Origin of the sequence: Streptomyces sp. CA-179760, from assembly GCF_050937045.1 — a bacterium.
Taxonomy (GTDB): Bacteria; Actinomycetota; Actinomycetes; order Streptomycetales; family Streptomycetaceae; genus Streptomyces.
Genome location: NZ_JBNJLZ010000001.1, coordinates 8,140,238 through 8,255,580, shown reverse-complemented (window position 1 = coordinate 8,255,580; position 115,343 = coordinate 8,140,238). Strand labels below are relative to the sequence as shown.

Sequence of the window (115,343 nt, the reverse complement as noted above, 5' to 3'; positions counted from 1 at the left end):
CAGGCAGAGCCGGGCCGGAAGCGAGAGCGGGCCGTCGGTCACGGGGCCTCCTCGGGGTGCTCGGGCCGCACGTTAATTCGTTGACAGGCCTGACGACCCCTCGTAGGTTGTTCAGCGTCCTGTTGCCGCCGATTGGAGAAGGACGTTGCTCGTCTGAGGTCCTGAGACACCGCGTCACACACCTGGAGTGTGTGCGTTGCGTGCGACCTCGGCGACTGAGCCGTCCTCCGGTACAGGGCTTTTCTCATGCCCGTGGACTCCCTCCTCCCTGGTCGCAGGTGTCTCGATACGCGTTTGCCCCTGACCGCATCAAGCAACCGCGAAAGAGGCCCGCATGCCTACTTCCATCACCGTCACGTCCCTCTCCTTCACCTGGCCCGACGGCTCCCCCGTCTTCGAGGGCATGGACGTCGCGTTCGGCCCGGGCCGCACCGGTCTGGTCGGTGTCAACGGGTCGGGAAAGTCCACCCTGCTGAAGCTGATCGCCGGTGAGCTCGCACCGGCCGACGGCGCCGTCCGCGTGGCCGGAGAGGTCGGCTACCTCCCGCAGAACGTCACGCTCGACACCACCCTGCGCGTCGACCAGGCACTCGGCATCGCCGCACAGCGGGCCGCACTGCACGCAATCGAGGCGGGCGACGTGGCCGAGACACACTTCGAGACCGTCGGAGACGACTGGGACGTGGAGGAGCGCGCCCTGGCCACCCTGGGCGAACTCGGGCTCGGGCACGTCGATTTGGACCGCACCATCGGCGAGGTCTCGGGCGGCGAGTCGGTTCTGCTGCGGCTGGCCGCGCTGCTGCTGCGCCGGCCCGATGTGCTGCTGCTGGACGAGCCGACCAACAACCTCGACCTGTACGCGCGCAGGCGGCTGTACGCGGCCGTCCAGTCCTGGCCGGGCGTGATGGTCGTGGTCAGCCACGACCGTGAACTCCTGGACCTCGTCGACCAGATCGCGGATCTGCGCTCCGGCGAGATCACGTGGTACGGCGGCAACTTCTCCGACTACGAGGAGGCCCTCGCGGTGGAGCAGGAGGCGGCCGAGCGCATGGTGCGTGTGGCCGAGTCCGACTTCCGCAAGCAGAAGCGCGAACTGGCCGACGCCCAGGTGAAGCTGGCTCGCCGCAAGCGGTACGGGCAGAAGATGTTCGAGCAGAAGCGCGAGCCGAAGATCGTCATGGGGGCGCGCAAGCGCGCGGCGCAGGAGTCCGCGGGCAAGCACCGCATCATGCACGAGGAGAAGCTCGCCGAGGCCAGGGAGCGGCTCGACGAGGCGGTGGAGGCCGTACGGGACGACGACGAGATCCGCGTCGACCTGCCGTACACGGCCGTTCCGCCGGGCCGTACGGTCCTCACCCTCCAGGATCTCGGGCTCCGCTACGGCGCCCGTGTGGAGGGCGGCTTCGAGCTGCGCGGCCCCGAGCGGGTCGCGCTGATCGGGCGCAACGGCTCGGGCAAGACCACGCTGCTGCGCACGATCACCGGCGAGCTGGATCCGGAGTCGGGCGACGTACGGACGCATGTCCCGCTGCGGTTCCTGCCGCAGCGGCTCGACGTTCTCGACGGGGAGCTGACCGTCGCGGAGAACGTGGCCCGGTTCGCGCCGGACGCCACCAACAACCGGATCCGGGCGCGGCTGGCCCGCTTCCTGTTCCGGGGCGCCCGGGCCGACCAGCAGGCGGCGACGCTGTCCGGCGGCGAACGCTTCCGGGCCGCGCTGGCCGCGCTGATGCTGGCGGAGCCCGCGCCGCAGCTGCTCATGCTCGACGAGCCGACCAACAACCTCGACATGGCGAGCGCGCGGCAGCTGACCACGGCCCTGGACTCCTACGAGGGGGCGCTGATCGTGGCCAGCCACGACCTGCCGTTCCTGGAGTCGATCGACATCACGCGCTGGCTGCTGCTGGAGGACGGAGAACTGAAGGAAATCACGCCAGAGGCTGTCGGGTATTCCGCCTAGCGTCGGCGGCATGACCGACTTGACGCACGATGTCATCACCCTGACCGGAGCACGCGAGAACAACCTCAAGGACGTCACCCTCCGCATCCCGAAAGGCCGGCTGACCGTGTTCACCGGCGTTTCGGGGTCGGGGAAGTCGTCCGTCGTGTTCGACACGATCGCGGTGGAGTCGCAGCGCCAGCTGAACGAGACGTATCCGTGGTTCGTCCGCAACCGGCTGCCGAAGTACGAGCGGCCGCACGCGGACGGCCTGGAGGACCTCTCCCCCGCGATCGTCGTCGACCAGCGGCCGGTCGGCGGCCACTCCCGGTCGACGGTCGGCACCATGACGGACGTCTGGTCGGTGATCCGGGTGCTGTTCTCCCGGCACGGCACCCCGAGCGCCGGCCCGGCCACGGCGTACTCGTTCAACGACCCGTCGGGCATGTGCCCCGGCTGCGACGGCCTCGGCCGTACGGTCCGGCCCGACTGGGACCGCATCGTGGACCCGGGCCGTTCCCTCGCCGACGGGGCGGTCCGCTTCCCGCCGTTCGCCGCCGGGACCTGGCAGGGGCAGACGTACACGAACAGCGCCGACCTGGACCCCGGCAAGCCGGTGGGTCGGTTCACGGCCGCCGAGCGGGAGTTCTTGATGCGCGGGCGGCCCGGCAGCAAGGTCACCGTCAACGGCGCCGGCGGCACCTGGACCACCGAGTACGAGGGGCTGGCCGACCGCTTCGAGCGGCTGTACCTCAAGCGGGACCTGTCGGCCATGAGCCAGAAGACCCGCGACCTGGTCCGGGAGTTCCTGGTGGAGGGGACCTGCCCCGCCTGCCGGGGAGCCCGGCTCAACGCGGCGGCGCTCGCGACCCGGATCGACGGACGGTCGATCGCCGACTGCGCCCGGATGCAGATCACCGACCTCATCACCGTGTTGAAGGAGATCGACGACCCGGTGGCCGGAGTGGTTGCGGGGGCGGCGGTGGCCGCGCTGGAGCGGATCGAGACGATCGGGCTCGGCTACCTCAGTCTCGACCGGGAGACAGCCACGCTCAGCGGCGGGGAGGGGCAGCGACTGAAGACGGTGCGGCACCTCGGCTCCAGCCTGACCGGCATGACGTACATCTTCGACGAGCCGAGCGTCGGCCTGCACCCGCGCGATGTGGGCCGCCTCGGCGATCTGCTGCTGCGGCTGCGCGACAAGGGCAACACCGTACTGGTCGTCGAGCACGACCCGGACGTGATCGCGCTGGCCGACCACGTGGTGGACATGGGGCCGGGGGCGGGCACCGGGGGCGGACAGGTGGTGTTCGAGGGCACCCCCAACGAGCTGGCCGCGTCCGGCACCCTCACCGGCCGCTGTCTGCGCACCCGTACGACGGTCAAGGACGAGGTGCGCGGACCCGCCGGGGAACTGTGGGTCAAGGGCGCCGACCGGCACAATCTGCGGGACGTCACCGTACGGTTCCCGGCCGGTGTGCTCACGGCGGTGACCGGGGTCGCCGGGTCGGGAAAGAGCACCCTGGTCGCGGAGTTCACCGCCGCCCACGACGAGGCCGTGGTCGTCGACCAGTCGTCGATCGGGATCTCGGGCCGGTCCACTCCGGCGACCTATCTGGGGATCATGGACACGGTACGGAAGATCTTCGCCCGGGAGACGGGGGCCGAGGCGGGCTTCTTCAGCTTCAACTCGAGCGGGGCCTGCGGAACCTGCGAGGGCCGGGGCATCCTCTACACCGACCTCGCCTTCATGGACCCGGTGACGACGACCTGCCACGACTGCGAAGGACGGCGCTTCAGGGACGAGGTACTGCGGCTCACCGTGCGGGGCGGCTCCATCGCCGACGTCCTGGAGATGACGGCCGAGCAGGCGCTGGGCTTCTTCGACGACACGGGCGTACGGCGCCGGCTGCGCGCCCTGCGGGACGTCGGACTGACGTATCTGACGCTCGGCCAGCCCCTCTCCACGCTCTCCGGAGGCGAGCGGCAGCGCATCAAGCTGGCCACGCGGCTGCACCGGACGGGCGCGGTCTACGTGCTCGACGAACCGACGACCGGCCTGCACATGGCGGACGTGGCGGGACTCGTCGCCCTGCTGGACCGGCTGGTCGACACGGGCAACACGGTCATCGTCGTCGAGCACAACCTGGACGTGGTCGCCCGTGCCGACTGGGTGATCGACCTCGGCCCGGACGGCGGCCGGGACGGCGGCGAGATCCTCTTCGAGGGCACGCCGCGGCAGCTCCTGGAGGCGGAGGGTTCGTTCACCGGGGAACACCTGCGGCGGGCGGTGCGGGCCTCGGCGGGCCTGCCTCCGGAGGTCGTTCCCGGGCGTTGACACGTCAAGGTGCGGTCCGCGCATTGGATCGATGGGGTGGTTTGGTCCTCCGGCGGCCGATCACGCGTGCAGGCCCGCGAAGACTGGGTCCTGGGGTGGCGCGGGCCACCTGGGAGGGGAGCCACATGGCCGACAGCACGGTCTTGGTCGCGGTTGCGGAACATCCGGAGGAGGGGGGCGCCGCCGCCGGGCAGTTGGCGAGGATCGCCGAGGCGATCCGGGCGCGCGGCTTACAGGCCCGGTGGGTGGTGGGCGTCGCCGATGCCGAGGCGGTACTCAGGACCGAGGCGGGGCTCGGCGCCGCGCTGGTCGCCTGGGATCTGCCGCCCGGGCCGGGGGCCGAAGGAGAACCCGGAGGTGCGGCGGTGCTGCGCCGGATCGGACGCCGGTTCCAGAACCTGCCGGTGTTCCTGGTGATGGCGGGCGAGGAGCTGCGTGACCTGCCTCTGTGGGTGTCGCAGTCGGTGGTGGGCTACGTGTGGCCGCTGGAGGACACGCCGGCGTTCATCGCGGGGCGGATCACCACGGCCGCGCGCGCCTACCAGGACGCCCTGCTTCCGCCGTTCTTCAAGGCGCTGCGCCGCTTCGACGACGCGCACGAGTACTCATGGCACACTCCCGCGCACTCCGGCGGGGTCGCCTTCCTGAAGTCGCCCGTGGGCCGGGCGTTCCACGACTACTTCGGGGAGCGGCTGCTGCGCAGCGACCTGTCGATCTCGGTCGAGGAGCTCGGCTCGCTGTTCGAGCACACCGGGCCGATCGGCGAGGCGGAGCGCAACGCGGCACGGGTCTTCGGCTCCGAGCACACGTACTTCGTGCTGCACGGCGACTCCACCTGCAACCGTCTGGTCGGCCACTTCAGCGTGACCCGCGACGAGATCGCCCTGGTGGACCGCAACTGCCACAAGTCCGTCCTGCACGGCCTGGTCGTCTCCGGCGCCCGGCCGGTGTACCTGGTCCCCACCCGCAACGGCTACGGTCTCGCGGGGCCGCTGCCCCCGGCCGAGATCGCGGCGGACTCGGTGGCGGCGCGGATCGCCGCGAGCCCTCTGACGGCGGATGCGGTGTCGTCGCGTGCTCAGTACGCGGTGTTCACCAACTCCACGTACGACGGCCTGTGTTACGACGCGGTGGCGGCGGCCCGGGCCTTCGCCGCCGGCACGCCCCGGCTGCACTTCGACGAGGCGTGGTTCGCCTACGCCCGCTTCCACCCCCTCTACGCGGGGCGCTACGGCATGTCGGTGGACGAGGAGGCCTTCCCCGGACCCGACCGTCCGACGGTCTTCTCGACGCAGTCGACCCACAAGCTGCTGGCGGCGCTGTCGCAGAGCGCCATGGTGCACGTCAGGCCCGCGCCCCGGGCGCCGGTGGAGCACGACCGGTTCAACGAGGCTTTGATGATGCACGGCACCACCTCGCCGCTGTACCCGATGATCGCCTCGCTGGACGTGGCCACGGCGATGATGGACGGTCCGCAGGGGCAGTGGCTGATCGACGAGGCGGTGACCGAGGCGGTCCGGTTCCGTCAGGAGTTGGTGCGCCTCGGACGGCGGATCGAGGCCGCCGGGGACCGGCCGCCCTGGTTCTTCGGGGTCTGGCAGCCCAGTGCGGTCACCGATCCGGAGAGCGGCACACGCCTGCCCTTCGACGAGGCCCCGGCGGACCTGCTGCGGACCGAGCCGTCCTGCTGGCACCTGGAGCCCGGCGCGGACTGGCACGGCTTCCCCGGGCTGACCGACGGCTACTGCATGCTCGACCCGATCAAGGTCACCCTGACCTGCCCCGGGATCGGCGCGACCGGCGACATGGCGGACTGGGGCATCCCCGCCCGGGTGCTCACCGCGTACCTGGGCACGCGCGGGATCGTCGTGGAGAAGACCGACAGCTACACCACGCTCGTGCTGTTCTCCATGGGCATCACCAAGGGCAAGTGGGGCACGCTGCTCGACGCCCTGATGGACTTCAAGGACCTCTACGACGGTGATGCCCCGCTCGAGCGTGTGCTGCCCGCGCTGGTCGCCGAGCATCCGCGGCGCTACACCGGGCGGACGCTGCGCGAACTCTGCCAGGAGATGCACGACCATCTGCGCGAGGTCCGCCTGGTCGAGCTCCTCGACACCGCCTTCCAGCAGCTCCCGGAGCCCGTCGCCCCGCCCCAGCTGTGCTACCAGCGCCTGATCCGCGGCGGGACGGAACGGATCAGGCTGGCCGACGCGCCCGGACGCGTCGCCGCCGCGATGGTCACCGTCACGCCGCCCGGCATCCCCGTACTCATGCCGGGCGAGAGCGTGGGCGCCCCGGACGGTCCCCTCCTGCGCTACCTCCGCGCCCTGGAGTCCTTCGACCGCCGCTTCCCCGGGTTCGGCAGCGAAACCCACGGAGTCACCCGCGACCCCGACACGGGCGACTACCTGATCGAGTGCCTGCGTCCCGACGGGCCGGAGCGGGCCGAGGGCGGGACGACACCGGCACAGCGAAGCGCCCCGGGGGGCGCCAAGCCGCTGGGGTGAGTCCGGGGGCGGCGGCGGGTTGACGGTGGGGCTGCGGCTGAGTCCGGTCGCCGTGGAGGGTGGACGGCCGGACACGCGGCAGAGCCCGGCCCCCGCAAGGGTGGACGGCCGGACAGCGGCAGAGCCCGGCCGCCGGGGCGCAGGCCACGTGGGCAGCAGACCGGCCTGGGATCAGCGCTCTCCCGGACACCTCACAGCCGCCCGCGTCGGCAGCGGACCGGGCCGGGATTCGGCACCCGGCCCGCCACCCCGCTGAGGCGCCGGGCCGGGCCGGCTGTCAGCCGGGGCGGGAGGCGGCGCTGCCCCGCTGCCCACCACGGCGTCGGCCACCCCGTCCCTCTGCCCCTCCGCCTCTCCCCCGGGGGTGTCCTCCCGCCGGATCGCCCTGCATCATGGTCGGCTGACGCCCGACGCGTTCCGGTCGAACCCGGAGGCCCCGTCGGTGCCGTCCAGACACGTCCCATCCGATACGGAGTCACGCTCGTGCCCAGCAAGAAGGCCCTCGTCCGCCGCCCCAGCCCGCGTCTTGCCGAGGGGCTGGTGACGCACATCGAGCGGGAGGGGGTCGACGCCGACCTCGCGGTCGAGCAGTGGGAGGCGTACGTGACGGCCCTGCGCGCGCACGGCTGGGACACCATCGAGGTGGATCCGGCCGACGACTGCCCGGACTCGGTGTTCGTCGAGGACACGGTCGTGATGTACCGGAACGTGGCGCTGATCGCGCGCCCGGGTGCCGAGTCGCGGCGTGCGGAGACCGCCGGGGTCGAGGAGGCCGTGGCCGGTCTGGGCTGCTCGGTGAACTGGATCTGGGAGCCGGGCACCCTGGAGGGCGGTGACGTACTGAAGATCGGCGACACCGTTTACGTGGGCCGGGGCGGGCGCACCAACGCCGCCGGTGTCCAGCAGCTGCGCGCCGCGTTCGAGCCGCTGGGCGCGCGGGTCGTGTCCGCACCGGTGAGCAAGGTGCTGCACCTGAAGTCGGCGGTCACGGCGCTGCCGGACGGGACGGTCGTCGGGCACATCCCGAAGATGGACACGCCGTCGCTGTTCGCGCGCTTCCTGCCGGTGCCCGAGGAGGTCGGCGCGCACGTGGTCCTGCTCGGCGGTGACAAACTCCTGATGGCGGCGAGCGCACCGAAGACCGCGGAGCTGTTCGCTGACCTCGGGTACGAACCGGTCGTCGTGGACATCAGCGAGTTCGAGAAGCTGGAGGGATGTGTGACTTGCCTCTCGGTGCGGCTGCGGGAGCTGTACGCCTGACGGGGCCGCGCCTCACTCTTCCGGTCCTCGACCTGCGGGTCCGGGGACGGCGCCGGGCCTACGAGCGACCCGCTGATCAGCGGCCTTTACAGCACTCTTAACCTACGGCATCGTAACCTACGGAAACGTAGCCTACGATTCCGTAAGTTACCGCTCACCGCTCGTACGCATGTCCCCTGGAGAGTCCATGACGATCACCACTCCCCACCTCGGCAGCCCCGCCGGCGCCTGGACCGACGCCCAGCTGCTGTACGCACTGGAGGAAGTGGTCGAGAAGGAACTCAACCGGCATCTGCAGGTCGCCAAGGACTGGATGCCTCACGAGTATGTGCCGTGGAGCGACGGGCGCAACTTCCCCGGCATCTTCGAAGACGGCGAGGCCTGGGAGAAGGAGCAGTCCAAGGTCACCGAGATCGGCCGCATCGCACTGATCGTCAATCTCCTGACCGAGGACAACCTCCCCAGCTACCACCACGAGATCGCCTCGCTCTTCGGCCGTGACGGCGCCTGGGGCACCTGGGTGCACCGCTGGACGGCGGAGGAGGGCCGGCACGGCATCGTGATGCGGGACTACCTGCTCACCTCGCGCGCCGTGGACCCGGACAAGCTGGAGCAGTTCCGCATGTCCCACATGAGCGAGGGCTTCGAGTCGGACAACCGCCACTCGATGCTGCACTCGATCGCCTACGTCGCCTTCCAGGAGCTGGCCACCCGCATCTCGCACCGCAACACCGGCCACCAGTCCGGTGACCCGGTCTGCGACCGGATGCTGGCCCGCATCGCGACCGACGAGAACCTGCACATGGTCTTCTACCGCAACCTGCTCAAGTCGGCGTTCCAGCTCGCGCCCGACCTGACGATGCAGGCGGTGCGGGACGTGGTCGTGAACTTCCGGATGCCCGGTCACGGCATCCCCGGCTTCGAGCGGGCCGCCGCGCAGATGGCGATCGGCGAGGTCTACAACATGCGCATCCACCACGACGACGTGCTCCAGCCCGTGCTGCGCTTCCTGAAGATCATGGAGATCGACGGCCTGGGCCCCGAGGGCCGCAAGGCGCAGGAGGAACTCGGCCTGTTCATGGGCGGTCTGGACTCCGAGGCGTCGAAGTTCGACGAGAAGCTGGCCGCGCGCAAGGCACGCATGACGGCCCGGGCGGCCGGCGCCTGACCCGGCAGCCACAGCCACACGCTCAGCCCCCTGGCAGGATGTCCTGCCTGGGGGCTCTCGCGTGCGGCACGACCTAGCTCGACCTGCGCCGCAGCTCCAGCCGTTCCTTCTCCGACATGCCGCCCCAGACGCCGAAACGCTCGTCGTTGTCCAGCGCGTACTCGAGGCACTCCGTACGGATCGGGCACAGGCCGCAGATCCGCTTCGCCTCCCGCACCGAGCTGCCCGGTTCGGGGAAGAAGAAGTCCGCCCCGGTCTGCGCACACAACGCTTCCTGCTGCCAGGCGAGTTCGGGCGAGGTGATGGTGTCGATGTGCATGGCCAGAAGCGTCGCGGTCGGCGAAAAACGTTCGATCAACGCGGGATCAACACCGCGTTCATGGCCCCGGCCACTCCGATCATCACCTCTTCGACGAGCCGACGCACGGCGGCGCGCTGGAACGTCGCGCACCACGCCCCGGAGGTGCTCCGGCGGCGCTTGTCCGTGGGCGGTGCGAGACTCGGCAGAGAGACGACGGGACCCTGTGCGAGGAGGGCGGCCATGCTCACCACCCGGTATGTCACCGGCGCTCCGAACTGGATCGATGTCGGCACATCCGACATCGACGGCGCCGCCGCCTTCTACGCGGACCTGTTCGGCTGGCGGTTCCAGCCGGGCGACCCCGAGGTCGGGGGGTACGGCCTCTTCCAGCTCGGCGGCAGAACCGCCGCCGGCGGTATGCAGACCACACCGGAGCAGGGCCCGCCCTCCTGGACGGTGTACTTCCAGGTCCCGGACGCGGATGCCGCGGCGAAGGCTGCGGAGCAGGCGCGCGGCTCGGTGCCGATGCAGCCCATGGACGTGCTGGACCTGGGCCGCATGGCGGTCCTCGCCGACCGGGCGGGGGTGTCGTTCGGCCTGTGGCAGCCGGGGCGCAACAAGGGCCTGGACGTCGTCCAGGAGCACGGCTCGCTGTGCTGGGTGGAGCTGTACACGGCGGACGTCCCCGCCGCGGCCGCCTTCTACCACTCCGTGCTCGGTCTGGAGACCGTCGGCGTCGAGTTCCCCGGCGGCACGTACACCACCTTCGTCCCCGCCGGGGAACCCGAGGACGCCATGTTCGGCGGCGTCGTGGCGCTGGCCGACGACCCGGTCGAGGAGGAGGCGTACTGGCTGCCGTACTTCGAGGTCACCGACCCGGACACCATCGTCGCCCGGGCCGAGGAGCGGGGCGGGACGATCCGCACGCACGCCACGGACCTGCCGGGCGTCGGCCGCCTCGCCAAACTCGCGGACCCGTACGGGGCACGCTTCGCGGTGATCCGCAGCGAGCCGCAGGCCTGAGGCCGGCTCGGTGCGGCCTCGCCCGGCGTCCGCCGGCTACGCGGACGCGCGCCGGACCAATGTCGTCGGCAGGACCACGCTGGAAGGCGCGTCGTCGACGGCCTCGCCCGAGCCCCTGGGCGCGGTGCCGCGGTCAAGCTCGCGCAGCAGCAGGCGGGCCATCAGGCGGCCCATCTCCTCGATGTCCTGACGGACCGTCGTGAGGGGCGGGTCGGTCTGTTCCGCGACGGGCAGCATGTCGTCGAAGCCGATCACGGCGATGTCGTCGGGGACGCGGCGGCCGGACTCGCGCAGGACGCGCAGGGCACCGGAGGCCGTGAGGTCGTTGGCCGCGAACACCGCGTCCACGCCCGGGCAGCGGTCGAGGAGCTCGCGCATCGCGCGCTCGCCCCCGGCCGGGGTGAAGTCGGCCTCGGCGATCAGCCGCGGGTCGGCGTCCCCCATGACGTCCCGGTAGCCGTCGAGGCGGTCCGCCGCGGAGGTCTGGTCGAGTGCGCCGGTGATGTGCGCGATCCGAGTGCGGCCGAGGCCGGCCAGGTGGCGGACGGCGTCGCGGGCACCGCCCCGGTTGTCGCTGTCGACGTACACCACGCCCTGCCGGTCGCCGCTCCAGCCCGGCCGGCCGCCGAAGACGGTGGGAATGCCCGCCCGCTGGATCAGCTCCGGCAGCGGGTCGTCGAGGTGCAGGGAGAAGACGAGGGCCCCGTCGACATGGCCGCCGGCGAGGTACCGGCCGACCCGGGCGTGATCGTCCCGGCCCTCCGTGAGCAGCAGGACGAGCTGGTTGTCGTGGGCCGTCAGTTCCTTGCTGATGCCGCGCAGCTGGAGTGCGAAGAACGGGTCGGCGAAGACCCGGGTCTCGGGTTCGGCGACGACGACCGCGATCGCGTCGTGCCGCCGGGTCACCAGGGAGCGGGCGGCCTGGTTGGGCACGTACCCGAGTTCGTCGACAGCCTTTCGGACCCGTTCCACGAGAACGTCCCGCACCCCGTCCCCGCCGTTGACCACGCGCGAGACGGTGGCCCGCGAGACACCGGCCCGGGCGGCCACCGCCTCGAGAGTGGGACGCGGCGCGGTGTCGGTCACTTCGGGGCTCCTCATCTGCGGTTGCGGATCAGGATAGCCCCGGTGCGGCGGCCCGGTGAGAGCGCTCTCGGGCGCGACCTCAGTGCTCGTGGCCCTGCTGCTCTTCTCCGTGCCGCCCGTGCTCGTGCGGCTCGTAGCCGGGGATCGTCCCGTCCGGCTTCTTCACGAGGAACAGCCCCACCATCCCCATGTCGGAGTGGCTCTGCACATGGCAGTGGTACATCCACGCCCCGGCACCGACCCCCTCCCCCGCGATCACCTGGAAGCCGAACGAGTCGGCCGGGCCCGTGATCTTGTTGTCGATGACCTGGCTGGGATCGTCGGGGCCGGTCAGCATGCCGGTGCGGTTGTCCGCCCAGCGGTGACCGTGCATATGGAACGTGTGGTAGAACTCGCCGTGCGTGATCACGGCGAACTCGACGCGATCGCCCACCGTGGCCTCGAAGTCGGGCCCGGAGTGCGGCGGCCTGTTGTTGATGCGCATGTCGTTGAAGACGACTGTGTGCGTCCGGTCCGGCAGGACGTCGCCCTTGCGTCGGACGATCACCGGGCCGTACAGGCCCTTCTGCAGCCCCACCGTGCCGTGTTCGGTGCCGACCACATGGTCGTGGTAGTGCCAGTAACCCGCGCTGCCCGCCCGCCAGGTGCCGTCCTTGCGGCGGCCCGGGGCGTGGGTGCGCCAGGTGTAGGTGCGGGTGCCGCCCGGGTCGACGTGGCTGCGGTTCATCTTCGTGCCGTCGCTGGTGATCTCGTAGTCCAGGCCGTGGACGTGCAGGCTCACCGCGACGTCCATGGTGTTCTCGAACTCGATGTGCAGGGTGTCGCCCTCGTTGAGCTCGATCAGCGGGCCGGGGACGGTCGCCTTGCCCTTCTCCAGGCCGTAGCCCAGCTGGCCGTCGGCGAGCTTCTCGGCGTACAGCTTGATGCGCTTCACCTCGCCTCCGGCGGGTGCCGTCTTCGGCGGTCCGTCGACGCTCACGGCCTCCGGCGCAACCGACAACGATGTCGCGACGGCCGCGCCGCCCAGCAGGACCCGCCGGTTGAAGCTGCGTCTGTCCATGCGGAACTCCCCACCCTGGTAAGGCTTTTGCAGAGGCGTACCTGTGATGAACCTGTGCGACGGTACCGGCCGCGCTCCCGTTTATCCACACTCAAGACAAAGTTGGAGCCATCCCGGTCATAGGTATTGGCGGGGCGGGCAAAGGGGTTTAGCTTCCTTGGCGGTGTTGCTGTGACCGAGGAGGTGCCCATGCACTTACGAGGGTTGAGCAAGGGAAGACGTGTCTGGGCGGCCTCTGTGGCCGCCGGAGCCGTGACCGCCGGGCTGCTGTCGGGTCCGGCCGCGAACGCACGGCCGTTTCCGGAACCCCCGCTGACAACGATGTCGATCAAGTCGCCGCCGGGCGGCGCGAATGTACGGGTGCTGATCTTCCACGGTTCCGCGGCGGCCGGGGAGGAGTCCCCGGTCGTGAACGCCGGGATCGAGGCGATCGAGAAGATCGGGCTCTCGGGCCCGGTGAACCGCCGCTTCAAGGTGCAGGCCACCGACGACGCCTCGGTGTTCACCGACGAGACGAGGCTCGGCCGCTTCAACGCGATCGTGTTCCTGACCGGCGGGGGCGATGTCCTCGACGCGGAGCAGGAGGCGGGCCTGGAGGCGTACATGGAGGCCGGCGGCGGTTTCGTGGGCCTGCATGACGCGGCGCGCGCGGAGCCGTACTCGGACTGGTTCACGGGACTGGTGGGAGCCCGCCCGGCCGCGTCGAGCCCCTCGGCCGTGCAGCGCGCGACCGTCGAGGTCGGCGACCGCCGGCACCCGGCCACCAAGGACCTGCCGGTGCAGTGGAAGCACCCGGACAAGTGGCTGAACTGGGTGAAGAACCCGTCGGGTGACGTCCATACGGTGGCCCGGGTACGGGAGTCGAGCTACCAGCCGGGGACGGGCGGCAACGGCTGGGACCACCCGGTCAGCTGGTGCCGTGACTACGACGGCGGCCGGTCCTTCTACACGGGCATGGGCGGCACGGTGTCGTCGTACGACGAGACCGACTTCCGTGCCCATCTGCGCGGCGCGCTGATGTGGACGACCCGGCTGGAGCAGGCCGACTGCAAGGCGACCGTCAACGCCAACTACCAGGCGGAACGGCTGACCAAGCCCAACCAGCCGGGGCAGAACGACCAGATCGGCGAACCGCACGGGCTGGTCACCGCGCCCGACGGCCGGGTGTTCTACATCGGCCGGGGCGGCGCCGACTCCTCACAGCCGGTGGTCACCGACTGGAACAACCCCGGCATCGGCAAGGGCAAGGGCGAGATCCACGTCTACGACCCGAAGACCAAGCAGGTCACGCTCGCGGGTGCGCTCACCGTCTTCGGCAACAAGGGCGGCGGCGACGAGCTGATCAAGGTCGAGGAGGGGCTGCTCGGCATCGAGCTGGACCCGGAGTTCGAGCAGAACGGCTGGGTGTACCTGCACTACACGCCCCACTCCGGGATCAACCGCGACACACGGATGGCGGAGCGGCGCGTCTCCCGCTTCACGCTGGACCAGGCCACGAACAAGCTGGACCTGGCCAGTGAGAAGGTGCTGCTGAAGTGGCCGGTGCAGATTCACAGTTGCTGTCACTCGGGCGGCGGGATGGCCTGGGACTCCAAGGGCAATCTCTACATCGCCACCGGTGACAACAACTCCAGCGGGTTCAGTTCCGGCTACTCGGGCAACAACCCGCAGCCGAACTACAAGGGCGTCTCCTTCGCGGACGCGCGCCGCACGGCCGGCAACACCAACAACCTCAACGGCAAGATCCTGCGCATCCACCCGGAGCCGGACGGGACGTTCACGCTCCCCGAGGGCAATCTCTTCACCGGCGAGGAGACCGACGAGGGCGGCGGCAAGACCCGCGGCGAGATCTACGTGATGGGGGTCCGGAACCCCGCCCGTATCTTCGTCGACAAGTCGACCGACGTGCTCTACGCGGGCTGGGTCGGTCCGGACGCGAGCGCGCCCTCGACGACCTGGGGCCCGGCCAAGTACGACACGTTCGCCGCCATCACCAAGGCGAGCAACCGCGGCTGGCCGTACTGCATGGGCAACAAGCAGCCCTACCGGGACCGCGGTCTGCCGGACCCGTCCAAGCCACTGGGCTGGTACGACTGCGACCGCCCGAAGAACGAGTCGCCGAACAACGACGGTCTGGTCAATCTGCCGCCGGTCACCGGCAACAACATCTGGTACTCGCCGCAGGGCGGCGCGCCGGACTACCCGCGGGACGCGAACGGCGTCCCCTCGTACAAGCCGGATGAGGCGACGTACCGGCTGCCCTGGCTGAAGGGCGGCGGCCAGGCCGCGATGAACGGCCCGGTCTACCGGTACGACGCCGACAGCACGAGCGCGGCCAAGTGGCCCGCCTACTGGGACGGCAAGTGGTTCGTCGGTGACTTCTACGACGCCGACCAGCCGCGCAACGCGGTGCTCATGGACCCGAAGACGCAGGGCGACGGCGGTCTGCCGGTGCACTCGGAGTCGCTGAAGAAGATCGTGCCGATCGGTAACGACGGCATCAAGAACCTCATGGACTGGAAGTTCGGTCCGGACGGCGCGCTGTACGTCCTCGACTACGGCCGCGGCTTCTTCACCTCGGACTCCAGGTCGGCCCTGTGGCGGGTCACCTACAAGGGCGGCGGGCCGACCCCGGCCGCCGACCAGCTGGCGAGGGGGACCGAGTGACCCGGCAACGAAGAATCTGGGCCGCCCTGCTGGCCGCCCTGCTCGTGGTGCTCGGCATGCAGGCGATGCCGGCGTCCGGGCAGCCGAAGGCGAAGGCGAAGGCCGCCGAACAGGTCCTCACCTGGACGGCCGGCAACGACATCGACAAGTACCTCTCGGCACCGAAGACCGCGGTCGCCGGCACGGCCACGATCGTGTTCGAGAACAGTGTGGCCACCGGCAACACCACGGGCATGCCGCACACGCTGACGTTCGTGACGAGCGACCCCGAGTTCAACGACGACGTCCAGCTCAACATCCTGGCCAACCCGAACGACGCCCAGGGCGGCAAGCACACCGCCCAGGTCACGCTCACGCCCGGCCGGTACTTCTACCACTGCACGATCCCCGGCCACGGCCAGATGCAGGGCATCCTCGTGGTGACCGAGGGCACCGGCGAGGACACCACGGCGCCCGAGGCGTCGGCGCATGTGAGCGGGACGCAGAACACCCAGGGCGAGTACGTCGGCTCGGCGAGCGTGGCGCTGCACGCCACCGACGAGGGCGGCTCGGGCGTCGAGAGGATCGAGTACGCGATCGGTGACACGGGTGCCTGGCAGCCGTACACCGCGCCGGTCGTCGTCGATCAGGTCGGCGCCCACAAGGTCCGCTACCGCGCCTTCGACAAGGCGGGGAACGTCTCCGCCGAGAAGAGCGCGGCGTTCACGGTCGTGGCGCCACAGTCCGACGACACGACCGCGCCGGAGACCTCGGCGACGGTGAGCGGTGAGCGCGATGCCGACGGGGCGTACATCGACATGGCGACGGTCACCGTCTCCGCCTCCGACACGGGCTCCGGGGTCAACACGATCGAGTACGCGGTCGGCTCCGGCGCCTGGCAGCCGTACACCGCGCCGGTGATGGTGCACCAGGTCGGCGCGCACACCGTCCGCTACCGCGCCACCGACAAGGCGGGCAATGTGGCGGCGGAGAAGAGCGTGCAGTTCAAGGTCGTCGCGGCACCGCCGCAGGACACCACGCCGCCGGTGACGGGCGTGACGGTGGAGGGCACGAAGAACTCCGCCGGGGCGTACGTCAACAGCGCCCGGGTGACCGTCACGGCCACCGACGCGCACGGCTCGGGCGTCGAGAAGATCGAGTACTCGCTCGACGGCGGGCCGTATCTCGTCTACTCGGCCCCGGTGGTGGTCGACCGGGCGGGCGGGCACACGGTCGCGTACCGGGCGACGGACAAGGCCGGCAACACCGCGGTGGCACGCACCGTGACCTTCTCGGTCGTCTCCGGCCAGGTCCCGGCGCCCGACTGCCCGGAGTACGACGAGCGGTTGACGGTGATCGTCGGCTCGGTCGACTCGGGAGTGCGCAACCGGGTGACCGACAACCGGTGCCGGATCGGCGAGCTGATCGAGGACGAGAAGGAGTGGACGTCCCACGCGCTGTTCCTCAAGCATGTGACGTCCGTCCTCGACGCGCTGCTGAAGGAGGGCGTGATCGACCAGCGCGAGTACAACGCCGTCCGGAAGGCCGCCCGCCAGTCCGGCATCGGCAAGCCCGGGCAGACCGAGGGCTATCGCGCGCTCTTCGACGGCACTGCGGAGTCGTTGGCCAAGTGGCGGCAGGTGGGCGGCGGTTCGTTCGGGCTGAACCCCGACGGGACGATCACCTCCAGCACCACGACGCCCGGCATGGGCATGCTGTGGTTCCCTGAGCGCAAGTACGGCGACTTCTCGCTGAAGCTCCAGTGGCGTGACGACGCACCGGGCACGGGCAACGCCAACTCCGGTGTGTTCGTGCGCTTCCCCTGGGTCCACGACCACGCGGAGGAGTCACGCCCGGAGTGGGTCGCCATCAAGTACGGGCACGAGGTGCAGGTGCTCGACCGGCCCGACGGCGACATGTACAAGACGGGGTCGGTCTACGGCTTCGACCGGGTGGGGCTCGCCGGCGCCGGTGTGACCCAGAAGGGCACCTGGAACGACTACGAGATCCGCGTGGTCGACCAGCACTACTCGGTGTACCGCAACGGTGTGCTGATCAACGAGTTCGACAACACCGGCGGCCAGGCGTTCACCCCGCCCCGCTCGGACGACCCGGGCACAGACGGACGGCGGTTCGCCTCCGGCTACCTCGGGCTCCAGGTGCACGGCACGACGGATGTGGTGTCCTACCGGGACATCCGGATCAAGGAACTGTAGGCGTCAAGGAGCTGTAGGAGGTTTCTCCTTGCGGGCCCTGCTCGGCTGTACCCGTCTGGGTTCTCCCGGCATCTTCGGATACTCGGGCGGGTACGGCAGGTCCCCCAGCCCATGGTCGTGCTCGTCACGGCGGGCGAGGTCGAGCAGGGACTCCAGGGAGTAGCGATGGTCGTCCATGTCCGCGTGCACGTCGCCGAGTTCGGCGAAGCGCGCGGGCATGGTCGCGAGGTCGAAGTCCTGGGGGTGCGCGACCCCCACCTCGTCCCAGCTCAGGGGCGCGGAGACGGGGGCGTGCGGGCGAGGCCGTACCGAATAGGCGGAGGCGATCGTGCGGTCGCGTGCCGTCTGGTTGTAGTCGACGAAGATGCGTCTGCCCCGCTCCTCCTTCCACCACTTGATGGTCACCTGGTCCGGCATGCGTCGCTCCAGCTCCCTGCCGACGGCGATGGCGGCGCGCCGGACCTGGGTGAAGGTCCAGCGCGGTTCGATGGGCACGAAGACGTGCAGGCCCCGGCCGCCCGAGGTCTTGGGGAAACCGCGCAGTCCGCCGAACTCGCCCAGCACCGCCCTCAGTTCATGGGCGGCGCGGGCGGCGTCGTCGTAGTCGGTGCCGGGCTGCGGGTCGAGGTCGATGCGGAGTTCGTCCGGGTGGTCGACGTCGTCGCGGCGTACTGGCCAGGGGTGGAAGGTGAGGGTCCCGAACTGGGCGGCCCACACCACCGCTCCGGCCTCGGTGGGGCACATCTCGTCGGCGCTGCGGCCGCTGGGGAAGGTGATGTGCGCGGTCGGGATCCAGTCGGGCATGTTCTTGGGCGCCCGCTTCTGGAAGAAGTTCTCGCCGTTCACACCCTCGGGGTAGCGCTCCAGGGTCGTCGGCCGGTCGCGCAGGGCGCGCAGGATGCCGGGGCCGACGGCGATGTAATAGCGGGCGAGGTCCAGCTTGGTGAAGCCACGCTCCGGGAAGAACATCTTGTCCGGGCTGGACAGCCGTACGGTCCGGCCGCCCGCCTCCAGTTCCACCGCGTCACCCATGCTCGCCACGGTAGGCGCAGGGCGTGGGCCGCGCATGCGGAGCGTTCGGGCTTCACGGGGCGCGCAGGCGGGTGGCGAGCAGGGTGACGTCGTCCTCGGTGGTGCCGTGCACGAGGCGTGCGAGGAGGGCGTCGACGACGCTCTCCAGGGGACCGTCGAGGTCGAGGCTCAGATGCGTCAGACGCCGCAGCGAGGCGTCGATGTCCCTGCGGCGGTCCTCGATCAGGCCGTCGGTGTACATGAGCAGTACGGTTCCGGGCCGCACGGGGAGGGTCAGTGCCTCGTATCCGCCGAGGTCGGTGCCGAGGGGCGGTCCGGTGGGGACGTGCACGAGTTCGGCCTGGGCGCCCGGGTGCAGCAGCACGGGCGGCGGGTGCCCGGCGCCGGCGAAGGTGCAGGTGCCCTGGCCGGGGTCGACGAGGGCGAGCAGACAGGTGGCCACCCGGTCCAGGCCGATGCTCGCCAGCCGGTGGTCGGCCTCCTGGAGGATCCGTTCGACGGGGGCGCCGGTGGCGGCGATGCTGCGCAGCAGGGAGCGGTACTGGCTCATGGCGACGGCGGCGGTGAAACCGTGGCCCATGACGTCGCCCATCACCTGGAGGGTGCGGCCGCAGGGCAGGGCCATCGAGTCGAACCAGTCCCCGCCGACGAGGGCACACTGCCCTGCCGGGAGGTAGCGGGAGGCCGTCTCGATGTCGGGGTGCGGGCCGCCCGGCTCGGACAGCAGGGCACGTTGCAGTTCCAGCGCCATCGAGTGTTCGAGGGTGTACTGGCGGGCGTTGTCGATGGCGACGGCGGCCCGGGCTGCCAGTTCCTGGGCCACCACCACGTCCTCGTCGGTGAAGGGGCCGGAGTGGCCGGCTCGGCAGAGGTAGACGACGCCGACGGAGTGCTCCCGCGTGGGCAGGGGGACCATGAGGACGGAGTGAATGCCCACTTCCCGGAAGACTTCCAGGTTGAACGGGGTGCGCACCATCTTGAGGAGAACATCGTCCGAGGCGAGGTTCGCCACCCAGGGGCGGCCCGTGTCCAGACAGTTGCGGGCCGGCGCGTCGCGCGGAACGTCGAAGTAGTACCCCGCGTTCGCGATGAGGCCGACGCGGCCGAGGATGTCCGGGCCGCCCGCCGAGGCGGTGACGCGCAGCCGGAGGACACCGGGTGGGGGCGGGGGCACGTCGTCGACGACCCCGTCCGTGTCCAGCGTCCACACCGAAGCCCGGTCGGCCAGGCTCGGCACGACGAACTCGGCCAGCTCGGCACAGGTCTTCTCGACGTGGAGGGTCGTACCCACCCGGGTGGTGGCGGTGTCCAACAGGGCAAGCCGCTGGTGAGCCCGTTCCAGGTCGTCCATGTACTGGCGCAGACCGCTGACCTCCACCGCGACCCCGCACAGGCCGAGCACGCGGTCGTGGTCCTCCAGCCGGTGGTAGACCGCACTCCACTGCCGCTGCCGGAACGGTGACGGCGCGCGCGTGGTGCCGGTGACGGTCAGCGCCCTGGAGTGGCCGTCACCCAGGACCATACGCAGCACGTCCTCCGAGCGGTGGACGTCAGGCAGTACCTCGGCCATGGTCCGGCCGTGGAACTCGTCGGGCCGCACGCCGCTCATACGGGCCATTGCGTCGTTGACGTACCGGAACCGCAGCCGTTCGTCGAGGATCGCGACCGCGGCCGAGGTGCCGTCCAGGATGTTGCGGAGGATCCGGTACTCGTGAGCCTGCTCGACGGCCTCGTCGGGCGCGTCGGCCAGCATCGACACAAGGGCGTCCTCGGCACCGGAGAAGAGCGACTTCAGCGGAAGCTGGTCGAAGCCCACGCGGATCCTCCTCGTCCGCCCCCTGATCAGAGCACGCCACGTACCAGTGTGTCGCCGGGGCCCCGCCTCCGCATCCTCGGGTGATCCCGTCCTGACCTGCGGCTTTCACCTCCGTGCTCAACAGGCGCAGCCGGCGGGCGGCTCTTAGAGTCGAGGCATGGATCTCCCGGTGATGCCCCCCGTGCTGCCGATGCTCGCCAAGTCCGTGGCGGCGATCCCCGCGGGCATGCAGTACGAGGCGAAGTGGGACGGGTTCCGGGCGATCGTGTTCCGCGACGGGGACGAGGTCGAGCTCGGCAGCCGTACGGGAAAGCCGCTGACCAGGTACTTTCCCGAGCTGGTGACGGCTGTGCGGGAGCGGTTGCCGGGGCGCTGTGTGGTGGACGGGGAGATCGTGATCGCGCGGGAGGGGCATCTGGACTTCGACGCGCTGACGGAGCGGATCCATCCGGCGGACTCGCGGGTGCGGATGCTGGCGGAGCGGACGCCGGCCTCCCTCGTCGCCTTCGACCTGCTGGCGCTGGGGGACGAGTCGCTGATGGACGTCCCGATGACCGGCCGGCGGGAGCTGCTGGCCGGGGAGTTGGCGGAGGTGACGGCGCCGGTGTACCTGGCGCCTGCGACCACCGACATCGAGGTGGCTCGGCAGTGGTTCGAGCAGTACGAGGGGGCGGGCCTGGACGGGGTCATCGCCAAGCCGCCGACCGTGCGCTACCGCCCGGACCAACGCGCGATGTTCAAGATCAAGCACGAGCGGACGGCGGACGTGGTCGTCGCCGGGTACCGCCTGCACAAGAGCGGCCCTGTCGTGGGCTCGCTGCTGCTCGGACTGTACGACGATGGGGGCACCCTCCAGCACGTGGGCGTGTCCGCCGCCTTCCCGATGAAGCGGCGCGCCGAGCTGGTGGAGGAGCTGGAGCCGCTGCGCCTGGACGACGCCCAGGGGCATCCGTGGGCGGCGTGGTCCGACGAGGCCGCGCACGAGAAGGCCCGGCTGCCGGGGGCGCCGAGCCGCTGGTCGGGCCGGAAGGACCTGTCATGGGTGCCGCTCAGGCCCGAGCGAGTGGCCGAGGTGGCGTACGACCACATGGAGAACGGGCAGCGCTTCCGGCACACCGCCCGCTTCCGCCGCTGGCGCCCGGACCGGACCCCCGAGAGCTGCACCTACGCGCAGCTCCAGGAACCGGTCCGGTACGACCTGGCGGAGATCTTCGGCGCGTAGCGCCACGCCGGGTCAGGGCTGCATCAGCACCTTGACCGCGCCGTCCTGCTTGCGCTGGAACATCTCGTACGCGTGCGGGGCCTCCGTCAGCGGTACCCGGTGGGTGGCGAAGTCCTCGACTCCGAGCGGGTCCTCGTCGGTCAGGTACGGGATGATGTCGTCGCTCCAGCGACGGACGTTGGCCTGGCCCATCCGGATCTGGACCTGCTTGTCGAACAGGGTGAGCAGCGGCAGTGGGTCCGCCAGGCCGCCGTAGACACCGGACAGCGAGATGGTGCCGCCGCGGCGCACCAGCTCGATGGCGGTGTTCAGCGCGGCGAGCCGGTCGACGCTGAAGCGTTCGGCGAGCGGGCCGCTCAGTTTGCGGGGCAGGATCGCCGAGGCGTTCTGCACCATGCGCGCGGCCGCGCTGCCGTGGGCCTCGGTGCCGACCGCGTCGATCACGGCGTCGGGGCCGCGGCCGTCGGTCTCGTCGCGGATCGCGGAGACGAGTTCCTTCTCGTCGTCGAAGGACCTGAGGTCGTACGTCTCCACGCCTCGCGCGCGGGCCCGGCGCAGCCGTTCCGGTACCAGGTCCACGCCGAACACTCGTCCGGCTCCCTGGATCTGGGCGACGCGGCAGGCCATGTCGCCGATGGGGCCGAGGCCGAGCACGGCGACGCTGCCGCCCTGCGGGACGTCGGCGTAGGCGACCGCCTGCCAGGCGGTCGGCAGGACGTCGGAGAGGTAGACGAACCGGTCGTCGGGCGGGCCTTCCGGAACCTTGATCGGGCCGAACTGCGCCTGCGGGACCCGCAGGTACTCGGCCTGGGCGCCCGGCACCGCGCCGTACAGACGGGTGTAGCCGAACAGGGCGGCGCCCATGCCCTCGCCGCTGACCTGGGTGGTCTCGCACTGGGTGGGCAGGCCGGTGAGGCACATCCAGCAGTTGCCGCAGGCGATCTGGAACGGCACCACGACCCGGTCCCCGGCCTGGAGGTCCGGTACCCCGGCGCCGACCTCCTCCACGATGCCCATGGGTTCATGGCCGAGGATGTCTCCCGGTGTCATGAACGGTGTGAGCACTTCGTACAGATGCAGGTCGGAGCCGCACAACCCGGTGGAGGTGATGCGGATGACCGCGTCCGTCGGCTCCTGGATCGTCGGATCGGGCACGTTCTCCACCCGCACGTCACGCTTGCCCTGCCAGGTCACTGCCCTCATCGCCTCGCGCTCCCTCCGTCGGCGTGCGCGTCGGTCGTTTCGGCTCGGTCGTTTCGGCGTCGCCCGGGTACCCGGGTGGCCCGTACCGAACCTTGCGCCGATCGACGGACGCGACGAGGACACCGTCCCGTCAGAAACGATCGCGTGTGGCCATCGATGCTCAGATAAGCGCACAATCATGACAAACGAATGACTTGAGGCGCGGTGGCGACGGTGGGCATGGGACGAGAGGCGCGCGGACGGCGGACCGCTGCGACAGCGGCGCTGCTGGCCGCGACGGTGACGGCGGCCCTGGCGGCGGGCTGCACGAACGGGGGCGGGCCCCCCGACGACGGCCGGGGATCGGCCACCGCGTCGGAGCGCGGCGCCTCACCCACGGCGACCGACGGCTCCGTACTCGCCGTCAAGATCGACAACGCCGGCACGGCCCGGCCGCCCACCGGTGTCGACGCCGCGGACGTGGTGTACGTGGAGCAGGTCGAGGGCGGACTGAGCCGGCTGATGGCGGTGTACGCGACGAAGCTGCCGACAGCGGTCGGTCCGGTGCGCAGCGCCCGTGAGTCGGATCTGGAGCTGCTGCGCCAGTTCGACCGGCCCACACTCGCCTTCTCCGGCGCCCAGACGAAGCTCCTGCCGCTGATCGACAAGGCGCCGCTGCGGGCGGCGACGCCGGGCAGCGCCTCCGACGCCTTCTTCCGCGACCCCGACAGGTCGGCCCCGCACAATCTCTATGTGCGGCCCGAGCGGATCGTGCCTGAAGCCCCGGGCCGGGCCGCCCTGGCCACCGGCTTCCGCTACGGCTCCGCCCCGGCGGGCGGCACCGAGGCGAACTCGCAGACGGTGCGCTATCCGGCGGCCCGATTCACCTTCACCTGGTCGGACTCCCGGGACCGCTGGCTGGTCGGCATGGACGGCACTCCGGCCACGACGGCCGACGGCAAGCGCATGGCGGCGGCGACGGTCGTCGTGCAGTACGTGAAGGTGCGCGAGTCCGCCTTCCGGGACTTCCTCGGCAACAACACCCCGTACACCGAGACGGTGGGCTCGGGGAAGGCGAAGGTGCTGCGCGACGGGCGGGCCTATGACGTGAACTGGGAGCGCGAGGACGCCACGGACGGCACGGCGTTCACCACCCGCGACGGCGCACCCGTGAACTTCGCGAAGGGCCAGGTGTGGGTGGTGTACGCCGAGGCGCCCTGACCGGCCCGCGCGGGCCAGGCCTGCCGCACCGGTCAGCGGGGCGCCACCAGGGACTCCCCGGGATTGCGCAGGCCTTCGGCCGCGTCCGACACGCGCCGGATGAGGTCGAAGAACACCGTCTGCTCCTCGGCGGTCAGCGGCGCGAGGAAGATCTGGTTCATCCGGGCGGTGCGCACGGTCAGCTTGCGGTGGGTGCGCACACCCTCTTCCGTGAGGCGCAGCAGGAAGCGGCGGCCGTCCTGCGGGTCACGGACCTTGTCGAGCAGTCCGCGCCGGATGAGCCGGCTGATCACCTCGGCGATGGTGGACCGGTCGAGCCCCACCCGCTCCCCCACCGTGCGCTGATCCAGGCCGGGCTCGGCGACGAGCGTGTTGAGGACCGCGTACTGGGGCGAGGTGATCTCCTCGGAGACCATCGTGTTCCACAGCAGGTAGTGCGCCTGCTGGAGCCGCCGGGCCAGGTGCCCGGGGTGGGTGGTGAGGTCGGCCGCCGCCATGTGCACCCCTCGGTCGTATTCGTTGGTGCACTGAACAATACCGGCCCGCTCCCGGGCTGTCTGCCGACCGCACAAGGGATCAGAGGCGCATACACCGAGCTCTTGACGCCCTGCTGCGGCGATGGCAGCGTGAGAGAAGCTTCACGGAAATACTCAGTGTGCTGACTAATCGAGGTCGGGGCGCTCGGAAGAGATGGGGCTTCTCGGATGGACAAGGTGGTCGCCACAGCCCTGGAGGCGGTGGCCGACGTGCCCGACGGCGCGTCGCTCGCGGTGGGCGGTTTCGGGCTGAGCGGTGTGCCGAACGTGCTGATCCAGGCGCTGTACGAGCGCGGGGTGGCCGGGGTGTCGGTGGTCTCCAACAACTGCGGGGCGATGGAGTCGGGCCTCGCGGTCCTGCTCGCCGCGGGCCGGATCACCCGGGTGACGGGCTCCTACATCGGCGCGAACAAGGAGTTCGCCCGGCAGTACCTGGCCGGGGAGCTGGAGGTCGAGCTGATCCCGCAGGGCACCCTGGCCGAGCGGCTGCGGGCCGGCGGCGCCGGGATCCCCGCCTTCTACACCCCGGCCGGGGTGGGCACCCAGGTCGCCGAGGGCGGTCTGCCGTGGCGCTACGACGGTGAGGGCGGGGTCGCGCTGGCCTCGCCGCCGAAGGAGGTCCGGGAGTTCGACGGCGAGGAGTTCGTGCTGGAGCGGGGCATCCGCACCGACTTCGCCCTGGTCAGGGCCGCGAAGGGCGACCGGCACGGGAACCTGGTCTTCAACAAGTCCTCCCGCAACTTCAACCCCCTCGCGGCGATGGCCGGGCGGGTGACGATCGCCGAGGTGGAGGAGCTGGTGGAACCCGGCGAGATCGACCCGGACGCGGTGCACCTGCCCGGCATCTTCGTGCAGCGGGTACTCGCGCTCGCCCCGGAGCAGGCGGCGGACAAGAAGATCGAGCGGCGGACGGTGAGGTCCTGATGGCCTGGACGCGTGAACAGATGGCCGCGCGGGCGGCCCGGGAACTGCGGGACGGCCAGTACGTCAATCTCGGCATCGGCCTGCCCACCCTCATCCCCAACTACCTGCCTGAGGGCGTCGAGGTCGTCCTCGAATCGGAGAACGGCATCCTGGGCACCGGCCCCTACCCCACCGAGGACACCGTCGACCCGGACCTGATCAACGCCGGCAAGGAGACCGTGACGGTCCTGCCGGGCGCGTCCTTCTTCGACTCGGCGCTGTCCTTCTCGATGATCCGGGGCGGGCACATCGACGTGGCCGTCCTCGGCGCCATGCAGGTCTCCGAGCGGGGCGACCTGGCCAACTGGGCGATCCCCGGCAAGCTGATCACCGGCATCGGCGGGGCGATGGACCTGGTGCACGGCGCCCGTACGGTCGTCGTCGTCATGACCCACACCGCCAAGGACGGCTCCCCGAAGATCCTCTCCGAGTGCGCCCTGCCGCTGACCGGCAAGGGGTGCGTGAACCGGATCATCACCGACCTCGGCGTCCTCGACGTCACCGAGGACGGGCTCCTCCTGGTCGAGACCGCGCCGGGCGTGAGCGCCGAGGAGATCGTCACCAGGACCGATGCCGAACTGACCGTGCCGGAGGGCGTGAAGTGAAGGACGTCTACATCGTCGACGCGGTCCGCACTCCGTTCGGCCGCTACAACGGCGGCCTGGCCTCGGTCCGCCCGGACGACCTGGGCGCGCACGCGATCCGCGAACTGCTCGCCCGCACCCCCGACCTGGATCCGGCGCGGATCGAGGACGTGTACTTCGGCAACGCCAACGGCGCCGGTGAGGAGAACCGCAACGTCGGCCGTATGGCGGCGCTGCTGGCGGACCTGCCCACCTCGGTGCCGGGCGTGACCGTCAACCGGCTGTGCGCGTCCGGGCTGGAAGCGGTCGTCCAGGCAGCCCGCGCGATCGCGGTCGGGGACGCCTCGATCGCCGTGGCAGGTGGCGTCGAGTCGATGACCCGGGCGCCCTATGTGCTGCCCAAGTCCGACAAGCCCTTCCCGGCCGGGCACACCGAGCTGTACTCCACGACTCTGGGCTGGCGGATGGTCAACCCGAGGATGGAGCCGCAGTGGACGATTCCGCTGGGGGAATCGGCCGAACTCATCGCCGACAAGCACAAGATCAGCCGCGAGCAGCAGGACGAGTTCGCGCTCGGCAGCCATGAGAAGGCCGCGCGGGCGCGGGAACAGGGCCTGTTCGAGAGCGAATCGGTGCCTGTGGCGGTCCCGCAGCGCAAGGGCGATCCGGTCCTCTTCGCCGCCGACGAATGTGTCCGCCCGGATGCCTCCCTGGCGACGATGGCCAAGCTGAAGCCGTCGTTCCGCAAGGAGGGAGGCACGGTGACGGCGGGCAACGCGTCACCGCTCAACGACGGTGCGGCGGCTCTTCTTCTGGTCGACGAGGAGGGCCTGAAGGCCACCGGCCGCGAGCCGCTCGCCCGGATCTCCGCGACCGGCGTCAACGCCCTCGACCCGGACTACTTCGGACTCGCACCCGTCGAGGCCGTCAACCGGGCGCTGGCCAAGGCGGGCAAGGGGTTCGGTGACCTGTCCGTGCTGGAGCTGAACGAGGCGTTCGCGGCGCAGGTGCTGGGGTGTGTGGCCGAGTGGCCCGAGTTCGACCCCGCGATCCTCAATCCGCAGGGCGGGGCGATCGCCCTGGGCCATCCGCTCGGCGCGTCCGGGGCCCGGCTCGCCGGGACCGTGGCCCATCAGCTTGCCCGACGGGGCAGCGGCGTCGGTGTCGCCACGCTGTGTATCGGCGTGGGCCAGGGGCTTGCCCTCGTTCTCGAACGGTAGCCCTGATCTCGACTGCGGACCGTACGTGGCTGGTCGCGCAGTTCCCCGCGCCCCCGAGGGGCGCGATCCTCGCCCCCGTCGACGAGAACGGTACGAACCTCAGGGAACCCCATGACTCTCACACAGCACGACATCGATTTGGAGATCGCGGCCGAGCGCGCCGCGTACGAGAAGCGCCTCGCCGAGGGCGGGCCCGTGGAGCACCAGCCGCGGCGGGACTACGCGCCGTACCGCTCCTCGGTGCTGCGGCACCCGAAGCAGCCGCCGGTCACCATCGACATGAGCAAGGACCCGGAGCTGGTGGAGCTGTCCTCCCCGGCCTTCGGGGAGCGGGACATCACCGAGATCGACAACGACCTCACCCGGCAGCACGACGGCGAGCCGATCGGCGAGCGCATCACCGTCTCCGGCAGGCTGCTGGACCGCGACGGCCGCCCGGTGCGCGGCCAGCTCGTGGAGATCTGGCAGGCCAACTCGGCGGGCCGCTACGCCCATCAGCGTGAGCAGCACGACGCCCCGCTGGACCCGAACTTCACCGGCGTGGGCCGCACCCTCACCGACGCCGAGGGCCACTACCGCTTCACCACCGTCCAGCCCGGCCCGTACCCGTGGCGCCAGCACGTCAACGCCTGGCGGCCGGCCCACATCCACTTCTCGCTCTTCGGCTCGGCGTTCACCCAGCGGCTCGTGACGCAGATGTACTTCCCGAGCGACCCGCTGTTCCCCTACGACCCGATCATCCAGTCGGTGACGGACGACGCGGCCCGGCAGCGGCTGGTCGCCACCTACGACCACAGCCTCTCGGTGCCGGAGTTCTCGATGGGCTACCACTGGGACATCGTGCTCGACGGGCCGCAGGCCACCTGGATAGAGGAAGGGCGCTGACCTGCCATGACGAAGATCGACACGAGTCGCCCGGAGACCGTGCTCCCGACCCCGTCGCACACCGTCGGCCCCTTCTACGGCCACGCCCTGCCGTTTCCCGGCGGCGGTGACATCGCGCCCATCGGCCACCCCGACACGATCGTCCTCCAGGGGTACGTCACCGACGGCGAGGGCAACCCGCTGCCGGACGCGTTCGTGGAGCTGTGGGGCACCGACCCGGACGGGAACCTGCCGCAGGTCGACGGCTCGATGCGACGGGACCCGGCGAGCGGAGGGTTCCTGGGCCGCAACGGCGTGGAGTTCACCGGCTGGGGACGGATCCAGACCGACGCGGGCGGCCACTGGACCGCGCGGACGCTGCGGCCCGGGGCGCGCGGGCGGAACGCGCCGTACCTCAGTGTGTGCGTCTTCGCGCGCGGGCTGCTGGTGCACCTGTACACGCGGATCTATCTGCCGGGCGACGACGCGGCGCTGGCCGCCGACCCGCTGCTGTCCCGGCTGGAGGACGAGCGCCGCGACACGCTGATCGCCGTGGCGGAGGCTCACGGCACGTACCGTTTCGACATCCGCCTTCAGGGCGAAGGCGAGACGGTCTTCCTGGAGTTCCAGTGACAGCTGCGCACGGCGACACCGGCCTGCTCGCGCCCGGGTGGGCCGACTCGGCGGCCGCCTCCGCGACGAGCGATCACGCGTATCTGCGGGCGCTGCTCGACGCGGAGGCCGCGCTGACCCGGGCCCAGGCCGCGCTGGGGCTCGCCCCCGCCGAGGCGGCGACGGCGGTGACCGAGGCGGCAGGCTCCGGTGCCTTCGACGTCCGGTCCCTCGCCGAGCGGGCCCGCGCGGGCGGCAACCCGGTCATCCCGCTGGTCGCGGAGCTGACGGAGGCCGTCGGCGAGGAGTACGGCCCCTACGTCCACCGGGGCGCGACCAGCCAGGACATCATGGACACGGCGACGGTGCTGGTCGCCGCGCGTACCCTGGACCTGGTCCTCGAGGACCTCGGCCGCACCGAGCAGGCGCTCGCCCGGCTGGCCGCCGAACACCGTGACACCGCGATGCCCGGGCGGACGCTCACCCAGCACGCCGTACCGACGACCTTCGGGCTGAAGGCGGCCGGGTGGCGGGCGCTGGTCCTGGACGCGCGGGACCGGACGACGGCCGTACGGGACTCGCTGCCCGCCCAACTCGGGGGCGCGGCGGGCACGTTGGCGGCGTTCGGAGCGTACGGCGCGAGCGATCCGACCGGACTGCCGGCGGCGTATGCCCGTGAACTCGGCCTCAGGGCACCCGAGCTGCCCTGGCACACCCTGCGGACGCCCGTCGCCGATCTCGCCGGGTGCCTCGCCTTCACGGCGGGTGCGCTCGGCAAGCTCGCCGTGGACGTCCTCACCCTGTCGCGCACCGAGATCGCGGAGGTCGCGGAGGGCAGCGGCGGGGGCTCGTCCGCCATGCCGCACAAGTCCAACCCCGTACGGTCCACCCTGATCGCCTCCGCCGCGCGACGGGCACCGCAGCTCGCGGCCACGCTGTACGGCTCGCTGGCGGCGGAGGACGAGCGGCCGGCCGGGCCCTGGCACGCCGAGTGGGAACCGCTGAGGGACCTCCTGCGGCTGGTCGGCGGCGCCGCCCGGGACGCCATCGAGCTGGCCGGGGGACTGCGGGTCAGGCCCGAGACCATGCGCGAACACCTGGACCTGACCGGCGGGTCGATCGTCTCCGAGCGGCTCTTTGCCGAACTGGCCCCGGTGCTGGGCCGCGTCCGCGCCAGGGAACTCCTCACCCGGCTCGCCGCCGAGGGACGCCCGCTCGCCGAGGCACCGGAGCTGGCGGACGTCGACCTCGACCCCACCCACTACACCGGCTCCGCCGGAGCCCTCACCGACCGCGCTCTGGAGCGACGTTGACACTCCTGAACCACCGCACCGAAGGGCCCGCCTCCGCTCCCCGCTGCTGCTCGGCCCCTCCCTCGGCACGTCGTACGCCCTCTGGGACAAGGTCGCGCCCGAGCTGTCGATCACCCACCGGGTGGCCCGCTGGGACCTGCCGGGACACGGCGGTTCGGCGGCCGGACTCATCGAGGCCGGCGCGACGGTCGGTGACCTCGCCGACCTGGTGCTGGCGCTCGCCGACTCCCTCGGCATCGAACGGTTCGCGTACGCGGGTGTGTCGCTGGGCGGGGCCGTGGGCCTGCACCTCGCGGTGCATCATCCGGAGCGGCTGTCGTCGCTGGCCGTGATCTGCTCTTCGGCACACTTCAACGGCCCCGGGCCGTGGGAGGAGCGGGCCGCGCTGGTGCGGCGGGAAGGGCTGGCCGGGCTGGCGGAGGGCGCGGACGCGCGCTGGTTCACGTCCGGGTTCACCGTGCCTGAACTGGTGCGGGACCACCGGGACGCCGACCCGGACGCGTACGCCGCCTGCTGTGACGCGCTCGCCGCGTTCGACCTGCGGGACCGGCTGCCCGAGATCGCCGCGCCGACGCTGCTGGTCGCCGGCCGCGACGATCCGGCGACGCCGCCCGCGCATCTGCGGGAGATCGCCGACGCGGTGCCGGGCTCGACGCTCGTCGAGCTCCCGGGCGCCTCGCATCTGGCGCCCGCGCAGTGCCCGGAGGCGGTGCTGACCGCGCTGCGGGCCCACTTCGGCGGGCCCGCCGGACGCGGAATGGAGGTGCGGCGCGAGGTGCTCGGGGACCCGCACGTCGACCGGGCACAGGCCCGCCAGACGCCCTTCACCGCGCGCTTCCAGGACTTCATCTCGCGCTACGCCTGGGGCGAGATCTGGACCGACCCGACGTTGTCGCGCCGCGAGCGCAGCATGATCACCCTGACCGCGCTGGTCGCGCACGGCCACTACGACGAGCTGGCCATGCACGTCCGGGCGGCCCGCCGGGGCGGGCTCACGCCCGAGGAGATCGGCGCGGTGCTGTTGCAGACGGCCGTGTACTGCGGGGTGCCGGCGGCGAACTCGGCGTTCGCGACGGCCCAGCGGGTGCTGGCCGAAGAGGATCCCGCCGAAGGGTGATCCTGCTGGTCGTAGGCCCGGCCAGGCCTCGCACATGCCTTGCTCGCGTGCCTACCGTGGAGACATGTCCACTTTGCTGATCACGGGCGCCACCTCGGGGCTCGGCCGGTACGTCGCCGTCGAGCTGGTCCGCGCCGGGCACGTGGTCCTCGTCCACGGCCGCGACGCGGACCGGACGGAAAGGCTCGTCGAGGAGCTGCGCGCCGAGGGCGACGCCGAGGGGTTCGTCGCCGATCTCGCCTCGCTGGCGCGGGTGCGGGAACTGGCCGCGCACATCGGCGACGCGCATCCCGAGCTGGACGTGCTGATCAACAACGCGGCCGTCGGCGCCGGTCCGTCCGGCGCCGGGCGTGAGCTGAGCACCGACGGGCACGAGCTGCGGCTCGCGGTCAACTATCTGGCGCCGGTGGTGCTGACGCGCGCCCTGCTGCCCGTACTGCGCGCGAACGCGCCCGCCCGGATCGTCAACGTCGGCTCGGCCGGACAGGAACCCCTCGACCCCGCCGACCCGGAGCTCACCCGCCGCTACAGCGGCCTGTCGGCGTACTGCCGCAGCAAGTTCGCGCTCGCCGCCCATACCTTCACCCTGGCTGAGGAACTCACCGGCAGCGGTGTCGCGGTGAACGTGGTGCACCCGGCCACCCACATGGACACGGCGATGGTCCTCGACGGCGGCTTCACGCCCCGGCACACGGTCGCCGACGGCGCACCGGGCGTACTCGCCCTGGCCACCCGCGACCTGGGCTCGGGCCGCTACTTCGACGGCACCCGTGCCGCGCGAGCGCACGAGGCGGTGTACGACCCCGCGGTGCGCGGGCGGCTCACGGCGGTGACCGACCAGCTGCTGCGCGTCTGAGCTACGCCGGTCCGACGCCGGCCTCGAGCACGGCCCGTGCCCGCTCCGCCAGTCCGTCCGCCCCGCACGAGACCGCCAGGTCCAGGCCGCGTTCGAGGTCGCTCACCGAGCGGGCGGCGACGCCGTACTCGATGCGGGCCGCCGCGTGCTCGTACTGGCAGGGTGACGCCTCCAGGTAGGTGACGGCCTGGGCGGCGAGCCGGACCGCGCGCTGCCCGGTCTCCAGGGCGGCGGCGCAGCGCAGGGCCTCGCCTATGGCGGTGTCGGTGCCGAAGCGCTCGGCCTGCCGGCGGACGTCGACGGCGAGCCGGGCGGCACGGGCCGGGTCCTCGGTGCTGAGGGCCCGGGCGAGGTCGGCCGCCCAGGGGACGAGCACCGGGTTGTGGTGGCCGCGAGCCGCCGCAGCCTTCTCTGCGGCCTCCAGTTCGTTGATGCCGTCCTTGGTGCGGCCGACGGCCAGCAGCAGCCTGCCGCGCACCGAGCGCGGGTCCGGCAGGACGATGGTGGAGGGGTAGGGCGGGAAGAAGCCGTAGCGTTCGGCGACCTCCCAGGCCTCCTGGACATGGCCGCGGGCGAGCAGCGTGTCGACGAGGTTGCAGGTCGCGGACCAGTACAGCGGCAGGCCGCGGCCGACGCGCTCGGCGAGGCGCAGCGACTCGCGCAAGGACGACTCCGCCTCCTTCAGACGGCCCCGCCTGCGGTGGCCGAGCCCCACGTAGGCGTGGGCCAGGGCGAGGTGGCCGCCGCTCCAGCCGGCTGTCTCGTAGGCGCGCAGTGCCTCGTTGTAGAGGGTCTCGGCGCGGTCGAGGCGGTCGGTGAAGGCGTACGCGTTGGCCAGCATCAGCAGCAGTTCGATGCCCCACTCGGTGTCGGTCCAGCCGAGCCCGGGGGCCAGGCGGCCGTTGACGAGGGCCCGGTCGCACAGTTCGGCGACCTCTTCCGCGTTCTCGCCGTGCATGAGGGCGTCGAAGCCGCGGAGCATGAGCAGCGCGCGTTCCGAGTTGTCCCGGCCGGTGCAGGTGGCGGCGAGGTCGGCGAGGCGCCGGGAGCGGTCGGGTGCGGTGGCCTCGCCGGCGTGCAGGCCCTCCCACATGAAGTGCACGGCCTGCAGCCGCATCCGGGCGGGTCCGGGCCGCAGCCGGGCGGCCTCCGCCTCGACCGTGCGGACCGCCTCCTCCAGCTGGTCGTTGTGGAGCAGCGCCTGGGAGAGCCGGAAGACGGCGTCGACCCGGTTGTCCCCGCCGAGGCCGGGCATGCCGAGCGCGGTCCGCAGATGGCCGATGGTGCGGGCGGGCGCGGTCAGGAAGGTGGCCTCGGCCAGTTCGTACAGCACGTGTGGGTGGGACTCGGGCCGGGGCGGTTCCTCCAGGGCGCGCTCCAGGCAGCGGCGGGCGGCGTCGGGGGCGCCGACGGCGAGGTGCTCGCGGGCGGCCTCGCGCAGCTGTCCCACGAGTTCCTCGTCGTCGTCCGGGTGCACTTCGAGGAGGTGGCGGGCGGCCGCGGCGGCGCCGCGTCCCTCGTCGGTGACGATCCGGGCGGCTATGCCGTGCATGGCGGTGCACAGGGCGTCGGGTATGGAGTTGTAGACGGCGGTGGCGATCAGCGGGTGGACGAACTCCAGGTCGCCGTCGGCGCCGCGGCCGGTCGCGGGGTCGGGTGCGGTGAGGATGCGGGCGGTGCACAGCAGTTCGGCGCAGCGGCGGGCCTCGTCGGGCCCGAGGGTGGCGAGCTTGGCGACCAGGCCGGTGGAGATGCCGGTGCCGAGGATCGCGGCGGCCCAGGCGAACCGCGTCGCGTCGATGCCGAGTTCCTCCAGGCGGGCGACGAGGCCGCCGCCGCGGGCCGAGCGGTTCAGTTCGCGCAATTCCCCGGCCCGGGCCTCGACGGGCTCGAGTTCGCTGTCCTGCACCTTGGCGAGGAGTTCGACGGTCTCGTAGGGGTTGCCCGCGGTGACGGCCCAGACCTCGCGGCAGAACGCGGCGTCCGCGTTCGGGCCGAGGGTGGCACGGGTGAGTCCCGCAGTCGCGTCCGGGGTGAGGGCGCTCAGCGTCGTGACGGGGCCGTGCGCGGCGGCGGCGACGGTGTCGAGGTGGCGGGCGCTGGTGCCGGAGACCTCGCCGGGGCGGCGGGTGACCACGACCAGCACCGACATCTCGTCGAGGCGCTCGGCGAGCCCGGCGAGCCAGTGCAGGGTCTCCTGGTCGGCCCAGTGGGCGTCGTCGATCAGCAGCACCAGCGGCCAGTCCCGGCGGGCGAGCCGGCGCACGGCGGCGACCAGTCCGTCGCACACGCCCTGCGGGTCGGCCTGCCGGTCGCCGGGTTCCGCGATGCCGAGGGCGGGGCCGGCGATGTCGTACCAGTCGCCGAGATACTCGCGGGCCTCCTCCGGGAGCATCGACACCAGTGCCGGCTGCAGCAACTGCCGTACCACGTTGAAAGGGACCGACCTGAGGGTCTCGCCGCCGCGTGCCGACCAGACCGTGCAGCCGCAGGCCTCGGCGATGCGGCGGGTTTCGGCCAGCAGCGTGGTCTTGCCGAGTCCGGCCTCGCCACGGAAGACCAGCAGTCCGCCCGACGAGGAGCGGTCCGCCGTCAGGCCGTCGACCGCCCGCGCGACGGCGGCGACTTCCTCGTCGCGCTCCCAAAGGGAAGCCGAGGCGCCGGCCGTGGGCCGTACCTCCGTCATCCCGCTACCTCCCCAAGTCGCCCGAACGACGTACAGACGTCGAGCGTAGCCCTCCGATTGCCTGAGCGGAGGACGGTCCGGGCACCTGTTGCCGTGACGGGTGACACCGGCGGCGACCGTACGGCGCATCCGGCCCGTCACCAGCCGCCTTCGGGTCAACAAGGCACAACGGTACGGGAGGTGACGGCCATTCACCAGGGACAGGACACACGGCGCGGCCGACGGGCGCTGGTCGCGGGGTCGGTGGGCAATCTCATCGAGTGGTACGAGTTCGGCGTCTACGGCTACTTCGCGACGATCATCGCGGCACGGTTCTTCACTCCGGAGGGCGGCGGCGAGATCGAGGCTCTGGTGAAGACGTACGCGTCGTTCGCGCTCGCGTTCTTCTTCCGCCCGGTCGGGGCGGCGCTTTTCGGCCGTCTCGGGGATCGTGTCGGCCGTCGGCCGGTGCTGGTCCTGGTGATCACGCTGATGACGGTGGCGACGACGCTGATCGGCGTACTGCCGACGTACGCGCAGGCGGGCGCTCTGGCGCCCTGGCTGCTCACCTTCCTGCGGGTGCTCCAGGGGCTGTCGGCCGGCGGGGAGTTCGGCGGGGCGGTGTCGGTGATGACAGAGTTCGCTCCGCCGGGCCGGCGGGGGCTGTACGGGTCGTGGCAGTCGTTCACGGTGGCACTGGGGCTGCTGGGCGGTGCGGGCGCGGCGGCGCTGCTCGCCACCGTGCTGACCGAGGAGCAGCTCGGTGCGTGGGGCTGGCGGCTGCCGTTCCTGCTCACCCTGCCGCTGGGGCTGGGGGCGCTGTGGCTGAGGCTGCGGCTGGACGAGACACCGGAGTTCGTGGCGGAGCGGTCGCGGGAAAGGCCTCCCCCGGGCGAGGTCGCGAGGGCGATCGCGCTGGGCGCGGGGCGGATCATGGGCTGGGCCGCGGCCGGTTACACCTTCCTCGTCGTGCTGCCGTCGTATCTGCAGAGTTCGCTGGGCGCGACCTTCCAGCAGGCGCTGGTCGCCACCGTGCTGGCCAATCTGGGCTTCGCGGTGACGATCGTGCCGGCGGGGCTGCTCAGTGACCTGCTCGGCCGGCGGGCGGTGATGCTGACGGGCGCGGTACTGGTCGTGGCCCTCTCGGTGCCGCTGCTCAACCTTCTGCAGGAGCCCGGCGTTTCGAACACCGTGAAGGGTGCGGCGGTGTGCGGCGCGGGTGCCGTGGTGGGGCTGATGGCGGGGCCGGGCCCGGCGATGCTGTCGGAGATGTTCCCGACCGGAGTGCGCTACACGGGCCTGGGACTCGCCTACGCGCTGTCCAATGCGGTGTTCTCAGGGTGCGCCGGGCTCATCATCACGGAGACGATCGAGCGGACGGGGAGCGTGGACATCCCCGCGTACTACGCGGCGGCGGCGTGCGCGGTGAGCGTACCGGCCCTGCTCACGCTGCCCTCGCGAAGCGTGCGCGGGGCGAAAGCGGTGGAGGAGAGGACTGGTTGAGGCGATGCGGGTGATCGGTCTGATGTCCGGGACGTCGTACGACGCGATCGACGCGGCGGCGGCCGAGCTGGACCTCGTCGGCGACAGCCTGGTGCTGAAGCCGCTCGGCATGGTGAGCGAGGCGTACGACGGCGACCTGCGCGAGACCCTGTCGGCCGCCCTGCCGCCGGGGACCACCACACTGGGCGAGGTGTGCCGGCTGGACACCCGGATCGGGCAGGCCTTCGCGGCGACCGCGCTCCGGGCCGACCGCGAACTCTGCGACGGGCGGGCCGAGTCGGTGGCCTCGCACGGGCAGACCGTGTACCACTGGGTCGCCGAGGGGGAGGTCCACGGCACGCTCCAGCTGGGGCAGCCGGCCTGGATCGCCGAGGCGACCGGGCTGCCGGTCGTCTCCGACTTCCGGCCGCGTGACATCGCCGCCGGCGGGCAGGGCGCCCCGCTGGTCGGCCTGGTCGACCAGTTGTGGCTGCGCGGCCGGCCGGGCCGGCCCGTCGCACTCAACATCGGCGGTATCGCCAACCTCACCGCACCCGACGGGACCGCCTTCGACACCGGGCCGGGCTGCGCGCTGATCGACGCGGCGGCACGGGGGTTCAGCGGCGGAGCGTTGTCCTACGACACGGACGGGGCCCTGGCCGCCCGGGGCCGGGTGCACGGGCCGCTGCTGGACCGGCTGCTTCAGGAGCCCTACTACGCGCTGCCCGCGCCCAAGACGACGGGCAAGGAGCTGTTCCACCTCGGTCATCTGCGGGACGCGCTGGCCGGGTTCGGGACGCTGTCCGCCGAGGACGTCGTCGCCACGCTGACGATGCTCACGGCCCGGACCGTGGCGGACGCGGTACGGGCGGTGGACGCGACCGAGGTGATCGCCTCGGGCGGCGGGACGCGCAACCCCGTGCTGATGAGGATGCTCGGGGAGCTGCTGCCCGGGGTGGCGGTGCGCGCCTCGGACGAACTGGGGCTGCCGTCCGGGGCGAAGGAGGCCTACGCCTTCGCCGTCCTGGGCTTCCTGACCCTGCACGGCCTGCCCGGCACCTCACCCGCGAGCACCGGTGCCCGGCATCCGAGCGTGCTGGGATCGGTGACCCCGGGCCGGGACGGACTGCGGCTGCCACCGCCCGCCCGCCTTCGGCCGACCCGGTTGCTCCTAAAATGACCGATCCTGGTCGACTCCTCTCATGCCTCTTTCACCGACGCCTCATACGGTGGGGGCATGACGCAGGAGACTCCTTCCGGGTGGTACCCGGACCCCGGCCAGAAAAGTGACGGGCCCGCCACCGAACGCTGGTGGGACGGCAAGGCCTGGACGGCTCGCATCCGCCCGGCGCAGCCGCCGACGCATCCGGCGGCTGCGGCGGGTTCGGCTTCCGCGGCGGGTTCGGCTTCCGCGGCGGGTTCGGCTTCCGCGGCGGGTTCGGCTTCCGCGGGAGGTTCGGCTTCCGCGGGAGGCTCACGGACGGCGGAAGGCTCGGGCACCACGAACGGCGCGGCTCCTGTCACAGGCTCCGCCGCGGGGGAGCCCGCCGCCGCTGAGGGCTCGGGCTCCGTTAGGGACTCGGGCAGCGCTGGAGGCTCGGGCTCCGCTGACGGCTCGGCCCCTGCGAGGGACTCGGGCGCAGCGGCGGGCACCGCCCCTGCACAAGGCTCCGTCACCGGGAATCCGGCCTCCACCGCGGGCTCGACCCCCGCGGGTGACACGGGCAGCGCGGACAACTCCGCCCCTGCGGCGGGCTCCGCTGCCGGGCGATCGGCCGCCGCGGGAGGCTCGGCGGCCACCGGCGATCCCGCCCCAGCGTCAGACCTGGGCGCTGCGGGTGACGCACCCCCTCCGGGGGACCCGAGCGCTGCCGCACATCCAGACGCTGCCTGGCATGGCAGCGCCGCCGGGCACCCGAACACCTCCGGACCTCCGAGCGCCCCAGGACACCCGAGCGCCCCGGGACACCCTGGCGGGCCTGCACACCCAGGCGCCTTTGGGTACGCCGGCGCCGCCGGATACCCAGGCACCCCCACGCATCACCCAGGCCCGGCCCAGTACCCGCACACCCCCGGACACCCGGGCACCGGCGCCTATCCCGGCTACCCCGCCGCACCCCCGGCCGCCCGGGGAAGCCGGCTGCGGGTCGGGATCGCCGTCGCGGCGGCCGTCGTTGTGCTCGCGAGCATCGGGGTCGGCGTGTACGCGCTGACCGACAACGGCGGTTCGGGCGGCGGTTCGGCCACGTCTCAGGGGCCGGGCGGCCCGGGTGCACCCGGTGGCCAGGGCGGGCCGTTCGGCGGGCCGGGCGGCTCGGGGGGTTCCGGAGGCGATGGCGGCTCTGGCGGCTCCGGCGGTCAGAGCCCGTCTCCCGAGCAGTCCGAGCCGCCGAAGATCAGGAGCGGATCGGTGACCGACGCCGTCAGCGGGATCAGCATGCCGATCCCGGAGGGCTGGTACGGCCAGGAGATCAGGGCCGGCGCGCAGGTCACATCCGACGACTCCTACAAGTGCCCCGGCGACACCTCCTCGACCTGCACGAAGGGCGGAGCCTACTCCGCACCGGCCCTGGCCCTCGGCACCAAGGGCAGCACCGCCGAGGAGATCGCCAAGGCGGACATCGCGGCCAACGCCGAGGAGTCCTACGGCGGCAAGTCCTACGGCGGGATCACCTCGCACGACGTACTGGCCTCCAAGGCGGTGACCGTGGCCGGGCAGCAGGGCTACCTGGTCCGCTGGAAGGCCGTCACCACGAAGGGTGCCGACGGCATCGTGGAGTCGCTCGCGTTCCCCTCTCCGGCGAACGCGAAGCAGATGGTCGTCGTCCGGTTCGGCGTGGACGCCGACCAGAAGGAGTCCGTCCTGGACGACATAACCAAGGGCATCAAGGTGTCGACGGGCAGCGGCAACGGCCAGGACGTCTGACAAGGCACACGAGGACACGAGGAACAACCGCCCCGCCCGGAACCGGTCGGCCGGGTGGGGCGCCCCCGCCGCTCACAGGGGAACCCCACCCGGCCGGGGGGTGCGCGCCGCCCCCGTCCCCACGGGTCGGCGCGGTCGGGTCACCGTCCGGTCATCCGACGGACGGCGGCCCGGGTCTCATCTCAGGCCCAGAGCCGGCAGTACGGCGGCCTCCACGAACCGGACCAGATAGTCCGGGTCGGCCCACTCGCCCTCCAGGACGGGCCGCACCCGCAGGACGCCGAACATCTGCGCCGGGATGTATTCCAGCGCCGGGTGATCGGCGGGCACCTCTCCCCTCTCGACGCCGCGCCGGATGATCTCCTTCAGCGCGGCGATCTCCGGTTCGATCAGCGCCTCACGCAACGCCCGCTGCAGCTCCGCGTCCTGGGGGGCCGCGTGGGCGAGCGCCTGGAGGAGCTGGGTATCCCGGCCCGACAGCTCCCCCGCCGCCCGGGCGGCCTCACGCAGGTCGTCCGCGAGCGAGCCGGTGTCGATGCACCGCGTCCGCCGGTGGGAGCGCAGCGCCGCCGCCACGAACTGGGGCTTGGTCTTCCACTGCCGGTAGAGCGTGGACTTGCTGCAGCGGGTGCTGGCGGCGATCCCCTCCATGGTGACGGAGTCGTAGCCGCACTCCCGGAGCTGCTCCAGCACGGCGTCGAAGAACTCCTGCTCACGCTCCGGCGTGATCTTGGAGCGGCGTGTGGCACCGACCGGCTCAGGTCGGTCGTCCGCAGCCTGCGACGTCATGTCCGCGCTCCTGGCTTCCTCGGGCGGCCGGAAAATTCCGGCCGGCAGTGTGTTCTACGTCTATCGATACGCCAGTGTACCGGAACGCGACCGTATCGGTACACTGGCGTATCGGTACGCACTCGTACCGATAACAGCACCACCGTCACCGAAGGGGCCGGGGATGAATGCCCGCACCGAGCCTGCGCCGGCGGGGTCCGACGCGACAGCGCGACCGCCGCACGCCATAGCCCGACCTCCGCTCGTCCGGGAGCTCCTGCTCGTCGCGGGGCTCTTCCTCGTCTACAAGTTCGGCCGGCAGCTGGCCACGGGCCACACCGGCGAGGCCTTCCACAACGCACAGCGCGTGTGGGACTTCGAGCGGTCGGTCCATCTGCCCGGCGAGGGGCGGTGCAGTCCTTGCTGCTGCACGGCGACGGTCTGGCGCACGTGGCGAACACCTACTACGCGGCCGTCCACTTCCCGGCCACCGTCGCCTTCCTGGTCTGGCTCTATCTGCGCCGCCCGGCCCACTATGTGTGGGCCCGCCGGGCCCTGGCCGCCGTCACCGCCGCCGCGCTGGCGCTGCACCTGCTCTTCCCGCTCGCCCCGCCCCGGATGCTGGCCGCGACCGGCCTCGTGGACACGGCGCACGTGTACGGGCCGTCGGTCTACGGCGATCCCGCGACCGACTCCCTCTCGAACCAGTTCGCGGCGATGCCGTCACTGCACTTCGGCTGGGCCCTGATGGTGGCGATCGGCCTGATCGTCGCGACCCGCTCGCGGTGGCGCTTGCTGTGGCTGGCGCATCCGCTGCTGACGCTGCTGGTGATCGTCGGCACGGCGAACCACTACTGGCTGGACGCGATCGTGGCGACGGCCCTGCTCGGCCTCGCGCTCGCCGTGATCCCCCCGCCGCAGCGCACGGCGAGCACCGCCGGCCGGATGCAGGGCAGCCTCGTACCGGCTCAGCGGGACGAGCAGGCACTCGCGGGAGCCGGCCGATGAACGCCGTCTCCGTCGCCGTCGCCCTGTCCCTCGTCTCCGCCGTCGCCTACGCGGCAGCGGCGGTCGCCCAGGAGCGGCTCGCCTCCCGCTCCCCCGGCTCGGGCGTGCTGCGGCTGCTCGGCAGCGGCGCCTGGTGGTCGTCGGTCGGACTGAACGCGTCGGCCGCGCTGCTGCACGTCGTGGCCCTGAGGTACGGCCCGCTGACCGTGGTCCAGCCGCTCGGCGCGCTCACCCTGGTCGCGGCGGTGCCCATGGGGGCACGGCTCGCGGGACGGCGGGTGAGCGCGGTCGAGTGGAACGGCACCGCGCTGACGCTGCTCGGTCTGGGCGCGATCCTGGTCACGGCGTCCGGCCCGGCGCCCGACGATGTGCTGAGCGTTCCCGAGGCGCTGGCGGTGGCGGGTGCCACCGCCGCCCTCATCGGGGTGCTGTCCCGGCCGGGCGCCCGCCCCGGGCTGCGCCACGCGACAGCGTCCGGTATGGCGTCGGGAGTCGCCTCGGCCCTCACCCAGACCGTGACGGTGGCCGCGACGGACCGGTCGGGTCCGCTGCTGAGCGTCCAGGTGGTCGGGGTGGCACTGCTCGTGGCGGCCTTCGCGGCCGGCGGACTGCTGCTGTCGCAAGTGGCGTACCGGGGCGGTCTGGGCGCCCCGCTCGCGACGGTGACCCTGGCCAACCCGCTGGCCGCCGCGGTGATCGGGCTGTCGCTGCTGGGCGAACGCCTCCAGGGCGGCCCGGCGGGCGTGCTGCTCGCGCTCGCCGGGGCGGGCCTCGCGTCCTGGGGTGTGGTGCTGCTCAGCCGGGCCGCTCCCGCGGCGGCCCCGGTGGACGACGACCATCCGGTGGCCGCCGTCCTCGCCCTGGAGCCCGGCTCGGCCACGGCCGAACCGGCGCTGGTGCCCCGGCCGCACGATCCGGGGCACCTCACCCCGGCTACCCGGTGATGATCGCCGGGTCGCTCACACCCGGCCGGCCGTTCTCGACGTGCCCCGCGAACCGCCGCAGGAACGCCGCGTCACCCTCGACGGTGACCGTCAGGTCGTACCAGCGGCGGCTGCGGTCGAGGTCGACGGTCCGCCGTACCTTCGCGCCCGGGCGGACGGTGACGGTCGAGGGCTTGGCGCCGTAGCGGTCGGAGAGCTTCAGCCGTGCCGTGCCGGAGCCCTTGTTGGTGAAGGTCAGTTCGACGTCGTCGCCGGTGTGGCGTGCGGTGACCTCGCAGCCGACCGTCTTGTTCGACCCCTTGAAGACCCGCACGAAGCCGTTCGGGCCGTGCACGGTCAGGTCGTACGAGCCCGCCGAGTAGGCCGAGTTCCAGGCATCGGAGAGCGTCTTGCCGGCCTCGGTGGTGTACATCCAGGGGCCGTCGGCGCGGTTGCCGGACGTGATGTGGAAGGCGGCGCCGGCCTTCGGCCCGGAGGCGAAGGCGAGGGTGAGCTTCCCGGTGGCGGCGTCGACCGTGGCGTCCACGTGCGGGGCGTACTTCAGCGGCCGGGTGCGGCGGAGACCGCGTTCCTGCCGGGGCATGCGCGGGTCGGCGGGCGGGGCCGGCTTGTAGTCGGGGTGGCGTTCGCGGTCCTGCGGCTCGTACTCGTCCGTGCCGGGCAGCGGGACCGGCCGCGCGTCCTTGCGGGAGAAGTCGAACGCGGCCGTCAGATCACCGCAGACAGCCCGGCGCCAGGGCGAGATGTTGGGCTCGCGCACGCCGAAGCGGCGTTCCATGAACCGCAGGATCGAGGTGTGGTCGAGGGTCTCCGAGCAGACGTAGCCGCCCTTGCTCCACGGCGAGACGACCAGCATCGGCACCCGGGGGCCGAGGCCGTAGGGGCCGGCCGTGTTCTTCGCGTCACCCGGGAAGAGGTCGAGGGAGACGTCGACGGTGGACAGGCCGCGGGAGGCGTCCTTGGGCGGCAGCGGCGGGACCACGTGGTCGAAGAAGCCGTCGTTCTCGTCGTAGGTGATGAACAGGGCGGTCTTCGACCAGACCTCGGGGTTGGAGGTGAGGGCGTCCAGAACCTGGGCGATGTACCAGGCGCCGTAGTTCGAGGGCCAGTTGGAGTGCTCGGAGAAGGCCTCGGGAGCGGCGATCCAGGAGATCTGCGGCAGCTTGCCCGCCTTGACGTCCGCCTTCAGCCGGTCGAAGTAGCCCTCGCGCGCCTTGGCGTTCGTGCCGGTGCGGGCCTTGTCGTACCAGGGGTCGCCGGGCTGGGCGTCGCGGTACTTGTTGAAGTACAGCAGGGAGTTGTCGCCGTAGTTGCCGCGGTAGGCGTCCTCGATCCAGCCCCAGGAGCCCTTGGCGTCGAGGCCGTCGCCGATGTCCTGGTAGATCTTCCAGGAGACGCCGGCCTGCTCCAGGCGTTCGGGGTAGGTGGTCCAGCCGTAGCCGAGTTCGTCGTTGCCGAGGACCGGGCCGCCGCCGGTGCCGTCGTTGCCCGTGTGACCCGACCACATGTAGTAGCGGTTCGGGTCGGTGGAGCCGATGAACGAGCAGTGGTAGGCGTCGCAGACGGTGAACGAGTCGGCGAGGGCGTAGTGGAAGGGGATGTCCTCGCGGGTCAGGTACGCCATGGTCGTGGTGCCCTTGGCGGGCACCCACCGGTCGTACTTGCCGCCGCGGTAGGCCTGGTGGCCGTCGGGCCAGGAGTGCGGCAGGCCCTCCAGGAACTGCATGCCCAGGTCGTCGGCGTCCGGGTGGAACGGCAGGATCTCCTTGCCGTCCTTCTCCTGGTGCCAGACCGTTTTGCCGTTGTCGAGCGCGACCGGCCGCGGGTCTCCGAAGCCGCGGACGCCTCTCAGGGTCCCGAAGTAGTGGTCGAAGGAACGGTTCTCCTGCATCAGGACGACGATGTGCTCGACGTCCTCGATCGACCCGGTGCGGTGGTTCGCCGGGAGCGCGGCGGCGCGCTGGATGCTGGCGGACAGCGCACTGAAGGCCGTGGTGGCACCCGCGAGTTGAAGAAAGCGGCGCCGGTTTACTTCGGACATGTAGGACAGACCTCTCATCCTGAGGTGCGGGATGGCCGGAACATGACGGAATCTGGGCGGAAGGAGTGTTTCAGGGACACCAAACGCCAAGGAAGGGGCGCGTGACACTCGTGTGAAAGTCGCCGGTACGGAAGGTGTGCCCGGGCGTTGGCAGGGGAGGGTGAGGGGCGTGACAGAGACGCAGACGGTTTCCCCGCCGACGAAACGGCCCGTCCGCCAGCTCCTCGCCGCCTCCGTGGGCAACGCCGTGGAGTGGTACGACTGGTACGCCTACACGTTCCTGGCGACCTATATCGCCGCCCAGGTCTTCCCCGAGAGCGCCGGCAACTCGCTGGTGCCGCTGCTGTCCACGTTCGCGGTCTTCGCGGTGGGCTTCTTCATGCGGCCGGTCGGCGGACTGCTGATGGGCGCGGTCGCGGACCGGCACGGGCGGCGGGCCGCGCTCACGGTCACCATCCTCTTGATGGGCGGCAGCAGCCTGCTGGTCGGACTCACCCCGACCTACGCCTCGGTGGGCGTGCTGGCTCCGGTGGTCCTCGTCCTCGCCCGGCTGCTGCAGGGCCTGTCCGTGGGCGGCGAGTTCGCGGCCTCGACGACCTTCCTGGTGGAGTCGGCGGGCCCCGGCCGGCGCGGGCTGTTCTCCAGCTTCCAGTACGTGTCGACGACCATCGGGCAGCTCGTCGCCTCCGGCATCGCCACCCTGCTGGTGGACACGCTGAACGACGGGCAGATGAACGGCTGGGGCTGGCGGGTCCCGTTCGTGGTCGGGGCCGTGCTGAGCCTGGTCGGCTTCTGGATCCGGCAGGGCGCGCAGGAGACCCGCAGCGCCGAACAGCAGGAGGCCCCGCGCCCGGGGCTGTTCGAGGCACTGCGCCGGCACCCGCGCGAGTCGCTCCTGATCTGCGGCATCACGGCGGGCGGCACCATCGCCTACTACACGTGGACGTCGTATCTGCCGACGTACGCCGAACTCAACGCGGGGATCGAGAAGTCGGACGCGCTGCTCGCGGGCACCATCTCGCTGGCCTTCTTCGCCCTGCTGCAGCCGCTCGGCGGACTGCTCTCGGACCGCTTCGGCCGCCGCCCCCTGCTGCTCTTCTTCGGCCTGGGCTTCGCCCTGCTCACGGTGCCGCTGCTGCACAGCCTGCGCGACTCGTTCGCCGTACTGCTGCTCGTGCAGTGCGCGGGCATGGTGCTGCTGACCGGGTTCACTTCGATCAGCGCGGCCGTGAACGCGGAGATCTTCCCCCCGCGGGTGCGCGCTGCCGGTATCGGCTTCCCCTACTCACTGACGGTGGCCCTCTTCGGCGGCACGGCTCCGTACGTCGGCACCCTGTTCAAGGAACTGGGGCACTCGGGGCTGTTCCCGTGGTACGTCGCCGTGCTCTGCCTCCTGTCATCACTGGTGTATCTGCGGCTGCCGGAGACGGCGCACTCGGAGCTGCGCCGCTGAGTCAGGGAGCGGCGTGGGAGCCGGTCTCCCGTTCCGGCAGGATGAGTTGCAGGGCGGCGCCCGTCAGGGCCGGATGCGAGGAGCTGAGGACTTCCACATCCGCCTCCACAGCCGTGGCGGTGAGGGACCGCAGGAACTTCCGTACCCGGGGCAGACCCCATCCGCGGGCCGCGCCGCGCGTGGTCCACTCCGGCTGGAAGATCCTCCGGGCCCGCGCCTCGGTCGGCAGTCCGGGCCCGTTGTCCTGCACCCTGACCAGTACCTCCGGGCTGTCCAGCGTCACCACCACCTGCACCATCCCCTCGCCCCGGTCCGCGACTTCCTCCGCCGCGTTGTCCCACACCTCGTACAGCACCGCGCGCAGCACGGGTTCCGGCACGTCGACCCACAACGACGCCGGACAGCGCAGGTCCAGGCGGACCGTCCCGTACTGCCCCTGGCACTCGGCGGCCAGGGCGGCCAAGACCCGGCTCAGGTCCGTGGCCTCCGGCACCGCACGGGCGATCAGCTCCTCGGCGGAGTCCTCCCGTAGTTCGCGATCCGCCAGGGCCGCGAGAGCGGCCAGTTCGTCCGCGCCCGCGCCGCGCCCCTCCGCCTCGATGTACGCGGCGTACGAAGGGACCGGAGCGAAGCGGTTGCGGTGCCAGGCCGTCCAGGCGGAGATCGCCGTAGCACCGTCTTCCGCGCCCTCGGCGGCAACGGGCTCCCCTGGATGGGGTTCCTCGGCGCGTGCCATCTCCTCCAGCAGGGTTGTCAGCTCCCGCTCGGCGGTGGGGATCAGGGCTCGTACGGCTCCGCTGAGCGGTACCCGGAACCGGGTGGCGCCGTTCTCGTCCGCCGCGGCGAACCCGCTCCCGGGCTCTGCCGCGTCCTGGGCGGGCAGGAGCAGCCCGCGCGCCTCCAGCGCCCGGATCCCCGTGATGGCCCGCTCCCTGGCGGCCGGCCAAGTCGAGCAGACCTCCGCCCAGTCGGCCACGTCCCCTCGGGAGACGCCTCCGTTCCGGTCGCAGACGGCCAGGGAAGCCCACCAGGCGGCCTGGGCCGCCGGCTCACCGCACCGGGCCAGCAGCTCGGCCCTCATGGCGTGCAGCAGGGCTTCGTCCTTCCGCCAGCCGCCGCTTCGGGCCGTCCACAGTCCGTCGCGAGAGGCACGGCGGTCCATCCCCTGGGCATGCCGCAGCATCACCCACAGGAGCCCGGGGTCCATGCCGGTGCAGTTCTCCATCACCTGGACCGCGGAGGCGTCTCCGCCCAGCGACAGGCGTGTGATCCAGCGCAAGGTCCGCCAGGCCGTGTCCGGGTCTTCCCCGAGGATCTTGTCCAGCGCCGCGCGGGTGTCGCCGATGAGTACCTCCACGGGCCACTGGCGCGCGAGGACACCCAGAAGAGCGGCCGCCCGGTCGGCGCGCAGAACGGCCATCCTGAGCAGGTCCCGCAAGCTGAGCACGGCGACGGCCTGGCGGTCGGTGTAGCCGGTGACCACCAGTCCGGGGCCGACCGCGACGACGGGGCCGTCCGCGGCGAGCGCCGGCTGCACGACTGTCGTCTCCGGGTCGGCGACGTAGAGATCGACGCGCCCGGTCGGACGCAGTCCGGTGAACAGATCACTGTCGAAGAGACCGTCGAAGAAGGTGAACCAGCCGCCCTCGATGCGCCGCGCCACGGCTTCCTCACCGGGCGCGCCGAGGAAACGTCCGAGCGCGTTGGCGAAGTCCTCCGCCGCCTCGGCGGACGGCTGGCGGGAGAGGCTGTCGAAGGCGGCGAGCAGCCCCTTGGCGTCGTCGTCCGCCTGCCAGGCGAGGAACTCCGGCGGCCTGCGCACCGCCCGGTTCAGGTGGTACTCCAGCAGGGTTTCCTCGGTCCAGTTCCCGTCCCACATGGGCAACGGTGTCACCGCCTCGGGGACGGGCACCCCGATGGGCTCCCGGTTCAGCAGCGCCCGGGCGCTGACCAGTTCGCCCGCGGCCAGCAGCGACCGCACGCGCTCGGTGGCCAAACCCTCAGGGGCGGGCTGCTCCGCGGAGGCGGCCGGGCCGGCGGCCTCCCGCTCCTGTCGCGCGATGATCTCTTCCAGTTCCGCGGCGAGGCCCTCCACCTGCCGGTCGAGATCACGTTCGAGCGGACACAGCAACTCGTCGGCGGCTGCGAGTCGCGACCGGACGCGCTCGGCCAGCACGACCGGGTCGAGCTCGGCGACCGGCACTCCGGCGGCCTCCGCTCGCCTCGTCAGCGCTGTGATGCGCTGCCGCACCACTTCGGCACTGCGTGCCCGGGCCGACTCCAGCCTCCGTTCCAGAAGGCCGCCGTCGTGCTCTCGCAGGTCCGGGCAGGCCTTGAGCAGTTGCTCGGCCGCGTCGTGCTCACCCCGGTCCAGCAGGGTGTCGAACGTCGCGCGCGGCGGCAGGCCACCGACGTGCGCGAGGACGGCGTCGGCGAGGACTCTGGCGTCGAGTTCGGGCGCCGCGCCGGCGGGGGGCTGTGTGCCGTCCGGGCCACGCTCCGCCAGGGCGATCAGCACATCCGGGAAGTGGAATCTGCTGGGCCACGTCGCCAGCAGTTCTCTCGGGACCCCGTTCACACGTCCTCCCTCCCGACCACCGGCATCGACGCGAGCTCACTCAGCAACGCCTTCGCCGGGTACAGCGCCGGCCGGCCCAGACTGTCCGCCTCTTCGAGCAGGTTGTGCCACTCGCGGTCGAGGAACCGGGCGAGTTCAAGCTGCGCGGTCTCCAGCCTGGGGAGCATCGCCGGACCTGAGCCGACCGTGCCCCGCTCGTCCTCGGCCGCCGCCAGCCGCGTGAGGCGATGCGCCTCCGCCATGAGCTGGGCGATGCGCCGCGCGTAGCTCAGGTGGTGACTCCACTCGACCTTCTGCAGCCCCAGGTCCGCCGCGAGCTGGTCCATGTGAACGCGGGCGTCGAGGGACGTGCGGGGCAGTTCGGCGGCGATCCGCGTCCTCAAGCCGGTCGTCGCCTCCCGCTTCGCCATGTCCAGCAGGCCGGCGAACACACCTCCCGGCCGGAACATCGCCCGGTGCATGCGCTGCCCGTCCAGGAACTTGAAGCGGTGATCGGTCCGCTCGAAGTCCCGGACGTCGGCGACCAGTCGCTCCCAGCCCAGCCGTACCTCCGCCGACCGCTCCTGACCGTCCGCCCAGGCGTTGATGTCCGGCAGCGGTACGGGAGCCCGGGTCTCGCGGAAACACGCCGCCGCCTGCTGTGCCAGGCGCAGCCATGCGGACGGCGAGGGGTCGCCGGCCTTGGGCCCGGGGCCGGACAGTACCTCTTCCCAGACCAGCAGGCCGACGTCCCCGCCGTGCAGCAGCATTTCGGCGACGGCGCCGACCACGGCGACCGTGCGGTGTTCAGGCCCGGCATCGCTGAGTTCCAGAGCGCTGTAGTAGAGCTGTTCGCCGAGAGGGCCGTGTTCGAGGGGAACGGCCACGGCCGCCAGGTCCACCGGCATCTTCTCCCCGTCGCCGAGCAGCGAGGCCAGCAGGTACGCCTCCATGAAGGCGTACCGCTGCCAGGCGTCGTACAGCAGCCACAGGCCCCACGTTCGCCGGGGCTCCCCGTCGTCCTGCGAGCGGCGGAGCAGGACCGCGGCCTCCCTGCGCAGTCGTTCCGGCGGGGTGTCGGCGTTCAGCCGGTCGTCGAGCAGCGTCCAGTCGTCGTAGTCGGCGGGTACTGAAGAGACGGACGGCAGGGGCGGCAGGTAGGCGGGCAGTTCGGCGGTGGCGGCGGCGCCGAACCAGTCGGGGATGCCCAGTTCCCTGGCGAAGTCCGCGGCGAAGTCCGAGTTCATGATGTGCAGCCCGAGCTCGGTGGGCGGCTGGCCCCGCGTCGGGTTGATGGAGCGGTTGCCCAGAGGGCGGTAGCTGCCGACGATCGTCTCGAGGTCGGAGAGCACCGCGCGGGCCCGGGCCTTGGTGGTGCGCAGCGTCCGATCGGCGGACAGCAGGGTGAGCAGGTCCGCGTAGGCCTTTGCCGGACGGTGCCCGTCCTTGAGCGGCGGGTGCTGGAGGTGGACCGTCACGTTCTTGTCCCTGAGCCGCAGCAGCTGCTGGCCCAGCGCGTCGGTGCACGCCTCGGTCTCGGCGGAGTCGTCGGTGACGGCGAGACGCTGGGTGGCCCCGCCCACGGCGGTGTGCACGAGGTCGACGTACATGCCGTCCCAGACGGCGCGCACCACGGGGACGCCGCGGTACACCCCCTCCACCGCGTCCGTGAGTTCACGTAGTGCCCGGCCCCAGCCCGCCGACCACTTCGTGCGGGACTCGACCTCGTCGTCCTTCCAGTCCTCCGTCAGCCTGGGCAGCGGAACGTCGTGGCGCGGGCCGCCGGTGGCCGGCGGGAGACGCACGCCCCGCTGGCGCCGGTCGAAGTCGGTGGGCAGGAGGGCGATATTGCTGGCCGCCTCCCAGTACGGGTAGGTCCGTCGAGCCCAGCTCAGCAGCTCCGTGATGCAGTCCGGGGGTTCGTCGCTGCCCTCGGCCGGCTCCACGAGGACCCCGGCCCCGGTGTTCGTGGCGAGCACGCTGCGGGATCCGACGTAGGCGGACCGGTTGTCGCAGACGACCACCGAGGCGGAACTGCTGCTGCTGCGCTCTTCGAGCAGCACATTGCCCGGGAACCGCGCGTGCAGGTCGTACAGGGCCGTGGCGACCTTGCCCTCCAGCTGGGCGGACTGGTGGCTGCCCCAGAGGAAGACCAGCGTGACCCCCCGTTTCGCGGCGACCTCCAGCGAGGGCAGGACCCGGTGCAGGGCCTCGTAGGTGATGTGCGGCAGGGCCATGAGGAGCTGCTGCGTCGCTGATTCGATCAGATGCGTCAGTACCCAGCCGACACCCGCCCCCGGGGCCACCGGGCTGACGGAGCACCGGGCCCGCCGGGCCTCCGCCAGTTGCTCGTTCACCCGGCCGGCGAGAGCGCTCAGCTCTTGGTGGCGGGCCGGCATCTGATCGAACGGGATGGTCGTCAGGCCCTCCGCCAGCCGGTCCAGGCCGACCCCATGGAGCGCAGGCTCTCGGGCGGGAGGACTGCCAGCACCTCGCGGGACAGCAGTTGCTGGACGAACTTGCTGTCCGGCCGGCTGCGGACGAGTTCGCCGACCCTGGCCTGGAAGAGCTGCACGGCACGTCTGCCCCAGCCCGCCGGCATCCGCACCGGCGTGACGGTCACCAGGCCCGTGGCGGGGTCACGGCTCACCGTGACCTCCACCGTGCTCCAGTGGAGGGCCTCCGGCGAGCCGAGCAGGGGGTTGGCGAACGACACGTTCAGCACCCGGCGGCGTTCGCCGTGCCGGCGCTGGTCGGTACGGACGGCTTCCCGTACCGCGCGCAGCAGATCCGCCTGCGGGATGTCCGACTCGGAGATGCCCCGCGCGGGCGGCATCGCCACGGCCCCGTACGGCACCCGGTCCATGCCCTTGCGGTGTGGCAGCACGGCGGCCGTCACCGGGTCGAAAAGGAACTTGCGGGACAGCAGCGTGCTGGCGGCCGGACTGCCACCGTCGCGCTCGCTGAGCACCGACTGGGCCGCCTGGGTGTTCACCAGGGTGTTGGTGGCGAAGTCGACGGCGAGGAGGCCACTGCTCCACAGACCGTGCACCACGTCGAGAACGAGCCGGTTGGGAAGGGAGAACAGCGCTCCGAGGTCCCGGACGGTCTTACGGCCGGCGGCCACCGCCCGGAGCACCAGCTCCTCCAGGGTGGAGGCGCCGTCCTCCGGGCCCAGTTCCATCCGGAGCGTGACGACGCGGCAGGGAATGGCGACGAGGACGGTCCCGGTCACGGGGCGACCCCCCGTCCGCCCACGATCTCTCCTGTCACCGCGTCGACGATCGTGCCCACCCCTCGGAAGGTGTCGATCACCGTCTGCCAGTCCCTTCCGCCGTGGCGTTCGAAATGCGTCAGGTTGCCCACGACGACGAGCAGTTGCTGTGCCCGGGACAACATCACGTTGACCACTTCGGGTTGTGCCGTGTGTCCCACGTTCTGCCGTGATTCAGGGCCCCTCGGTGTGCTGCGCACCAGCGAGACGATCACGGTCTTCGCCTGCCCGCCCTGGAACGAGTGCACCGTGTGCACCCTCTTCTCCAGGAACCCGCGGTCCAGCTCCCGCACCTGGCGGCGATAGGGGGCGAGCACCGCCAGCTTCTTGGGGTCGCGGTCGCCGTCGAGGCCGAGGTCGCGCGCGAGTTCTCGGATGAGTTCGGCCTCTCCCTCGTTCCACCAGTAACCCCTGTCACCGCAGTTCGGATGGCTGGAGGTGTCCAGCCAGACGAGGGGCGCGCCTTTGAGATAGGCTGGCTTGGTGGCGCCGTGAAACTCCTTGATCTCCGGGTCCGGGTCAAGGAACGTTCCGGTGGCGGTGCTGCCGGGGTAGAAGGCTCGGGCGAAGGGCAGGGCGATGTCCGGGTGCATACGGAACTGGGTGTCGAGGGTGTCCACCGGGTTCGCCGCGTCGGCGCGCTGGTTCGCCTCCCGCCCGCGAAAGAACGTGGCGAACATCTGGATGAAGCCGGTGTACTTCTCGCGCGCCGCGTAGTGCAGCTTGATCCGCTCGTCCCTGTGCCTGCCGAGACTCTCGAGGAAGTTCGAGACGTCCTTGGCGCGATGCGGGCCGAGTTGCAGGTGGTCGCCGACCAGAGTCCAGCGCACTCCGCGGACCAGCGGCATGATGATCTCGGTGGGCCAGGCCTTGGCCGCCTCTTCGATGATGACCCAGTCGAAGACGGGGTCGCCGACGTCGTCGGTGAGGGTACCGGCGATCGAGCAAGTGGCGAGCACGATGTCGGCGCCGGCCCGGATGCGCTCGGTCAGCTCGATCAGGTTCTTCCGCGCGACGCCGCCCCATCGGCGCATCAGCGCCACCTCGGCGGGGTTGCGGGCCCCCTGGCTGCCGTCCTCGACCCTCTTCTCGATGCGGTCGACGAGATCGCCCGCGATCGCCTCGGCAGTGAAACCCCGGAGATCCTTAGGCAGTTCGGAACCGTCCTGGGTACGGGACAGTTCGCGCAGAATCAGGATGGACTGGTTCTCGATCACCGGTCGCAGCAGCTCGACGCACTTGACGGCCAGTTGGTTCAGCGCGTCGTTGGACTGCGCGCTCACCAGCACCCGGGCGCCGTGCTCCGCTCGCAGGAACTCCCGCAGCGCGTGGGCGACGACGGTGCTCTTGCCCGTGCCGGGAGGGCCCTGAAGAGCGTAGAAGGGGTGCAGTCGCAGCATGTCGGCGATGATCTGCGGGGCCTTGCCGCGCAGCGGCTTCTCGCCGGGCCGTGGTGGGATCTCCAGTGTCGCTCCCCGCCGGCTGCGCAGCTCGATGGAGGTGGGCGTGTGCAGGACCCGGGCCAGGCCGGCCTTCTGCCGCAGCGCGGCGAGCCCGCGTACTTCCCTGCGGAGCTGGACGTCGGTGCCGTGGTCACCCCAAGGCCTGAGCCAGCCCCTCTCTTCCGGCTCCGCTCTGCCGTGCGTGGGTTCCACGACGATGGAGTCGGCGTCCAGCCGCTCCAGGACACGGAAGCGGGGGGTCTCGGCGTTGAAGCGCGGGGTGGGCCGGTCGGGCCCCACGGCGATCATGCCGTCGTCATCCGCGAGGAGGCCGCGAGCGAAGTCTCCGAGCAGAGGTCTGCGCCTGGGGTCGGCGCAGTACGCCGTGAGCAGCTCGTCGCCGTACAGCCATCTGCGGTCGCGGCTGTTGTCGTACGTCAGCACGAAACGGCCGTCGTTCGCCTTGCGGAAGAAGAACGGATACTGCCGGGCGCGCAGCGCCGCGCTCTGGTAGTCCAGCATGAAGGACACGGCCCGCAGCATCTCCTGGACCTGCGTGTCCTGTTCGCCCCGCCCCGTGTTCTGCACCGCCTTGGTCAGCTCCTCCCAGGACGGCCGGTCGTGCTGTACGTCGTCGAGCGGATGTTCCAGCTGGAAGGGCACGAGGTCGATCTTGCCGACGCGGCGTTTGGGCCGGATCGCCACGACCTCGGATGCGAAGCGCCGGTCCGCGAGGTACTTGATGACCAGGGTGTCGGTGTGCGTCGCGATGCGCTCGCCCATCGAGTTCCGGTCGTAGAGGAACGAGCAGAACCACACGGCCTGTTGACCGATGAGCACCCACTCGGCCTCGGCGAGCGAGGCGGCGTCTCCCTCCACGAATCCGACCCCGCCGCCCTGGCAGTGCACGAGATCGGCCTCCCGCAGTTCCTCCTCGAGGAAGGCCTGGAGTTCGTCACAGCCCTGCTGGGTGTCGGGGCTGTGGTCCGTCCAGTTGCGCTGTTCGTAGACGGTGACGACGGACTGCTCGGGCATGAACGCGATCAGCCGGGGCCTGGTGTCCTTGGGAGCCGGATCCAGTGCGCTGCAAATGCCCGTCCAGTCGCGCTGGAGCGCCGCCGAAGCCTCAAAGGACGAACTGCGGACGGTGGGCGAGGGGTCGAGCATGTCGAGCAGGGCCGCCTTCAGGGCGCGGGGCAGCTTCGTCGACAGACTCAGCTCGCGCCGCATCGCGGTGTGCAGGCGGGCCAGAGCCGCGGGCAATTCGTCACCCTCGGCGTCCTCCACCACCGCACAGTCCTCGGGGAGGCGGTCGACCAGGGGGCCGACGAACAACTCCCAGCCGAGCACGCCAAGCCCGAAGACGTCGGTGCTGCTGTGGTCCAGGCGACGCAGTTGGATGTCGCAGAAGACCTCGGGGTGGTTCTCCGGCGCCAGATACGCCAGATGGTGGGCCTTGGTCATGGTGCCCGACGGAGTGAGGAAGAGAGCCTGCACGGCCTCCTCGTACTTCGACTTGCCGTTCGGGCCGTGCACCGAGTGCAGCAGGTTGTTGAGGAGCGCGCTCAGTTCGAAGCGGCCCAGCGACAGCGTCGCTCTCGCCGGGTTCTCCGGCTGCTGCTTCATCCGGACGGCGCCGAGCGTCAGATTGCGATGCATGATCCGGGTGCCGTGCAGTTGGCTGAGGGCGTCCGCCAGCAGGCTGAACTGCTCGAAGGCCACCACGGGGTGGGCTTTGGCCCAGCCGTCCAGCACGGAGCGCCAGTCCCGGGCGATCGGCTGGCCCTCCAGGCGGGTCATGATGAAGGCGACCTTCGACCTGCGGTCGAAGCTGCCGTCCACGATGTCCGGCAGGGCGGGATGGCCCAGCATCTTCAGCCGCAACAGGTTGCGCACCTCGTGGTCCCACAGGTCGCCGCCGGCCAGGTCGACGTTGAGGAAGAGCGCCACCTCCCGGACGTCGGTGCCGTGGTCCTTGCGCCGCAGCACGAAGTGCAGCAGCCGACCTTTGATCAGCTCCTCGACGGTGCCCACGAGTGTGTAGCGGCCGTGCTCCGGATTGTTGCCGGTGAACAGGTTGTGCAGCTGGTCGTTGATGTACTCGTCAGGCATGCGTGTCCTCCGTTCCCCTGCCATCGGTGGCCCACGCGACAGGATTGATCTTGAGTACGGCCATCCCGTCGTCCATGGCGACCGCGAGGCGTCCCGCGCCGAGCGATGCCAGCCGGAGACAGGGTGCTCCCAGCCGAAGGGTGCGGACCGGCAGCCAGTGAACGTCCTCGCCGTCGCGCCACAGCACGACGGTGCCGTCCCGTCCGGCCGTGGCCCTCACCCGGACACCGCGCCCGGCGTCGGGACCGACCAGGTCGACGCAGCCCATGACGCGTCCGTGCAGGTCCTCGGCGCCCTCGGGCAGGGGTGCCCGCTGAGCGCCGGTTCCGTCGGCGGGCGGTGCGGCATCGGTCAGTTCCGCCCCGTCGGCCGCGTCGAGTACGCGAACGGCGGTGCGTCCCGCACGCAACTCGGTCACGACGAGGGCTTCCTTGTCGTCCGGGAAGACGTGGCGCCGCAGCCCGCTGACCTCCGAGGGCGCGTCGGCCGAGGCGGTACCGGCGGGTGCGACGGCCTGCGGGTCCCAGAAGTGCACGGTGGAGTCGCGTTCGGCGGCCGTCACGAGCACCGCCCCGCCGTGCGGTCCGCGCAGCGCGCCGATCGCCGTGATCGCGCCCGTGCCCGTCGAGGTCTCGACACCTGCGGGAGCCGCGTCCTCGGTGGGCGGGAGGACCACCCGGACGCGTCCCCGTTCGTCGCCGAGCACCGGCACGCGGCTCTCCTCGGACACGGGCAGCGTGGCCAGCACCCGGGGTCCGGTGCTCTCCACGGCGACCTGGGCGCCGTACCTGTCCGTGACAAGCTCCGGCTCGCGGTCGCCTGCGACGACGCGCCAGTAGGTGAGGTGGCCTTCGTCGGAGACGGTGACGATCCGCGGGCCCGTCGCGGGGTCCGTGACCCAGGTCAGGCCCGACAGCCCCGTCCGTGCGCGCCGCTGGTGCACCAGCACCGGCACGGGGCCGCCGACGTCCCACAGGCTCAGCAGTCCGCACTGGTTCGCAGCCACGACGAGCTGCCGCCCGACCGGGCCGGGCACCGGAGCGAGGCCCACCACGTCGGTGGCGGCCAGGGGCGTTTCCGCACGCCGCAGTGACCCGTTCGAGCCGAGGAGCGCCATGAATCCGACCTCGCCGGCGACGACGCACCGGCGCGTCCCGTCCGGCAGGGCGGTCATCACCGTGACCAGTTCGTCGGTCTCCACAGCCCGCGGCCGGCGGTGCTCGGCGGCGGTGTCCCACAGCTGGAGCGTCCTGTTGTGGTGAGCGACGGCCAGCAGCCCCGAGCCGGCCGGCCCGTCGGCGAGTACGGCCAGTGCGCGCACCGGCTTGTCACATCCCCGCAGCAGCAGGACCGGGACGTGTCCCCGCCAGGGTTGCCAGACCACGACCGTGCCGTCGTGGGAGCCCGTCACCAACCAGGTGGCGTCCGGCCGCGCGGCCAGCGCCGTCACCACACCGTCGGGGCCGCCGAGGCGCAGGTGCAGGGGTACACGCAACAGCTTCCCCCAGCACACTTCCCATGCGGCGTCGGGCCCCGCCTCGTGCAGTGCTCCGGCCGCCCGCAGTCCGCCGAGCTGACGCAGCGCCGGTCGGTCGCCAGGCCGGGACACCTTGATCAGATGCGCCGACGCGACCGTCCCCAGTACCTCGACCGGCAGCTCGGTGGGCATCGTGCCGGTGCCGGGGCCGGGGGTGAGCGCCAGGGTGCTCAGCGAAGCGGGGGCCAGCCGATCGATCACGGCGGGCCGCCGGCCCAGTGCCGTCCACCCTGCCGCTCCGCAGTCGGCGGCGTACTCGGCGAGCCGCGCGGCGAGGTGCGGGCTCAACGGGCCTCCCTGGTCGGCCTGGTTGGCCGCGAGGTCCAACAGGGCCGCGAGCATGGCCTGCCGATCGTGCGGTGTGCTGTCGGTGAGCAGTTCCTCTGCGTAGGTGCGATGCGCCAGCCGGTACACGCTGCGCCTGTCCTCACCGTCGATGAGGACATAGGCGGCGGCACGGTTCAGGAACAATTCCAGTTGCCGGTCGTCGACGCGGCTCCCGCTCCCGGCGATACCGGCCGCCGCCCGCGCCCAGATGCCGTCCGCGAGGGGCAGTCCGCGACCGTGGGCGAGGGCGAGGGCGCGGAGCAGGGGGCGGGCCGTCGGCAGTCCCGCGGTGATGCGTGCCACGGCTGCGTGGAAGAGGCCCGTCTGATCACGGGCGAGCATGTGGTCCAGGGCGGTGCGCGCCTGCGGGTCGGCGGACAGGACGCCGGGGCGCTGTTCGATCTCCTGGAGCACCAGGGCGGCCTGGAGGAACTGCCAGGACCCGTCGGCCACGTGCGAGGCGACAGCCTGCCCGATCCTGTCGACGACCGCCTCCTGCCAGTCCGCGTCCCCCACCGGATGAGCCTCGAGGATCCGGCGTAGACCGCGTTCGGTGCGGGCGCGGGTGGCGGTGGGGTCGGGTGCGAGCTTCAGGACCTCGGCGTCTCCGGTGACGGCGCCGAGGACTTCGAGCAGGTCGGCCCGGCGGCTGCCCGAGAGCGACGGAAACGGGGAGGGGCGGGTGCCGATCAGGAGCCGGACGCCGGGTATCGCGGTGAGGTCCCGCAGCAGGGCCGCGACGCGCAGCGGATCCCTGGCCTCGTCGAGTCCGTCGGCCACGATCAGTGCTCGGGTCGGCTTCCAAGGGGCCGGGGCGGCGCCGGCCAGTTCGCCGAGGCGACGGCGTAAGCCCTCGACCGCCAGGGCGGCGTCGCCGGAGCTCTCCCCGTCGGCGCCGTCGGTGGCCGTTCCGAGCGCGACGCCCATGCGCCGGACGACATCGGCAGGTGTGCTTCCGGTGAGCACCAGCACGGCGGCGACGTACGGGAGTTCCCCGGTGTCCGGTCCCTCGTCCGGGACACCGCTGCCGATGTGTGCGGCCCGGCCCGGCTTCGCGTCCGTGCCCTCCGGCTCCGCCGTCCTGGGGTGGAACCACCGCTGCACGGCCTCACCGAGCAGTGCCGACTTCCCCGTTCCGGGCGGGCCCGTGACCGCGAGCACGGCCGGTGCCTCGGAGTCGTCGCGCCAGCCGGCGATCGCCTGTAGTTCCCCGGTCCTGCCGGTGAAGTCGTGCGTCACTTCCAGGAATCCGGCCCGGTCCGGATTCTTTCGCTGCGGCGCGTCACCGGGCTCGTGGTCGAAGCGGCTCTGCTCCCACCGCTGGTTGGCGACCGAGGTGGCGCCGACGAGCGGCACGTGGTCGGGCAGGAGCAGGCGAAGCTCGGCATGCGTGTCGTCACCGACAAGCCGCGCGTAGCAACCGCTGTCGGCGAAGTGGCGCTGGAGGTCGCGCAGGGTGAAGACCTCGTCGTGCGAAGTCTTGCTGTTCACGAAACTCTCCAGGACACGGCGGAACGTCCCCAGATAGCCCTGGGCCGCGGCCTTACCCGTGGCGATCAGCAGCAGTGACCGCACCGTCGGCTGCCCGCTCCCGTTGAACTTCTGGGCCACGTCCTCGGCGAAGTTCGCGGAGTTGCACGCCTCGAACACGACGAGCGCCCAGTGACCTTCCCCGTGAGTCCGGGACTGCTGCTCCGTGTGGACGTGGTGCGCGACCATGTCGGGCGTGACCCGGGCGTTGCGCTCCTCGGTGTCGGGGACGAGCAGCACGGAGCCGAGGGTGGCCGCACGGCCGTGACCGAACCACAGGAGCGCCGACGAGCAGGGCTCCTCGTCCCCTTGCTCCACGGCCCAGTGCGCCAGTGCCTCGTCCGCTTCGGTGAGCGACCGGACGGCGTCGCCCTGGAAGACGGGTTCGACACGGCGCCCGCCCATACGCCGTAGCGCGTCCGCGGCGAGGCCGGCCTCGCCGGCCATGTCCTCGTCGTCGTAGCCGACCACGCGCCCCATCGGCAGCACGTGTACGGCAAACGTGTCGGCGGCCTCGTGTTCCATGGCGTGGAGCTCCCGGGCCGCGGCTCAGGCGGGCTGTTCCGCCGCCGCGACGAGCACGAGCTGGATCACCGGCTCGCTGCCACCCACCACCTCGATCTCGTACAGTCCCGGCCGGCCGGCCACGCACGCCGCCACCAGCTTCCCCTCCTCCCCGGGGACCGGCGTCAGTTCGGGGTACAGGACTTCGTCGCGTCCGCTGACCTCCCTGGCCGTGCACAGCAGATCGGCGGAGCCGTCCCAACCGGACACCTCGATGGCGAACGGCGTGCCGGGTTCGGCCCACTCGGGGACGTCCAGTGCGAACGTGCCGTTGCCGAGCATGGCGCCGAGCTCGTCGGGACGGCTCAGCCCGCGCAGCATGCCGCGCGCCTGGTCGATGACACTCTGGCTGCGGGCCAGGGCGGTGTGGTCCTGGAACACGGTGATCGGCTCCGCGGCACTGCCTCTCGGGCGCGCGGCGAACTGGTAGACGGTTCCATCACCCTTGCGGTCCTCAGTCCTGCGGCGCCCCTCGGCGTCCAGCAGGACTCGGTCGTCACAGCGGTCCCGCACGGGCATGAACCGCTGGCCGACGGCCGTCCCCCCACGCATGCGGTAGCTCTGGAGGGTCTTCTTGCCGAGACCCGCCACGGTGACGTGGCCGGGCAGGAGCGTGTCCTGCCGGGTCGTCCGCCAGGACACGGTCGCTTCGGCCAGTTCGCGGACACCGCCGAGCCCCACGATGTCGTCCGCGGTGGGTATGCGTGTATCGCGGCCGTCGTCGAGGGCGCGGTAGGCGGGCAGCAGGTCGTACAGGCCCGGCATCGTGGGGGCCACGTCGCGCAGGACCGCCGCGGGCAGCAGGAGCGGTCCCCCCTTGCCGGAGTTGAGCATGACCGCTGCCTTGACCGAGCCGCTGAACGGTGTGCCGACGGTCATCACGGCCCGGATGTCGTGCCGGAGGTCGCCGCGGTACAGCAGTTCACGGACGAGGAGTCCGCCCATGGAGTGAGCGACGAAGAGGACGCGCGCCGGTCCGGCCTCGGGGTGGCGGGCGAGGTGATGGCGGTGTGCGGCGTGGTCGCGCCAGGCCTTGAGGTGCCGGCGTGCGGCGCCTGCCAGGAGAGCGCCGTTGTATTCGACCGACAGGCGCCAGTCGTAGGGGAAGGGAAGGACGGCCTTGGGGTCCACGGCAGCCTGGCGTAACTCACGCACCACTTGGTTGTAGGGCTGTGCACCGCCGAGCCCGGGGAGCCACTCGGCGATGTCGAGCAGGCCCGTCGCCTCGATTCGGCCCGTGTCACCGGCGCGTTCCTCGGCGGACACGGAGAGCGCCCGCATCCGGTCCTCATGCGTGCGGGCGGAGTACTGGAAGAGCTTTCTCACGCCCCACAGCCGCTTGCCGCTTTTCACGTCCCGCAGCACGCTGCCCATGATCCCCGGCACGACGATCACAGCGTCGTGAAGCAACCGTTCCGTCGTACGCTGCCCGCTCATCCCCGCCACCCCCTGTGCCACCGCCACCAGCTGCGCCCCCTTGCGCAGTTCAGCAGCGGTGGACGAGGACGCTAGCACAGCCATGACAAACGGGCAGTTGTCACGCAGAGCGGGTGGAGCACCATCTGAAGCACAGCCGCCGGCATATGCGCCCGGCGTGCGCCCCTCGTGCACCGGTCGACCACTCCGAGCGCCCTCGGTCGCGCCTGCCCCGGCCCGGGATTCAGGCGCTCCTTCCGTCACACGGAAGTGGCCTTGCCGCCCCGTGCCGGGCCTCACGACCCTGATTCCAACCACGGCACGCGGGGCGAAGACGCCCCGCCGACAGGGACGGGAACGCCATGCCTCACATGACCGCCTTCGCCAGGAACCAGTGGTACGTCGCCGCCTACAGTCACGAGGTCGGGCGAGAGCTGCTCGGCCGGACGATCCTCGGTGAGACGCTCGTGCTGTACCGGACCGAGGAGGACGGCACGCCGGTCGTCCTGCACGACCGGTGTGTGCACCGCCGGTACCCGCTCTCCGAAGCGCCGACGCGGCTCGACGGGGACCGGATCGTGTGCGGGTACCACGGGTTCACGTACGACCCGACCGGTACGTGTGTGTACGTGCCGGGGCAGAAACGGGTACCGCGCACCGCCCGGCTCGCCTCGTACCCCGTCGTCGAGCAGGACTCGCTGATCTGGGTGTGGATCGGGGACCCGGCGCTCGCCGACCCGCAGACCATCCCCCGGGCCAGGCACCTGGACTCCCCCGGCTGGGTCACCGTGCGCGGCATGGAGCCCATCGACTGCGACTACGGCCTGCTCGTCGACAACCTCCTCGACCTCTCCCACGAGACGTATCTGCACGGCGGTTACATCGGCACCCCCGAGGTCGCCGAGACGCCGATCACCACGGAGGTCGACGAGGGCGCCGGGATCGTCCGGGTGAGCCGGCACATGGACGACGCCGAGTGCCCGCCGTTCTACGCCAAGTCGACCGGCATGGAAGGCCGGATCACCCGCTGGCAGGACATCGAGTACCACGCCCCCTGCCTGTATCTGCTGCACAGCCGCATCGCCCCGGTCGGGGTGGTGCCCGAGCCGGACGGCAGCGACCCGAACGGCTTCCACACGGAGATCACGTACGCGATCACTCCGTCCGGCGACGGCAAGGTGTACGACTTCTGGGCCGTCTCGCGCGACTGGGCGACGGACGACGCCGAGGTCACCGAGTTCCTGCGGGGCAACAACCACACGGTCGTGATGCAGGACGTCACCGCGCTCAACCTGCTGCAGAAGACGCTCGGCACGGAGCGCACCGGCTACCAGGAACTCAGCATCAACATCGACACCGGTGGTCTGGCCGCCCGCCGCATCCTCGCCCGGCTGGTCGAGGAGGGCGACAAGCCCCTGGAGAAGGTCCAGTGACGTCACCCTCTTCCTCCAGGACCGGCGAGATCTACCGCATCGACTGGCTGCCCGGCACCGACGTCCTGCACGGCACCTGCCACTGCGGCCGTGAGCACACCGCGCAGGACCCCGTCGAGATGTGGGAGTGGATGCTCGCCCACCCCCAGGGACACTCCGTCCACGAGCCGCGAGGAAACAGCTCATGAGCGTGTACGAAGCCGAACTCGTCGTCGAGCGGCGGGAGTCCGCCGCCGACGGCGTGCTCGCCCTCACCCTGTGCCACCCGCTGGGCGAGCCACTCCCGGACTGGGCACCGGGCGCCCACATCGACGTCGTGCTCGGCCCCGGTCTGGAGCGGCAGTACTCGCTGTGCGGCGACCCGTCGGATCCGTCGGCCTGGCGGATCGCGGTGCTGCGCGAGCCGGACGGGCGGGGCGGATCGGCCCATGTGCACGAGCAGGTGGGGCCGGGCGACAAGGTCCGGGTGCGCGGGCCCCGGAACAACTTCGGCCTGGAACCCGCCCCGCGCTACCGGTTCGTCGCGGGCGGGATCGGCATCACCCCGATCCTGCCGATGCTGGCGGCGGCCGAGGCGTCGGGTGCCGAGTGGACGCTGCTCTACGGCGGCCGTACCCGCCGGTCCATGGCGTTCGGTGAGGAACTGGGCCGGTACGGCGACCGGGTGACCATCGCGCCCGAGGACGAGACGGGGCTGCTGGACCTGCCCTCGGTGCTGGACGACGTACCCGACGGCACCCTCGTCTACTGCTGCGGCCCCGGCCCGCTGCTGGACGCGGTGGAGGCCCGGAGCCCTTCCGGAGTACTGCGCGTCGAGCGGTTCCGGCCGAAGGAGCGGGAGACCGGCGGCGACACCGAGTTCGAGGTGGAGCTGGCACAGAGCGGCAGGACCCTGACCGTCGCGCCGGACGTGTCGGTGCTCGACACCGTGCGCGCCGCCGGGGTCGAGGTGCTGTACTCCTGCACCGAGGGCACCTGCGGCACGTGCGAGACCGACGTCCTGGAGGGCGAACCGGACCACCGCGACTCGGTGCTCACCGACGACGAACGCGCGACGGGCGAGACCATGCTCATCTGTGTGTCCCGCTGCCGTGGGAAGCGGCTCGTGCTGGACCTGTGATCCGGAGCTGAACCTGCGCTCCGGGCGTTCAGGGCGCTGCCCACAGCCCCCGGACGTGCCCCAGATGCCGGGTCATCACCGTCCGTACGGCCTCCTCGTCCCGGGCGAGCATCGCGTCGAGTATCTCCAGGTGCTCCTCCGCCGACGCCTCCAGCCGCCCCTGCTCGACGAGCGCGGTCAGCCCGTAGAGCCGGGAGCGGCGTCTGAGGTCCCGTACGACGTCGACGAGGTGCTCATTGCCGGCGAGGGCCAGCAGGCCGAGGTGGAAGCGCAGATCGGCCTCGACGTACGCGATGAGGTCGCCGGCCGCCGCGGAGGTGACGATCTCCCGGGCGACCGGGCGCAGTGCCTCCAGCGCCACCGGGTCGGCCGTGAGCGCCAGGCCCGCCGTCGTGGGGATCTCGATCAGCGCCCGGATGTGGGTGTACTCGTCGAGTTGCCGCTCGGAGACGGCGGTGACCCGGAAGCCCTTGTTGGGCACGGTGTCGACCAGGCCTTCCTTGGCGAGGTCGAGCATGGCCTCGCGCACGGGTGTGGCGGAGACGCCGAAGCGGGCGGCGAGGCCGGGGGCCGAGTGGACCTCGCCGGGGCGCAGTTCGCCGGCGATCAGGGCGGCCCGCAGCGCGTCCGCGACCCGCTCCCGGTGGCTGGGCTTCCTGCTGCCCAGCACGGGCAGGGCGGGGGTGTGCTGCGGGGCCATGACGGTCGGGGTTCCTCTCGGGGTCGGCTCGTGTGCGGGCGGCTTACAGGACGAACCCCGCCGGGAACGGGTCCTCGGGGTCCAGCAGGTATTGAGCGGTACCGGTGATCCAGGCGCGTCCGGTGAAGCTGGGCAGGACGGCCGGGCGGCCGGCCACCTCGGTCGTGCCGAGCAGTCTGCCGGTGAACCGGGTGCCGATGAAGGACTCGTTCACGAACTCGGTGTGCAGCGGGAGTTCGCCGCGCGCGTGCAGTTGTGCCATGCGGGCGCTGGTGCCGGTACCGCAGGGTGAGCGGTCGAACCAGCCGGGGTGGATGGCCATGGCGTGCCGGGAGTGGCGGGCGGTGGAGCCGGGGGCGGCGAGGTAGACGTGGTGGAGGCCGTGGATGGACGGGTCCGCCGGGTGGACGGGCGGGTTTTCGTCGTTGACGGCGGCCATGAGGGACAGCCCGGCGGCGAGGATCTCGTCCTTGCGGGTCCGGTCGAAGGGCAGGCCGAACTGCTCCAGCGGCAGGACGGCGTAGAAGTTGCCGCCGAAGGCGAGGTCGTACGTCACCGTCCGCCCGTCGGCGAGGGTGGCCTTGCGGTCGAGGGCGACGGCGAAGGAGGGCACGTTCTGGAGGGTGACCGCCTTGGCGACGCCGTCCTCGACCGCCACTTCGGCGACGACCGGGCCCGCCGGGGTGTCGAGGCGGATGGTGGTGACCGGCTCGGTGACCTCGACCATGCCGGTCTCGACGAGCACGGTCGCCACGCCGATCGTGCCGTGCCCGCACATCGGCAGATAGCCGGAGACCTCGATGTAGACGACGCCCCAGTCGCAGTCGGGGCGGGTCGGCGGCTGGAGGATCGCACCGCTCATGGCGGAGTGGCCGCGCGGTTCGTTCATCAGCAACTGCTTGATGTCGTCGCGGTGTTCGCGGAACCACAGCCGCCGCTCGTTCATGGTGGCGCCGGGGATGGTGCCGAGGCCGCCCGTGATCACACGGGTGGGCATGCCCTCGGTGTGCGAGTCGACGGCGTGCAGGACGAGTCTGCTGCGCATGATCCCTATGCCAATCCGGCCGCTACGGCCTTCTCCGTGGCGGCCCGGACGGCGGCCTCCTGCTCGGGCGGCAGCGGCACACGCGGCGGGCGGCAGGGGCCTCCGTGGCGGCCGACCAGGTCCATGGACAGCTTGATGGCCTGGACGAACTCCACCCGCGAGTCCCAGCGCAGCAGTGGGTGCAGCTGCCGGTACAGGCCCCGCGCGGTGTCGAGGTCGCCGTCGACGGCCGCGTGGTACAGCTCGGCCGAGGCCTGGGGCAGCGCGTTCGGGTAGCCCGCGACCCAGCCCTTGGCGCCCGCGACGGCCAACTCCAGCAGGACGTCGTCCGCGCCGATCAACAGGTCCAGTTCGGGGGCGAGTTCGGCGATCCGGTAGGCCCGGCGGACATCGCCGGAGAACTCCTTCACGCCCCGGATGTGCCCCTCGCCGTGCAGCCGGGCGAGCAGCTCCGGCACCAGGTCGACCTTGGTGTCGATCGGGTTGTTGTACGCCACGACCGGCAGGCCGGCCTTCGCGACCTCGGCGTAGTGGGCGAGGACGGACCGCTCGTCGGCGCGATAGGCGTTCGGCGGCAGCAGCATCACCGCCTCGCACCCCGCCTCGCCCGCCTGTTCGGCCCAGCGCCGGGACTCGGCGGACCCGTAGGCGGCGACGCCGGGCATGACGCGCTGTCCGCCGATCGCGGAGACGGCCGTCTCGACGACCCGGGCGCGCTCCTCGGGGGTGAGCACCTGGTACTCGCCGAGGGAGCCGTTCGGCACGACGCCGTCGCAGCCGTTCTCGACGAGCCAGGCGCAGTGCTCGGCGTACCGGTCGTAGTTCACAGAGAGGTCGTCGTTCAGGGGGAGCGCGGTGGCGACGAGGACGCCGCGCCAGGGGCGGTGATCGGTCATGACTGTCCCTCCTGGGGATGCTGCCGTGCGAGGACGCCGAGCGGTACGGGACGGGCGAGGGGCCTTCTGGCCGGGGCGGGCGGGCAGCCGGCGAGACCGGCGACCGCGCCTGCGCACATCCGGCCCTGGCACCAGCCCATCCCGGCCCGGGTGAGCAGCTTCACGGTGCGCGCGTCGCCCGCCCCGAGGTCCAGGGCGTCGCGCACGGCGCCGGCGGTGACCTCCTCGCAGCGGCAGACCACGGTGTCGTCGGTGATCCGCTCAGGCCAGTGCGCGGGCGGCGCGTAGGCGGCGTCGAGGGCGACGGCGGATCTCCTGAGCTTCGTACGGGCCTTGAGGGCTTCCGGGGCCGGGGCGGGGACGGTGCCCCGCAGCCGCGCGGCGGCGGAGCACCCGGCGATGTGTCCCTCGGCGAGAGCGAGGGCCGCGCCTCCGATGCCGGTGGCCTCGCCGGCCGCCCACACGCCGGGCACGTCGGTGCGCTGCTCGGTGTCCACGGGTACGGCGAGCCCGTCGAGGCCACAGCCGAGGCCCTCCGCCAGGTCGGTGTGCGGGAGCATGCCGTCGCCGACGGCCAGGGTGTCGCAGGGCAGCTGCCGCTCGGTGCCGGCCGTGACACGTCCGTCGCTGTCGAGGGCGGCGACCGTGACGCCGGTCAGCCGGTCGTCGCCGTGGGCGCGGACGACGGTGTGCCGGGCGAGGAACGGCACGCGGTGGCGCAGCAGCCGGGCGGCGTATCCGGCGCCCTCCGGGAACTTGCCGGCCAGGGCCCGGCCCTGGCGGGCGAGGCGCTTGGGGTCGGTGGACTCGACGAGTGCGGCGACCTCGACGCCGACCGCCGCGAGCCCGGTCGCCACGGGTAGCAGCAGCGGCCCGGTCCCTGCCACGACGGCTCGGCGCCCCGGCACCACGAGCCCGCCCTTGAGCATGGCCTGGGCGCCCCCGGCGGTGACGACGCCCGGCAGGGTCCAGCCAGGGAAGGGCAGCACCTGCTCGTAGCCGCCGGTGGCCAGCAGCACGGCACGGGCACGCACCTCGGCCGGCTCCTCCTGTTCCGGCCCGAGCAGCGCGTGCACGACGAAGCCGTCGGACACCTTTTCGACGCACCACACATGATGATCGGTCAGCACGCGTACGGCACTGGCGGCGAGTCCGTCGCGCAGCCGCTCCCAGGTCCGCCACCGGTGGTGCAGCGCCTCGGGCCGCCCGGCGCCGAGCCTGGCTGCGGGCTGCCGGTAGAACTGTCCGCCCGTCTCCGTCGCCCCGTCGACGAGCGCGACCCGCGTGCCCCTCGCGGCCGCCGCCAGGGAGGCGGCGAGACCGGCCGGTCCGGCGCCGATCACGGCCAGGTCAGTCCGCACGGCGCACCCCCTCATGGCCCGTCCCCTCCTGCGTGCCGATCACGTCCCCCGGCCGTACCGGCACCAGACAGGCGCGGCGGTTGGGGCGGCCGTTGACGGTCACCAGGCAGTCGAAGCAGACGCCGATGCCGCAGAACACCCCGCGCGGACGCCCCTCGCCCCGGGTGGCGCGCCAGGAGGTGATGCCCGCCGTCCACAGCACGGCGGCGACCGTCTGCCCGGGCAGCGCCTCGACGGGTCGCCCGTCGAAGGTGACCGTGAAGGCGGGGCCGGGCCCGGCTCCCGCCAGCTCCAGGGGATTCACGCGGCCTCCTCGGTGAAGCGGTCGGGCCGGAAGGCGGTGAGGTCCAGTTCGGGCGTCTGTCCGGTCAGCGCCTGGGCGATCAGACGACCCGTGCCGGTGGCGAGGCCGATGCCCGCGCCCTCGTGCCCGCAGGCGTGCAGCAGTCCGGGCGCCCGGGGATCCGGGCCGATCGCGGGCAGATGGTCCGGCAGATACGGCCGGAAGCCCACGTAGGTACGCAGGGCCCGGACATCGGCGAGGAAGGGGAAGAGGTCGGTCGCTCCCGCCGCCAGGGCGCGCAGCGCCGGGAGCGACAACGACCGGTCGAAGCCGACCCGTTCGCGGCTGGCGCCGATCAGGACCGGCCCGGCCGGCGTTCCCTCCACCACCGGGGAGGTCTGCAGCGCCGCCGAGTCGCTCGCGACATCGCCCACATAGTCGGCGGCGTACACCTTGTGCCGGATGCGGGGCGGCAGCGGCTCGGTGACCAGCACGAAGCCCCGCCGGGGCAGCACGGGCAGGGACACGCCCGCGCGGGCCGCGATCTCGCCGCCCCAGGTGCCGGCCGCGTTGACGACGGCCGGGGCATCGATGGCACCCCGGTCGGTCCGCACCCCGCGCACCACGCCTCCCCGCCCCCGCAGCACCGCGGTCACCTCCCGGCCGGTGAGCAGCCGGGCGTTCGAGGCGCGCAGCAGGTGCGCCGCCGCGAGGGCGGGCATCACCTGGGCGTCCTGCGGGTAGTGGACGCCGCCCGCGAGACCGGGGGCCAGGTTCGGCTCCAGATCGGGCAGCCGGTCGGGAGGCACGTGGACGGCCTCGACGCCTGCCGCGCGCTGCCCGGCGGCGAGTTCCTGGAGACCGGCCAGTGCCGCGTCGGTGCCGGCGACGACGACACCGCCCTTGGCCTCGTACTCGACGGGCTTCCCCAGCCCCTCCCGCGCCAGTTCGGCCCACAGCCGGGCGGACAGCAGGGCGAGTTCCAGCTCGGGTCCGGGCTCCTTGTCGGAGACGAGGAGGTTCCCCTCCCCCGCGCCGGTCGTACCGCCGGCCACCGCGCCCCGGTCCACCACGACGACGTCGAGGCCGGCACGGGCCGCGTACAAGGCGCAGGCGGCGCCGACCACTCCGGCGCCGATCACCACGACATCGCAGGTCAGCGACTCGCTCACGCCAGTACTATGTCACACACCACATTGGCTGGGAAGGGGACGGACAAGGGCTCCGCGCCGCATGGTGGAGCGCTCAGCCGGCCGTCGGTACGACCCTCAGATGGGAGGCGGTACGACGTGCCCCACGATCCCTGGACGAGGTGCGGCGGGCCTCGCGCAGCACGAACGTGAGCCGGGTGCAGCCCAGCTCCTCGAGCGTCCTGGACGTCTCGACGACGATCCGGCACTCGGTGGCACCCCGGCGCGGGTCCGGGTGCAGCAGCGGGCGTACGGCACCGTCGTGCTCGACGGCGTCCTCGCCGACCGAGCGGATCCAGTGCGGCAGGCCCTGCCGGTACGCGGCCTCCATGATCGGGTCCTGGGCGATGTCCCGGCGGACGGCCTGGAGGCCGTGGTCGGGGCCGTGGCTCTCCACGGTGCGCGCGAAGTGCGCGAGCATCGGCAGGCACCAGCTCGACTCGTGCTCGCCGAGCACCGTGGGGGCGTCGGGGTGGAACAGCACGAACCTGAGGAAGTTGTCGCCCGGCATGGCCGTCGGGTGCGGACCCACGCCGGCGAAAAGTGACCGGAACGCGCTATTGGTCAGCGCCACGTCCCAGCTGTGGTCGACGACGAGCGAGGGGGAGGAGACGGCCTCCAGAAGCCCGGCGTAGTCCTCCAGATAGGCCTGGGCCTCTGGAGTCTCGGCGACGGGCCGCGGTGCCGGCCGCTGCCCTCCTGCCTGGTATGCCATCGGGAGGTCACCCCTCTTGCCTGTGCGGCCTTGACGCGGCGCCCTGATCCTGCTGCCCGGAGCTGAGGCGTGTCAACTATCGTGGCATTTCATGCCTGTTGACGGCTGAAATTGGCCACAGTTGTGGCGAGACCTGGATGTGAGTTCGAAGCACCGGCTACGCTCCGGGAAGTTCACGCCGGGGAAAGTCACGGCATCCACTTGTGAGAAGCCTGTGAGAGACGTAGGAGATCTGTCGGTGACGGGTGGCTTCGTCGAAAGTCCGGGCGCCACGCCGACGGCCGTGCTACCGGCCGTCGTCTCCCGTGTCTCCGCGCTCGCCGACCGGCTCGGCGTGCCGCACGCCGAGGTCTTCGGCATCGGCCGGCTGTCCGTCGCCTCCGGGGTTCCGGAACCGGTGGTGAAGGCCCTGCTCTGCGGCAGGCCCGCGGGCGAGCCCGATGTGCAGGCCCGGTTCCTGCAGCGTCTGGACCTGCTGCGCCGCACCCGGCTCAAGCCCACCGGCCGCAAGTACACCCAGCAGGAGATCGCCGACGGCGCGGGCATGTCCCGGCAGCAGGCCGGAGCCCTCATCAACGGCGACCGGCGGCCGACCATGGAGCACTGCGACGCCCTCCAGCGGTTCTTCCGGGTGCACGCCGGTTTCCTCACGGCGGAGGACCCCGAGGCGCTCGTGAGCGCCCTCCAGCACATCGAGCAGGAGCTGCTGCAGAAGCTCGCCGACCGCGAGCGGGAGGCGGCCGCGGCGGCCGACGACCCGCTGGAGCGGCTGTTGCAGGACCACGGCGTGCGCGGCATCGCCTGGCGGGCCGCGCAGCTGCCCACCGACCAGCACCGTGACAAGGTCGCGGAGTGGCTGGACATGCTCCTGGAGAGCGTCAAGCGGCCCGACTCGTGACCGTGGGGAGAACTGTGGGCATCGGTAAGGAAATGCGCCGCCTGTGCGGCGAGCTGGTCGCGGAGCTGACCCTCCCCGCGCCGGCACGGCCCGACGAGCTGTACGCCGCGCTGTGCGACGCCATGAGCAGACGCCGTGGCCGGCCTGTCCACTTCCGTACGGCCGCCTTCCCGATCGGGACCGCCAGCGGGCTGTGGCTCGACATGGCCGAGCAGGACCTCGTCGTGATCGAGGAACGCACCGCGCCGGAACATCAGTTGGTGATCCTGGGCCACGAGCTGTGGCACATGAACGCCGGGCACTGCTCCCACCATGTCGAGGGCGCGGCGGTCGCGGCCCGGCTGCTCGACGACACCGCCGATCTCCAGGCGACGGTCCTCAAGGTCGCGGCGCGCACCCGCTTCGACCAGGACGACGAGAAGGAGGCCGAGAGCTTCGGCCTGCTGCTGGCCAGCAAGAGCCGTGCGTGGCTGGCCGGTTCGTCGTCGCGGGGGCCGGTGCAGCGGGACCATCTGGCGGGACGGATCGAGGCGTCGCTGGGGTATCGGGGTCCACAGGGCTGACGGGCCGTCCGGTTCTTCCGCCGAGCGGGCGAACCGGGGGGCGGCGGGGCCGGATTGTCAGTGGCGGACGGCAAGCTGGAGGTGCGTCCCTTCTGTGCGGGGCGTGCGCGCCGCACCGGCGCGGGACCGATGACGCCGACACGGGGAGAGCCGACCGATGCAGACCGCCGTACTGACCGACCGTGAGCGCACCGCCGTCCAGGCCTATCTGCGGCTGCTGCACACGGTGCGGGCCGCGTTCGATCTGGAGACCGGCAGCCGTCCCGCGATGGTGCCGCCGGCCGTTCTCGCCGAGGCGGAGGCGGCGCTCGAACGGGCCGGGCTGACCGGAAATGAGGAGGAGTTCTTCGGGTTGCTGCGGAGCTGGTGTCCCGAGTCGTAGCGCCTGTGAGGGGGCGGAGTCGGGCTCGGGGGTGCGGGTGGTTTCCGGGTGCGGGCCGTTCGGGGTTGTTCGCGCGGTTCCCCGCGCCCCTGAGAGGCGCGCGGCGCCTCAGGGGTGTTGTACCGCGACGGCCGTCGCGACCAGGCCGCGGGACGTCGTCCAGCGGCCCTCGAAATGGTCGAGGCGGTGGCCGCCCACCAGGGGCCCTGGGACGAGGAGCGTCGCGCGGAAGCCGCCGTCGGCGGAGAGCTCGATGTCCGCCTCCATGAAGTCCAGCCACTTCCCGGTGAGGGGGAACCACGCCTTGTAGACGGACTCCTTCGCGCTGAACAGCAGCCGGTCCCAGTGGACGTCGGGGCGCTGTGCCGCCAGCCGGCGCAGCCGCTCCGCCTCGGACGGCAGGGACACCGAGGGCAGGACCCCCTCGGGCAGCGGCCCGTGGACCTCGGCGTCGATACCGAGGGAGGCCAGGTCGGTGGCGCGGACCAGGGCGGCGGCACAGTAGCCGTCGCAGTGCGTCATGCTGCCGGCCAGCCCGGCCGGCCAGCCCGGGGCGCCGCGCTCCCCGGGCAGGATCGGCTGCGGCGGCACGCCGAGCTTCTCCATGGCGCGGCGGGCACAGGAGCGGACGACGGCGAACTCCCGCCGGCGCTTGGCGACCGCCCGCGTCACGAGCGCCGCCTCCTCCGGGTACAGCGGGGTGTCCGCGCCGTCCTGGCCGTAGGCCTCCACAGTGACCACGCTCGCGGGCAGCAGTTCCTCGATCACCTCTCCTCGCCCTCCCTCGGCAGGATGCGTCGCAATCGCCCCGGGTCCCCGGACCGCTTCCGCCACTCGCGGGGGTAGCCCACCGACACCTCCTCGAAGCGCACGCCCTCGTGCCAGGTGGTGCGGGGGATGTGCAGATGGCCGTAGACCATCGCGTGGACGCGGAACCTGCGGTGCCAGTCGGCGGTCAGGCCGGTCCCGCACCACATGGCGAACTCGGGGTGCCACAGGACGTCCATCGGGTGCCGGTGCAGCGGGTAGTGGTTGACGGGGATCACGGGCAGATCACCGGGCAGCTCGGCGAGTCTGCGTTCGGTCTCGGCGACCCGGGCCCGGCACCAGGCCTCCCGGCTCGGGTACGGGTCGGGGTGCAGCAGGTACTCGTCGGAGCACACGATCCCCGTGCCGTGGGCGTACTCCAGGCCCTGCTCCTTGGTCGTACACCCGGCCGGCAGGAACGAGTAGTCGTACAGCAGGAACAGCGGGGCGACGGCCACCGGGCCGCCGGGACCGTCCCAGACGGGGTAGGGGTCCTCGGGTGTCGTCACGCCGAGTTCCCGGCACAGCTCGACCAGGTACTCGTATCGGGCGACGCCCCGCAGGGTGACGGAGTCGCTCGGATGGGTCCACAGCTCGTGGTTCCCCGGCACCCAGACGACCTTGCGGAATCGGCCCGCGAGCGTCTCGAGAGTCCAGCGGATGTCGGCCACGGTCTCCGCGACGTCACCGGCCACGAGCAGCCAGTCGTCGTCCGTCTCGGGCACCATGCGCTCGACCAGGGCGCGGTTCTCGGAGTAGCCGATGTGCAGATCGCTGATGGCCAGAAGCTGTCCGGCACCACCGGCCGTCGATGTCACCCTTCATCCCCCTCCGCACACACGAGCGCCACCAAGAGATCACATCTCGGCGCCCGGGGACAAGACCGGACGGATGGCCGCGACGGGAGGAATCCTTCACACGCGCGTTGCACGAGAGGGCCCGCCGAAGCCGTATGATCGGCCGCAACACCACCGCTGAGATTCCCTTTCACAGGGGCGGTTTGGTGTACCCACATTCTTCCTGCCCGGGCACGGGCTGCTCAGCCCTGCCCGCGAACCGTGAAAGGCGGCCTGCATGGTCTCTCGCGTACGCGTCTGGCTCAACCGCACGTACGCGGAGAACGTGTTCTTCATGGATCAGCTGCGGAGAAATCCCAGCGACCGGGCCGTCGAGATCCATGCCACCCACGGCGACCCCGACTCCCCCGTGCTGGCCGCCGCCGACACAGCGGAGCTGGAGCCCGAGGGCCTGTCCCCGGCCGGGTACGTCGAGTACGCGCTGGCCCAGTGCGCGCGGCGCGGCATCGATGTGTTCGTGCCCCGGCTGCACCAGTCGGCGGTCGTGGCGCACCGAGCCGAGTTCGAGGCGGCGGGCACGGCTGTGCTGGCGCCCCCGCCCGAGGCGGTAACCGTCTTCCACGACAAAGTGATCGCCTACGAGGCCGTCCAGGCGATCGGCGTGCCGGTGCCGCCGTGGTACCGGGTCCGTTCGGAAGGCGAACTGGTCCGCGCCGTCGAGGAGTTGGAGGCCGGTGGGCACAAGGCGTGCTTCAAGCCGGCGTCCGGGGCGGGCGGGGTGGGCTTCCGCGTGATCACGCGCTCGCCCTTCTCGCTGTCGCAGCTCGACGGGTTCCCCAGCCCGTACGTGCCGCTCGATCTGGTGCTGGAGGCGCTCCGGGAGGCGGAGGAGCCGGTTGACTGGCTGGTGATGCCGCGCCTGGAGCAGCCCGAGGTGTCGGTGGACTGCCTGACCGGTCCGGACAACCGGGTCCGGATGGCCGTGGGCCGTACCAAGAACGGCCGCCGACGGGGCTTCACGCTGCACGAGCAGTGGCTGGACCCGGCCCGGCGGATCGCGGAGGGCTTCGGTCTGCACTACCTGTCCAACATCCAGTTCCGGATGTTCGGCGACCGGCCGGTCCTCATGGACGTCAACACCCGCCCGGCCGGCGGTCTGCACCAGCTGTCCCTGTGCGGAATCAACGCCCCCTGGGCAGCTGTCCGGCTGGCGCTCGGCGAGGACCCGGGCGAGGTGGTTCCGCCGTTCCTGGGCCAGGACTACGCGGTCGTGTCGGGGCCGCGCCCGCTGTGCCCGGTGACGCTGCCGCAGCAGCGGGCGGAGGCGGCCGGGCCGCTGCCGCCGGTGCCGGCCGACTCCGTCGGGGCGGTCCCACAGCCCGCGGTCGGGGCCCTGCCCCTCTAGCCCCTCTGGTTCCCGCTAGACGCTGTACCCCCATGCCTGTGCCAGTTCCTGCAGGCGTGGGGGCAGTTCCACGTCCGGGCCGGCGGTGCGGGCCGCCTGGATGCGGCCGGACTTGATGGTGCTGGACCAGTCGCCGAGCTGGGGGCGGAAGGTGCCGTGGTCCTTGCTGCCGTAGTCGAGCATGCCGGGCTCCCAGGGCACGCCGAGGTGGTCGCAGATGCCGCGGGTGACCTTGTCCGGTTCGGCGGTGAGACCCTCGTACGTGATCACGTGCGGGTCGAGGTTCCGGCGGGCCTCCTCCAGCTTCTCGCTGTACTCCAGGACCTCGGCGCGTACGGCCTCGTGGTCGGGGTCGGTGCGGCGGCTGGTGAGGGAGGCGACGACCGCGCCGGGGTGACGGAGCAACAGGATGTAGCGGGCGTTCGGCCAACACCGGCGCAGGCGGGGCCAGATGAGGGTGTTCGGCGGGGTCTTGTCGACGATGAGGTCCTTGCCGCTGCGGGAGAGTTCGAGGTGCAGCACCCGGTCCCACAGCACGTGCTCCAGCTCGTCCTTGTCGAGGTGGAGCGCCCGCATGGCGTCCGCGGTGAAGTCACGGGAGAGGCTGACGTGCACCGTGCGCAGGTGCATCTCGTGCGGGGCGCGGATGCGGCTGTGACTGTTGAGCAGGACGCGCAGCAGGGTCGAACCGGAGCGCACCGACGACAGCACGAAGACGGGCGAGTCCACCAGCCGGGGAGCTGTCGGGGCCGTGTAGGTGTCCACGTCCGGGCGGGGGCCGGGGATGGCTTCGAGGTTCCGGCGCGGTGGACTGACCGCCTCTATCACCAGCCTTCCGCGACGCTTCAGTCCCTTGCCGAGGGCGGACATGCGCGGGTCTCGCACGGTGACACCTTTCTTTCGCTGTGCGTCCCGATCCCAGGGGGACCGGGCGAACCGCAGGTGTCGCAGAGGCGAACCGGCCTGCTCACGGGCGTCCACATACCGCCTGTGAGCAGGCCTTTCACCGCTTTCTTAAACTTTCGTCAGAACCGGCCGGCGCCACGGTACAGCTCCAGTTCCCCTTCCAGTTCGACGGCCAGCACCGTGGCGTACGGGTCGAGGTCCGCCGCCGCGGGGGGTTCGATCCAGAGGATCCCCGGTGTCTCGTGCAGGCCGCCGGTGACGCGGTGGGGCAGTTCCGTGCCGCTGCCCAGGACCGACACCCCGCGCACCTTGCTGAGCAGACCCCGGACGTTGATCTCGGCGCGTGGGGCGTCGAACAGGGTCAGGTAGAGGGTGCGGCGGTCCCTGGACAGGGTGCTCGGGCCGTAGTGGTGGCCCGGCGGGAGTCCCCGGACGGTGCCGTACACCGCTTCCGCGTGCTTGGCGATCCAGGCGCCGAGTCCTTCCAGCCGCTCCGCCTGCTCGGCCGGGATGGTGCCGTCCTCGCGCGGGCCGACGCTGAGGAGCAGATTGCCTCCGCCGCCGATGGTCTCGGTGAAGTAGCGGATCAGCTGGTCGACCGACTTGTGGTTGTGGTCGTGGTGCTGGTGGCCCCAGGAGTCGTTGATCGTGAGGCAGAGCTCCCAGGGGCCCTCCGGCGGGATGACGGGGGCGCCCTGTTCGGGGGTGGCGTAGTCGCCCTCGCTCAGCATGCGGGCGTTGAAGACGACGTCCGGGACCTCGGAGCGGATGAGGGCGGCGAGTTCGGGGATGCGCCACTGCTCCTCGCTGCGGTCCCACTCGCCGTCGAACCACAGCAGGTCGGGCTTGTAGCGTGACGCCAGCTCCCGCAGCTGGCCGTCCCGGTAGGCCAGGAAGCGTTCCCAGGCGTCCAGGTCCTCGAACTCGGCGGCGACCTCGGAGTAGCGGTTGTCCTCCAGCTCCGGCGGGCGGCCGGGCTTGCGGGTGGAGGCGTAGTCGGGGTGGCTCCAGTCCGAGTGCGAGTAGTAGAGGCCGACCTTGAGGCCCTGCTCGCGCAGGGCGTCGGCGTAGCCGCCGATCAGGTCGCGGCCCACGTTCAGGTCGCCGTGGGCCGTGTCCCACAGGGCGACGCCGTCGTGGTGGCGGCTGGTCAGCACGGCGTAGCGGGCGCCGGCCCGCGCGAAGAGCTCCGCCCACTCGCGCGGCTCGTAGCGGGAGGCCGTGAAGCGGTCGAACTGGGACATGTACCGGTCGTAGGGGACGATGTCGTCGTAGAACGACCAGGACTCCTGCACGCCGTCGACGGCGTAGATGCCCCAGTGGATGAAGATCCCCAGCTTGGCGTCGCTGAACCAGGGTTGCATGGCCATGGGTCAGCCCCTGCGCAGACGCAGTGTGAGGATCTGGAAGGGCCGCAGGGTGACGGAGACACCGCCGTCGGCGAGGTCCGCGTCCTCGGTCGGCCGCTCCAGCAGGTCGGTGATCTGTGCTCCGGCGAGCGGGAAGCCGGTGCGCAGGACGCCCTGGGCGCGGCCGCCGCGGGACTCGTAGAGCCGTACGACGACGTCGCCCGAGGTGTCGTCGGCGAGCTTGACCGCCTCCACGGTCACGCCCTCGCCCTCGACGGAGACGACGGGTGCGGGGGCGTCCGCTGCTTCGGCCACGCGGAGCGGCAGGTTGAGGGCGTAGCCCTCGGCGACGGCGTCCTCGATGCTCGCGCCGGGCAGCAGCGCGTAGGTGAAGCGGTGGCGGCCCTGGTCGGCTTCGGGGTCCGGGATGCGCGGGGCGCGGACCAGGCTGAGGCGGACCGTGGTGGTCGTGCCGCCGTCCTCGCGGACCGTGCGGGAGACGTCGTGGCCGTACGTCGAGTCGTTGATGACCGCGACGCCGTAGCCGGGTTCGCCGAGGTGCACCCAGCGGTGGCCGGAGACCTCGAAGCGGGCCGCCTCCCAGCTGGTGTTGGTGTGGGTGGGCCGCTGGATGTGGCCGAACTGGATCTCGGCGGAGGAGTGCGGGGCGCGGATGTCGACCGGGAAGGCCGCCTTGAGGATCTTCTCCGTCTCGTGCCAGTCGATGTCCGTCTCGATGTCGATCCGGGGGCTGCCGGCCCGGACGGTGATCGTCTGGGTGATCGTGGAGCCCTTGCCGAAGGACCGCTCGACGCGGACCGCGCCGATCAGCGGGTCCTGCTCGACGACCGTGACGGACGAGGCGTCGAGCAGGTCCGTGTAGCGGTTCTGGTAGTGCTTGTCGATGTCCCAGGCGTCCCAGTAGTTGGGCAGGTCGGTGTGCAGGCGCAGCAGGTTGCCCGGGTCGGCCAGGACCTCGCGGTCGGCGCGCAGGTCGCGCACGGACGACAGGGTGCCGTCCTCGGCGATCTCCACGCGGACCAGCCCGTTGTCGAGCACCCGGCCGTTCACTGTCACGGGCTGCGGGGGCCGGGCGTCGGCGAGGGGCGCGGAGCCGCTCGCGGGGACCTCCACGTAGACCGGTGCGCCGTCGGCGGTGCGGATCACCTCGGCGCGGGCGTAGGGGCTGGTGTTGAAGGCGCGGGTCTCGCCGGCGCCGAGGGCGGCGAGGGCCCCGGCCGTGAGCTCCCCCAGCTCACCGGCCACGCGGGCGTACTCGGCCTCGGCCTCACGGTGCACCCAGGCGATGGAGGAGCCGGGCAGGATGTCGTGGAACTGGTGCAGCAGCACCGTCTTCCAGAGCCGGTCCAGCTTCTCGTGCGGGTAGGCGTAGCCCGGCGCGTGCAGAGCGGCCGTCGTCGCCCACAGCTCGGCCTCCCGCAGGAGGTGCTCGGAGCGGCGGTTGCCCTGCTTGGTGCGGGCCTGGGAGGTGTAGGTGGCGCGGTGCAGCTCCAGGTAGAGCTCGCCCACCCACACGGGCGCGTCCGGGTACTCCTCGCGGGCCTTGGCGAAGAACTCGTCGGGGTGTTCGACGACGACCTTCGCCGAGCCCTCCAGGTCCGCGAGCCGGCGGGCGCGTTCCATGATCTCGCGGGTGGGGCCACCGCCGCCGTCGCCCCAGCCGAAGGGGGCCAGCGAGCGGGAGGCGCCGCCCTTCTCCGAGTAGTTGCGGACGGCGCGGGACATCTCCTCGCCGCTGAAGCGGGCGTTATAGGTGTCGACCGGCGGGAAGTGGGTGAAGATGCGGGTGCCGTCGATGCCCTCCCACCAGAAGGTGTGGTGGGGGAACTTGTTGGTCTGGTTCCAGGAGATCTTCTGGGTGAGGAACCACTCGTTGCCGGCGAGCTTGGCGATCTGCGGGTAGGCCGCGTTGTAGCCGAAGGAGTCCGGCAGCCACACGCCCTTGGTCTCGATGCCGAAGTGCTCGATGAAGAACCGCTTGCCGTGGATGAACTGGCGGGCTACGGCCTCGCCACCGGGCAGGTTGCCGTCGGACTCGACCCACATGCCACCGACCGGCGCCCACTGGCCCTTCTTGACCGACTCCTGGATGCGGGCCCAGACCTTGGGGTAGTTGTCGCGCACCCACTCGTACTGCTGGGCCTGGGAGCAGGCGAAGATGAAGTCGTCGTACTCGTCGGCCAGGGACGTGACGTTCGAGAACGTGCGGGACGTCTTGCGCTTGGTCTCGCGGATCGGCCAGAGCCAGGCGGAGTCGATGTGGGCGTGCCCGACGCCGGAGACGGTGTGGGCGCTGGCGTGCGCGGGGCGGGCGAGGGCGGGCTGGAGCGCCTCACGGACGGCGGACGCGGAGCCGGAGACGTCGTCCAGGTCGAGCAGGTCCATCGCCCGGTCGAGCGCGTGGGCGATCTCGTGCCGGCGCGGGTCGTGCTCGCCCAGCTCCAGCATCAGCTCGCGCAGCACCTGGACGTCGAGGTCGAGGTGCCAGACCTCCTCGTCGAGGACCGCGATGTCGGCACCGCGGAAGGTGTAGAGCGGCTTGTCACCCGCGGTCAGCTTGTCGCCCAGCGGCGTGATCTTCGAGAAGTTGTCCGCGAGGATGTCCGGGTTGGAGGCGGCCTCGACCAGGTAGTCGACGCTCTCCCCGCCCGCCGCCGGGTTGGCGATCGCCACGTACTGGTTGAGCGGGTTGACGGCCTTCAGCGGGGTGCCGTCCGTGAGGTGCACGAGGGCCTCGGCCTGGTTGCCGGGCCAGTCGCCCACGAAGCCGAGGTCGATGACGGCCTCGACGCGCTTGCCGGCCCACTCGGCGGGCACCTGGCCGCGCATCCGGAACCAGGTGGTGCCCCAGGGCGGGCCCCACGGGGTGCCCATCGCGAACGGCTCGTACGGGGCGGCGGCGGCCTCCTCGAAGGAGACCGGCTCCCCCGGTGCCTGCCAGGCCTCCACCTGGAAGGGGACGGTGGCCGCGTAGATCGCGGACTTGATGCGCTGGTCGTGGAGGCGCTGGACGCGCTCTTCGATCCGGCGGCTTTCGTCATGCATGAGATGTCTCCAGGAAGCGGAACGAGCGAGCAAGCGGGAAGCGGTGGGGGAAAGCGCTTACCGGACGGCGTTCACCTAAGGTACGCCAGCCCGGGATGGACCTCGGTGTAGCCCTCGACCAGCCGGCGGGCCACGTTGACGGAGTCGACGAGCGGGTGCAGCGCGAAGGCCTTCACGGCCGTCGCCTGCGAGCCGGAGTCGGCGGCGGCCAGCACCTCGCGCTCGACGGCCTTGACCGCGCAGACCAGTCCGGTGGCGTGGTCGGGCAGCGGCTCGACGGTGACGGGGTGGGCGCCGTTGGCGTCGACGAGGCAGGGGACCTCGATGACGGCGTCGGTGTCCAGGACCGACAGGGTGCGCCGGTTGCGGACGTTGAGGATCAGGGTGGTGCGCTCGTCCCGGGCGATGGCCCGCATCAGGGCGAGGGCCACCTTCTCGTAGCCGCCGGACAGGTCGTCCTCGTCGCGTTCGCCGGCGCCGGCCGTCTCGCGGTTCTCGGCCATGTAGGTGGCCTCGCGTTCGGCGCGGGTGTCGTCCCAGACCTTGAGGGCGGGGGCGTCCGGGTTCCTCATCTCGGCGTAGAAGCGGGCCTGCTGGTCGTGCAGGAAGGCACCGCGGGTCTTCTCGGCCTGCTGGTAGGCCCGTACGGCCTCACGGTTGAAGTAGTAGTAGTGCAGGTACTCGTTGGGGATCGCGCCGAGGGAGCGGAGCCAGTCGACGCCGAAGAGCTTGCCCTCCTCGAAGGAGCCGAGCAGGTCGGGGTCGGCGAGCAGACGCGGCAGCTCGTCTCGGCCGGCGATGTGCAGGCCGCGCACCCAGCCGAGGTGGTTGAGGCCGACGTAGTCGATCCAGGCTTCCCTGGGGTTCGCGCCGAGCACGCGGGCGATGCGGCGGCCGAGGCCGACCGGGGAGTCGCAGATGCCGATGACGCGGTCGCCGAGGTGGCGGGACATGGCCTCGGTGACCAGGCCGGCCGGGTTGGTGAAGTTGATGACCCAGGCGTCGGGGGCGAGCCGGGCCACCCGCCGCGCGATGTCGGCGGCGACCGGGACCGTGCGCAATCCGTAGGCGATGCCGCCCGCGCCGACCGTCTCCTGGCCGAGGACGCCCTCGGCCAGGGCGACCCGTTCGTCGTTCGCGCGGCCCTCCAGGCCGCCGACGCGGATCGCGGAGAACACGAAGTCGGCCCCGCGCAGGGCCTCGTCGAGGTCGGTGGTGGCGGTCACCTCGGGCGCGTCCTGCACACCCGCGGCCTGCTCGGCGAGCACGCGGGTCACCGCGGACAGTCTGCCCGCGTCCAGATCGTGCAGGACGACGTGTGTCACCCGGCCCTCGGCGTGGTCATGGAGGAGTGCTCCGTACACCAGCGGCACGCGGAATCCTCCGCCGCCCAGAATCGTCAGCTTCACGCTTGCACCTTTCCCGTCACGACGACCTCGACGCCCGCCTCCTGAAGGGAGGCTCGCGTCGCCGCGTCGACCTGCGCGCTCGTCACCACCACGTCCAGGTCCTCGGGACCACAGACCTTCGCCATCCCGTGTCCGGGGAACTTCGCCGCGTCGGCGAGCAGGGCGACCTTCTCGCTGGCCTTGATCATGGCGCGCTTGACCGGTACCTCCACGACCGTCGTGTCCATGACCTGCCCGCCGGGCCGTACCCCGCTGGTGCCGAGGAAGAGCCAGTCGGCGTGCAGCTGGCGCAGGTTGTCCTCGGTCAGGAAACCGACCAGGGAGCGGTACTCACGGCGGACCATGCCGCCGAGCAGGACCAGCTCGATGCCCTCGTCGTCGGCGAGTTCCTCGTAGACCACCAGGTTGCTGGTGATCACGGTGAGCCGGCGGCCGTGCAGCTGCCGGGCCAGGCGGTAGGCGGTCGTCCCGATGTCCAGCAGGACCGACTGGCCGTCCTCGATCATCGCCGCCGCGCGCTCCGCTATGGCGTCCTTCTCGGAGACGCGCACCTCGGCGACCTCGGCGAAGGGCTGGTCGCCCTCCTCGACCACGGCGCCGCCGTGGACGCGTGTGAGAAGACCGTCTTCTTCCAGTTTGACCAGGTCACGCCTGATAGTGGCGGGGCTCACACCCAGCCGCTCGGAGAGGTCGGTCACAGCCGCGGGGCCTCCTGAGCGAAGGGCCCGCAGGATGAGTTGGTGTCGTCGTTCTGCCAGCACGGCGGGAACACTACTCGTCATCTTCAATCATTTCCATGCTCAGTTCTGCTCGGGTATTGACCAATCTCTCCGAGCAGCGCACGATTCCGGTCACGGAAATGAAGAGTTTTGACGATCTCCGTCGAACTCGAGCGAGAGGACACATCCGTGGACGATGACCGGCCCGATGTGCTGCTGACCGGGCTGCTCTTCTACGACCTCGTCCTCACGGGGCTCGGGAAGCCGCCGACGCCCGGCGAGGAGATCTGGACCGAGGGCATGGGCTGCGGCCCGGGCGGCATCGCGAACCTCGCGGTGGCGGCCTCCCGCTTCGGCCTCAGGACCTCCCTGGCCACCGTGTTCGGCGACGACTTCTACGGCGAGCACTGCCGGGACGTCCTGTGCGACCAGGAGGACGTCGACCTCTCGCTCTCCCGTACGGCGGACGGCTGGCCCACCCCGGTCACCGTCTCCGTCGCCTACGGCCACGACCGTGCCCTGCTCACCCATGGCCAGGAGCCGCCGTACTCGCAGGACGTGCTGATGGGTGACCCGCCCGAGGCCCGTACCGCCCTGGTCCACCTCGAGGCCGAGCCGCGCGAGTGGCTCGCCAAGGCCGCCGCGAACGGCACACAGGTCTACGCCGACGTCGGCTGGGACCCCACGCAGGAGTGGTCGACGGCCCTCCTGGACCAGCTCGCGCTGTGCCACGCCTTCCTTCCGAACGAGACGGAGGCCATGGCCTACACCCGCACCGACAGCGCGGTGGCCGCGCTCGGCACGCTGTCCGAGCTGGTGCCGGTCGCCGTGGTCACCCGGGGCGGGGACGGCGCACTCGCCGTCGACCAGATCACCGGCGAGTACGCGGACGTGCCCGCCCTCGACGTCGACGTGCTCGACGCGACGGGCGCCGGGGACGTCTTCGGCGCCGCCTTCGTCACCGCCTCGCTCGGCGGCTGGCCGCTGGCGGAGCGGCTGCGGTTCGCGGTCCTCGCGGCCGGGCTGTCCGTCGGGCACCACGGCGGAGCCCTCGCCGCCCCCGGCTGGTACGGCGTGCACCGCTGGTGGCACTCCCTGACCGATCCCGAACTGAAGCGGTCGTACGGCTTCCTGGCCGACCGGCTTCCGGTGGACCCCGGGCCGGCGGTCGCGTACGCCCCCCTCACCCCGCCGGCCCCTCACACGTCCGTCGGCCCACGCGCCTGAGAACGGCGGCACTGATCCCCGCACCCCTCTCCACGTCGAACAGCAACAACAGGAGTGACCCGTGGACCTTTCCCGCAGACGCTTCCTCCAGGCCGCCGCGTTCACCGCGGCCGCCTCCGGTCTGACCGTGGCATGCGGCAACGGCTCGGACTCGGCAGGCAGCAAGAACGGCAAGAACCTCACCTTGTGGTACTGGGGAGGCGCGCTCAGCGACAAGGTGGTCGCCGAGGCGAAGACCCACTTCAGCAAGGAGGTGAAGCTGACCGCCGCCTCCATCGGCGGCGACTTCAAGTCGAAGCTCACCACCACCCTCGCGGCGGGCACCTCCGTGCCCGACATCACCGGTATCAAGGGCGAGGACATGGCGTCCTTCCTGCCCAACGCGAACCGCTTCCTCGACCTGAACGACCTGGGCTTCAAGGACATCTCGTCCGAGTACCTGGACTGGAAGACCAGGCTCGCCCGGACCGAGGACGGCAAGCAGGTCGGTTTCCCGATCGACATCGGTCCCACCGCGCTCTTCTACCGCGCCGACATGTTCGACAAGGCCGGGCTGCCCACGGACCCCGACAAGGTCGCGGCGCAGGCGGGGACCTGGGAGGAGTACTTCGCGCTCGGCACCGAGCTGAAGAAGAAGGTCTCCGGCACCTATCTGGTCAACAACATCGGCTCCGTGTTCAACATGGTGGTCGGGCAGGGCACCGAGCGGTTCATCGACAAGGAAAACCGCTTCATCGGCGACCAGGACCACATCCGCAAGGCGTGGACCACCGCGGTCCGCCCCTACACCCTCGGCCTCGACGCCAAGATCAACGACAACACCTGGAACGCCGCCGTCGGCAAGAGCCTGAGCACCGAACTCGGTGCGGCCTGGCACGCGCTGGACATCGAGCAGGCGGCCCCGAAGACCAAGGGCAAGTGGCGGGTCTGCGCGATGCCCGGCGGACCGGCCAACCAGGGCGGCTCCTACCTGGCCCTGCCCAAGCAGTGCCGGAACCCCGAAGAGGCGTTCAAGATCATCAGCTGGATCCTGAGCCCGGAGAACGACGCCCGCGGCTTCGCGGACGCCGCGATCTTCCCCGCCGCGCCGGCGGCTTACTCCGATCCGGCCATGACCGGAGGCGACCCCTTCTTCGGCGGGCAGAAGATCATCGAGGTGTTCGGCCCGGCCGCCAAGGCCATACCCGCCAGCTACGAGGCACCCGCGGACGCCGCCGTCATGGCTCCTTTCATGACGGAGCTGTCCAGCATCGAGGCCAAGGGCAAGAAGCCCGACGACGCCTGGCAGGACGCCGTCAGCCAGGCCAAGCAGATCGCCCGCCGCCAGGGGGTGAGCTGAGCGATGGCCTCGCCTCCGGTCACCGGACCCGCCGCGGTGCCCCGGCGCCACGGCGGGCCGGGCCCGGCCCGCTTCCGCCCCCGGCGCACCCCGCCGGTGGGCGCCGCACGGCCGAGACGTCGCGGTGTGCTGTCCTACTGGCGGCAGTACCTGGCGATCTCGCCCTTCTTCCTGATCTTCGGCATCTTCTCGTTCGTCCCGGTCTTCTACTCGCTGTACCTGGCCTTCCAGCGCTGGGACGGCATGGGCACCATCCAGTTCGTGGGCCTGCAGCAGTTCCGTTTCCTCTGGGACGACCCGGTCTTCTGGATGTCGATCCGCAACACCCTGGTGATCTGGGTCCTGTCCACCGTCCCCACCCTGTTCGGCGCCCTGGTGCTAGCGACGCTGCTGCACTCGGTGCGGCGCTTCAAGGGCTTCTACCGCATCGCCCTCTACATACCGAACGTCACCTCGATCGTCGCCGTGTCGATCTTCTTCGGCGCGGTGTTCAGCAACAACTTCGGCCTGGTCAACGCGATCCTGGGCACCGTCGGCATCTCACCCGTGCCGTGGCTGAGCAACCCTTGGCTGATCAAGCTGGTCATCGCGCTCCTGATGACCTGGATGTGGACCGGCTACAACATGATCATCTACCTGGCCGGCCTCCAGGCCATCCCCACACAGATCTACGAGGCGGCCAGGCTGGACGGCGCCGGGCCCATCCGCACGTTCTTCCAGATCACCATGCCGATCATGCGGCCCATCATCCTGTTCACCGTCATCATCTCGACCATCAACGGCCTGCAGAGCTTCAGCGAACCCCAGGTCCTCTTCGGCAGCAACGCCGCCAACCCGAACCTCGGCGGTCCCGGCCAGGCGGGCCTGACCACGCTGCTGTACTTCTACCAGTCGGCCTTCGTCAACAACGACTACGGCTACGGCGCGGCCATCGTGTGGGCCTTCTTCGTACTGATCATGGTGCTGGTCGTCATCAACTGGCGCGTCGTCCAGCGCGGGAGGAAGTCATGACCGCAGTGGTCAAGAGGCGGTCACGGCGCCCCAAGGGGCTGACCGCGCACATCGTCCTCGCCCTCGCCGTGCTCATCTCGATCTTCCCGTTCGTGTGGACGATCGTCATGGCGACGAACACCACCGAGGACATCTACAAGAGCCCGCCGAAGCTGACCTTCGGTTCCCATCTGCTGGAGAACGTCCGGCACGTGCTCGACACCATCGACTTCTTCGGGTCGATGCTGAACACGGTCCTCGTCGCCTCCGTGACCACCGTCCTGGTGCTGTTCGTCGACTCCCTGGCGGCGTTCGCCTTCGCCAAGTTCGACTTCCCCGGGCGCAAGGTGCTGTTCGCCATGCTGGTGGGCTTCATGATGCTGCCGCTCCAGCTGGCCGTCCTCCCGCAGTTCATCCTGATGTCCGACATCGGCTGGGTCGGCACGCTCAAGGCGCTGACCCTGCCCGCCCTGGCCAACGCCTTCGGCATCTTCTGGCTGCGCCAGTACATAGAGAACGGTGTTCCGGACGAACTCCTCGACGCCGCGCGCATCGACGGGGCGGGGTTCTTCCGGCAGTACTGGAACATCGTGCTGCCGATGATCAAGCCCGCGTTGTCCTTCCTCGCCATCTACGCCTTCGTCGGTGCCTGGAACGACTACATCTGGCCGCTCGTCGTGCTCACCGACCCGGGCCACCTCACCCTCCAGGTGGTGCTCGCCCAGCTCCACGTCGGTCACACGACCGACTACAGCATGGTCATGGCCGGTGTGCTCATGGCGTCCGTTCCGCTGGTCATCGTCTTCACCCTCTTCGCCCGCGGGTTCATCGCGGGCGCCACGGAGGGGGCAGTGCAGGGGAGCTGACCGGGACAGCCGCGCCCGACAGGGGCGCGGGGCTGTGTTGATATGCGGCTCCGCCGCGTGGGCGCGACCAGCCACAGGTGACGCGCAGCCGAAATCAGCCGGTCCCGTCCCGAGCTCTTGGCAGCCACACCAGAGAGGCACCCAGTGACGGACGTCAACTCCGAGGCCCCACGCGCCAAGGTGCTCGTGGTCGGCATGGACGGACTGCGCTACGACCGGCTCGTCCGATCCCCCTCCACGGCACCCGTGCTGCACGCCCTGATGGCCGCGGGCGCCGTCGGTACCAGCCTGCTTCCCTACGGCGAGGCCGACGGCCAGGCCGGGGACGGGCCGTCGACCAGCATGGCCTACACCGACTCCGGGCCGGGCTGGTCGAGCATCCTCACCGGGGTGTGGCCCGACCGCCACGGGGTCACCGGCAACGATTTCAAAGGTGCCGACTACGCCCGCTACCCCGACTTCCTCAGCCGCGCCGCCACCACCCGGCCCGCTCTGCGCACAGCGGCCGTCGTCTCCTGGCCGGAACTGGTCCGGCGCGGCACCCTCGGCCGGGCCATCGGCCGACGTGTGCGCCACAACGGCGAATCCAGGGGCTACGAGACCGCGGACGGCCGCGTCGCCCGCACCGCCATCCGCTGGCTCACCAAGTCCGACCCGGACGTGCTGTTCGTGTACTTCGGCGCCACCGACGAGGCCGGCCACGCCACCGGCCCCCTCTCCCCCGCCTACGACGACGCCCTCCTCGCACAGGACGCCCACCTCGGACGGCTCCTGGATGCGATCGACGCACGGCCCGCCCACGAGCACTGGACCGTGCTCATCACCACGGACCACGGTCACCTCGACTCCGGCGGCCACGGCGGCGACACACGTGCCGAACGGGAGGTCTTCGTCATCCTCGCCGAGCCCGGCATGACCGGAGGCACCCGGCTCGACACGCCCCGTCCGATCGACATCGCCCCCACCGTCCTGGACCGTCTCGGCATCCCCGTCGACCCCGCCTGGGGCCTGCAGGGCCGTGTCCTGCCCCGGCCCACCCCACCGACTTCGGAATGGTCATGACCGACGCACATATCGACCCCCTGATCTCCCTGCGCCCCTGGGAGGCACCCGAGCTGACCTCCTGGGGACGGCTGCCCATGAACGCCGTCGACCGGCGGGCCGGGGCCGTCTCCCTGGACGGCGACTGGCGCTTCCAGTTGCTGCCCGCGCCGGACGCCCCACTCGGGGAGGTCTGGTCGTCGTCGTACGTACCCGGCGTGTGGACCATGCAGGGCACGGACGACCTTCCCCGGTACCTGAACATCCGCATGCCGTTCGCCGAGTTCCCGCCGGAGGTGCCCGCGGCCAATCCGACGGGCGTGTACGAGCGTGCGGTGGACGTGCCGGCCGAGTGGACCGGGCGGCGGATCGTGCTCCAGGTGGGAGCCGCCGAGAGCGTGCTGCTGGTGCATGTGGACGGGCGGCCCGTAGGGATCTCCAAGGACTCCCGTCTCGCCGCCGAGTTCGATCTGACGCCGGTGCTGCGCCCCGGGCAGCGGGCCACCCTGCGGCTGACCGTCGTGAAATGGTCGGACGCCTCGCACATCGAGGACCAGGACCACTGGTGGCACGGCGGGATCACGCGCTCGGTGCTGCTGTACGCGCGCGACCCGCTGCATCTCGCGGACGTGGCCGTCAGGGCCCGGCGGGACGGGGATCTGCGGGTGGACTGCCGGGTGCGGGACACGGGCGGAGCGCTGCCCGAGGGCTGGTACGTCAGCGGGGAGCTGGACGGGCAGCTGCTCACCCAGGACACGGAGTTCGACCGCGCCAACGCCGAGGACGAGCGCGTCTCCGACTTCCTCGGCGAGGCCCGGCTGCGGGCCGTCGTACCGGACGTGCGCACCTGGACCGCCGAGACGCCCGAGCTGTACGGCCTGACCGTACGACTGCACCGCGCCGACGGCACGGTCGCCGACACCTCGCACCACCGCGTCGGCTTCCGCGACGTCGAGATCACCGGCCGGGACCTGCTGGTCAACGGCGAGCGCGTGTTCATCCGGGGCGTCAACCGGCACGACTTCCATCCGCTGACCGGCCGGACGGTCTCGTACGACGACATGCGCGCCGACCTCGTCCTGCTGAAGCGGTTCGGCTTCAACGCGATCCGCACCGCGCACTACCCGAACGACCCGTCCCTGTACGACCTGGCCGACGAGCTCGGTTTCTACGTCGTCGACGAGGCCGACATCGAGTCCCACGACCACGCGCACGAGGTCGCCGACGACCCGCGCTATCTGGGCGCCTTCGTCGACCGGGTCGCGCGGATGGTGCTGCGCGACAAGAACCATCCGTCCGTCATCATCTGGTCGCTGGGCAACGAGTCCGACTACGGCGCCAACCACGACGCGGCGGCGGGCTGGATACGCCGGCACGACCCGGCCCGGCGGCCGGTGCAGTACGAGGGCGCCGCCAAGCTCGGCTGGGCCGATCCGGACCTGGCCTCCGACATCGCCTGCCCGATGTACGCGCCGCTCCAGGAGTGCCTGGCGCACGCCATGTCCGGCACCCAGACCAAGCCGCTGATCCAGTGCGAGTACTCGCACGCCATGGGCAACAGCAACGGCACGCTGGCCGACCATTGGGAGGCCATCGAGGCCACCCCGGGTCTTCAGGGCGGGTTCATCTGGGAGTTCTGGGACCACGGCATCCTCCAGCGTGTGAACGACGGCAGACCGGCCGGGCGTGGGGGCGCCGGGCTCTATGACAACGGTGTCGCCGCGCCCGGGCATCGCTGGGCGTACGGCGGCGACTTCGGGGAGAGCGACCACGACGGCGCCTTCATCGCCGACGGGGTGGTCTTCCCCGACCGCACCCCCAAGCCCGTGATGTTCGAGCACCGGGAGATCGCCGCGCCGGTGCGGATCGAGAGCTTCCGGCACGAGGGCGTCGTCCTCGGCAACCACCAGCACTTCCGCGGCCTGGACTGGCTGTCCGGCGACTGGGAGCTGTCCCTCGCCGACGGCGGCACCCTGACCGCCCCCGCCGAGCTCCCCGATCTGCGGCCGGGCGAGACGGCCGCCGTGCCGCTGCCGTTCGAGCTGCCGGACGACGGCGGCGAGGCATGGCTGACCCTGCGCGTCACGACGGCCGGGGACCAGGCCTGGGCGCCGCGCGGCACGGTCGTGTGTCTGCCGCAGGTGCGGCTGCGGGCGGCGGAACCGGTGCGGCACACCCCGGTCTCGAACCGCCCTGTGGAGGTCGACGAGGACGGGCTGCTGGTCCATCCGCTGCTGGCGGCCGCGCCCACGCTGTCCCTGTGGCGGGCGCCCACCGACAACGACGAGCTGGGCGGCATGGCGGGCCGCTGGCGGCAGTGGGGGCTGGAGGCGCCCACCCGGAAGGTCGTCGCCGTACGGCGTGACCCGGGACGGGTGGCCGTCGTCACCGACCATCTCTGCCCGGGCGGGACCGTTCGGCACGAGCAGGTGTTCACGGCCGTCGAGGGCGGGCTGCTGGTGGAGGAGTGCGCCGAGCTGCCCGAGTCCCTGGACGACGTGGCCCGGGTCGGGTCGGTCTTCGAGACGGCTCCCGGGCTGAATCTGCTGGAGTGGTTCGGGCAGGGCCCCTGGGAGTCGTATCCGGACCGGGGCGCGGGCGCGCCGGTCGGCCATCACGCTCTGCCGGTGGACGAGCTGTTCACTCCGTATCTGCGGCCGCAGGAGAGCGGCGGGCGGCACGGCGTACGGCGGTTCACGCTGTCCGCGCCGGACGCCACCGGGCTGGCGGTGCGGCTGGACCGGCCCTGCCAGGTGTCCGTGACCCGCCATCGCGCGGCTGACCTCGCCTCGGCCGCACATCACGACGAACTGGTGCCGCGTGCCGGGTGCGTGGTGCACCTCGACGCGGCGCACCGCGGTCTTGGCACGGCGTCGTGCGGGCCCGACACCTTCGCTTCCTATCTCGTCGCGGCCGGAGTCCATCGCTGGAGCTGGACGCTGCGCGTTCTCTGAGTTCTTCGAGTTCTTCCCTTCCCTGTTCTCTGTCACCTCATGGAGCACCCGTGTGCACTTCGCATGACCACGACCTGGGCGAGGCGCCCCAGGCCGGTGCCGGAAGACGCAGTTTCCTCCGGGCCACCGCGCTGCTCGGCGCGACCGCCGCTGCCGTGACCGCACTCCCCGCCGTCACGGCCGAGGCTGCACCGGCGAGTTGGCGTCCCGACTCCCGCAGCCGCCGCTTCACGCTCGCAGTGATGCCGGACACCCAGTACCTCTTCGACGGACCGAGTATCGACAAGGCGCCGGTCGAGGCGTCGCTGCGCTATCTGCTGGAGCACGGCAAGGAGGAGAACCTCGTCTTCCTGTCGCATCTCGGGGACCTCACGCAGAACGGCGCGAAGGAGGAGTTCGCGGCGATCGGCGAGGCGTTCCGGCTGCTGGACCGGCGAGGCGTCGGCTACAGCGTCCTGGCCGGCAACCACGACGTGAAGTCCTCGACGACCGACCAGCGCGGTGCGACGCCGTACCTGGACGCCTTCGGTCCGCGGCGGTTCAAGGGGAAGCCGACGTTCGGGGGCGCCTCCCCGGACGGCTACAACACCTTCCACCTGTTCACGGCGGGCGGCCGGGAGTGGATGGTGCTGGCGCTGGACTGGCGGCTGTCGCCACAGGGTTACGCGTGGGCGAAGGAGGTGCTGGCGAAGCACCCGAAGACGCCGGTGATCCTCACGACGCACGAACTGGTCGTCGAGGACGACTCCCTGTCGGAGTACGGGCAGCAGCTCTGGGACCAGCTGGTCGAGGAGCACGACCAGATCTTCCTCACTCTCAACGGGCACTACTGGCCCGCCGCCCGCGCGACGCGGAGGAACGCGGCCGGGCACGACGTCCATCTGCATCTGACGAACTACCAGAACCGCTACTTCGGCGGCGCTGCGATGATCCGTCTCTACCGCTTCGACCTGGACCGGAACGTCATCGACGTGGAGACGGTCTCCCCGTGGATCCTGGGGCGGGCCGGGAAGGGGCTCAACGAGCTGGAGCGACAGGAGATGGAGCTGAGCGGTGACGCCGACCGGTTCTCCGTCGAGATCGACTTCCAGAAACGATTCTCCGGCTTCGCGCCCGTGGCCGCGCGGCCGGCCAGGCCCACCGCGAAGCTGCTGGTCCCGGGCACGGTGGCGTACTGGCGCTTCGAGAAGCCGGTGGACGGTTCCGTCCGCGACCTGTCCGGGCACGGCAACGACCTCTCGCTGGTCACGGTGGGCGGTGGCGCCCTGGGCTGGTCGGCGGACCACCATCCCGACCAGCCGGGCCACGGCAGCCTGGAGTTCCAGGGCTTCAAGTCGCCGCTGAAGGGCGCCTACCTGCGCACGGTCGACGGCGCCCCGCTCAACAAGGCCACCTTCGAGGACGGCTACACCATCGAGGCGTTCTACCGTCTGCCCGCCGACTGGGACCCGGACCACCATGCCTGGTCGGGCCTGGTCTCGCGCACGGGCACGGGCGGCGCCGCCGGGAAGACCGCCGACGACCCGGACGAGCCGCTGGCCACGCTGTCGCTGTCCAACGACCGTGAACCGCAGTGGGCGATGCGCCCGCTCAACCAGCAGGGCATCGCCACCAACTGGGGCCAGGAGACGCCGCTGGAGACCTGGTGGCACCTCGCGGTCGTCAACGACGGCAAGCACAGCACGCTGTACGTCGAGGGCTGTCCGGTGGTCCGCAACCCGAGGGCCACCTCGATCGGCATCACCTCCGTCGGACTCCCCTGGCTGCTGGGCGGTTACGAGTACGGCGGGAAGATCGACCAGATCCTGCACGGACGTCTCGGTGACGTCCGCATCGTCGAACGGGCGCTGCCCGTCACCTCCTTCATGACGCACTGACACCCTTCTCGAGGATCACCATGACCGATCAGCAGCTGCCCGACTGGGCCGACCCCTCCGTCTCACCCGCCGCACTCGATCCGCAGGGCCTGTCCAGGCGCGGGCTCCTGCGCCGCGCGGGCCTGTTCGGCGCCGCCTTCACCCTCGGCTCGGCCGCCGTGCCCGCCGCGGCCTCACCGCAGCGCCTCGGCGGCGACGACCCGCGGCTGGCGTATCTGGTGGGCGACCACCACGTCCACTCCGTCTACAGCCACGACGCCAAGTACACGTTCTCCCAGCAGGCAAAGGCCGCCGCCAGGTACGGCCTGGACTGGATGGTGTTCAACGAGCACTCCAACTTCGGGCACGCCTACTACGGCGCGAAGCTGGAGCACGAGGAGATCCTCAAGGCCCGTGCGGAGAACCCGCGTCAGCTGATCTTCCAGGGCCTGGAGTGGTACATCCCGGCCGCCGAGCACTGCACGGTGTTCGCGGCGCCCGGCCCCCACGAGGTGGACCTGCTCACGCGGTTCGAGCTCGCCTACGACGGCAAGCTGCTCGACTACACCGAGGGCTCGGCCGGCGCGACCGACACGGCACGCAACGAGGCGCACGCCGTCAAAGCGATCAAGTGGCTGGCCGAGCAGCGCCGTTCGGGCTATGTAGACGACGTCCTCGTGCTCGCCAACCACCCGCTGCGGCTCGGCATCGACTCCCCGCACGAGATGCGCGACTGGCGGGACGCGGCTCCCGAGATCATGATCGGCATGGAGGGTGCCCCCGGTGCCCAGGGTGCCGCCATCCCCGGCTGGCGCGGCACGACCTCGATCCGCGGCGAGTACGAGAACAAGCCGACCGCCCAGTCCTGGTCCGGCTACCCGGCGGACGCCTATCTGACGTACGGCGGCTTCGACTGGGCGACGGCGACCGTCGGCGGGCTGTGGGACGCGCTGCTCGCCGAGGGCAGACTGTTCTCGATCACCACCAACTCCGACAACCACCGGACCGTCTTCGACACCTGGAAGAACGGCGACTGGCCGACCGGGCAGAACTTCGACAACACCGGCAGGCTCCCCGACCCGGTGAACACCGACACCCCGCAGCCCGGCAGCGACTTCTGGCCCGGCCAGTTCAGCCGCACCCACGTCGGGGTCACCCGCTACGGCTACCGCGCGGTCATGGCGGGCCTGCGCGCGGGCCGCGTCTGGCTGGACCACGGGCATCTGCTCGACGGGCTCGACGTCCGGCTCAAGCGGGACCGCGACGCCGGTCGCGGCGTCACCCTGGGCGGCCGGCTGCGCGTCCGCAAGGGCGAGAGGATCAGCCTGTACGTCACCGTCACGACCGCCTCCCGCCCCAACGCGCAGGGCATCCTGCCCGAGCTCCGGCACGTCGACGTGATCCGGGGCGCGGTGCGGGGCCCCGTCGCCGACCGGGACACCTGGAAGGCTCCGGACACCAGGGTCGTACACACGAAGGACGTCAGCGGCCGCAAGGGGACGTACACGCTGCGCATCCCGCTCACCGCCGGCGACGAGTCCTTCTACGTCCGGCTGCGCGGCAGCGACGGCAACCGCCATGGTGCGGGCTACCTCGGCGCCTCCGTCGACCCGCACGGGCCGATCCCGCACGAGCCCGGGAACGGTGACCCGTGGGCGGACACGTGGTTCTACGCGAACCCGGTATTCGTCGACGTCGAGGGTTCCTGACCCCGGGTACCAGCAGGTCACGGACTGATCCGGCAGAGGTACGGTGGGCCGCGTGACCGGTGAAGAGTCGCTGCGGCCCCAGTCCCTCATGCTGACGTTCCTGGGCGACCAGGTGCTCGGGCGCGATGTGTGCGTGTACTCGGGCAGCGTCATCGACGTGTTCGCCCGTGCCGGGATCGGCGAGCAGGCGACCCGCTCGACGCTGACCCGCATGGTGGGCCGTGACCTGCTGCGCCGCCAGCGCGAGGGCCGCCGGATGTACTTCGGGCTGACCGGGCGCTCGGAGGCCGTGCTGCGGGACGGGGAGCGGCGCATCTGGCAGACCGGCGCCGTCAACCGGCACTGGGACGGCACCTGGACCCTGCTCGGCTTCTCCCTGCCCGAGTCCTGGCAGCGCCGGCGCCACGACCTGCGCTCCCAGCTGACCTGGAGCGGCTTCGGCCCGCTGTTCAACGGCCTGTGGATCGCCCCGGGGGAGGTCGACGTGTCGGCGCTGGTCGCCGAGCTGGGCCTGTCCGCCCATGTGAAGGTCTTCCGGGCCCACGCGGACACCGGCATGGACATCGGCCAGATGATCGAGGAGACCTGGGAGCTGTCCGACCTGGCCGGGCACTACGAGGCGTTCGTACGACGCTGGCAGTCGTGGGAGGAGGAGTTGCCGGACGCCGACGACGCGCTGGTGCTGCGCCTGCGCCTGCAGACCGAGTGGCTGCGCATCGTCCGGCGCGACCCACGCCTGCCCGTCAAGCACCTCCCGGACGACTGGCCGGCGGACCAGGCCGAGAAGACGTTCCGGGCCGTGCACGACCGGTTCTCACCGCTCGCCCGTGACGCCTCGGAACGCCTGCTCGACCTGGTGCCCGCGCGGCCTCAGGCGTAGAACCGCGACAGGCTCTGCAGCACCGCCGCCGGCTTGGTGGCGCCCTCGATCTCGATGGCTCCCTCGACGGTGATCTGCGCGCCGCCCGGCACGTCCTCGACCTCGGCGAGCTTCGCCACCAGCCGGATACGGGAGCCCACCTTCACGGGGGAGGGGAAACGCACCTTGTTGAGGCCGTAGTTGACCTTCGTCGTCACTCCCTGGACGTCCAGCAGTTCGGTGAACAGCGGGATGAAGAGGGAGAGCGTGAGGTAGCCGTGTGCGATGGGGGCGCCGAAGGGGCCTTCCTTGGCCTTCTCGGGGTCCACGTGGATCCACTGGTGGTCCCCGGTCGCGTCGGCGAAGGTGTCGATCCGCTCCTGTGTGACCTCGATCCACTCGCTGGTGCCGAGGTCACTGCCCGCGAGCTTCTTCAGTTCGCCGAGACCGTTGACGGTGATGCTCATAGAGCTGTCCTTCGCTAGGAGTTGGTGCCGAAGCGCTTGCGCACACGGGACTTGAGGAGCTTTCCGGAGGCGGTACGCGGAAGTTCGTCCGCGACGACGACCGACTTCGGGATCTTGTACTTGGCGAGGCGTCCCGCGAGCGACGCGAGCACCTCGTCGGGGTCGAGCGCGGAGCCCTCGCGGGGGACGACGACCGCCCGGGGCACCTCGCCCCACTTGTCGTCCGCCACGCCGATGACCGCGCACTCGACGATGTCCGGGTGGGCGAGGAGCTGGTCCTCGATCTCGGCGGGGTAGATGTTCTCCCCACCGGAGATGATCATGTCCTTGATGCGGTCGACGATGTGGACGTAGCCGTCCTCGTCGACCTGGGCCGCGTCGCCGCTGCGGAACCAGCCGTCCACGAAGGACGCGGCCGTCTCCTCGGGCAGCCCCCAGTAGCCGGGCATGACGTGCGGTCCGCGCACCACGACCTCCCCGACCTCGCCGACGTCGACCGGAGCGAGGTCCGGCCGTACGACGCGTACGTCGCTGAAGAAGTGCGGCACGCCCGCCGAACCCGCCTTGCCGACGGCGTGCTCGGCGTCGAGGAACAGCGTGCCGGGCGCGGCCTCGGTCATGCCGTAGCCCTGCAGGAAGGTGAGGCCGCGCTCCTGGTAGGCCGCGATCAGCGGGGTGGGGACCGGGGAGCCGCCACAGGTCAGGATCCGCAGCGAGGAGAGGTCCGCCCCCGGCCAGCGTGGGTGCCGGGCCACCTGGTCGAACATGGTCGGCACGCCGAACATGAAGGTGATCCGGTGCCGCTCGATCAGATCGAAGGTGGCGTTCGGGTCGAAGGCCCCGACCAGGACGCAGGCGCCGCCCTTCAGCAGGACCGGGAGCGTCAGCATGTTCAGGCCGGCGGTGTGGAAGAGCGGGGCGGAGACCAGGGCGCGTTCGTCGGCGATCAGGTCGGTGTCGACGAGGACGTTGACCGCGTTCCAGGTGAGGTTGCCATGGGTGAGCATGGCGCCCTTGGGGCGGCCGGTCGTGCCCGAGGTGTACATGATGATGCAGGTGTCCTCGGCGCCGACCGGTTCGTCGATCGGATCCCCGGGTGCCTCGGTGACGGCCCTCTCGTACTCCTCGCCGGCCTCCAGATAGACGCGTACGTCCGTGCTGCCCGGCAGGCCCGCGACCAGGCCGGCGTGCGAGGCGCCGTAGACGAGGGCCTTGGCGCCGGAGTCGGCGAGCTGGTAGGCGATCTCGGGGCCGGCAAGGCGGGTGTTGAGGGGGACGAAGACCGCGCCGAGCGTGCCGGCCGCGAACAGGGTCTCCAGGTAGGAGGGGTGGTTCGGGCCGAGGTAGGCGACGCGGTCGCCGCGCCGGATGCCCCGCTCGCGCAGGGCGTGGGCGAGGCGGGTGGTGCGCTCGTACAGGGCGGCGTAGGTGCGGGTGGTGTCGCCGTGGATCAGGGCGGTGCGGTGCGGGGTCTTGCGGGCCCGGCGTGCGGGCCATGACCCCAGTCCCTCGTTGCGCATGTCACGCCCCTTACGGTTTCGTCAGCCCCAGCAGGCGGGCGGCGTTCTCCTTGAGGATCTTCGGCCGGACCTCCTCCTTGATCGTCAGCTTGCCGAAGTCGGCGAGCCAGCGGTCGGGGTGAGGACGGGGAAGTCGGAGCCGAAGAGGACCTTGTCCTTCAGCAGGGTGTTCGCGTACTGGACGAGCTGCGGCGGGAAGTACTTGGGCGACCATCCGGAGAGGTCGATGTGGACGCCCGGCTTGTGCGTGGCGACGGCCAGGGCCTCGTCCTGCCAGGGGAACGACGGGTGCGCCAGGATGATCTTCAGATGCGGGAAGTCGGCGGCCACGTCGTCCACGTGGAGGGGGTTGGAGTACTTGAGGCGGATGCCGCCTCCGCCGGGCACACCGGCGCCGATGCCCGTCTGGCCGGTGTGGAAGAGGGCGATGGTGCCGGTCTCCTCGATGACCTCGTAGAGGTCGTACGCCACCGACCGGTCGTTGGGGAAGAAGCCCTGGATGCTGGGGTGGAACTTGAAGCCCTTCACCCCGTACTCCTCGACCAGGCGGCGGGCCTGCTTGACGCCCGCCTTGCCCCGGAAGGGGTCGATGGAGGCGAAGGGGATGAGGACGTCGGCGTTGGCGGCGGCCGCCTCGGCGACCTCCTCGTTGGGGACGGGCGGAGTGCCGGTGGCGGACTCGGCGTCGACCGTGAAGATCACGGCGGCCATCTTCCGCTCGCGGTAGTACGCGGCGGTCTCCTCCAGGGTGGGCTTCCGCTTGCCCTCGACCTTGAAGTAGGCGGAGGAGGCGTCGTGCAGGTCGTCGTCCAGGGAGGAATGGCCCTTGGAGGACACCTCCGCATGGGTGTGGACGTCGATCGCGACGAGGTCGTCCGGGTTCATGGAGAGGTCCATCACGCCTCCGGGAACTTGGGCGCCGGGATGCCGACCGACTGGGGTTCGGCACCGACCGAGGTGGGCCAGGCGTCGGCGAGGGCGCCGGGCGTCCAGCCGCCGTCGGCGTACGCCGCCCTGATCTCCTGCGGATGCGACCAGAGTGCCACCTTGTCGCCACCGATGCCGATGGCCTGGCCGGTGACGCCCCGGGCGGCCTCGGAGGCGAGGAACGGGACCAGGGCCGCGCAGTCCTCCGGGGTGCCGAAGCCCTCACCCTTGCGCAGGAAGTCCGGCAGCGGCTCACCGTCGCGCATGGCCTCGATGTACGGGGCGAAGGCCGGGATGGTCTCGGTCATCGCGGTCGCGGCGACCGGCACGATGGCGTTGACGGTGATGTTCGCGCGGCCCAGCTCCATGGACCAGGTGCGGGCCATCGCCGCGATGCCGGCCTTGGCGGCGGCGTAGTTCGTCTGTCCGAAGTTGCCACGCTGCCCGGCCGGGGAGCCGACCAGGATCAGCGACCCGCCCTCGCCCTGCTCGCGCATCCGGACGGCGGCGGCGCGGGCGCAGGTGAAGGTGCCCTTGAGGTGGGTGGTGATCACCGCGTCGAAGTCCTCGTCGGTCATCTTCCACAGCACCTTGTCGCGCAGGATGCCCGCGTTGGTGACGAGGACGTCCAGCCGGCCGAACTCCTCGACCGCGCGGGCGACCAGCCGGTCCGCCGCCTCGGCCGTCCCGACCGGGACCACCTCCGCCACGGCCTTGCCGCCCGCCTCGGTGATGGACTTCACGGCCGCCTCGGCCACGGCCTCGTCGACGTCGTTGACCACCACGGACGCGCCGTGGGCGGCCAGGGCATGGGCGTAGGCGAGGCCGAGGCCCCGGCCGCTTCCGGTGACGACGGCGGCCTTGCCGGAGAGATCGATGCTGGGCACGGGTGGGTCCCTTCACGAGCTGATGCGGGTGGTGCGGCTTCGAGATCGAAGTTAAGAGCAATAATTGTTGTCGTCAATAGTTGTTGGCGACCTGTGGGTGCGAGATGCTGGAATCCCCAGGAAGCGCCGAGCACAGGGAGCCCGCCATCACACGCCAGAACGTCACCCCGAAGCCCATCGACGTCCACGAGCCGTGGATGCGCGGGCTGCACGCCGACACGGGGTACCTGCTGTACCGCCTGGGCCTGCGCTCGGGACAGCTCTTCAACGCCTGCCTCCAGGAGTCGGGCCTGCGCCTGCGCCACTACGCGGTACTGCGCTTCCTCGCCACCTCCGACGGCGCCCTCCAGCGCGAACTGAGCACCCGGCTCGGCTACGACCCGAGCGCGATCGTCGGCCTGGTCGACGACCTGGAGAAGCTGGGCTTCGCCGAGCGCCGCCCCTCCCCCGACGACCGCCGCAGCCGGATCGTCGCCCTGACCGAGAGCGGCCGCGCCTTTCTGCGCGACACCGACGAGGCCGGACTGCGGGTGACCAGCGAACTGCTGGGCCCTCTGGACCCGGCCGAGCGGGAGTCCCTGCACGCGCTGCTGCTGCGCATCGCGGAGGACGACCTGAACTGATGTTGTGCAAATGATTGACGGCTGCACGATGAGTGCATAACTTCACGGACCAACCGCGACCCGCCCCCAGGGAGCTCCCCGTGCAGCCATCCCCGTCAGCCGCTCAACCACCCCCGGATTCACGTCAGTTGCGCCGTGTCGCCGTCTCCGGCCTGCTCGGCACGACCGTCGAGTTCTACGACTTCCTCGTCTACGGCACGGTCGCCGCGCTCGTCTTCGGCGACCTGTTCTTCCCCCGGGCCGACCCGGCCGTCGGCACCATCGCGGCGTTCGGGACCTTTGCCGCGGGCTATCTCGCCCGCCCGCTCGGCGGCATCGTCTTCGGCCACTTCGGCGACCGGATCGGGCGCAAGTCGATGATGCTGCTGACCATGGTCCTGATGGGCCTGGGCAGCTTCCTCATCGGCCTGCTGCCCACCTACGACGCGATCGGCGTCTGGGCCCCGATCCTGCTCGTCGCGCTGCGCGTGGTGCAGGGCATCGCGATCGGCGGCGAGTGGGGCGGCGCGATGCTGATGGTCGTCGAGCACGCCGAGCGCACACAGGGCTCCCGGCGCGGCCTGTGGTCCAGCTTCACCCAGCTCGGCGCCCCGCTCGGTTCCGTGCTGTCGGCCGGTGTGGTCACCCTCGTCGCCTCGCTGCCCGACGACGACTTCCGCTCCTGGGGCTGGCGGGTGCCGTTTCTGCTGAGCATCGTGCTGCTGGCCGTCGGCCTGTTCGTGCGCCTCAAGGTCGCCGAGAGCCCGCTGTTCGCGCAGGCCAAGCGGGAGCCGGTGGACAAGCCGCCGATCGTGGAGCTGCTGCGCCGCCCGAAGCCCGTGCTGCTCGCCGCGTGCGTCGGCATCGGCGCGTTCACCACCCAGTCGCTGCTGACGAGCTTCATGATCTCCTACGCCGTCGACAACGGGTACACCCGGCCGCAGGTGCTGACGGCGGTGACCGTCGCCTCCTGCGTGGCCCTCGCCGTCCTGCCCGCCGCGTCCGCGCTGTCGGACCGGGTCGGCCGGCGGCCCGTCGTACTCGCCGGCGCCGTCGCCTCCGCCGCGCTCGCCTTCCCCGTGCTGGCCCTGGTCGACTCGGGCTCCCCCGGCCTGCTCATTCTCGCGCTCGCCCTCGGTCACGGTGTCGCCCAGTCCACGATGTACGGGCCGCTCGGCGCGCTGCTCACCGAGATGTTCGGCACCCGCGTCCGCTACACCGGCGCCTCCCTCGGCTATCAGGCGGCCACTCTGGTCGGCGCCGGTTTCTCCCCGCTGATCGCCGGCAGCCTCATCGCCTCCTACGGGGGCGGCAGCACGCCCGTCTCGCTGCTGCTGTGCGCCGGAGCGGCGATCACCGCCGTCACCGTGTGGCGGCTGCGCGAGACGCACACCGACGCCCTGGACTCACCCGCCGCCACCCCCGCCCTGGAAGGAACCCCGCGTTGAGGATCCGCCTCGCCCTGCTGACCACCTGCCTGTCCCTGGCGACCGCCCTGCCCGCGCAGGCCGCCGACGCCACCGACAGCCATCTGGAGGGCAAGCTCCCCTCCGGCGCCGCGTACGTGATGGACGTACCCGCGTCCTGGAACGGCACGGTGCTGCTGTACAGCCACGGCTACAACGCGGCCGGGGCCCCCAACCCGGCCCAGAACACGCCGGGTCCGGGCGCCCGGGACAAGCTGCTGGCCGAGGGCTACGCCCTGATCGGCTCCTCGTACGCGACGAACGGCTGGGCGGTCACGGAGGCGGTGCCCGACCAGCTCGCCACGCTGGACCTGTTCACCGAGAAGTTCGGGGCGGCCCGGCGGACGCTGGCCTGGGGCACCTCGTACGGCGGCTTCGTCACCACCATGCTCGCCGAGCGGCACGCCGACCGCTTCGACGGCTCGCTGTCGATGTGCGGACTGGTGCAGGGCGGCGTCGCCAACTGGAACAGCACCCTGGACCCGGTGTTCGCGCTGCGCACGCTGCTCGCCCCGGGCTCCGGCATCCGGCTGGCGGGGTTCGCGGACCAGGCGGAGGCGGTCGCCGCCGCCAAGTCGCTCACCACGAAGGTCGACGCCGCCCAGCAGAGCCCGGAGGGCCGGGCCCGGATCGCCCTCGCCGCCGCCCTGCACAACATCCCCGGCTACAACGACGCCTCGCAGCAGAAGCCGGGCCCCACCGACTGGAAGACCCAGCAGTCCAACCAGTCCACCGCCGTCCGGGGGCTCCTCCAGAGGCCCGCCTTCAGCTGGCGGCAGGAGGCGGAGAGCCGGGCGGGCGGCAACCCGTCCTGGAACACCGGCGTCGACTACACCTCCCTGCTCGCCCGGTCCCCGCTGTACAAAGAGGTGACCGAGCTCTACAAGGAGGCGGGACTGTCCTTGCGCGGCGACCTCTCGGCCCTCGGCCGGGCGCCCCGGATCTCCGCCGACCCCTCGGCCGTGGGGTGGATGCGGAACACCAGCGTGCTCTCCGGCCGGCTCACCGACCCCCAGCTGAACATCCACACCACGGGTGACGCGCTGATCCCGGTGCAGGCCGAGAGCGCCTATCGGCGGGCGGCCACGGCCGGGGGCTCCGCGGGGCTGCTTCGTCAGGCGTACGTCGACGGCCCCGGCCACTGCACCTTCACCACCGGCGAGACGCTGGCCGCCCTGGACACCCTGGAGGACCGCCTGGACACGGGCCGCTGGGACGTGTCGCCCGGCGCGCTCAACTCCCGTGCGGGGCAGGAGGACCCGACGACCGCGGCCCGCTACGTCCCCTACCGCCCGAGCGCATACCCCCGCCCCCACGACCTCGCCCACCCGGGAGACGTCCGGCCATGACCGGCCCCACCGCGCCCGACCGGCTGCTGTCCGTGCTCGCGGCCTTCGACCACGAGCACCCGGCGCTGTCTCTGACGGACATCAGCCGACGGGCCGGGCTGACCCTGACCACCGCCCACCGGCTGGTGGGCGCGCTCACCGAGTGGGGCGCCCTGGAGCGGGACGAGTCCGGCGTCTACCACGTCGGGCTCCGGCTGTGGGAACTGGCCGCGCTGGCGCCGCGCGGCCTCGCCCTGCGGCAGATCGCGCTGCCGTACCTGGAGGACCTGTACGAGGCCACGCACGAGAACGTGCAACTGGCCGTGCGGGACGGGTCCGACGTCGTCTACATCGAGTGGCTGTCGGGCCGGTCGGCGGTCGGCGTACACATACGCGTCGGCGCCCGCTGGCCGCTGCACGCCACCGGCGTCGGACTCGCCCTGCTGGCCCACGGCGACCCGGAGTTCCAGCAGGAGTACTGCGCGGGCGGACTCGCGTCCTTCACGCCGTACACGATCACCGAACCGGCGCGGCTGCGGCGGGAGCTGGCCGAGGTGCGCCGCTCCGGAGTGGCGGTGAGCGACCGTCAGATCACCGAGGACGCCCTGTCGGTGGCCGCGCCGGTACGGGCGGCGGACGGCACGGTGACCGCCGCCGTCTCCATCGTGGTGCCGCATGCCGACGCCCAGGTTCCCGTGCTCGCCCCCGCGGTACGGGTGGCGGCGCGGGGGATCTCACGGGCCCTGGGGTGGCAGCCGGAGCGAGCCCGGAGCGGACTCAGCAGTTTCCCGGCATCGGCTTCCCCGTGAAGCGGTCGCCGAGCCACTTCACCACGTCGTCCACCGCCTGGAAGTCGGCGAGGAGATGGTCGCCGGGGTAGGTGTTCCACTGCGTGGGGATCCGGGCGGCGCAGTAGGCCTGCCGGGTGGCCTCCTCGGTCTCGGCGGGGATCACCTCGTCGAGGAGACCGCGGTACTGGAGCACGGGAAAGCGGAGCTCGTAGCGGGCGCCGGAACCCGCGGGTCCCACGCCGGACCCGAGCTTGTTGCCGTCGACGATCTGGCCCCAGGTCCTGCCGTCGGGGCCGCGCAGCGCGAAGATCTGATCGAGCGTCAGTTTGTCGCGGGTGTAGTTCTCCGTCTTTCCACCGGCGAAGCGCGCGAGGGTGCCGACGAGACACAGCGTCTTGGCGTCCCGCACGGCCGTGCGGCCCTCCTCGCTGAGGAGTTCGTCGAAGGGCATCTCGGGGTTGGTGGTGGCCATGCCGATGACGGCGTCGAGCAGGAACCCCGCGAACGCCCCGCCGTCGAGACCCTTCGCGACGACCCGCAGATCCCCGGGCACTCCTCCGGACGCCACGCCCACGACGTTCAGCCCGGGGGCGTAGGACCGCGCCAGCTGCGCGGCCCACAGGCTCCCCGCGCCGCCCTCGGAGTAGCCCCACAGGCCGACCCGGGCCGCCGCGCTCAGCCCGCTGCCCGGGACCTTCGGCGCCGCCCGCGCGATGTCCAGCAGCGCGTGTCCCGCGTCGGCGCCGGAGACGTACGGGTGGACCTGGCCGTCCAGGTAGCCGGCGCCGTCCGTGGCCGCGACGGCGTACCCGGCGCGCAGCAGCGCGGCGATGTTCCCGCCCTCGTAGGCGTCCTGGTACTCGCCCGCGAGCTGCTTGGAGAAGGCGCACTGCGGTCCGATGCCGAGGGTGCCGGGCGCGAACGCGACCAGGGGCCGCTCGCCGGGCCCGGTCCACGCCGCCCGGGGCACGACGACCGTGCCGGACACGGCGACGGCCCGCCCCCGTCCGTCGGTCGACGCGTACTGCACCTTCCAGGCGGTCAGCGGGGTCTCGTCACCGACCAGCGGCAGGGCATCGCCCCGGCGGCAGGCGAGGACGGTACCCCGGGCGGCCGTGACACCCGCCGGGGGCCGGTAGATCGCGGCGTCCTCGGCGGCACAGTCGTCCGCCGGGCGGGGGTCGGCCGTCGCGACGGGAACGACGAGGGCGGTCGCGAACAGAGCACCGATCCCGAGCAGCGCGATTCTGCGCGCCGTCGGCTTCTTCGACTCGTGTGACATCACGTCAGAGCGTCCCTTCCGTGGGGTGAAGCGGAGGCGTGACGACGGTACGAACGAGTAGGTGAGCAGTGCTAGTTAAAAGAGTGCGAACCCGGAGGGCGGACTGTGCGCTGTGATGACAACGTCCGGCTCCACGGGACCGCCAGGGCCTGTTTGTCTGGATCAAGGCGCAGGAAATCGACGGGGCTCGTCGCCGCCGGTGAGGGTGTCGCCGTCGCCTGGGTCGCCCTTCCGGAGTGGGCCGTCGCGCCGGAGTGGTCCTGCTGCTGTTCTCGGACGACGTGCTGCGCCGCTGTCCGACTCGCCCTCATCGGCAAGGGGCGCGAACCCCACGGTCCGCCTTCCGCCGTACCTTCAACGCGCCCGCCTTCTCGCCTCGTTCAGACTGTGCACTCATCAACCCATCCCGCACTTTCAGTGGCTTTACCTCTTGACGACCCTGGTGCCGTGGAGCACATTGGCGGCACTTTGAGAGCGCTCTCACCCCTCCACTCGAGAGGCATCCCCCATGAGCGACACCTCCCGCACCTCCCACAGACGCCATCCCTTGCGGCGGGCGTTCGTCGCCGTCGTCAGCACGCTCGGCCTCGCGGCGGCCGCCTCCACCGCCTCCGCCCCGGCCGCGAACGCCTCCGCCCCGCCGCCCCCGTCGGGCTGGACGCAGCTGTTCGCGGACGACTTCAACGGCGCCGCGGGCAGCGGCGTCAACACCTCCAACTGGCAGTACGCGACGGGCAAGGGCTATCCGGGCGGCCCGGCCAACTGGGGCACGGGCGAGATCGAGACGATGACGAGCAGCGCGGACAACGTCTCGCTCGACGGCAACGGCAACCTCCGCATCACCCCCCGACGGGACTCGGCGGGCAACTGGACCTCCGGCCGCATCGAGACCAACCGCACCGACTTCCAGCCCCCGGCCGGCGGCACACTCCGGGTCGAGTCGCGCATCCAGGTGCCGAACGTCACGGGGGCAGCGGCGAAGGGCTACTGGCCCGCCTTCTGGATGCTGGGCGCCCCCTACCGCGGCGACTACTGGAACTGGCCGGCCGTGGGTGAGCTGGACATCATGGAGAACACCCAGGGCATGAACACGGTGTTCGCGACGATGCACTGCGGCACCTCGCCGGGCGGTCCCTGCAACGAGACCAGCGGTATCGGCAGTTCGACCACCTGCCAGGGCACCACCTGCCAGGCCGGCTTCCACACCTACCGGATGGAGTGGGACCGCTCGACGAGCGTCGAGGAGATCCGCTTCTACCTCGACGGCGTCAACTTCCACACCGTGCGCGCCAACCAGGTCGACGCGACGACCTGGCGGAACGCCACCGACCACGGCTTCTTCGTCATCCTGAACGTCGCGATGGGCGGCGGCTTCCCGGACGCCTTCGGTGGCGGCCCGGACGCCGGGACGCAGCCGGGCCACGCGATGGTCGTCGACTACGTCCAGGTGCTGTCGTCCGGCGGCGGCACCACGCCCCCGCCGGCCGGCAACCGCGACGCCTACTCCGCCATCCAGGCCGAGTCCTACGACGGCCAGTCCGGGGTGAGCACCGAGACGACGACCGACTCCGGCGGCGGCCGGAACGTCGGCTCGCTGGCCAACGGCGACTGGCTGCACTTCAAGGGCGTGAACTTCGGCTCCCCGGCGGCCCGGCAGTTCAGCGCCCGGGTCGCGAGCGGCGCGACGGGAGAAGTCAGCGGGCTGGTCGAGGTGCGTCTCGACAGCCGTGGCAACGCGCCCGTCGGGAGTTTCGCGGTGGGCAATACCGGGGGCTGGCAGTCATGGCGGACGATTCCGGCGAACATCAGCTCCGTGACGGGCACGCACGACGTGTATCTGACCTTCACCAGCGGTCAGGCGCAGGACTTCGTGAACGTCAACTGGTTCACCTTCGGGCGCTGACAACGCGCTGACAACGCTCGGACAGGGGCTCCACGCGCGCGTGGGGCCCCTGTCCACTGCCCTCAGCGCAGATCCGCCCGGAACACCGCCGGAGTCTGGTCCGTGTGCTGGTGGAAGAACTTGGAGAAGTTCGCGGCGTCGGGGAAGCCGACCGCCGCGCCGACCCGGCCGATCGGCAGGTCGGTGTGGGCGAGGAGCCGCTTGGCCTCCAGGACCACGCGCTTGTCGATGAAGGCCTTGGGAGTGTCGCCGGTGGCGGCGCGGACCGCGCGGACCAGGGTGCGGCGGGAGTAGCCGAGGGCGTCGGCGTAGGCGCTGACACTGTGGTTGGTGGCGAAGTCCCGCTCCACGGCGTCCCGGAAGAGAGTGAAGGTGGAGTCCGACCGCCGGCGTACCGACTCCGCCGAACTCGCGGCGAGGTGGGCGAGCCGCAGCAGAAACGCCGTCAGCGAGTGGCGCAGGACGGCGGTGTGCAGACTGAGCGGCAGGGTGGCGGTGTCCTCGTACTCGCGCCGAAGGTGTTCGAGCGCGGCGCGCAGTCCGGCGAGTTCGGCCGGGTCGGGACACAACAGCGGCGGCAGGTCGTAGCGGTACAGGCCGGTGGCCTCGACGGTCGCGCGGGGCAGGAAGCCCGGCTGCATGGTCAGCACCGTTCCGCGGTACTCGCTCCGCCGTGAGAAACGGTGGACCTGCCCCGGGCGGATCCACAGAAGGTCCCCGGCTCCGGCCTCGTGCTCGGTGAAGTCGACCATGTGCCGGACCGGGCCTTCGGCGAACAGCATCACGACATGGAAGTCGATGCGGTGCACGCGCTCCAGCGGCGCGTCGGCGTGCCAGGTGCGGCCGGTGCCCATGGGGCCGACCTGCATGCCGACACCGCCGACGCTCAGCTCGACCGGAAAGGGGAACGTTCTGATCCCGTCGCCGCCTTGGATGGTTCTGTCCGCCATGTCCGCCATGCCTGCCTCGTATCGCCCCGTTCGCGCCCCGCGCCGTCTCCGGGTGTCCCACTTTCACCACACCCTGGCACACGGCGACCTTCCGTCGAAAAAGTCAGACTTTTAGTTTTGAACACATCAGACCAGCCACTTCGCTCCTATCGAGGACTTCTTGAAGATGAGCACGCAGACAGCGGACAGCTTCGAATGGACCGAACTCGACCGGCGTGCCGTCGACACCGCCCGTCTTCTGGCGGCGGACGCCGTCCAGCGGGTCGGCAACGGCCACCCCGGCACCGCGATGAGCCTCGCGCCGGCCGCCTACACGCTCTTTCAGAAGGTGATGCGGCACGACCCCGCCGACCCCGAGTGGGCCGGCCGTGACCGCTTCGTCCTGTCCCCCGGCCACACGTCGCTGACCCTGTACACGCAGCTGTACCTCGCGGGCTACGAGCTGGAGCTGGACGACCTGAAGGCGTTCCGCACGCACGGTTCGAAGACGCCCGGCCACCCCGAGTACGGGCACACCGCGGGCGTGGAGACCACCACGGGCCCGCTCGGCCAGGGCGTCGCGAACGCGGTCGGCATGGCGATGGCCGCCCGTTACGAGCGCGGTCTGTTCGACCCGGAGGCCGCCGAGGGCGAGTCCCCCTTCGACCACACGATCTGGGCGATCGTCTCCGACGGCGACCTCCAGGAGGGCGTCTCCGCCGAGGCCTCCTCGCTGGCCGGGCACCAGAAGCTCGGCAACCTGGTCTTCCTCTACGACGACAACCACATCTCCATCGAGGGCGACACCGCGACCGCCTTCTCCGAGGACGTGCTGGGGCGGTACGAGGCCTACGGCTGGGATGTGCGGAGGATCGAGCCGCAGGAGGACGGCGACGTCGACGTACGCGCGCTGTACGCGGCCCTGAGGGCGGCTCAGGCGGAGACCGAGCGCCCCTCGATCATCGCGATGCGCACGATCATCGCCTGGCCCGCCCCCAACGCGCGGAACACCGAGGCCTCGCACGGCTCGGCGCTCGGCGAGGACGAGGTCGCCGCCACCAAGCGCCTGCTCGGCTTCGACCCGGAGCGCACCTTCGAGGTCGCCGACGAGGTGCTGGCCCACTCCCGCGGGGCCCTGGACCGGGGCGCCGAGGCGCGCACCGCCTGGGACAAGCGGATCGCCGTCTGGCGCGGTGACAACCCGGAGCGCGCCGTCACCTTCGACCGCGTCAGCAAGGGCGAGCTGCCCGAGGGCTGGGAAGACGCGCTGCCGGTGTTCGAGCCGGGCAAGGCCGTCGCCACCCGGGCCGCGTCCGGCAAGGTCCTGCAGTCGCTCGGCGCGGTCGTGCCCGAACTGTGGGGCGGCTCGGCCGACCTGGCCGGCTCGAACAACACCACGATCGACAAGACCTCGTCCTTCCTGCCGAAGGGCAACCCGCTGCCGGAGGCCGACCCGTACGGCCGCACGATCCACTTCGGTATCCGCGAATTCTCCATGGCCGCGGAGATGAACGGCATCGCGCTGCACGGCAACACCCGGATCTACGGCGGCACCTTCCTGGTGTTCTCCGACTACATGCGCAACGCCGTCCGGATGTCGGCCCTGATGCAGCTGCCGGTGACGTACGTGTGGACGCACGACTCCATCGGCCTGGGCGAGGACGGCCCGACCCACCAGCCGGTCGAGCACCTGGCCGCGCTGCGGGCCATCCCGGGCCTGAACGTCGTACGCCCGGCCGACGCCAACGAGACCGCGACCGTCTGGGCCGAGATCCTCCGGCGGCACACCACCGACCCGGCCCCGCACGGCCTGGCGCTCACCCGCCAGGGCGTGCCGACGTACGAGCCGAACCCGGACGCGGCGCGCGGCGGCTACGTCCTGAAGGACTCCTCGACCGAGGTGCCGGACGTGGTGATCGTCGCCACGGGCTCCGAAGTGCAGCTCGCCGTCGCGGCCCGTGAGGCGCTGGAGGCCGAGGGGGTAGGCACGCGTGTGGTGTCGATGCCGTCGGTGGAGTGGTTCGAGGAGCAGCCGCGCGAGTACCGCGAGCGGGTGCTGCCGCCGTCCGTGAAGGCCCGGGTCGCGGTCGAGGCCGGTATCGGCCTCACCTGGCACCGCTTCGTGGGCGACGCGGGACGCATCGTCTCCCTGGAGCACTTCGGCGCCTCCGCCGACGCCAAGACCCTGTTCGCCGAGTTCGGCTTCACCGCCGAGAACGTCGTCGCCGCGGCCCGCGAGTCCCTCGCCGCCTCCCGTGGCTGATCCGACCGCCCGAAAGAAGATGATCACTGTGACCGAAGCGACCGCGAGCGCGGGAGCACTCAAGCGCCTGTCCGACGAGGGTGTGTCGATCTGGCTCGACGACCTGTCGCGCCGGCGGATCGAGTCCGGCAACCTGGCCGAGCTCGTCGCCACGAGGAACGTCGTCGGCGTCACCACCAACCCGTCCATCTTCCAGGCCGCCATCGGCTCCGGTGAGGGGTACGAGGCGCAGCTCGCCGACCTGGCGGTGCGGGGTGTCACCGTCGACGAGGCCGTCCGGATGATGACCACCGCCGACGTCCGCGCCGCCGCCGACATCCTGCGGCCGGTGTACGACGCCACCGGCGGCCGGGACGGCCGGGTCTCCATCGAGGTCGACCCGCGCCTCGCCCACGACACGACGGCGACCGTCGCCGAGGCCCGGCAGCTGGCCTGGCTGGTCGACCGCCCCAACGTGATGATCAAGATCCCGGCGACGGAGGCCGGCCTGCCGGCGATCACCGAGGTGATCGGCTCGGGCATCAGCGTGAACGTGACGCTGATCTTCTCGCTGGAGCGCTACCGCGAGGTCATGGACGCCTATGTCGCCGGCCTGGAGAAGGCCCAGGCGGCCGGTCTCGACCTGTCGGACATCCACTCGGTCGCGTCCTTCTTCGTCTCGCGCGTCGACTCCGAGATCGACAAGCGGCTGACGCTGCTGGGCACGGCCGAGGCCCTCTCGCTGAAGGGCAGGGCGGCCCTGGCCAACGCGCGGCTCGCCTACGAGGCGTACGAGCAGGTCTTCGCCGGGGCGCGCTGGCAGGCGCTGGGCGGGGCCCGCGCGAACCGGCAGCGCCCCCTTTGGGCCTCCACCGGTGTGAAGGACCCGGCATACAAGGACACCCTGTACGTGGACGATCTGGTCGCCCCCGGCACGGTCAACACCATGCCGGAGGCCACGCTGAACGCCGTCGCCGACCACGGTGACGTCCAGGGCGACACGGTCACCGGCGGTTACGCCCAGGCCCGCGCCGACCTGGCGGCCGTCGAGCGGCTCGGCATCGGGTACGACGAGGTGGTGCGGCAACTGGAGAACGAGGGCGTGGCCAAGTTCGAGGTGGCCTGGCAGGACCTGCTGGACGCGGTCACCAAGTCCTTGAACAGCAAGGGAGTTGACGCGGAATGAGCGAGGGTATCGAGGGCATCCCTCAGACGGCCGAGCAGGAGACCAAGGGGACCAAGGAGGAGAAGGAGGCCGTGGCGGCCCAGGAGGCGGCCGGGGTCGAGCAGACCGGGGTGGACGGCACGGCCGAGGCCGCCGTCCCGCCCACGGAGTACACCGAGGCCGACTTCGTCAACCCTCTGCGCGACGCGCGCGACCGCAGGCTGCCCAGGATCGCGGGCCCGTCCGGACTCGTCATCTTCGGCGTGACCGGCGACCTGTCCCGCAAGAAGCTGATGCCGGCCGTGTACGACCTGGCCAACCGCGGCCTGCTGCCGCCGGGCTTCTCACTGGTGGGCTTCGCCCGCCGGGACTGGGAGGACCAGGACTTCGCGCAGGTGGTGCACGACGCGGTCCGTGAGCATGCGCGCACGCCGTTCCGGGAGGAGGTCTGGCAGCAGCTCGCCGAGGGCATGCGGTTCATCCCGGGCGACTTCGACGACGACATGGCGTTCAAGCAGTTGCGCTCCGCCGTCGAGGAGCTGGACGCCTCCCGGGGCACCAGCGGCAACTACGCCTTCTACCTCTCGGTGCCGCCGAAGTTCTTCCCGAAGGTCGCCCAGCAGCTGAAGAAGCACGGGCTGGCGAACGCCCCCGATGGCTCCTGGCGCCGCGCGGTCATCGAGAAGCCGTTCGGGCACGACCTGGAGTCGGCCGAGGAGCTGAACACGATCGTGCACGACGTGTTCGACCCGGAGCAGGTCTTCCGGATCGATCACTACCTCGGCAAGGAGACCGTCCAGAACATCCTGGCGCTGCGCTTCGCCAACCAGATGTTCGAACCGATCTGGAACCGGTCGTACGTCGACCATGTGCAGATCACCATGGCCGAGGACATCGGCATCGGCGGCCGGGCCGGTTACTACGACGGCATCGGCGCCGCCCGCGACGTCATCCAGAACCACCTGCTCCAGCTGATGGCGCTCACCGCGATGGAGGAGCCGGCCGCCTTCGACGCGGCGTCGCTGCTCACCGAGAAGCTGAAGGTCCTCCGGGCCGTGCAGCTGCCGGAGGACCTGGGGAAGAACACCGTGCGCGGGCAGTACGCGGCGGCCTGGCAGGGCGGCACGAAGGTCGGCGGCTATCTGGACGAGGACGGCATCGACGCCTCGTCGAAGACCGACACCTACGCCGCGATCAGGCTCCAGGTGGACAACCGCCGCTGGGCGGGCGTCCCGTTCTATCTGCGCACCGGCAAGCGGCTCGGCCGCCGGGTGACGGAGATCGCGGTGGTGTTCCAGCGGGCCCCGCACTCCCCCTTCGACTCCACCGCGACCGAGGAGCTGGGCGCCAACGCGATCGTCATCCGCGTCCAGCCGGACGAGGGCATGACGGTCCGGTTCGGCTCCAAGGTGCCGGGTACGTCGATGGAGATCCGGGACGTGACGATGGACTTCGCCTACGGCGAGTCGTTCACCGAATCGAGCCCGGAGGCGTACGAACGGCTGATCCTTGACGTCCTCCTGGGCGACGCCAACCTGTTCCCCCGTCACCAGGAAGTGGAAGAGTCCTGGAAGATCCTCGACCCGATCGAGCGGTACTGGGCCACGCACGGCAGGCCCGCGCAGTACACGTCGGGGAGCTGGGGACCCGCGGAAGCCGACGAGATGCTCGCACGAGACGGACGGAGCTGGCGCAGGCCATGAAGATCGACCTGACCGACACCACGGCAAGCAAGATCAACAAGGCACTGGTGCAGGGGCGCCGGGCCATCGGCACCCCCGCCGTGGGCATGGTCCTGACGATGGTGATCGTCACGGACGAGGAGAACGCCTACGACGCGATCAAGGCGGCCGAGGAGGCCTCGCACGAGCACCCCTCGCGCACCCTGGTCGTCATCAAGCGGCACGCCCGCACCCCGCGCGACCGCCAGTCCTCCCGGCTGGACGCCGAGGTCCGGGTGGGCGCCGACGCGGGCACCGGTGAGACGGTGATCCTGCGGACCTACGGCGAGGTGTCCGACCACGCCGACTCGGTGGTGCTGCCGCTGCTGCTGCCCGACGCGCCGGTGGTGGTGTGGTGGCCGGTGGACGCCCCCGAGGTGCCCTCCAAGGACCCGCTCGGGGCACTGGCCCAGCGGCGGATCACCGACCTGTACGCCGTCGAGAACCCCCTGGAGACGCTCCAGGCCCGGGTCCGCGCGTATGCGCCCGGTGACACCGACCTCGCCTGGACCCGGCTGACGCCCTGGCGTTCGATGCTGGCGGCGGCGCTGGACCAGGCCCGGGCGCGGATCGTCTCGGCGGCCGTGGAGGCGGAGGCCGAGAACCCGGCCGCCGAGCTGCTGGCCCGCTGGCTGGAGGCCCGGCTGCACGTCTCGGTCGACCGGGTGGTCACCGCCGGGCCGGTGGTCACGGCGGTACGCCTGGGCACCGAGAACGGCGAGATCGTCATCGACCGGCCCGAGGGCCCGCTGGCCACGCTGACCCTGCCGGGCCAGCCCTCCCGCACTCTGGCACTGAAGGTCCGTGCCACCTCCGAACTCATCGCCGAGGAGCTCAGGCGCCTCGACGCCGACGAGATGTACGCCATCGCCCTGAACGGCGAGGCCACCGAGGAGACTCCCGCCCATGTCTGACTCCCCCTCCGGCTCCCCCGAGCTCACCCGGCGGCCCGAGTGGACCGCCCTGGAGGACCACCGCAAGGACGCCCTGCCGCAGCCGGACCTGCGTGAGCTGTTCGCGGCCGACCCGGGGCGCGCCGAGCGCTACGTGGTGCGCGTGGGCGATCTGCGCATCGACTACTCCAAGCACCTGGTCACCGACGAGACGCTGGCCCTGCTCCAGGAGCTGGCCGTCGCCACCGACGTGGCCGGGCTGCGCGACGCGATGTTCCGCGGCGAGCGGATCAACGTCACCGAGGACCGGGCCGTGCTGCACACCGCGCTGCGCGCCCCGCGGGACGCGGTGATCGAGGTCGACGGCGAGAACGTGGTGCCGGGTGTGCACGCGGTGCTCGACAAGATGGCCGGCTTCGCCGACCGTGTCCGCTCCGGGGAGTGGACCGGCCACACCGGCCGCCGTATCCGCAACGTCGTCAACATCGGCATCGGCGGCTCGGACCTCGGCCCGGCGATGGCGTACGAGGTGCTGCGGCCGTTCACCGACCGGGAGCTGACGTTCCGCTTCGTGTCGAACGTGGACGGCTCCGATCTGCACGAGGCCGTGCGCGACCTGGACCCGGCGGAGACCCTGTTCATCGTCGCGTCCAAGACGTTCACCACGATCGAGACGATCACGAACGCGACCTCGGCGCGCTCCTGGCTGCTGCAAGGTCTCGGCGGCGACGAGAAGGCGGTGGCCAAGCACTTCGTGGCCCTGTCGACGAACTCGGAGAAGGTCGCCGGGTTCGGTATCGACGTCGACAACATGTTCGAGTTCTGGGATTGGGTCGGCGGCCGCTACTCCTTCGACTCCGCGATCGGCCTGTCGCTGATGATCGCCATCGGCCCGGACCGCTTCCGCGAGATGCTCGACGGCTTCCGCATCGTCGACGAGCACTTCCGCAACGCCCCCGCCGAGGCCAACGCCCCGCTCCTGCTGGGCCTGCTCGGCATCTGGTACGGCAACTTCCACGACGCCCAGTCGCACGCCGTCCTGCCCTACAGCCACTACCTGTCCAAGTTCACCGCCTACCTCCAGCAGCTCGACATGGAGTCCAACGGCAAGTCGGTGGACCGCGACGGACGCCCCGTCAAGTGGCAGACGGGGCCGGTGGTGTGGGGCACTCCCGGCACCAACGGGCAGCACGCCTACTACCAGCTCATCCACCAGGGCACCAAGCTCATCCCCGCCGACCTGATCGGCTTCGCGCGGCCCGTCGCCGAGCTGGGCGACGAGCTGAAGGCGCAGCACGACCTGCTGATGGCCAACCTGTTCGCGCAGGGGCAGGCGCTCGCCTTCGGCAAGACCGCCGAGGAAGTACGGACGGAGGGCGTGCCCGAGGAGCAGGTGCCGCACCGCACCTTCCGGGGCAACCACCCGACCACGACGATCCTGGCCACCGAACTGACCCCGTCGGTCCTCGGCCAGCTGGTCGCCCTCTACGAGCACAAGGTGTTCGTGCAGGGCGCGGTCTGGAACATCGACTCCTTCGACCAGTGGGGCGTCGAGCTCGGCAAGGTCCTCGCCAAGCGCGTCGAGCCCGCCCTGACCGAGGGCGCTGACGTCCCCGGTCTCGACCCGTCCACGGCCGCGCTGGTGGCCGCCTACCGCAATCTTCGGGAAGTGAACTGACATGCAGATCGGTCTTGTGGGTCTCGGCAAGATGGGTGCCAACATGCGCGACCGCCTGCGCAACGCCGGCCACACCGTCGTCGGCTACGACACCAACCCCGAGAAGTCCGACGTGGCCGGCCTGGCCGACCTCGTCAACGCGCTGGAAGCACCGCGCACGGTCTGGGTCATGGTCCCGGCCGGCGGCCCCACCCAGCACGTCATCGACCAGCTCGGGGGCCTCCTCAAGCCCTACGACACAGTCGTCGACGGCGGCAACTCCCGCTGGACGGACGACGAGAAGCACGCCGAGGAGCTGAGCAAGCACGGCATCGGCTTCGTCGACGCGGGCGTCTCCGGCGGTGTGTGGGGCCTGAAGAACGGCTACGCCCTGATGGTCGGCGGCGAGAAGGAGCACGTCGACCGGCTGCAGCCGATCTTCGAGGCGCTCAAGCCGGAGGGCCCGTACGGCTACGTGCACGCGGGCAAGGTGGGCGCCGGGCACTTCGCGAAGATGGTCCACAACGGCATCGAGTACGCGATGATGCAGGCCTACGCCGAGGGCTGGGAGCTGCTGGAGGCCGTGGACTCGGTGGACAACGTCCGCGAGGTGTTCCGCTCCTGGCAGGACGGCACCGTCATCCGCTCCTGGCTGCTCGACCTCGCGGTCAACGCGCTCGACGAGGACGAGCACCTGGAGAACCTCCGGGGATTCGCCCAGGACTCCGGCGAGGGACGCTGGACCGTGGAGGCCGCGATCGACAACTCCGTGCCGCTGCCCGCGATCACCGCGTCCCTGTTCTCCCGGTTCGCCTCCCGCCAGGACGACTCGCCGCAGATGAAGATGATCGCGGCGCTGCGCAACCAGTTCGGCGGCCACGCCGTCGAGTCCGCGAAGAAGGCGTAACACCGTGGGCGATCTGCTGATGGTCCGTCACGGCGAGACGGAGTGGAGCCGGAGCGGACAGCACACCAGCTTCACCGACCTGCCCCTCACCCCGCGCGGTGAGGAACAGGCCAAGTCGCTGGTTCCGCTGCTGGCGGGCCGCCCCTTCTCGCTGGTCCTCACGAGCCCCCTCACCCGCGCGGTGCGCACCGCCGAACTCGCGGGCCTGACAGGGGCCGTGCGGGACGCGGACCTGCACGAGTGGTACTACGGCGCCTACGAGGGCGTCACGACCGACGAGATACACCGCACCCGCCCGGACTGGGACCTGTGGACCGACGGAGGCCCGCCCGGTGCCGACGGCAAGCCGGGCGAGTCCCCCGAGGAGGTCGGCGAGCGCGCCGACCGGGTGCTGTCCCGGGTGGCGGAGGCGCTGCCCGAGGGCGATGTGATGCTGGTGGCCCACGGCCACTTCCTCCGCGCCCTGACGGCCCGTCGCCTCGGCCTGTCGGCGGCGGAGGGACGGCTGTTCCGGCTGGAGACCGGCACGGTCAGCCGGCTGTCGACCGAGCACGGCCGGCCCGTGATCGCGGAGTGGAACGCGCGGGCGTAACGGACGTCGGCCGGGGGTGAGTCGAGAGTGGGTTGACAGCCCCCGGCC

General features: G+C 71.4%; 86 protein-coding genes and 5 pseudogenes (1 of these 91 cut by a window edge). 53 read left to right on the top strand and 38 right to left on the bottom strand.

Features of this window, described 5'->3' with window-relative positions; all coding sequences use genetic code 11:
• A pseudogene (locus tag ACQEV8_RS37340) lies at nt 1-42 on the bottom strand (GOLPH3/VPS74 family protein) (it extends 611 nt beyond the left edge of the window).
• Between the two features lie 292 nt (nt 43-334).
• Between ACQEV8_RS37340 and ACQEV8_RS37335 the strand changes: the two are divergent.
• The 5 genes from ACQEV8_RS37335 to ACQEV8_RS37315 all read left to right on the top strand — a co-directional run bounded on the left by ACQEV8_RS37335 (nt 335) and on the right by ACQEV8_RS37315 (nt 9,215).
• Entirely contained in the window at nt 335-1,960 is a 1,626-nt protein-coding gene (locus tag ACQEV8_RS37335; RefSeq protein WP_432969720.1) for an ABC-F family ATP-binding cassette domain-containing protein, read from the top strand.
• Nucleotides 1,961-1,970: 10 nt separating this feature from the next.
• Nucleotides 1,971-4,277, top strand: a complete 2,307-nt coding sequence (locus tag ACQEV8_RS37330; RefSeq protein WP_432969717.1) for an ATP-binding cassette domain-containing protein — start codon at nt 1,971-1,973, stop codon at nt 4,275-4,277.
• Between the two features lie 125 nt (nt 4,278-4,402).
• A complete protein-coding gene (locus ACQEV8_RS37325) occupies nt 4,403-6,787 on the top strand; it encodes an Orn/Lys/Arg decarboxylase N-terminal domain-containing protein (RefSeq protein ID WP_432969714.1) in 2,385 nt (794 codons plus the stop codon).
• Nucleotides 6,788-7,270: 483 nt separating this feature from the next.
• On the top strand, nt 7,271-8,047 hold the full coding sequence (ddaH, locus tag ACQEV8_RS37320; RefSeq protein WP_432969711.1) for a dimethylargininase: 777 nt from the start codon (nt 7,271-7,273) through the stop codon (nt 8,045-8,047).
• A gap of 187 nt (nt 8,048-8,234) precedes the next feature.
• Complete coding sequence (locus ACQEV8_RS37315; RefSeq protein WP_432969708.1) at nt 8,235-9,215, top strand: acyl-ACP desaturase; 981 nt, start codon at nt 8,235-8,237, stop codon at nt 9,213-9,215.
• A 73-nt stretch (nt 9,216-9,288) separates the two neighbouring features.
• Here ACQEV8_RS37315 and ACQEV8_RS37310 read toward each other — a convergent pair whose 3' ends face one another.
• Nucleotides 9,289-9,534 carry a WhiB family transcriptional regulator gene (locus tag ACQEV8_RS37310; RefSeq protein ID WP_399016725.1) on the bottom strand — a complete coding sequence of 82 codons (246 nt, stop codon included), beginning with the start codon at nt 9,532-9,534 and terminating at the stop codon, nt 9,289-9,291.
• Between the two features lie 35 nt (nt 9,535-9,569).
• Nucleotides 9,570-9,758 (bottom strand): hypothetical protein, encoded by a 189-nt coding sequence (locus ACQEV8_RS37305; RefSeq protein WP_432969705.1) that lies wholly within the window; start codon nt 9,756-9,758, stop codon nt 9,570-9,572.
• On the opposite strand from ACQEV8_RS37305, the gene ACQEV8_RS37300 reads away from it, so the two are divergent.
• Nucleotides 9,757-10,539, top strand: a complete 783-nt coding sequence (locus tag ACQEV8_RS37300; protein ID WP_432969702.1) for a VOC family protein — start codon at nt 9,757-9,759, stop codon at nt 10,537-10,539. The two genes, ACQEV8_RS37305 and ACQEV8_RS37300, sit on opposite strands and share 2 nt — an antisense overlap.
• A 36-nt stretch (nt 10,540-10,575) precedes the next feature.
• On the opposite strand, the gene ACQEV8_RS37295 is transcribed toward ACQEV8_RS37300, so the two are convergent.
• Both ACQEV8_RS37295 and ACQEV8_RS37290 read right to left on the bottom strand, forming a co-directional pair.
• Nucleotides 10,576-11,625 carry a LacI family DNA-binding transcriptional regulator gene (locus tag ACQEV8_RS37295; RefSeq protein ID WP_432969699.1) on the bottom strand — a complete coding sequence of 350 codons (1,050 nt, stop codon included), beginning with the start codon at nt 11,623-11,625 and terminating at the stop codon, nt 10,576-10,578.
• Nucleotides 11,626-11,704: 79 nt separating this feature from the next.
• Nucleotides 11,705-12,685: a multicopper oxidase domain-containing protein gene (locus ACQEV8_RS37290; RefSeq protein ID WP_432969696.1), complete on the bottom strand. Its 981-nt coding sequence runs from the start codon at nt 12,683-12,685 to the stop codon at nt 11,705-11,707.
• A 189-nt stretch (nt 12,686-12,874) separates the two neighbouring features.
• Between ACQEV8_RS37290 and ACQEV8_RS37285 the strand changes: the two genes are divergently transcribed.
• Together ACQEV8_RS37285 and ACQEV8_RS37280 are read left to right on the top strand one after the other, a co-directional pair.
• A complete protein-coding gene (locus ACQEV8_RS37285) occupies nt 12,875-15,352 on the top strand; it encodes a ThuA domain-containing protein (protein ID WP_432969693.1) in 2,478 nt (825 codons plus the stop codon).
• 56 nt (nt 15,353-15,408) lie between these two features.
• Complete coding sequence (locus ACQEV8_RS37280) at nt 15,409-17,547, top strand: OmpL47-type beta-barrel domain-containing protein (RefSeq protein WP_432973278.1); 2,139 nt, start codon at nt 15,409-15,411, stop codon at nt 17,545-17,547.
• Nucleotides 17,548-17,550: 3 nt separating this feature from the next.
• Here ACQEV8_RS37280 and ligD read toward each other — a convergent pair whose 3' ends face one another.
• The gene (gene ligD, locus ACQEV8_RS37275; RefSeq protein ID WP_432969690.1) at nt 17,551-18,579 is read right to left on the bottom strand and encodes a non-homologous end-joining DNA ligase; all 1,029 of its coding nucleotides are present in this window, start codon (nt 18,577-18,579) and stop codon (nt 17,551-17,553) included.
• A gap of 52 nt (nt 18,580-18,631) precedes the next feature.
• Entirely contained in the window at nt 18,632-20,395 is a 1,764-nt protein-coding gene (locus ACQEV8_RS37270; RefSeq protein WP_432969687.1) for a SpoIIE family protein phosphatase, read from the bottom strand.
• A 157-nt stretch (nt 20,396-20,552) separates the two neighbouring features.
• On the opposite strand from ACQEV8_RS37270, the gene ACQEV8_RS37265 reads away from it, so the two are divergent.
• Entirely contained in the window at nt 20,553-21,617 is a 1,065-nt protein-coding gene (locus tag ACQEV8_RS37265) for an ATP-dependent DNA ligase (protein WP_432969684.1), read from the top strand.
• Nucleotides 21,618-21,629: 12 nt separating this feature from the next.
• Here the strand turns inward: ACQEV8_RS37265 and ACQEV8_RS37260 are convergent, their stop codons facing one another.
• Nucleotides 21,630-22,820 (bottom strand): zinc-dependent alcohol dehydrogenase, encoded by a 1,191-nt coding sequence (locus ACQEV8_RS37260; RefSeq protein ID WP_432969681.1) that lies wholly within the window; start codon nt 22,818-22,820, stop codon nt 21,630-21,632.
• Nucleotides 22,821-23,039: 219 nt separating this feature from the next.
• Between ACQEV8_RS37260 and ACQEV8_RS37255 the strand changes: the two genes are divergently transcribed.
• On the top strand, nt 23,040-24,020 hold the full coding sequence (locus tag ACQEV8_RS37255; protein ID WP_432969678.1) for a DUF3048 domain-containing protein: 981 nt from the start codon (nt 23,040-23,042) through the stop codon (nt 24,018-24,020).
• Between the two features lie 32 nt (nt 24,021-24,052).
• Here ACQEV8_RS37255 and ACQEV8_RS37250 read toward each other — a convergent pair whose 3' ends face one another.
• Complete coding sequence (locus ACQEV8_RS37250) at nt 24,053-24,517, bottom strand: MarR family winged helix-turn-helix transcriptional regulator (protein ID WP_399016704.1); 465 nt, start codon at nt 24,515-24,517, stop codon at nt 24,053-24,055.
• Between the two features lie 207 nt (nt 24,518-24,724).
• Here ACQEV8_RS37250 and ACQEV8_RS37245 point away from each other — a divergent pair, with 207 nt between their 5' ends.
• From ACQEV8_RS37245 to ACQEV8_RS37210, 8 genes and pseudogenes are all read left to right on the top strand, one after another.
• Nucleotides 24,725-25,480, top strand: coding sequence for a CoA transferase subunit A (locus ACQEV8_RS37245; RefSeq protein WP_432969674.1), 756 nt, complete (start codon nt 24,725-24,727; stop codon nt 25,478-25,480).
• Nucleotides 25,480-26,124 (top strand): CoA transferase subunit B, encoded by a 645-nt coding sequence (locus ACQEV8_RS37240; protein WP_432969671.1) that lies wholly within the window; start codon nt 25,480-25,482, stop codon nt 26,122-26,124. Before ACQEV8_RS37245 ends, ACQEV8_RS37240 begins: the two co-directional genes overlap by 1 nt.
• Nucleotides 26,121-27,323, top strand: a complete 1,203-nt coding sequence (locus ACQEV8_RS37235; protein ID WP_432969668.1) for a thiolase family protein — start codon at nt 26,121-26,123, stop codon at nt 27,321-27,323. The genes ACQEV8_RS37240 and ACQEV8_RS37235 overlap by 4 nt, the downstream gene beginning before the upstream one ends.
• 111 nt (nt 27,324-27,434) lie before the next feature.
• Nucleotides 27,435-28,208, top strand: a complete 774-nt coding sequence (pcaH, locus tag ACQEV8_RS37230; RefSeq protein ID WP_432969666.1) for a protocatechuate 3,4-dioxygenase subunit beta — start codon at nt 27,435-27,437, stop codon at nt 28,206-28,208.
• Nucleotides 28,209-28,214: 6 nt separating this feature from the next.
• On the top strand, nt 28,215-28,820 hold the full coding sequence (pcaG, locus tag ACQEV8_RS37225; RefSeq protein WP_432969663.1) for a protocatechuate 3,4-dioxygenase subunit alpha: 606 nt from the start codon (nt 28,215-28,217) through the stop codon (nt 28,818-28,820).
• Nucleotides 28,817-30,112 carry a 3-carboxy-cis,cis-muconate cycloisomerase gene (pcaB, locus tag ACQEV8_RS37220; protein WP_432969660.1) on the top strand — a complete coding sequence of 432 codons (1,296 nt, stop codon included), beginning with the start codon at nt 28,817-28,819 and terminating at the stop codon, nt 30,110-30,112. Before pcaG ends, pcaB begins: the two co-directional genes overlap by 4 nt.
• A pseudogene (gene pcaD / locus ACQEV8_RS37215) lies at nt 30,109-31,229 on the top strand (3-oxoadipate enol-lactonase). The gene pcaB and the pseudogene pcaD overlap by 4 nt, the downstream one beginning before the upstream one ends.
• Before the next feature lie 64 nt (nt 31,230-31,293).
• Nucleotides 31,294-32,085, top strand: a complete 792-nt coding sequence (locus ACQEV8_RS37210; RefSeq protein ID WP_432969657.1) for an SDR family NAD(P)-dependent oxidoreductase — start codon at nt 31,294-31,296, stop codon at nt 32,083-32,085.
• Between the two features lies 1 nt (nt 32,086).
• Here the strand turns inward: ACQEV8_RS37210 and ACQEV8_RS37205 are convergent, their stop codons facing one another.
• Nucleotides 32,087-34,771, bottom strand: a complete 2,685-nt coding sequence (locus tag ACQEV8_RS37205) for an ATP-binding protein (RefSeq protein ID WP_432969654.1) — start codon at nt 34,769-34,771, stop codon at nt 32,087-32,089.
• Between the two features lie 180 nt (nt 34,772-34,951).
• On the opposite strand from ACQEV8_RS37205, the gene ACQEV8_RS37200 reads away from it, so the two are divergent.
• The 4 genes and pseudogenes from ACQEV8_RS37200 to ACQEV8_RS37185 all read left to right on the top strand — a co-directional run bounded on the left by ACQEV8_RS37200 (nt 34,952) and on the right by ACQEV8_RS37185 (nt 39,158).
• The gene (locus ACQEV8_RS37200; protein ID WP_432969651.1) at nt 34,952-36,253 is read left to right on the top strand and encodes an MFS transporter; all 1,302 of its coding nucleotides are present in this window, start codon (nt 34,952-34,954) and stop codon (nt 36,251-36,253) included.
• 4 nt (nt 36,254-36,257) lie between these two features.
• Nucleotides 36,258-37,412 (top strand): anhydro-N-acetylmuramic acid kinase, encoded by a 1,155-nt coding sequence (locus ACQEV8_RS37195; protein WP_432969648.1) that lies wholly within the window; start codon nt 36,258-36,260, stop codon nt 37,410-37,412.
• A 57-nt stretch (nt 37,413-37,469) separates the two neighbouring features.
• Nucleotides 37,470-37,586: pseudogene (locus ACQEV8_RS37190) on the top strand (DUF2510 domain-containing protein); the annotation flags it as partial.
• 471 nt (nt 37,587-38,057) lie between these two features.
• Nucleotides 38,058-39,158 carry a hypothetical protein gene (locus ACQEV8_RS37185; RefSeq protein ID WP_432973275.1) on the top strand — a complete coding sequence of 367 codons (1,101 nt, stop codon included), beginning with the start codon at nt 38,058-38,060 and terminating at the stop codon, nt 39,156-39,158.
• A 177-nt stretch (nt 39,159-39,335) separates the two neighbouring features.
• On the opposite strand, the gene ACQEV8_RS37180 is transcribed toward ACQEV8_RS37185, so the two are convergent.
• A complete protein-coding gene (locus ACQEV8_RS37180; protein ID WP_391098665.1) occupies nt 39,336-39,947 on the bottom strand; it encodes a TetR/AcrR family transcriptional regulator in 612 nt (203 codons plus the stop codon).
• A gap of 163 nt (nt 39,948-40,110) precedes the next feature.
• On the opposite strand from ACQEV8_RS37180, the pseudogene ACQEV8_RS37175 reads away from it, so the two are divergent.
• Nucleotides 40,111-40,934: pseudogene (locus tag ACQEV8_RS37175) on the top strand (phosphatase PAP2 family protein).
• Nucleotides 40,931-41,878: a hypothetical protein gene (locus ACQEV8_RS37170; RefSeq protein ID WP_432969644.1), complete on the top strand. Its 948-nt coding sequence runs from the start codon at nt 40,931-40,933 to the stop codon at nt 41,876-41,878. The pseudogene ACQEV8_RS37175 and the gene ACQEV8_RS37170 overlap by 4 nt, the downstream one beginning before the upstream one ends.
• Here ACQEV8_RS37170 and ACQEV8_RS37165 read toward each other — a convergent pair.
• Nucleotides 41,868-43,919, bottom strand: a complete 2,052-nt coding sequence (locus ACQEV8_RS37165; protein ID WP_432969641.1) for a phosphocholine-specific phospholipase C — start codon at nt 43,917-43,919, stop codon at nt 41,868-41,870. The genes ACQEV8_RS37170 and ACQEV8_RS37165 overlap by 11 nt on opposite strands.
• A gap of 169 nt (nt 43,920-44,088) precedes the next feature.
• On the opposite strand from ACQEV8_RS37165, the gene ACQEV8_RS37160 reads away from it, so the two are divergent.
• Nucleotides 44,089-45,372 carry an MFS transporter gene (locus ACQEV8_RS37160; protein ID WP_432969638.1) on the top strand — a complete coding sequence of 428 codons (1,284 nt, stop codon included), beginning with the start codon at nt 44,089-44,091 and terminating at the stop codon, nt 45,370-45,372.
• A 1-nt stretch (nt 45,373) separates the two neighbouring features.
• Here ACQEV8_RS37160 and ACQEV8_RS37155 read toward each other — a convergent pair whose 3' ends face one another.
• The 6 genes from ACQEV8_RS37155 to ACQEV8_RS37130 are packed head-to-tail and all read right to left on the bottom strand — an operon-like array spanning nt 45,374 to nt 60,236.
• Nucleotides 45,374-47,950, bottom strand: coding sequence for an ATP-binding protein (locus ACQEV8_RS37155; protein ID WP_432969635.1), 2,577 nt, complete (start codon nt 47,948-47,950; stop codon nt 45,374-45,376).
• Nucleotides 47,947-50,328, bottom strand: coding sequence for a hypothetical protein (locus ACQEV8_RS37150; RefSeq protein WP_432969632.1), 2,382 nt, complete (start codon nt 50,326-50,328; stop codon nt 47,947-47,949). The genes ACQEV8_RS37155 and ACQEV8_RS37150 overlap by 4 nt, the downstream gene beginning before the upstream one ends.
• A gap of 20 nt (nt 50,329-50,348) precedes the next feature.
• Entirely contained in the window at nt 50,349-51,164 is an 816-nt protein-coding gene (locus ACQEV8_RS37145) for a hypothetical protein (RefSeq protein WP_432969629.1), read from the bottom strand.
• Complete coding sequence (locus ACQEV8_RS37140) at nt 51,161-54,757, bottom strand: AAA domain-containing protein (RefSeq protein WP_432969626.1); 3,597 nt, start codon at nt 54,755-54,757, stop codon at nt 51,161-51,163. Before ACQEV8_RS37140 ends, ACQEV8_RS37145 begins: the two co-directional genes overlap by 4 nt.
• Nucleotides 54,750-58,676, bottom strand: a complete 3,927-nt coding sequence (locus tag ACQEV8_RS37135; protein WP_432969623.1) for a hypothetical protein — start codon at nt 58,674-58,676, stop codon at nt 54,750-54,752. Before ACQEV8_RS37135 ends, ACQEV8_RS37140 begins: the two co-directional genes overlap by 8 nt.
• A gap of 24 nt (nt 58,677-58,700) precedes the next feature.
• On the bottom strand, nt 58,701-60,236 hold the full coding sequence (locus ACQEV8_RS37130) for a lipase/acyltransferase domain-containing protein (RefSeq protein ID WP_432969620.1): 1,536 nt from the start codon (nt 60,234-60,236) through the stop codon (nt 58,701-58,703).
• A gap of 257 nt (nt 60,237-60,493) precedes the next feature.
• Here ACQEV8_RS37130 and ACQEV8_RS37125 point away from each other — a divergent pair, with 257 nt between their 5' ends.
• The 3 genes from ACQEV8_RS37125 to ACQEV8_RS37115 are packed head-to-tail and all read left to right on the top strand — an operon-like array spanning nt 60,494 to nt 62,684.
• The gene (locus ACQEV8_RS37125) at nt 60,494-61,564 is read left to right on the top strand and encodes a Rieske 2Fe-2S domain-containing protein (protein ID WP_432969617.1); all 1,071 of its coding nucleotides are present in this window, start codon (nt 60,494-60,496) and stop codon (nt 61,562-61,564) included.
• Nucleotides 61,561-61,752, top strand: coding sequence for a hypothetical protein (locus ACQEV8_RS37120; RefSeq protein WP_432969614.1), 192 nt, complete (start codon nt 61,561-61,563; stop codon nt 61,750-61,752). Before ACQEV8_RS37125 ends, ACQEV8_RS37120 begins: the two co-directional genes overlap by 4 nt.
• Entirely contained in the window at nt 61,749-62,684 is a 936-nt protein-coding gene (locus ACQEV8_RS37115; RefSeq protein ID WP_432969611.1) for a PDR/VanB family oxidoreductase, read from the top strand. Before ACQEV8_RS37120 ends, ACQEV8_RS37115 begins: the two co-directional genes overlap by 4 nt.
• Before the next feature lie 28 nt (nt 62,685-62,712).
• On the opposite strand, the gene ACQEV8_RS37110 is transcribed toward ACQEV8_RS37115, so the two are convergent.
• The 7 genes from ACQEV8_RS37110 to ACQEV8_RS37080 all read right to left on the bottom strand — a co-directional run bounded on the left by ACQEV8_RS37110 (nt 62,713) and on the right by ACQEV8_RS37080 (nt 68,874).
• Nucleotides 62,713-63,384 (bottom strand): GntR family transcriptional regulator, encoded by a 672-nt coding sequence (locus ACQEV8_RS37110; RefSeq protein ID WP_432969608.1) that lies wholly within the window; start codon nt 63,382-63,384, stop codon nt 62,713-62,715.
• A gap of 43 nt (nt 63,385-63,427) precedes the next feature.
• Nucleotides 63,428-64,429, bottom strand: coding sequence for a proline racemase family protein (locus ACQEV8_RS37105; RefSeq protein ID WP_432969605.1), 1,002 nt, complete (start codon nt 64,427-64,429; stop codon nt 63,428-63,430).
• Nucleotides 64,430-64,434: 5 nt separating this feature from the next.
• The gene (locus tag ACQEV8_RS37100; RefSeq protein WP_432969602.1) at nt 64,435-65,325 is read right to left on the bottom strand and encodes a dihydrodipicolinate synthase family protein; all 891 of its coding nucleotides are present in this window, start codon (nt 65,323-65,325) and stop codon (nt 64,435-64,437) included.
• A complete protein-coding gene (locus tag ACQEV8_RS37095; RefSeq protein ID WP_432969599.1) occupies nt 65,322-66,701 on the bottom strand; it encodes an FAD-dependent oxidoreductase in 1,380 nt (459 codons plus the stop codon). The genes ACQEV8_RS37100 and ACQEV8_RS37095 overlap by 4 nt, the downstream gene beginning before the upstream one ends.
• Nucleotides 66,676-66,990, bottom strand: a complete 315-nt coding sequence (locus ACQEV8_RS37090) for a (2Fe-2S)-binding protein (protein ID WP_432969596.1) — start codon at nt 66,988-66,990, stop codon at nt 66,676-66,678. The genes ACQEV8_RS37095 and ACQEV8_RS37090 overlap by 26 nt, the downstream gene beginning before the upstream one ends.
• Complete coding sequence (locus tag ACQEV8_RS37085; protein WP_432969593.1) at nt 66,987-68,141, bottom strand: NAD(P)/FAD-dependent oxidoreductase; 1,155 nt, start codon at nt 68,139-68,141, stop codon at nt 66,987-66,989. Before ACQEV8_RS37085 ends, ACQEV8_RS37090 begins: the two co-directional genes overlap by 4 nt.
• Before the next feature lie 73 nt (nt 68,142-68,214).
• Nucleotides 68,215-68,874, bottom strand: coding sequence for a hypothetical protein (locus ACQEV8_RS37080; RefSeq protein ID WP_432969590.1), 660 nt, complete (start codon nt 68,872-68,874; stop codon nt 68,215-68,217).
• Nucleotides 68,875-69,112: 238 nt separating this feature from the next.
• Here ACQEV8_RS37080 and ACQEV8_RS37075 point away from each other — a divergent pair, with 238 nt between their 5' ends.
• From ACQEV8_RS37075 to ACQEV8_RS37065, 3 genes are all read left to right on the top strand, one after another.
• A complete protein-coding gene (locus ACQEV8_RS37075) occupies nt 69,113-69,772 on the top strand; it encodes a helix-turn-helix domain-containing protein (RefSeq protein WP_432969587.1) in 660 nt (219 codons plus the stop codon).
• A gap of 32 nt (nt 69,773-69,804) precedes the next feature.
• Nucleotides 69,805-70,335 carry a toxin-antitoxin system, toxin component gene (locus ACQEV8_RS37070; RefSeq protein ID WP_432973272.1) on the top strand — a complete coding sequence of 177 codons (531 nt, stop codon included), beginning with the start codon at nt 69,805-69,807 and terminating at the stop codon, nt 70,333-70,335.
• A gap of 157 nt (nt 70,336-70,492) precedes the next feature.
• A complete protein-coding gene (locus tag ACQEV8_RS37065) occupies nt 70,493-70,717 on the top strand; it encodes a hypothetical protein (RefSeq protein WP_432969584.1) in 225 nt (74 codons plus the stop codon).
• Between the two features lie 108 nt (nt 70,718-70,825).
• On the opposite strand, the gene ACQEV8_RS37060 is transcribed toward ACQEV8_RS37065, so the two are convergent.
• Both ACQEV8_RS37060 and ACQEV8_RS37055 read right to left on the bottom strand, forming a co-directional pair.
• On the bottom strand, nt 70,826-71,485 hold the full coding sequence (locus ACQEV8_RS37060; RefSeq protein WP_432969581.1) for a 4'-phosphopantetheinyl transferase family protein: 660 nt from the start codon (nt 71,483-71,485) through the stop codon (nt 70,826-70,828).
• Nucleotides 71,482-72,342 (bottom strand): metallophosphoesterase family protein, encoded by an 861-nt coding sequence (locus ACQEV8_RS37055; protein WP_432969578.1) that lies wholly within the window; start codon nt 72,340-72,342, stop codon nt 71,482-71,484. The genes ACQEV8_RS37060 and ACQEV8_RS37055 overlap by 4 nt, the downstream gene beginning before the upstream one ends.
• 256 nt (nt 72,343-72,598) lie before the next feature.
• On the opposite strand from ACQEV8_RS37055, the gene ACQEV8_RS37050 reads away from it, so the two are divergent.
• Nucleotides 72,599-73,726 carry an ATP-grasp domain-containing protein gene (locus tag ACQEV8_RS37050; protein WP_432969575.1) on the top strand — a complete coding sequence of 376 codons (1,128 nt, stop codon included), beginning with the start codon at nt 72,599-72,601 and terminating at the stop codon, nt 73,724-73,726.
• 15 nt (nt 73,727-73,741) lie between these two features.
• Here ACQEV8_RS37050 and ACQEV8_RS37045 read toward each other — a convergent pair whose 3' ends face one another.
• The 5 genes from ACQEV8_RS37045 to ACQEV8_RS37025 form a co-directional block, all read right to left on the bottom strand.
• Entirely contained in the window at nt 73,742-74,611 is an 870-nt protein-coding gene (locus ACQEV8_RS37045) for a sulfotransferase family protein (protein ID WP_432969572.1), read from the bottom strand.
• A gap of 140 nt (nt 74,612-74,751) precedes the next feature.
• The gene (locus tag ACQEV8_RS37040; RefSeq protein ID WP_432969569.1) at nt 74,752-76,002 is read right to left on the bottom strand and encodes an alpha-L-fucosidase; all 1,251 of its coding nucleotides are present in this window, start codon (nt 76,000-76,002) and stop codon (nt 74,752-74,754) included.
• Nucleotides 76,003-76,005: 3 nt separating this feature from the next.
• Nucleotides 76,006-79,047, bottom strand: a complete 3,042-nt coding sequence (locus ACQEV8_RS37035; RefSeq protein ID WP_432969566.1) for a glycoside hydrolase family 38 C-terminal domain-containing protein — start codon at nt 79,045-79,047, stop codon at nt 76,006-76,008.
• Nucleotides 79,048-79,118: 71 nt separating this feature from the next.
• A complete protein-coding gene (locus ACQEV8_RS37030; RefSeq protein ID WP_432969563.1) occupies nt 79,119-80,456 on the bottom strand; it encodes a 6-phospho-beta-glucosidase in 1,338 nt (445 codons plus the stop codon).
• Nucleotides 80,453-81,217, bottom strand: a complete 765-nt coding sequence (locus ACQEV8_RS37025) for a DeoR/GlpR family DNA-binding transcription regulator (RefSeq protein WP_432973269.1) — start codon at nt 81,215-81,217, stop codon at nt 80,453-80,455. Before ACQEV8_RS37025 ends, ACQEV8_RS37030 begins: the two co-directional genes overlap by 4 nt.
• Before the next feature lie 147 nt (nt 81,218-81,364).
• Here ACQEV8_RS37025 and ACQEV8_RS37020 point away from each other — a divergent pair, with 147 nt between their 5' ends.
• The 9 genes from ACQEV8_RS37020 to ACQEV8_RS36980 all read left to right on the top strand — a co-directional run bounded on the left by ACQEV8_RS37020 (nt 81,365) and on the right by ACQEV8_RS36980 (nt 94,037).
• Nucleotides 81,365-82,402 (top strand): carbohydrate kinase family protein, encoded by a 1,038-nt coding sequence (locus ACQEV8_RS37020; RefSeq protein WP_432969560.1) that lies wholly within the window; start codon nt 81,365-81,367, stop codon nt 82,400-82,402.
• Nucleotides 82,403-82,463: 61 nt separating this feature from the next.
• Entirely contained in the window at nt 82,464-83,741 is a 1,278-nt protein-coding gene (locus ACQEV8_RS37015; protein ID WP_432969557.1) for an ABC transporter substrate-binding protein, read from the top strand.
• Nucleotides 83,742-83,867: 126 nt separating this feature from the next.
• Nucleotides 83,868-84,752 (top strand): carbohydrate ABC transporter permease, encoded by an 885-nt coding sequence (locus ACQEV8_RS37010; protein ID WP_391098900.1) that lies wholly within the window; start codon nt 83,868-83,870, stop codon nt 84,750-84,752.
• The gene (locus ACQEV8_RS37005; protein WP_432969554.1) at nt 84,749-85,597 is read left to right on the top strand and encodes a carbohydrate ABC transporter permease; all 849 of its coding nucleotides are present in this window, start codon (nt 84,749-84,751) and stop codon (nt 85,595-85,597) included. Before ACQEV8_RS37010 ends, ACQEV8_RS37005 begins: the two co-directional genes overlap by 4 nt.
• A gap of 144 nt (nt 85,598-85,741) precedes the next feature.
• Nucleotides 85,742-86,659, top strand: a complete 918-nt coding sequence (locus tag ACQEV8_RS37000) for an alkaline phosphatase family protein (RefSeq protein ID WP_432969551.1) — start codon at nt 85,742-85,744, stop codon at nt 86,657-86,659.
• On the top strand, nt 86,656-89,592 hold the full coding sequence (locus tag ACQEV8_RS36995) for a glycoside hydrolase family 2 TIM barrel-domain containing protein (protein ID WP_432969548.1): 2,937 nt from the start codon (nt 86,656-86,658) through the stop codon (nt 89,590-89,592). The genes ACQEV8_RS37000 and ACQEV8_RS36995 overlap by 4 nt, the downstream gene beginning before the upstream one ends.
• Nucleotides 89,593-89,642: 50 nt before the next feature.
• Nucleotides 89,643-91,469 carry a LamG-like jellyroll fold domain-containing protein gene (locus ACQEV8_RS36990; RefSeq protein ID WP_432969545.1) on the top strand — a complete coding sequence of 609 codons (1,827 nt, stop codon included), beginning with the start codon at nt 89,643-89,645 and terminating at the stop codon, nt 91,467-91,469.
• A gap of 20 nt (nt 91,470-91,489) precedes the next feature.
• A complete protein-coding gene (locus tag ACQEV8_RS36985; RefSeq protein WP_432969542.1) occupies nt 91,490-93,157 on the top strand; it encodes a PHP domain-containing protein in 1,668 nt (555 codons plus the stop codon).
• Between the two features lie 52 nt (nt 93,158-93,209).
• A complete protein-coding gene (locus ACQEV8_RS36980) occupies nt 93,210-94,037 on the top strand; it encodes a PaaX family transcriptional regulator (protein ID WP_432969539.1) in 828 nt (275 codons plus the stop codon).
• Here the strand turns inward: ACQEV8_RS36980 and ACQEV8_RS36975 are convergent.
• From ACQEV8_RS36975 to ACQEV8_RS36960, 4 genes and pseudogenes are all read right to left on the bottom strand, one after another.
• Entirely contained in the window at nt 94,028-94,483 is a 456-nt protein-coding gene (locus tag ACQEV8_RS36975) for a MaoC family dehydratase (protein WP_432969536.1), read from the bottom strand. The two genes, ACQEV8_RS36980 and ACQEV8_RS36975, sit on opposite strands and share 10 nt — an antisense overlap.
• A 14-nt stretch (nt 94,484-94,497) precedes the next feature.
• Nucleotides 94,498-96,003, bottom strand: coding sequence for an acyl-CoA synthetase (locus tag ACQEV8_RS36970; protein WP_432969533.1), 1,506 nt, complete (start codon nt 96,001-96,003; stop codon nt 94,498-94,500).
• Between the two features lie 10 nt (nt 96,004-96,013).
• Nucleotides 96,014-96,888 (bottom strand): annotated as a pseudogene (locus ACQEV8_RS36965) (amidohydrolase family protein).
• Nucleotides 96,889-96,899: 11 nt separating this feature from the next.
• On the bottom strand, nt 96,900-97,817 hold the full coding sequence (locus ACQEV8_RS36960) for an SDR family NAD(P)-dependent oxidoreductase (protein WP_432969530.1): 918 nt from the start codon (nt 97,815-97,817) through the stop codon (nt 96,900-96,902).
• Nucleotides 97,818-98,014: 197 nt separating this feature from the next.
• Between ACQEV8_RS36960 and ACQEV8_RS36955 the strand changes: the two genes are divergently transcribed.
• From ACQEV8_RS36955 to ACQEV8_RS36940, 4 genes are all read left to right on the top strand, one after another.
• Nucleotides 98,015-98,440: a MarR family winged helix-turn-helix transcriptional regulator gene (locus tag ACQEV8_RS36955; RefSeq protein WP_432973265.1), complete on the top strand. Its 426-nt coding sequence runs from the start codon at nt 98,015-98,017 to the stop codon at nt 98,438-98,440.
• 128 nt (nt 98,441-98,568) lie between these two features.
• Nucleotides 98,569-99,867, top strand: coding sequence for an MFS transporter (locus ACQEV8_RS36950; RefSeq protein WP_432969527.1), 1,299 nt, complete (start codon nt 98,569-98,571; stop codon nt 99,865-99,867).
• Nucleotides 99,864-101,234 carry an alpha/beta hydrolase family protein gene (locus ACQEV8_RS36945; RefSeq protein WP_432969524.1) on the top strand — a complete coding sequence of 457 codons (1,371 nt, stop codon included), beginning with the start codon at nt 99,864-99,866 and terminating at the stop codon, nt 101,232-101,234. Before ACQEV8_RS36950 ends, ACQEV8_RS36945 begins: the two co-directional genes overlap by 4 nt.
• Nucleotides 101,231-102,022 (top strand): IclR family transcriptional regulator, encoded by a 792-nt coding sequence (locus ACQEV8_RS36940; RefSeq protein WP_432969521.1) that lies wholly within the window; start codon nt 101,231-101,233, stop codon nt 102,020-102,022. The genes ACQEV8_RS36945 and ACQEV8_RS36940 overlap by 4 nt, the downstream gene beginning before the upstream one ends.
• Here ACQEV8_RS36940 and ACQEV8_RS36935 read toward each other — a convergent pair.
• On the bottom strand, nt 101,991-103,286 hold the full coding sequence (locus tag ACQEV8_RS36935) for a lipase family protein (RefSeq protein ID WP_432969518.1): 1,296 nt from the start codon (nt 103,284-103,286) through the stop codon (nt 101,991-101,993). The two genes, ACQEV8_RS36940 and ACQEV8_RS36935, sit on opposite strands and share 32 nt — an antisense overlap.
• A gap of 508 nt (nt 103,287-103,794) precedes the next feature.
• Between ACQEV8_RS36935 and ACQEV8_RS36930 the strand changes: the two genes are divergently transcribed.
• Complete coding sequence (locus ACQEV8_RS36930; RefSeq protein WP_432969515.1) at nt 103,795-105,189, top strand: glycoside hydrolase family 16 protein; 1,395 nt, start codon at nt 103,795-103,797, stop codon at nt 105,187-105,189.
• A gap of 62 nt (nt 105,190-105,251) precedes the next feature.
• Here ACQEV8_RS36930 and ACQEV8_RS36925 read toward each other — a convergent pair whose 3' ends face one another.
• On the bottom strand, nt 105,252-106,139 hold the full coding sequence (locus ACQEV8_RS36925; protein ID WP_432969512.1) for a helix-turn-helix domain-containing protein: 888 nt from the start codon (nt 106,137-106,139) through the stop codon (nt 105,252-105,254).
• A 166-nt stretch (nt 106,140-106,305) separates the two neighbouring features.
• On the opposite strand from ACQEV8_RS36925, the gene tkt reads away from it, so the two are divergent.
• Genes tkt through ACQEV8_RS36890 form a run of 7 tightly spaced genes read left to right on the top strand, consistent with a single transcriptional unit; the run spans nt 106,306 to nt 115,295 of the window.
• The gene (gene tkt, locus ACQEV8_RS36920; RefSeq protein WP_432969509.1) at nt 106,306-108,381 is read left to right on the top strand and encodes a transketolase; all 2,076 of its coding nucleotides are present in this window, start codon (nt 106,306-106,308) and stop codon (nt 108,379-108,381) included.
• A 19-nt stretch (nt 108,382-108,400) separates the two neighbouring features.
• A complete protein-coding gene (gene tal / locus ACQEV8_RS36915; RefSeq protein WP_432969506.1) occupies nt 108,401-109,546 on the top strand; it encodes a transaldolase in 1,146 nt (381 codons plus the stop codon).
• The gene (zwf, locus tag ACQEV8_RS36910) at nt 109,543-111,228 is read left to right on the top strand and encodes a glucose-6-phosphate dehydrogenase (protein ID WP_432969503.1); all 1,686 of its coding nucleotides are present in this window, start codon (nt 109,543-109,545) and stop codon (nt 111,226-111,228) included. The genes tal and zwf overlap by 4 nt, the downstream gene beginning before the upstream one ends.
• Nucleotides 111,225-112,160: a glucose-6-phosphate dehydrogenase assembly protein OpcA gene (gene opcA, locus ACQEV8_RS36905; RefSeq protein ID WP_432969500.1), complete on the top strand. Its 936-nt coding sequence runs from the start codon at nt 111,225-111,227 to the stop codon at nt 112,158-112,160. The genes zwf and opcA overlap by 4 nt, the downstream gene beginning before the upstream one ends.
• Complete coding sequence (gene pgi / locus ACQEV8_RS36900) at nt 112,153-113,817, top strand: glucose-6-phosphate isomerase (RefSeq protein ID WP_432969497.1); 1,665 nt, start codon at nt 112,153-112,155, stop codon at nt 113,815-113,817. Before opcA ends, pgi begins: the two co-directional genes overlap by 8 nt.
• A gap of 1 nt (nt 113,818) precedes the next feature.
• Complete coding sequence (gnd, locus tag ACQEV8_RS36895) at nt 113,819-114,703, top strand: phosphogluconate dehydrogenase (NAD(+)-dependent, decarboxylating) (protein WP_432969494.1); 885 nt, start codon at nt 113,819-113,821, stop codon at nt 114,701-114,703.
• Nucleotides 114,704-114,707: 4 nt separating this feature from the next.
• A complete protein-coding gene (locus ACQEV8_RS36890; RefSeq protein WP_432969491.1) occupies nt 114,708-115,295 on the top strand; it encodes a histidine phosphatase family protein in 588 nt (195 codons plus the stop codon).
• Nucleotides 115,296-115,343 lie beyond the last annotated feature (48 nt).

Excerpts from the sequence above, each read along its gene's own strand:
- ACQEV8_RS37315 (WP_432969708.1), top strand. The coding sequence starts at position 8,235 with ATGACGATCACCACTCCCCACCTCGGCAGCCCCGCCGGCGCCTGGACC.
- ACQEV8_RS37140 (WP_432969626.1), bottom strand. The coding sequence starts at position 54,757 with ATGCCTGACGAGTACATCAACGACCAGCTGCACAACCTGTTCACCGGC.
- pgi (WP_432969497.1), top strand. The coding sequence starts at position 112,153 with ATGTCTGACTCCCCCTCCGGCTCCCCCGAGCTCACCCGGCGGCCCGAG.
- ACQEV8_RS37110 (WP_432969608.1), bottom strand. The coding sequence starts at position 63,384 with ATGGCCCCGCAGCACACCCCCGCCCTGCCCGTGCTGGGCAGCAGGAAG.
- tal (WP_432969506.1), top strand. The coding sequence starts at position 108,401 with ATGATCACTGTGACCGAAGCGACCGCGAGCGCGGGAGCACTCAAGCGC.
- ACQEV8_RS37150 (WP_432969632.1), bottom strand. The coding sequence starts at position 50,328 with ATGCCGGCCCGCCACCAAGAGCTGAGCGCTCTCGCCGGCCGGGTGAAC.
- ACQEV8_RS36935 (WP_432969518.1), bottom strand. The coding sequence starts at position 103,286 with ATGTCACACGAGTCGAAGAAGCCGACGGCGCGCAGAATCGCGCTGCTC.
- ACQEV8_RS37255 (WP_432969678.1), top strand. The coding sequence starts at position 23,040 with ATGGGACGAGAGGCGCGCGGACGGCGGACCGCTGCGACAGCGGCGCTG.
- ACQEV8_RS37260 (WP_432969681.1), bottom strand. The coding sequence starts at position 22,820 with ATGAGGGCAGTGACCTGGCAGGGCAAGCGTGACGTGCGGGTGGAGAAC.
- ACQEV8_RS37065 (WP_432969584.1), top strand. The coding sequence starts at position 70,493 with ATGCAGACCGCCGTACTGACCGACCGTGAGCGCACCGCCGTCCAGGCC.
- ACQEV8_RS37040 (WP_432969569.1), bottom strand. The coding sequence starts at position 76,002 with ATGGCCATGCAACCCTGGTTCAGCGACGCCAAGCTGGGGATCTTCATC.
- ACQEV8_RS36975 (WP_432969536.1), bottom strand. The coding sequence starts at position 94,483 with ATGAGCATCACCGTCAACGGTCTCGGCGAACTGAAGAAGCTCGCGGGC.
- ACQEV8_RS37265 (WP_432969684.1), top strand. The coding sequence starts at position 20,553 with ATGGATCTCCCGGTGATGCCCCCCGTGCTGCCGATGCTCGCCAAGTCC.
- ACQEV8_RS37245 (WP_432969674.1), top strand. The coding sequence starts at position 24,725 with ATGGACAAGGTGGTCGCCACAGCCCTGGAGGCGGTGGCCGACGTGCCC.
- zwf (WP_432969503.1), top strand. The coding sequence starts at position 109,543 with ATGAGCGAGGGTATCGAGGGCATCCCTCAGACGGCCGAGCAGGAGACC.
- ACQEV8_RS37080 (WP_432969590.1), bottom strand. The coding sequence starts at position 68,874 with ATGGCATACCAGGCAGGAGGGCAGCGGCCGGCACCGCGGCCCGTCGCC.
- ACQEV8_RS36925 (WP_432969512.1), bottom strand. The coding sequence starts at position 106,139 with ATGGCGGACAGAACCATCCAAGGCGGCGACGGGATCAGAACGTTCCCC.
- tkt (WP_432969509.1), top strand. The coding sequence starts at position 106,306 with ATGAGCACGCAGACAGCGGACAGCTTCGAATGGACCGAACTCGACCGG.
- ACQEV8_RS37100 (WP_432969602.1), bottom strand. The coding sequence starts at position 65,325 with ATGACCGATCACCGCCCCTGGCGCGGCGTCCTCGTCGCCACCGCGCTC.
- ACQEV8_RS37135 (WP_432969623.1), bottom strand. The coding sequence starts at position 58,676 with ATGGAACACGAGGCCGCCGACACGTTTGCCGTACACGTGCTGCCGATG.
- gnd (WP_432969494.1), top strand. The coding sequence starts at position 113,819 with ATGCAGATCGGTCTTGTGGGTCTCGGCAAGATGGGTGCCAACATGCGC.
- ACQEV8_RS37095 (WP_432969599.1), bottom strand. The coding sequence starts at position 66,701 with ATGAGGGGGTGCGCCGTGCGGACTGACCTGGCCGTGATCGGCGCCGGA.
- ACQEV8_RS37105 (WP_432969605.1), bottom strand. The coding sequence starts at position 64,429 with ATGCGCAGCAGACTCGTCCTGCACGCCGTCGACTCGCACACCGAGGGC.
- ACQEV8_RS37070 (WP_432973272.1), top strand. The coding sequence starts at position 69,805 with ATGCGCCGCCTGTGCGGCGAGCTGGTCGCGGAGCTGACCCTCCCCGCG.
- ACQEV8_RS37115 (WP_432969611.1), top strand. The coding sequence starts at position 61,749 with ATGAGCGTGTACGAAGCCGAACTCGTCGTCGAGCGGCGGGAGTCCGCC.
- ACQEV8_RS36955 (WP_432973265.1), top strand. The coding sequence starts at position 98,015 with ATGCGCGGGCTGCACGCCGACACGGGGTACCTGCTGTACCGCCTGGGC.
- ACQEV8_RS37210 (WP_432969657.1), top strand. The coding sequence starts at position 31,294 with ATGTCCACTTTGCTGATCACGGGCGCCACCTCGGGGCTCGGCCGGTAC.
- ACQEV8_RS37180 (WP_391098665.1), bottom strand. The coding sequence starts at position 39,947 with ATGACGTCGCAGGCTGCGGACGACCGACCTGAGCCGGTCGGTGCCACA.
- pcaG (WP_432969663.1), top strand. The coding sequence starts at position 28,215 with ATGACGAAGATCGACACGAGTCGCCCGGAGACCGTGCTCCCGACCCCG.
- ACQEV8_RS37335 (WP_432969720.1), top strand. The coding sequence starts at position 335 with ATGCCTACTTCCATCACCGTCACGTCCCTCTCCTTCACCTGGCCCGAC.
- ACQEV8_RS37325 (WP_432969714.1), top strand. The coding sequence starts at position 4,403 with ATGGCCGACAGCACGGTCTTGGTCGCGGTTGCGGAACATCCGGAGGAG.
- ACQEV8_RS37290 (WP_432969696.1), bottom strand. The coding sequence starts at position 12,685 with ATGGACAGACGCAGCTTCAACCGGCGGGTCCTGCTGGGCGGCGCGGCC.
- ACQEV8_RS37050 (WP_432969575.1), top strand. The coding sequence starts at position 72,599 with ATGGTCTCTCGCGTACGCGTCTGGCTCAACCGCACGTACGCGGAGAAC.
- pcaH (WP_432969666.1), top strand. The coding sequence starts at position 27,435 with ATGACTCTCACACAGCACGACATCGATTTGGAGATCGCGGCCGAGCGC.
- ACQEV8_RS36970 (WP_432969533.1), bottom strand. The coding sequence starts at position 96,003 with ATGCGCAACGAGGGACTGGGGTCATGGCCCGCACGCCGGGCCCGCAAG.
- ACQEV8_RS37330 (WP_432969717.1), top strand. The coding sequence starts at position 1,971 with ATGACCGACTTGACGCACGATGTCATCACCCTGACCGGAGCACGCGAG.
- ACQEV8_RS37005 (WP_432969554.1), top strand. The coding sequence starts at position 84,749 with ATGACCGCAGTGGTCAAGAGGCGGTCACGGCGCCCCAAGGGGCTGACC.
- ACQEV8_RS37240 (WP_432969671.1), top strand. The coding sequence starts at position 25,480 with ATGGCCTGGACGCGTGAACAGATGGCCGCGCGGGCGGCCCGGGAACTG.
- ACQEV8_RS37035 (WP_432969566.1), bottom strand. The coding sequence starts at position 79,047 with ATGCATGACGAAAGCCGCCGGATCGAAGAGCGCGTCCAGCGCCTCCAC.
- ACQEV8_RS37165 (WP_432969641.1), bottom strand. The coding sequence starts at position 43,919 with ATGTCCGAAGTAAACCGGCGCCGCTTTCTTCAACTCGCGGGTGCCACC.
- ACQEV8_RS37310 (WP_399016725.1), bottom strand. The coding sequence starts at position 9,534 with ATGCACATCGACACCATCACCTCGCCCGAACTCGCCTGGCAGCAGGAA.
- ACQEV8_RS36995 (WP_432969548.1), top strand. The coding sequence starts at position 86,656 with ATGACCGACGCACATATCGACCCCCTGATCTCCCTGCGCCCCTGGGAG.
- ACQEV8_RS37170 (WP_432969644.1), top strand. The coding sequence starts at position 40,931 with ATGAACGCCGTCTCCGTCGCCGTCGCCCTGTCCCTCGTCTCCGCCGTC.
- ACQEV8_RS37280 (WP_432973278.1), top strand. The coding sequence starts at position 15,409 with ATGCAGGCGATGCCGGCGTCCGGGCAGCCGAAGGCGAAGGCGAAGGCC.
- ACQEV8_RS36940 (WP_432969521.1), top strand. The coding sequence starts at position 101,231 with ATGACCGGCCCCACCGCGCCCGACCGGCTGCTGTCCGTGCTCGCGGCC.
- ligD (WP_432969690.1), bottom strand. The coding sequence starts at position 18,579 with ATGGGTGACGCGGTGGAACTGGAGGCGGGCGGCCGGACCGTACGGCTG.
- ACQEV8_RS37195 (WP_432969648.1), top strand. The coding sequence starts at position 36,258 with ATGCGGGTGATCGGTCTGATGTCCGGGACGTCGTACGACGCGATCGAC.
- ACQEV8_RS37205 (WP_432969654.1), bottom strand. The coding sequence starts at position 34,771 with ATGACGGAGGTACGGCCCACGGCCGGCGCCTCGGCTTCCCTTTGGGAG.
- ACQEV8_RS36930 (WP_432969515.1), top strand. The coding sequence starts at position 103,795 with ATGAGCGACACCTCCCGCACCTCCCACAGACGCCATCCCTTGCGGCGG.
- ACQEV8_RS37305 (WP_432969705.1), bottom strand. The coding sequence starts at position 9,758 with ATGGCCGCCCTCCTCGCACAGGGTCCCGTCGTCTCTCTGCCGAGTCTC.
- ACQEV8_RS37125 (WP_432969617.1), top strand. The coding sequence starts at position 60,494 with ATGCCTCACATGACCGCCTTCGCCAGGAACCAGTGGTACGTCGCCGCC.
- ACQEV8_RS37130 (WP_432969620.1), bottom strand. The coding sequence starts at position 60,236 with ATGGCTGTGCTAGCGTCCTCGTCCACCGCTGCTGAACTGCGCAAGGGG.
- ACQEV8_RS36985 (WP_432969542.1), top strand. The coding sequence starts at position 91,490 with ATGACCGATCAGCAGCTGCCCGACTGGGCCGACCCCTCCGTCTCACCC.
- opcA (WP_432969500.1), top strand. The coding sequence starts at position 111,225 with ATGAAGATCGACCTGACCGACACCACGGCAAGCAAGATCAACAAGGCA.
- ACQEV8_RS37250 (WP_399016704.1), bottom strand. The coding sequence starts at position 24,517 with ATGGCGGCGGCCGACCTCACCACCCACCCCGGGCACCTGGCCCGGCGG.
- ACQEV8_RS37285 (WP_432969693.1), top strand. The coding sequence starts at position 12,875 with ATGCACTTACGAGGGTTGAGCAAGGGAAGACGTGTCTGGGCGGCCTCT.
- ACQEV8_RS37300 (WP_432969702.1), top strand. The coding sequence starts at position 9,757 with ATGCTCACCACCCGGTATGTCACCGGCGCTCCGAACTGGATCGATGTC.